Annotated in this window: 107 protein-coding genes and 2 pseudogenes (2 of these 109 running past the window's edge); 51 read left to right on the forward strand and 58 right to left on the reverse strand. The window is 64.5% G+C overall.

Annotated features, from left to right (window positions below):
• Positions 1-871, reverse strand: the 5' portion of a protein-coding gene (locus ACSVHC_RS09660) for a universal stress protein (protein ID WP_437772173.1). Its footprint begins 179 nt before the window's first position; 871 of the gene's 1050 nt are visible here — the first part of the coding sequence; its start codon is at positions 869-871; its stop codon lies beyond the left edge, outside the window.
• A 396-nt stretch (positions 872-1267) separates the two neighbouring features.
• On the opposite strand from ACSVHC_RS09660, the gene ACSVHC_RS09665 reads away from it, so the two are divergent.
• Entirely contained in the window at positions 1268-1888 is a 621-nt protein-coding gene (locus tag ACSVHC_RS09665; protein ID WP_437773942.1) for an NAD(P)/FAD-dependent oxidoreductase, read from the forward strand.
• Here the strand turns inward: ACSVHC_RS09665 and ACSVHC_RS09670 are convergent.
• On the reverse strand, positions 1885-2583 hold the full coding sequence (locus ACSVHC_RS09670) for a copper resistance CopC family protein (RefSeq protein ID WP_437772172.1): 699 nt from the start codon (positions 2581-2583) through the stop codon (positions 1885-1887). The two genes, ACSVHC_RS09665 and ACSVHC_RS09670, sit on opposite strands and share 4 nt — an antisense overlap.
• Before the next feature lie 114 nt (positions 2584-2697).
• Here ACSVHC_RS09670 and ACSVHC_RS09675 point away from each other — a divergent pair, with 114 nt between their 5' ends.
• From ACSVHC_RS09675 to ACSVHC_RS09695, 5 genes and pseudogenes are all read left to right on the forward strand, one after another.
• Positions 2698-4140 carry an NCS2 family permease gene (locus tag ACSVHC_RS09675; RefSeq protein WP_439180901.1) on the forward strand — a complete coding sequence of 481 codons (1443 nt, stop codon included), beginning with the start codon at positions 2698-2700 and terminating at the stop codon, positions 4138-4140.
• A 74-nt stretch (positions 4141-4214) separates the two neighbouring features.
• Positions 4215-5180 (forward strand): formimidoylglutamase, encoded by a 966-nt coding sequence (hutG, locus tag ACSVHC_RS09680; RefSeq protein ID WP_437772170.1) that lies wholly within the window; start codon positions 4215-4217, stop codon positions 5178-5180.
• Between the two features lie 173 nt (positions 5181-5353).
• Positions 5354-5878: pseudogene (locus ACSVHC_RS09685) on the forward strand (phosphogluconate dehydrogenase C-terminal domain-containing protein); the annotation flags it as partial.
• Between the two features lie 176 nt (positions 5879-6054).
• Positions 6055-10914 carry an NAD-glutamate dehydrogenase gene (locus ACSVHC_RS09690; protein WP_439180902.1) on the forward strand — a complete coding sequence of 1620 codons (4860 nt, stop codon included), beginning with the start codon at positions 6055-6057 and terminating at the stop codon, positions 10912-10914.
• Between the two features lie 98 nt (positions 10915-11012).
• Positions 11013-11234, forward strand: coding sequence for a hypothetical protein (locus tag ACSVHC_RS09695; RefSeq protein ID WP_437772168.1), 222 nt, complete (start codon positions 11013-11015; stop codon positions 11232-11234).
• A gap of 123 nt (positions 11235-11357) precedes the next feature.
• Here ACSVHC_RS09695 and ACSVHC_RS09700 read toward each other — a convergent pair whose 3' ends face one another.
• The 4 genes from ACSVHC_RS09700 to ACSVHC_RS09715 all read right to left on the reverse strand — a co-directional run bounded on the left by ACSVHC_RS09700 (position 11358) and on the right by ACSVHC_RS09715 (position 16160).
• Complete coding sequence (locus tag ACSVHC_RS09700; RefSeq protein WP_059388455.1) at positions 11358-11606, reverse strand: hypothetical protein; 249 nt, start codon at positions 11604-11606, stop codon at positions 11358-11360.
• Positions 11607-11799: 193 nt separating this feature from the next.
• Entirely contained in the window at positions 11800-13392 is a 1593-nt protein-coding gene (gene hutH, locus ACSVHC_RS09705; RefSeq protein ID WP_437772167.1) for a histidine ammonia-lyase, read from the reverse strand.
• A gap of 8 nt (positions 13393-13400) precedes the next feature.
• On the reverse strand, positions 13401-15134 hold the full coding sequence (locus tag ACSVHC_RS09710; protein ID WP_437772166.1) for a urocanate hydratase: 1734 nt from the start codon (positions 15132-15134) through the stop codon (positions 13401-13403).
• A 222-nt stretch (positions 15135-15356) separates the two neighbouring features.
• Positions 15357-16160 (reverse strand): IclR family transcriptional regulator, encoded by an 804-nt coding sequence (locus ACSVHC_RS09715; RefSeq protein ID WP_437772165.1) that lies wholly within the window; start codon positions 16158-16160, stop codon positions 15357-15359.
• A gap of 297 nt (positions 16161-16457) precedes the next feature.
• On the opposite strand from ACSVHC_RS09715, the gene ACSVHC_RS09720 reads away from it, so the two are divergent.
• Both ACSVHC_RS09720 and ACSVHC_RS09725 read left to right on the forward strand, forming a co-directional pair.
• Entirely contained in the window at positions 16458-17930 is a 1473-nt protein-coding gene (locus ACSVHC_RS09720; RefSeq protein ID WP_439180903.1) for an amino acid permease, read from the forward strand.
• A gap of 71 nt (positions 17931-18001) precedes the next feature.
• A complete protein-coding gene (locus ACSVHC_RS09725) occupies positions 18002-18637 on the forward strand; it encodes a LysE family translocator (protein WP_437772163.1) in 636 nt (211 codons plus the stop codon).
• A gap of 27 nt (positions 18638-18664) precedes the next feature.
• Here ACSVHC_RS09725 and ACSVHC_RS09730 read toward each other — a convergent pair whose 3' ends face one another.
• Complete coding sequence (locus ACSVHC_RS09730; RefSeq protein WP_437772162.1) at positions 18665-19075, reverse strand: hypothetical protein; 411 nt, start codon at positions 19073-19075, stop codon at positions 18665-18667.
• Between ACSVHC_RS09730 and ACSVHC_RS09735 the strand changes: the two genes are divergently transcribed.
• The 3 genes from ACSVHC_RS09735 (at position 19074) to ACSVHC_RS09745 (ending at position 20123) form a co-directional block, all read left to right on the forward strand.
• Positions 19074-19424 (forward strand): hypothetical protein, encoded by a 351-nt coding sequence (locus ACSVHC_RS09735; RefSeq protein WP_437772161.1) that lies wholly within the window; start codon positions 19074-19076, stop codon positions 19422-19424. The two genes, ACSVHC_RS09730 and ACSVHC_RS09735, sit on opposite strands and share 2 nt — an antisense overlap.
• A 322-nt stretch (positions 19425-19746) precedes the next feature.
• The gene (locus ACSVHC_RS09740) at positions 19747-19890 is read left to right on the forward strand and encodes a hypothetical protein (RefSeq protein WP_439180904.1); all 144 of its coding nucleotides are present in this window, start codon (positions 19747-19749) and stop codon (positions 19888-19890) included.
• A gap of 35 nt (positions 19891-19925) precedes the next feature.
• Positions 19926-20123: a helix-turn-helix domain-containing protein gene (locus ACSVHC_RS09745; protein ID WP_439180905.1), complete on the forward strand. Its 198-nt coding sequence runs from the start codon at positions 19926-19928 to the stop codon at positions 20121-20123.
• Here the strand turns inward: ACSVHC_RS09745 and ACSVHC_RS09750 are convergent.
• The 8 genes from ACSVHC_RS09750 to ACSVHC_RS09785 all read right to left on the reverse strand — a co-directional run bounded on the left by ACSVHC_RS09750 (position 20101) and on the right by ACSVHC_RS09785 (position 29341).
• Entirely contained in the window at positions 20101-21111 is a 1011-nt protein-coding gene (locus ACSVHC_RS09750) for a LacI family DNA-binding transcriptional regulator (RefSeq protein ID WP_437772159.1), read from the reverse strand. The two genes, ACSVHC_RS09745 and ACSVHC_RS09750, sit on opposite strands and share 23 nt — an antisense overlap.
• Positions 21112-21232: 121 nt before the next feature.
• Positions 21233-22138, reverse strand: a complete 906-nt coding sequence (locus ACSVHC_RS09755; RefSeq protein WP_437772158.1) for a carbohydrate ABC transporter permease — start codon at positions 22136-22138, stop codon at positions 21233-21235.
• Positions 22135-23016, reverse strand: coding sequence for a carbohydrate ABC transporter permease (locus ACSVHC_RS09760; protein WP_059388447.1), 882 nt, complete (start codon positions 23014-23016; stop codon positions 22135-22137). Before ACSVHC_RS09760 ends, ACSVHC_RS09755 begins: the two co-directional genes overlap by 4 nt.
• Before the next feature lie 46 nt (positions 23017-23062).
• Positions 23063-24397: an ABC transporter substrate-binding protein gene (locus tag ACSVHC_RS09765; RefSeq protein WP_437772157.1), complete on the reverse strand. Its 1335-nt coding sequence runs from the start codon at positions 24395-24397 to the stop codon at positions 23063-23065.
• Between the two features lie 45 nt (positions 24398-24442).
• Positions 24443-25879, reverse strand: coding sequence for a GH32 C-terminal domain-containing protein (locus tag ACSVHC_RS09770; protein ID WP_437772156.1), 1437 nt, complete (start codon positions 25877-25879; stop codon positions 24443-24445).
• 154 nt (positions 25880-26033) lie between these two features.
• A complete protein-coding gene (locus ACSVHC_RS09775) occupies positions 26034-27176 on the reverse strand; it encodes a GGDEF domain-containing protein (protein ID WP_437772155.1) in 1143 nt (380 codons plus the stop codon).
• 45 nt (positions 27177-27221) lie between these two features.
• Positions 27222-27965, reverse strand: a complete 744-nt coding sequence (locus ACSVHC_RS09780; RefSeq protein WP_437772154.1) for a 3-hydroxybutyrate dehydrogenase — start codon at positions 27963-27965, stop codon at positions 27222-27224.
• On the reverse strand, positions 27962-29341 hold the full coding sequence (locus ACSVHC_RS09785) for an MFS transporter (protein WP_437772153.1): 1380 nt from the start codon (positions 29339-29341) through the stop codon (positions 27962-27964). The genes ACSVHC_RS09780 and ACSVHC_RS09785 overlap by 4 nt, the downstream gene beginning before the upstream one ends.
• A gap of 129 nt (positions 29342-29470) precedes the next feature.
• On the opposite strand from ACSVHC_RS09785, the gene ACSVHC_RS09790 reads away from it, so the two are divergent.
• On the forward strand, positions 29471-30367 hold the full coding sequence (locus ACSVHC_RS09790; RefSeq protein WP_437772152.1) for a LysR family transcriptional regulator: 897 nt from the start codon (positions 29471-29473) through the stop codon (positions 30365-30367).
• A gap of 76 nt (positions 30368-30443) precedes the next feature.
• On the opposite strand, the gene ACSVHC_RS09795 is transcribed toward ACSVHC_RS09790, so the two are convergent.
• The 4 genes from ACSVHC_RS09795 to ACSVHC_RS09810 all read right to left on the reverse strand — a co-directional run bounded on the left by ACSVHC_RS09795 (position 30444) and on the right by ACSVHC_RS09810 (position 32993).
• Positions 30444-31334 carry a spermidine synthase gene (locus ACSVHC_RS09795; RefSeq protein ID WP_437772151.1) on the reverse strand — a complete coding sequence of 297 codons (891 nt, stop codon included), beginning with the start codon at positions 31332-31334 and terminating at the stop codon, positions 30444-30446.
• Between the two features lie 90 nt (positions 31335-31424).
• Positions 31425-31928 carry a GNAT family N-acetyltransferase gene (locus ACSVHC_RS09800; RefSeq protein WP_437772150.1) on the reverse strand — a complete coding sequence of 168 codons (504 nt, stop codon included), beginning with the start codon at positions 31926-31928 and terminating at the stop codon, positions 31425-31427.
• Positions 31929-31943: 15 nt separating this feature from the next.
• Entirely contained in the window at positions 31944-32627 is a 684-nt protein-coding gene (locus ACSVHC_RS09805; protein WP_439180906.1) for an O-methyltransferase, read from the reverse strand.
• A gap of 42 nt (positions 32628-32669) precedes the next feature.
• The gene (locus ACSVHC_RS09810; RefSeq protein ID WP_437772148.1) at positions 32670-32993 is read right to left on the reverse strand and encodes a thiamine-binding protein; all 324 of its coding nucleotides are present in this window, start codon (positions 32991-32993) and stop codon (positions 32670-32672) included.
• A gap of 70 nt (positions 32994-33063) precedes the next feature.
• On the opposite strand from ACSVHC_RS09810, the gene ACSVHC_RS09815 reads away from it, so the two are divergent.
• Entirely contained in the window at positions 33064-33684 is a 621-nt protein-coding gene (locus tag ACSVHC_RS09815) for a TetR/AcrR family transcriptional regulator (RefSeq protein ID WP_437773940.1), read from the forward strand.
• A 55-nt stretch (positions 33685-33739) separates the two neighbouring features.
• Here the strand turns inward: ACSVHC_RS09815 and ACSVHC_RS09820 are convergent, their stop codons facing one another.
• The 3 genes from ACSVHC_RS09820 to ACSVHC_RS09830 are packed head-to-tail and all read right to left on the reverse strand — an operon-like array spanning position 33740 to position 35291.
• On the reverse strand, positions 33740-34051 hold the full coding sequence (locus ACSVHC_RS09820; protein ID WP_437772147.1) for an AzlD domain-containing protein: 312 nt from the start codon (positions 34049-34051) through the stop codon (positions 33740-33742).
• Complete coding sequence (locus tag ACSVHC_RS09825; protein ID WP_437772146.1) at positions 34048-34800, reverse strand: AzlC family ABC transporter permease; 753 nt, start codon at positions 34798-34800, stop codon at positions 34048-34050. The genes ACSVHC_RS09820 and ACSVHC_RS09825 overlap by 4 nt, the downstream gene beginning before the upstream one ends.
• Entirely contained in the window at positions 34797-35291 is a 495-nt protein-coding gene (locus ACSVHC_RS09830) for a DoxX family protein (protein ID WP_437772145.1), read from the reverse strand. The genes ACSVHC_RS09825 and ACSVHC_RS09830 overlap by 4 nt, the downstream gene beginning before the upstream one ends.
• A 184-nt stretch (positions 35292-35475) precedes the next feature.
• On the opposite strand from ACSVHC_RS09830, the gene ACSVHC_RS09835 reads away from it, so the two are divergent.
• Positions 35476-36213, forward strand: a complete 738-nt coding sequence (locus tag ACSVHC_RS09835; protein ID WP_437772144.1) for a fumarylacetoacetate hydrolase family protein — start codon at positions 35476-35478, stop codon at positions 36211-36213.
• Between the two features lie 60 nt (positions 36214-36273).
• Here the strand turns inward: ACSVHC_RS09835 and ACSVHC_RS09840 are convergent, their stop codons facing one another.
• Positions 36274-37173: a glycerophosphodiester phosphodiesterase family protein gene (locus ACSVHC_RS09840; protein WP_437772143.1), complete on the reverse strand. Its 900-nt coding sequence runs from the start codon at positions 37171-37173 to the stop codon at positions 36274-36276.
• Positions 37174-37223: 50 nt separating this feature from the next.
• On the opposite strand from ACSVHC_RS09840, the gene ACSVHC_RS09845 reads away from it, so the two are divergent.
• Complete coding sequence (locus ACSVHC_RS09845) at positions 37224-38585, forward strand: DUF445 domain-containing protein (protein ID WP_437772142.1); 1362 nt, start codon at positions 37224-37226, stop codon at positions 38583-38585.
• Between the two features lie 52 nt (positions 38586-38637).
• On the opposite strand, the gene ACSVHC_RS09850 is transcribed toward ACSVHC_RS09845, so the two are convergent.
• From ACSVHC_RS09850 to ACSVHC_RS09865, 4 genes are read right to left on the reverse strand one after another with little or no spacing between them, the layout of a single operon-like run.
• Positions 38638-39567, reverse strand: coding sequence for a 5-oxoprolinase subunit C family protein (locus tag ACSVHC_RS09850; RefSeq protein ID WP_437772141.1), 930 nt, complete (start codon positions 39565-39567; stop codon positions 38638-38640).
• Positions 39567-40214, reverse strand: a complete 648-nt coding sequence (pxpB, locus tag ACSVHC_RS09855; protein ID WP_437772140.1) for a 5-oxoprolinase subunit PxpB — start codon at positions 40212-40214, stop codon at positions 39567-39569. The genes ACSVHC_RS09850 and pxpB overlap by 1 nt, the downstream gene beginning before the upstream one ends.
• A complete protein-coding gene (locus tag ACSVHC_RS09860; protein WP_437772139.1) occupies positions 40198-40947 on the reverse strand; it encodes a LamB/YcsF family protein in 750 nt (249 codons plus the stop codon). Before ACSVHC_RS09860 ends, pxpB begins: the two co-directional genes overlap by 17 nt.
• Positions 40931-41734: a hypothetical protein gene (locus tag ACSVHC_RS09865; protein ID WP_437772138.1), complete on the reverse strand. Its 804-nt coding sequence runs from the start codon at positions 41732-41734 to the stop codon at positions 40931-40933. The genes ACSVHC_RS09860 and ACSVHC_RS09865 overlap by 17 nt, the downstream gene beginning before the upstream one ends.
• A gap of 133 nt (positions 41735-41867) precedes the next feature.
• Here ACSVHC_RS09865 and ACSVHC_RS09870 point away from each other — a divergent pair, with 133 nt between their 5' ends.
• The 5 genes from ACSVHC_RS09870 to ACSVHC_RS09890 all read left to right on the forward strand — a co-directional run bounded on the left by ACSVHC_RS09870 (position 41868) and on the right by ACSVHC_RS09890 (position 45258).
• On the forward strand, positions 41868-42014 hold the full coding sequence (locus ACSVHC_RS09870; protein ID WP_306960266.1) for a hypothetical protein: 147 nt from the start codon (positions 41868-41870) through the stop codon (positions 42012-42014).
• Between the two features lie 33 nt (positions 42015-42047).
• Positions 42048-42761 (forward strand): DNA alkylation repair protein, encoded by a 714-nt coding sequence (locus tag ACSVHC_RS09875; protein WP_439180908.1) that lies wholly within the window; start codon positions 42048-42050, stop codon positions 42759-42761.
• Positions 42762-42789: 28 nt separating this feature from the next.
• Positions 42790-44079, forward strand: coding sequence for a macrolide family glycosyltransferase (locus ACSVHC_RS09880; protein WP_439180909.1), 1290 nt, complete (start codon positions 42790-42792; stop codon positions 44077-44079).
• A 31-nt stretch (positions 44080-44110) separates the two neighbouring features.
• The gene (locus tag ACSVHC_RS09885) at positions 44111-44749 is read left to right on the forward strand and encodes a hypothetical protein (RefSeq protein ID WP_437772135.1); all 639 of its coding nucleotides are present in this window, start codon (positions 44111-44113) and stop codon (positions 44747-44749) included.
• A gap of 98 nt (positions 44750-44847) precedes the next feature.
• Positions 44848-45258: a DUF6855 family protein gene (locus ACSVHC_RS09890; RefSeq protein WP_439180910.1), complete on the forward strand. Its 411-nt coding sequence runs from the start codon at positions 44848-44850 to the stop codon at positions 45256-45258.
• Positions 45259-45500: 242 nt separating this feature from the next.
• Here the strand turns inward: ACSVHC_RS09890 and ACSVHC_RS09895 are convergent, their stop codons facing one another.
• The 5 genes from ACSVHC_RS09895 to ACSVHC_RS09915 form a co-directional block, all read right to left on the reverse strand.
• On the reverse strand, positions 45501-46274 hold the full coding sequence (locus ACSVHC_RS09895) for a hypothetical protein (protein WP_437772133.1): 774 nt from the start codon (positions 46272-46274) through the stop codon (positions 45501-45503).
• A 190-nt stretch (positions 46275-46464) separates the two neighbouring features.
• Complete coding sequence (locus ACSVHC_RS09900; protein ID WP_437772132.1) at positions 46465-48870, reverse strand: glycoside hydrolase family 65 protein; 2406 nt, start codon at positions 48868-48870, stop codon at positions 46465-46467.
• A gap of 40 nt (positions 48871-48910) precedes the next feature.
• Entirely contained in the window at positions 48911-49648 is a 738-nt protein-coding gene (locus ACSVHC_RS09905; protein ID WP_437772131.1) for an HAD family hydrolase, read from the reverse strand.
• A gap of 17 nt (positions 49649-49665) precedes the next feature.
• On the reverse strand, positions 49666-50676 hold the full coding sequence (locus ACSVHC_RS09910; protein WP_437772130.1) for a LacI family DNA-binding transcriptional regulator: 1011 nt from the start codon (positions 50674-50676) through the stop codon (positions 49666-49668).
• 154 nt (positions 50677-50830) lie between these two features.
• Positions 50831-51448, reverse strand: coding sequence for an alpha/beta hydrolase (locus ACSVHC_RS09915; RefSeq protein WP_437772129.1), 618 nt, complete (start codon positions 51446-51448; stop codon positions 50831-50833).
• A 136-nt stretch (positions 51449-51584) separates the two neighbouring features.
• Here ACSVHC_RS09915 and ACSVHC_RS09920 point away from each other — a divergent pair, with 136 nt between their 5' ends.
• Positions 51585-52016, forward strand: coding sequence for an SRPBCC domain-containing protein (locus ACSVHC_RS09920; protein ID WP_437772128.1), 432 nt, complete (start codon positions 51585-51587; stop codon positions 52014-52016).
• A gap of 9 nt (positions 52017-52025) precedes the next feature.
• Here ACSVHC_RS09920 and ACSVHC_RS09925 read toward each other — a convergent pair whose 3' ends face one another.
• On the reverse strand, positions 52026-52763 hold the full coding sequence (locus ACSVHC_RS09925; RefSeq protein ID WP_437772127.1) for an ANTAR domain-containing protein: 738 nt from the start codon (positions 52761-52763) through the stop codon (positions 52026-52028).
• Positions 52764-53483: 720 nt separating this feature from the next.
• On the opposite strand from ACSVHC_RS09925, the gene ACSVHC_RS09930 reads away from it, so the two are divergent.
• From ACSVHC_RS09930 to ACSVHC_RS09955, 6 genes are all read left to right on the forward strand, one after another.
• Positions 53484-53675, forward strand: coding sequence for a hypothetical protein (locus ACSVHC_RS09930; protein ID WP_437772126.1), 192 nt, complete (start codon positions 53484-53486; stop codon positions 53673-53675).
• Positions 53676-53866: 191 nt separating this feature from the next.
• Entirely contained in the window at positions 53867-54679 is an 813-nt protein-coding gene (locus ACSVHC_RS09935) for a DeoR/GlpR family DNA-binding transcription regulator (protein WP_437772125.1), read from the forward strand.
• Positions 54676-55683, forward strand: coding sequence for a 1-phosphofructokinase family hexose kinase (locus tag ACSVHC_RS09940; protein ID WP_437772124.1), 1008 nt, complete (start codon positions 54676-54678; stop codon positions 55681-55683). Before ACSVHC_RS09935 ends, ACSVHC_RS09940 begins: the two co-directional genes overlap by 4 nt.
• Positions 55684-55685: 2 nt before the next feature.
• Positions 55686-57734 carry a PTS fructose transporter subunit IIABC gene (locus ACSVHC_RS09945; RefSeq protein WP_437772123.1) on the forward strand — a complete coding sequence of 683 codons (2049 nt, stop codon included), beginning with the start codon at positions 55686-55688 and terminating at the stop codon, positions 57732-57734.
• 34 nt (positions 57735-57768) lie between these two features.
• Positions 57769-59490, forward strand: coding sequence for a phosphoenolpyruvate--protein phosphotransferase (gene ptsP / locus ACSVHC_RS09950; RefSeq protein WP_439180911.1), 1722 nt, complete (start codon positions 57769-57771; stop codon positions 59488-59490).
• 33 nt (positions 59491-59523) lie between these two features.
• A complete protein-coding gene (locus tag ACSVHC_RS09955; RefSeq protein ID WP_059388405.1) occupies positions 59524-59802 on the forward strand; it encodes an HPr family phosphocarrier protein in 279 nt (92 codons plus the stop codon).
• 95 nt (positions 59803-59897) lie between these two features.
• Here the strand turns inward: ACSVHC_RS09955 and ACSVHC_RS09960 are convergent, their stop codons facing one another.
• Together ACSVHC_RS09960 and ACSVHC_RS09965 are read right to left on the reverse strand one after the other, a co-directional pair.
• Entirely contained in the window at positions 59898-60848 is a 951-nt protein-coding gene (locus ACSVHC_RS09960; protein WP_437772121.1) for a DNA topoisomerase IB, read from the reverse strand.
• Positions 60849-60879: 31 nt separating this feature from the next.
• Positions 60880-61359 carry a Dps family protein gene (locus ACSVHC_RS09965; protein ID WP_437772120.1) on the reverse strand — a complete coding sequence of 160 codons (480 nt, stop codon included), beginning with the start codon at positions 61357-61359 and terminating at the stop codon, positions 60880-60882.
• Positions 61360-61687: 328 nt separating this feature from the next.
• On the opposite strand from ACSVHC_RS09965, the gene ACSVHC_RS09970 reads away from it, so the two are divergent.
• From ACSVHC_RS09970 to ACSVHC_RS09985, 4 genes are all read left to right on the forward strand, one after another.
• Positions 61688-61858 carry a DUF2207 domain-containing protein gene (locus ACSVHC_RS09970; RefSeq protein ID WP_139359614.1) on the forward strand — a complete coding sequence of 57 codons (171 nt, stop codon included), beginning with the start codon at positions 61688-61690 and terminating at the stop codon, positions 61856-61858.
• Between the two features lie 97 nt (positions 61859-61955).
• Complete coding sequence (locus tag ACSVHC_RS09975; protein WP_234754057.1) at positions 61956-62132, forward strand: CsbD family protein; 177 nt, start codon at positions 61956-61958, stop codon at positions 62130-62132.
• Between the two features lie 138 nt (positions 62133-62270).
• Positions 62271-62453, forward strand: coding sequence for a hypothetical protein (locus ACSVHC_RS09980; protein ID WP_439180913.1), 183 nt, complete (start codon positions 62271-62273; stop codon positions 62451-62453).
• A 27-nt stretch (positions 62454-62480) separates the two neighbouring features.
• Positions 62481-62747, forward strand: a complete 267-nt coding sequence (locus tag ACSVHC_RS09985; protein ID WP_439180914.1) for a DUF7218 family protein — start codon at positions 62481-62483, stop codon at positions 62745-62747.
• A gap of 50 nt (positions 62748-62797) precedes the next feature.
• Here the strand turns inward: ACSVHC_RS09985 and ku are convergent, their stop codons facing one another.
• On the reverse strand, positions 62798-63688 hold the full coding sequence (gene ku, locus ACSVHC_RS09990; protein ID WP_437772117.1) for a non-homologous end joining protein Ku: 891 nt from the start codon (positions 63686-63688) through the stop codon (positions 62798-62800).
• A 38-nt stretch (positions 63689-63726) separates the two neighbouring features.
• Between ku and ACSVHC_RS09995 the strand changes: the two genes are divergently transcribed.
• Entirely contained in the window at positions 63727-66237 is a 2511-nt protein-coding gene (locus ACSVHC_RS09995) for an ATP-dependent DNA ligase (RefSeq protein ID WP_437772116.1), read from the forward strand.
• Between the two features lie 410 nt (positions 66238-66647).
• Positions 66648-67715 carry an IS110 family RNA-guided transposase gene (locus ACSVHC_RS10000; RefSeq protein ID WP_437770106.1) on the forward strand — a complete coding sequence of 356 codons (1068 nt, stop codon included), beginning with the start codon at positions 66648-66650 and terminating at the stop codon, positions 67713-67715.
• A gap of 57 nt (positions 67716-67772) precedes the next feature.
• Here ACSVHC_RS10000 and ACSVHC_RS10005 read toward each other — a convergent pair whose 3' ends face one another.
• Together ACSVHC_RS10005 and ACSVHC_RS10010 are read right to left on the reverse strand one after the other, a co-directional pair.
• Positions 67773-68033 carry a hypothetical protein gene (locus ACSVHC_RS10005; RefSeq protein WP_437772115.1) on the reverse strand — a complete coding sequence of 87 codons (261 nt, stop codon included), beginning with the start codon at positions 68031-68033 and terminating at the stop codon, positions 67773-67775.
• 72 nt (positions 68034-68105) lie between these two features.
• Positions 68106-68333 carry a hypothetical protein gene (locus ACSVHC_RS10010; protein WP_437772114.1) on the reverse strand — a complete coding sequence of 76 codons (228 nt, stop codon included), beginning with the start codon at positions 68331-68333 and terminating at the stop codon, positions 68106-68108.
• A gap of 368 nt (positions 68334-68701) precedes the next feature.
• Here ACSVHC_RS10010 and ACSVHC_RS10015 point away from each other — a divergent pair, with 368 nt between their 5' ends.
• Positions 68702-69505 carry a putative protein N(5)-glutamine methyltransferase gene (locus tag ACSVHC_RS10015; RefSeq protein WP_437772113.1) on the forward strand — a complete coding sequence of 268 codons (804 nt, stop codon included), beginning with the start codon at positions 68702-68704 and terminating at the stop codon, positions 69503-69505.
• A gap of 255 nt (positions 69506-69760) precedes the next feature.
• On the forward strand, positions 69761-71347 hold the full coding sequence (locus tag ACSVHC_RS10020) for an MFS transporter (protein WP_437772112.1): 1587 nt from the start codon (positions 69761-69763) through the stop codon (positions 71345-71347).
• A 107-nt stretch (positions 71348-71454) separates the two neighbouring features.
• Here the strand turns inward: ACSVHC_RS10020 and ACSVHC_RS10025 are convergent, their stop codons facing one another.
• A complete protein-coding gene (locus ACSVHC_RS10025) occupies positions 71455-71958 on the reverse strand; it encodes a hypothetical protein (RefSeq protein WP_437772111.1) in 504 nt (167 codons plus the stop codon).
• Positions 71959-72126: 168 nt separating this feature from the next.
• On the opposite strand from ACSVHC_RS10025, the gene ACSVHC_RS10030 reads away from it, so the two are divergent.
• The 4 genes from ACSVHC_RS10030 to ACSVHC_RS10045 all read left to right on the forward strand — a co-directional run bounded on the left by ACSVHC_RS10030 (position 72127) and on the right by ACSVHC_RS10045 (position 75996).
• Positions 72127-72846, forward strand: a complete 720-nt coding sequence (locus ACSVHC_RS10030) for a response regulator transcription factor (RefSeq protein WP_437772110.1) — start codon at positions 72127-72129, stop codon at positions 72844-72846.
• Positions 72843-74210: a sensor histidine kinase gene (locus ACSVHC_RS10035; protein WP_437772109.1), complete on the forward strand. Its 1368-nt coding sequence runs from the start codon at positions 72843-72845 to the stop codon at positions 74208-74210. Before ACSVHC_RS10030 ends, ACSVHC_RS10035 begins: the two co-directional genes overlap by 4 nt.
• A 9-nt stretch (positions 74211-74219) precedes the next feature.
• Positions 74220-74621: a VOC family protein gene (locus tag ACSVHC_RS10040; RefSeq protein WP_437772108.1), complete on the forward strand. Its 402-nt coding sequence runs from the start codon at positions 74220-74222 to the stop codon at positions 74619-74621.
• Positions 74622-74709: 88 nt separating this feature from the next.
• Positions 74710-75996 (forward strand): DUF222 domain-containing protein, encoded by a 1287-nt coding sequence (locus tag ACSVHC_RS10045; RefSeq protein WP_437772107.1) that lies wholly within the window; start codon positions 74710-74712, stop codon positions 75994-75996.
• Here the strand turns inward: ACSVHC_RS10045 and ACSVHC_RS10050 are convergent.
• From ACSVHC_RS10050 to ACSVHC_RS10065, 4 genes and pseudogenes are all read right to left on the reverse strand, one after another.
• Positions 75883-76338: pseudogene (locus ACSVHC_RS10050) on the reverse strand (Clp protease N-terminal domain-containing protein); the annotation flags it as partial. The gene ACSVHC_RS10045 and the pseudogene ACSVHC_RS10050 overlap by 114 nt on opposite strands.
• Complete coding sequence (locus ACSVHC_RS10055) at positions 76289-76492, reverse strand: hypothetical protein (protein WP_345447984.1); 204 nt, start codon at positions 76490-76492, stop codon at positions 76289-76291. The gene ACSVHC_RS10055 and the pseudogene ACSVHC_RS10050, both read right to left, overlap by 50 nt.
• 32 nt (positions 76493-76524) lie before the next feature.
• Positions 76525-77067, reverse strand: a complete 543-nt coding sequence (locus ACSVHC_RS10060) for a GNAT family N-acetyltransferase (protein WP_437772106.1) — start codon at positions 77065-77067, stop codon at positions 76525-76527.
• A complete protein-coding gene (locus tag ACSVHC_RS10065; RefSeq protein WP_437772105.1) occupies positions 77064-77519 on the reverse strand; it encodes an SRPBCC family protein in 456 nt (151 codons plus the stop codon). Before ACSVHC_RS10065 ends, ACSVHC_RS10060 begins: the two co-directional genes overlap by 4 nt.
• A gap of 214 nt (positions 77520-77733) precedes the next feature.
• Between ACSVHC_RS10065 and ACSVHC_RS10070 the strand changes: the two genes are divergently transcribed.
• Positions 77734-78816, forward strand: a complete 1083-nt coding sequence (locus ACSVHC_RS10070) for an FUSC family protein (RefSeq protein ID WP_437772104.1) — start codon at positions 77734-77736, stop codon at positions 78814-78816.
• Here the strand turns inward: ACSVHC_RS10070 and ACSVHC_RS10075 are convergent.
• Positions 78764-79558, reverse strand: coding sequence for an SDR family NAD(P)-dependent oxidoreductase (locus ACSVHC_RS10075; RefSeq protein WP_437772103.1), 795 nt, complete (start codon positions 79556-79558; stop codon positions 78764-78766). The two genes, ACSVHC_RS10070 and ACSVHC_RS10075, sit on opposite strands and share 53 nt — an antisense overlap.
• A gap of 118 nt (positions 79559-79676) precedes the next feature.
• On the opposite strand from ACSVHC_RS10075, the gene ACSVHC_RS10080 reads away from it, so the two are divergent.
• On the forward strand, positions 79677-80012 hold the full coding sequence (locus ACSVHC_RS10080) for a hypothetical protein (RefSeq protein ID WP_437772102.1): 336 nt from the start codon (positions 79677-79679) through the stop codon (positions 80010-80012).
• A 40-nt stretch (positions 80013-80052) separates the two neighbouring features.
• On the opposite strand, the gene ACSVHC_RS10085 is transcribed toward ACSVHC_RS10080, so the two are convergent.
• Together ACSVHC_RS10085 and ACSVHC_RS10090 are read right to left on the reverse strand one after the other, a co-directional pair.
• Entirely contained in the window at positions 80053-80508 is a 456-nt protein-coding gene (locus tag ACSVHC_RS10085) for a hypothetical protein (protein WP_437772101.1), read from the reverse strand.
• A gap of 47 nt (positions 80509-80555) precedes the next feature.
• Positions 80556-82253, reverse strand: a complete 1698-nt coding sequence (locus ACSVHC_RS10090; RefSeq protein WP_439180915.1) for an EndoS/ChiA family endoglycosidase — start codon at positions 82251-82253, stop codon at positions 80556-80558.
• Between the two features lie 151 nt (positions 82254-82404).
• Between ACSVHC_RS10090 and ACSVHC_RS10095 the strand changes: the two genes are divergently transcribed.
• Positions 82405-83427, forward strand: coding sequence for a LacI family DNA-binding transcriptional regulator (locus tag ACSVHC_RS10095; RefSeq protein ID WP_437772099.1), 1023 nt, complete (start codon positions 82405-82407; stop codon positions 83425-83427).
• Positions 83428-83461: 34 nt separating this feature from the next.
• On the opposite strand, the gene ACSVHC_RS10100 is transcribed toward ACSVHC_RS10095, so the two are convergent.
• Positions 83462-84748 carry a glycoside hydrolase 5 family protein gene (locus ACSVHC_RS10100; RefSeq protein WP_437772098.1) on the reverse strand — a complete coding sequence of 429 codons (1287 nt, stop codon included), beginning with the start codon at positions 84746-84748 and terminating at the stop codon, positions 83462-83464.
• Between the two features lie 163 nt (positions 84749-84911).
• On the opposite strand from ACSVHC_RS10100, the gene ACSVHC_RS10105 reads away from it, so the two are divergent.
• The 5 genes from ACSVHC_RS10105 to ACSVHC_RS10125 all read left to right on the forward strand — a co-directional run bounded on the left by ACSVHC_RS10105 (position 84912) and on the right by ACSVHC_RS10125 (position 91148).
• Positions 84912-86201: an extracellular solute-binding protein gene (locus ACSVHC_RS10105; RefSeq protein WP_437772097.1), complete on the forward strand. Its 1290-nt coding sequence runs from the start codon at positions 84912-84914 to the stop codon at positions 86199-86201.
• Positions 86202-86234: 33 nt separating this feature from the next.
• The gene (locus tag ACSVHC_RS10110; RefSeq protein ID WP_439180916.1) at positions 86235-86714 is read left to right on the forward strand and encodes a carbohydrate ABC transporter permease; all 480 of its coding nucleotides are present in this window, start codon (positions 86235-86237) and stop codon (positions 86712-86714) included.
• A gap of 26 nt (positions 86715-86740) precedes the next feature.
• Positions 86741-87187, forward strand: a complete 447-nt coding sequence (locus tag ACSVHC_RS10115; RefSeq protein ID WP_439180917.1) for a carbohydrate ABC transporter permease — start codon at positions 86741-86743, stop codon at positions 87185-87187.
• Entirely contained in the window at positions 87184-88089 is a 906-nt protein-coding gene (locus ACSVHC_RS10120) for a carbohydrate ABC transporter permease (RefSeq protein ID WP_437772095.1), read from the forward strand. The genes ACSVHC_RS10115 and ACSVHC_RS10120 overlap by 4 nt, the downstream gene beginning before the upstream one ends.
• A gap of 68 nt (positions 88090-88157) precedes the next feature.
• Positions 88158-91148: an alpha-mannosidase gene (locus ACSVHC_RS10125; RefSeq protein WP_437772094.1), complete on the forward strand. Its 2991-nt coding sequence runs from the start codon at positions 88158-88160 to the stop codon at positions 91146-91148.
• A 313-nt stretch (positions 91149-91461) separates the two neighbouring features.
• Here ACSVHC_RS10125 and ACSVHC_RS10130 read toward each other — a convergent pair whose 3' ends face one another.
• The 6 genes from ACSVHC_RS10130 to ACSVHC_RS10155 form a co-directional block, all read right to left on the reverse strand.
• Positions 91462-91671, reverse strand: a complete 210-nt coding sequence (locus ACSVHC_RS10130) for a YegP family protein (protein WP_437772093.1) — start codon at positions 91669-91671, stop codon at positions 91462-91464.
• Positions 91672-91733: 62 nt separating this feature from the next.
• Entirely contained in the window at positions 91734-92693 is a 960-nt protein-coding gene (locus tag ACSVHC_RS10135) for a class C sortase (RefSeq protein WP_437772092.1), read from the reverse strand.
• A gap of 99 nt (positions 92694-92792) precedes the next feature.
• Complete coding sequence (locus tag ACSVHC_RS10140) at positions 92793-93773, reverse strand: SpaH/EbpB family LPXTG-anchored major pilin (protein WP_439180918.1); 981 nt, start codon at positions 93771-93773, stop codon at positions 92793-92795.
• Positions 93715-94287 (reverse strand): SpaH/EbpB family LPXTG-anchored major pilin, encoded by a 573-nt coding sequence (locus tag ACSVHC_RS10145; protein ID WP_439180919.1) that lies wholly within the window; start codon positions 94285-94287, stop codon positions 93715-93717. The genes ACSVHC_RS10140 and ACSVHC_RS10145 overlap by 59 nt, the downstream gene beginning before the upstream one ends.
• A gap of 44 nt (positions 94288-94331) precedes the next feature.
• Entirely contained in the window at positions 94332-97868 is a 3537-nt protein-coding gene (locus ACSVHC_RS10150; RefSeq protein WP_437772090.1) for a DUF7927 domain-containing protein, read from the reverse strand.
• Between the two features lie 239 nt (positions 97869-98107).
• Entirely contained in the window at positions 98108-100738 is a 2631-nt protein-coding gene (locus tag ACSVHC_RS10155; RefSeq protein WP_437772089.1) for a SpaH/EbpB family LPXTG-anchored major pilin, read from the reverse strand.
• Positions 100739-100859: 121 nt separating this feature from the next.
• On the opposite strand from ACSVHC_RS10155, the gene ACSVHC_RS10160 reads away from it, so the two are divergent.
• A complete protein-coding gene (locus tag ACSVHC_RS10160) occupies positions 100860-101267 on the forward strand; it encodes a hypothetical protein (protein WP_437772088.1) in 408 nt (135 codons plus the stop codon).
• Between the two features lie 251 nt (positions 101268-101518).
• On the opposite strand, the gene ACSVHC_RS10165 is transcribed toward ACSVHC_RS10160, so the two are convergent.
• From ACSVHC_RS10165 to ACSVHC_RS10180, 4 genes are all read right to left on the reverse strand, one after another.
• A complete protein-coding gene (locus ACSVHC_RS10165; RefSeq protein ID WP_437772087.1) occupies positions 101519-101875 on the reverse strand; it encodes a GNAT family N-acetyltransferase in 357 nt (118 codons plus the stop codon).
• On the reverse strand, positions 101872-103218 hold the full coding sequence (locus ACSVHC_RS10170; protein WP_437772086.1) for an acyltransferase family protein: 1347 nt from the start codon (positions 103216-103218) through the stop codon (positions 101872-101874). The genes ACSVHC_RS10165 and ACSVHC_RS10170 overlap by 4 nt, the downstream gene beginning before the upstream one ends.
• Positions 103219-103361: 143 nt before the next feature.
• Complete coding sequence (locus ACSVHC_RS10175) at positions 103362-104573, reverse strand: amidohydrolase (protein WP_437772085.1); 1212 nt, start codon at positions 104571-104573, stop codon at positions 103362-103364.
• Complete coding sequence (locus ACSVHC_RS10180) at positions 104570-105997, reverse strand: MFS transporter (protein WP_437772084.1); 1428 nt, start codon at positions 105995-105997, stop codon at positions 104570-104572. The genes ACSVHC_RS10175 and ACSVHC_RS10180 overlap by 4 nt, the downstream gene beginning before the upstream one ends.
• Before the next feature lie 146 nt (positions 105998-106143).
• On the opposite strand from ACSVHC_RS10180, the gene ACSVHC_RS10185 reads away from it, so the two are divergent.
• From ACSVHC_RS10185 to ACSVHC_RS10195, 3 genes are all read left to right on the forward strand, one after another.
• The gene (locus tag ACSVHC_RS10185; RefSeq protein ID WP_437772083.1) at positions 106144-107145 is read left to right on the forward strand and encodes an Lrp/AsnC family transcriptional regulator; all 1002 of its coding nucleotides are present in this window, start codon (positions 106144-106146) and stop codon (positions 107143-107145) included.
• Positions 107146-107235: 90 nt separating this feature from the next.
• Positions 107236-108449 (forward strand): IS3 family transposase gene (locus ACSVHC_RS10190; RefSeq protein WP_437771182.1). Its coding sequence is split into 2 segments (ribosomal slippage): positions 107236-107497 and positions 107497-108449, totalling 1215 coding nucleotides; the frame shifts between segments, so codons are not numbered across the junction.
• Positions 108450-108703: 254 nt separating this feature from the next.
• Positions 108704-111586, forward strand: coding sequence for an aminotransferase class I/II-fold pyridoxal phosphate-dependent enzyme (locus ACSVHC_RS10195; RefSeq protein ID WP_439180920.1), 2883 nt, complete (start codon positions 108704-108706; stop codon positions 111584-111586).
• Positions 111587-111636: 50 nt separating this feature from the next.
• Here ACSVHC_RS10195 and ACSVHC_RS10200 read toward each other — a convergent pair whose 3' ends face one another.
• Positions 111637-111834: the 3' portion of a DUF1304 domain-containing protein gene (locus ACSVHC_RS10200; RefSeq protein WP_437772081.1), read on the reverse strand. Its footprint extends 195 nt past the window's final position; only the last 198 of its 393 coding nucleotides appear in the window; its start codon lies off the right edge, out of view; the stop codon is at positions 111637-111639.

The following is a 111834-nucleotide window of genomic DNA, read 5'->3' on the forward strand; positions in this document are numbered from 1 at the left end:
GGCTCACTTCCACGAGAACTTCCACGGGCGAACCATCAAGTAGTTGAGTTTCCGCTGGAAGCTTGGGGAAGTGGCTCTTGAGCCACGCCAGGCCTGCATCGAGCTGAACCCTGATGTCCTTGAAGAGTGCCTCCCGGTCCAGGGGTGCCGGAACCCACGCCAAGGAACCGCTGTACTCGGGTACGGCGCAGATGACGCGCAGCTTGGCGCCCATGCGTTCGGCCTGCTCTGCGGCTTCCAGGACCGCAACGCGGGCCTGCTCGGAGCCGTCCACGCCGACTGCGACGACGTTTTCGATCACACGGGAACCGGCCTTCGCGCGCTCGGCCTTGATGTGCTTGTCCTCTGTGGTCTCGCCCAATCGGTCCGCGCAGAAGAGCGGGACTGTCACGGTGGGGCACTTGGAGTGCGCCGGCAGGGCACTGCTCACGGAGCCCAGGAGCCTGCCGACGAACCCCCCGCGTCCCCGGGTGCCGAAGACCAGGAGCTCGGCCGTTTCGGACAGATCGAGCAGCACGCCCGAGGCATCTCCGTTCTCCACCGATCCATCAACGTCGATGGCGTAGCCGGAAACCTTCTCGAGGGCCTGCTTGACGATTGCTTCGGCGCCGTCCCGGATAACGGAGTCATCCACTGTTGCATAGCCGCCGTCCAGGCCGGAAGCCGCGAAGATGGGCACGGAGTAGGCCGTGACTACATGCAGGGGAAGCTGCCTGCGTTCAGCCTCGCGGGCGGCCCAAATGAGGGCGCATTGGCCGTGTTCGCTGCCGTCAACGCCCACCACAATCCCGCCTGGGGCAATGGATGGTTCCTCCCTGTTGCCTTCGGTCTCTGGTCGATGGCTCTCAGAGTGTTTGCCGTGCTGGTCCATGGGGCCTGCCTCCTCGCACTGCTGCTGATGTTGCGGCTATTCTGCCAGAGGCCGCGCCCACAACGTGTTTCTCGCTTGACTGCCGTGAGTTGCGGTCTCCAATGCTCACTATTCTCGTTTGCAAGGGCCGAATCAAGCCGGAAGAAGCGCATGTGGAAACCGGGCCGAGGGCGTGGAAATCCGCCGAATCGGGGCGCGAAAAACGCATCGGCGGACATGCCGGTGCCGGGGCTATCCACCACGCGATTTCTTCTGTAATGTTCGAGGCACTGGTGACCGGGGATCGTGTTTTGCAACACATCAACGGCCATCATTTGCGACCGCTTGGGGACCCGGACGCCACCCCGCTGTTGCCTCGGCAACGCACCTTCAAAGAGGAGCCAAGCTGTGTCAACCATGCCTGCTGCGAGTACGGAACGCACCACTGCTGTGGTCATCGGTGCCGGTATGCCTGGCTTGGCCGTGGCCAGCGAACTCAGCCGCTACGGCGTAGACGCCATCGTGGTGGACGGAATGTATATCCCCGCACCCTTACAGCCGCTCAACACCGGCATCCTGCAGCGCTGCGACGCCGCGGACGCAGCGTGCCTCCAGGAGCGCAGCGAAATCCTGCGGCACCTGCGCAATTACGCAGCCAGTCACGGGCTCGATGTGCGAAACACGACGCGAGCCGTCCGGCTCGATCGCCTGGACGAAGTTGCCGTGGGGACCCAGTGGGCCGTCCACACTGCCAACGGAGTTCTCCTAGCCGACCACGTCGTTGTCACCCGTTGTGGACAAAGCCAGTTGCGGCGGATGCTTGCCGAGCTCGGCATCGCGATCGGCCAGAACCTCGTCGCAGCCATGCGCGCGATTGGAATGTACCTTGTTGGCGTCGGCGAACTTGCCACGCCCACCCCGAAGGAAGTCCTGCGCCAAGCCAAGGTGGTAGGCCAGGCGATATCCGCCAAGGTCTACCCGGACAGCGTGCACGGGGCCCTCACCGGCACCTTTGCAGCTGTTCCTGCCTTGGCCTAGGGCATCTTCTCTGGGCTGCTGGGCTCGTCCTCGTCCTTGTCCTTGTCCTCGTTATCCTCGGCATCGTCAGAATCCTCGGCATCGGCGGAATCATCAGAACCCCCGCCTGCGAGCCGGCGTCGTGCCGTGATGCCCAGGAAGACCAGCAGGCCCGCGGCAACCACCGCGAACACCACAATGCTCCAAGGGAACGGCTGGGAGGCATCGGGTACCTTCTCCGGCGTCGCCGTGGAACCCGGTGCGGCAGTGCCTGCGGTGGGCACCTCCACAGATGGTGCCGTGCTCGCGGAGCCGCTGCCCGCCGTCGTACTCCCTGCCTTGGCGGTGAATGTGAAGGTGCCTTCGATGGGGTGCGAATCCGAACTGACAACTCGCCAAATGACGGTGAAGGCGCCGGCAGGCGCGCCCGGCCGCAGCTTCTGCGACACCACAGCGTCCACAATCTCGACGGAACCATCGGCCCAGTTCTGACCTGAGGCGTCGTTCACCCGGATCTGCGAGCCGAGCAGGAGCGGCCGGTTGTTGAACGTAATGGACACGGAGCCCGGGACGTTGGCAACCGTTGAGCCGTTTGCCGGTGACGTTGACTCGGCGACGTCGTGCGCGAAGGCGGGTGCCGCCGAGAGCAGCGCGGCAGAGAAAAGAACCGCTGCGAAAGCGACGACGACGGCCAGCAGCTGGCGGATAGGGCGCATGAGCGAATGACTCCCTTGGTGTTGGATTCCTTACAGACTAGGCGAATTCGCGGGAGGGCCGAAGCCGCAGGCATAGGATTTGAGAGCACACTTCCCCGATCCCCGGAGACTTCCATGCTCAAGCAGGGCTCAGCCATCGACCGCTACTTCAAGATTTCGGAACGCGGATCCAACTACTCGCGAGAAATCCGAGGCGGCTTCGCGACGTTCTTTGCCATGAGCTACATCGTGGTCCTCAATCCTTTGATCCTTTCCGGGACGGACTCGAGTGGCGCTTCCCTTGGCTTCGCCGCGGTCGCCGCCACCACGGCCTTCGTAGCTGGCATCCTGACGATCCTCATGGGAGCCTGGGCCAAGCACCCCTTCGCCATAGCTACCGGGCTGGGCGTCAACGCCTTCGTGGCAGTCACCATTGCCTCGCACCCCGGCCTGACGTGGCCCGACATGATGGGCCTGGTAATGCTTTCGGGCCTGACCATGCTGATCCTGGTGCTTACCGGTTTCCGGACCGCGGTCTTCAAAGCCGTGCCTGAGGCCCTGAAAACCGCGATCGTGGTGGGCATCGGCCTCTTCATTGCGCTCATCGGCCTCGTCAATGCCGGCTTCGTGCGCCGCATCCCAGACGCTGCAGGCACCACGGTCCCGCTGGGACTGGGCGTCGACGGCAAGCTGCTTGGCTGGCCCACCCTGGTGTTTGTCGTTGGCCTGGTGCTGACCATCGCACTGGTGGTCCGCAAAGTACGTGGCGCCATCCTGATCGGCATCATCGTCTCCACGGCCCTCGCGGCCATCCTGGAATTCACCCTGCACATCGGCCCGAGCTTCGACGGCAAGACCTACAACCCGCGTGGCTGGTCCCTGGTGGCGCCCAAGTTCACCGAGTGGGCCGCGCCGGACTTGTCCCTCATCGGCAAGGCGAACCCCTTCGGGGCGTTCCAGCACCTTGGCATCATCGCCGCCACGCTGCTGGCGTTCGTGATCCTGCTCAGCATCTTCTTCGACGCCATGGGCACCATGGTGGGCCTCGCCAGGGAAGCTGGAAACATCGACAAGCACGGAAATATCCCCAACGTGGATCGCGTCCTGCAAGTGGACGCGCTCGGTGCGATCATCGGTGGCGGCTCATCCGTGTCCTCCAACCAGATCTTCGTGGAATCGGGCGCCGGGATCGGCGAAGGTGCACGGACCGGCTTGGCCTCGATCGTGACTGGTCTGCTGTTCCTGGTGGCCATGTTCTTCACCCCGCTCATCAACCTGGTCCCGTTCGAAGCCGTCGCCCCCGCCCTGGTGGTGGTGGGCTTCATGATGGTGTCCCAGGTGGGCAAGATCCACTGGCAGGACTGGGGCGTAGGCATTCCCGCGTTCCTGACCATGGCCCTCATGCCGTTCACCTACTCGATCGCCAACGGCCTGGGAGCCGGGTTCATTTCCTTCGCACTCATCCGTACGTTCCAGGGCCGGGCCCGCGAAGTCCATCCGCTCATGTGGGCCGTGGCCGCGGCATTCCTGCTGTTCTTCGGGATCGGTCCCGTCGAGGAAATCCTGGGCGTCAAATAAGCCTTTCCGGAATACCGGACACCTGCCGCCTACAAGCGGTACTTTTCGGTGCCGTCATGCGTTGAGCTTGAATCATGGAGATTTCCCCCGCTGTTGCCGATGTCCGCCCGACGCCGTGGACCGGCCGCTTCGACGGCGACGGCGATGAGCACCGCCGCTGGTGGCAAGCCGTGGCGCCCCACACTTCCGATGTAGCCGCCCCCGGCGGGACGGAAGCGGGCTCCCGGCCCGCCGTCGTCGTGGGCTTCCGCAGTGACGAAGGCGTGCGGCGCAACAAGGGCCGTATTGGCGCGGCGGCCGCGCCGGGAGCTATCCGCCAAGCCTTGGGCCCTCTGGCTTTCCATCTGGACCGGGACGTGTTCGACGCCGGCGACGTCGTCGTCGAGGACGGCTCGTTGGAGGCGGGCCAGGAGCGCGCGGGCCGCGTGATTTCGGAATTGCTCGACGCCGGCACACTCACCGTGCTGCTCGGCGGCGGCCACGAAACCGCCTTCGCGAGCTACCTGGGCGTGGCCGGCTCGGAGGCTGTGGCAAGCGGTAAGCGCCTCGGCGTCCTGAACCTGGACGCGCATTTCGACTTGCGGGACGAGCCGGTGCCAAGCTCGGGCACGCCGTTCCTTCAGATGGCCCGGGCGGAAGCCGCCGAGGGCCGCGAACTGAACTACGCCGTCGTCGGAATCTCCGAGCCCAACAACACGCGCACTCTCTTCAACACGGCGGACCGCCTCGGCGTGAAGTACCTGCTGGACGAAGACTGCTCCGCGGAGGCCGTGCAGGAATTCGTGGGGCGGTTCCTGGACACCGTGGACGTGCTCTACCTGACGATTGACCTGGACGTGCTGCCGGCGTCGGTGGCTCCCGGAGTGAGCGCCCCCGCAGCGTATGGCGTGCCGCTGCCCGTCATCATCGCTGTGTGCAAGCAACTTGCCGCGAGCGGGAAACTCCTTCATTTGGACGTTGCCGAGCTCAACCCCGAGTTCGATATCGACTCCCGGACCGCCAAGGTGGCCGCGCGTTTGGTGAACACGCTGCTGGCGTAGGGCCGCGTCCCAGGTGCCGCGCCCACCCAACTAGCTCGCATTTGTTGTCGTTTTGGGCACTCAAAACGACAACAAATGCGAGTCAGTTGGGGCTCAGCCGACGGCGCGGAGCCTGACGGCGATGAACTGGCGGCCGGGGAGTTCCAGGCGGAAGCGTCCTTCCACCGTGTCCGGCCGTCGCCCACCCGTGCCACCCCTCGGTGTTCCTCGAGCGGACCACCAAGGAAGAATGGGCCGACACCTTCGGCGGCCAGGGCGCCCCGCAGAACGTCGTGGCCGCGATCGACGAGGACGCACCGTCCGCGACCCGCGACGCAGCCGAGGCGACCATCCGCACCATCTACGCCCCCGTCATCGACGTCCACTGGGTCACCGTGAAGCAGCTCGCCATCCTCGAACCCACCCTCGTGGAAACCGTGGCCTGCATGATCGGCACCCTGCTCAACGAAGCCCTCCACGAAACCGTGCACACCGCGGGCGTCCCCGAAGAAGCAGCCAAGGCCATGCTGTTCGGCCACGTGCAGATCGCCCTGACCAACGCCCTGCGCGGCTCCAACCCGTTTTCCGAGGCCTGCGAAATCGCCATCCAGTACGGCAAGGACACCATCATCAAGGACGACTGGAAGAAGATCTTCGACGATTCCGAGCTCGACGGGGTCATCGCCAAGATGCTCAAGCTGGACGCCGTCAAGCGCTAGGCACATCATCACCACCCGCGGGATGGCACATCACGGCAATACTGCCGCGAAGTGCCATCTCGCGGCGCATTCCAGGGGTTTACGCCCCGCCCCGCGCCAGCCATCATGAAATCAGGCGCAGGACTTCGCCGACCGCTACAGCACGGCCGCTCCTTGCGCGGCGGAGGTGCAGCGACATGTCACCCAGGATCGAGCCCGCGGATCACGCCTTGGGAAGCACTTCCCCCGGCGCCCCGGATCGATTCCTCACCGACTACTACGAGCACGTGGCCGATGATGATGTCCGCAACTACACCACGGACACACTCGTGGAGCGTGCGCGGTACCACCGCTCATTGGCGGAACGGCGAGTTCCCGGGCAAGCGGTGATCGGCATCCTGAACGAGGCCGATGCGAGCCTCGTAGCGATCGTCACTGAGGACATGCCCTACCTCGTGCCGTCGGTCACCGCGGAAATCGCCAGGGATAACGCCTCCATCCGGCTCCTGGTCCACTCCACTTTTACGGTCACCCGGGATCCAGCCACCCATCGCCTGACCGACGTGCGCCGCGGCCCCCTGCGGACCGGACTGCCGTCCGGCGTCGAGCCTTCCGCCCCGGTCACCCCAATGGACCACGACGACGGCGGGCCGCTCACGGAGGCGTGGATCGCCGTCGAGATTTCCAGGCTTCCAGACGAAACCAGTGCCGAACACCTCGTTGAACGGCTGCGAAACGTCCTTGGCGATGTCCGGGCTGCGGCGGAAGACGCTGCTGCCATCCGCCAGGAGCTTGCCGACGAGATCAGGGGCTTGGAGGGCTTGTCCGGCGGCGAGGAGGTCCAGGAGTTGCTGCGCTGGCTGGACGACGGGAATTTCGTGTTCCTCGGCTACCGTGGCGGGAGGGATCTCGGACTGCTCCGGAATGTGGCGGTCGACGCGTCCGAGGGTGGGCCGTCCGAAAAGCCCTTCCTCACGCTCACCAAGTCGACGCTCCGCTCGACGGTCCTCCGGCGTGCCTACCTCGACGAAATTACCCTGGCCGGGGCTGACAAGATCGGCGAGCACACCTTCGTCGGCCTTTTCGCTCCCAGCTCGGCGTCCCGTTCGGCACTCCAGATTCCCGTCATCCGGGTCACTGTGGACGAGGTACTGCGGACGTTCGGCTACCCGCCCGCGTCACACCGTGGCAAGGAACTCCTGGCCGTGGTGGAGGCCTATCCGCGCGACGAGCTCTTCCACATCGACGCCAGGCAGTTGGCGGAGCACGCGCGGGACATTATGCGTCTCCAAGAACGGCACAGCACTCGGTTGTTCCTTCGTCCGGACTCGCATAACCGCTTCATGACGGCTTTGGTCTTCCTGCCGCGGCAACGCTACAGCACGGCCGTCCGGCTCAACATTGAACGCGAACTTCGCGAGGCCTTCGGCTCCGGGGCCATCGAGTTCGAGCTCCGCCTGGGCGAATCCGCCATGGCCCGCGTGTTCTTCCGGGTCCTGTTGCCACGCGAGGCGGCACCCGCCGTCGTCGACCCTGCCGTACTGGAGCAGCGGATTATCGCCGCGACGCGGTCCTGGGCTGAAGGCCTGGACGAAGCCTTGCGGGCAAGGTTCCCCGCGAACGAGGCGGCCCGGCTGTCCCGGCAATGGGCTGCCGCCTTTCCGGCCAGCTACAAGGCCGATTACGAGGTGGAAGACGCCGTTCAGGACATCGTCCGGTTCGAGAGTTTCGCACCCCCGGAAGCGGACCTGCCCGACGGCGACACCGCGGACCCGCTGCTCGCCGTCTACAAGCGCCCGGGAACTGCCGTCCTCGCCGAGGATGCGCGGATTCGGCTCTATTTGACCCGCCCGCAAAGCCTGAGCCAGATTTTGCCGTTCTTCCACAACCTGGGCTTGCGCGTCCTGGACCAGCGGCCCTTCGATGTGCAGCGTGCCGATGGGCGGTCCTTCTTCCTTTACGACCTCGGCCTCGTCTATCCGCGCGGTGTTGATCCCGTGGGAACCGGCGAGCTCCTGGCCGCTTCGTTCTGTGCCGCGATGCGGGGAGATGCGGAGTCCGACGCCTTCGATGCCCTCGTCATCCGGGAGGGGATCGACTGGCGGCGGACAGCCATCCTGCGGGCATATGCGAAGTACCTTCGGCAGCTGGGGAGCACCAATTCGTACGGGTTCATCGCGGATACCCTTCGTGAGAATGCGCGTGCAACCCGCGCTTTGCTTTCGCTCTTCGAGGCGAAGTTCGATCCGGACCGGTTCGAACCCGATCTGTTCGATCCTGAACTGCGTGCGCCGACGCCCGAACCAACGCCCGCTGAGCAGATTCCAGCTGGAAGCGATCTGTTCGAAACGGACCGCGGCAAGTACAGCTCGCGGACGCAAGCCACCAACGCCGCGCGCAAGGAACTGGCGGAAGCGATCGACGCCGTACCGGTCCTCGACGCCGACCGCCTTTTGCGTTCCCTGGCGAGCTTGGTGGAGGCCACCCTGCGCACCAACTTCTACCTGAACAAGCCGTATTTGAGTTTCAAGCTCAATCCCTCTTCCATTCCCGCCGCACCGGCACCCCGGCCGCAGTTCGAAATCTGGGTCTACTCGCCGCGGGTGGAAGGCGTCCATTTGCGTTTCGGCCCGATTGCCCGCGGCGGCTTGCGCTGGTCCGACCGCCGCGAGGACTTCCGCACGGAAGTCCTGGGGCTCGTGAAAGCCCAGACGGCGAAAAATGCCGTCATTGTTCCCACCGGAGCCAAGGGCGGCTTCTATCCCAAACAGCTCCCGGACCCGGCCGAAGACCGTGCGGCCTGGCTGGCCGAAGGCCAGGAAAGCTACCGGATCTTCGTTCGCGGACTGCTGGACATCACGGACAACCTGGTTGCCGAACGGGTTGTCCCGCCGGCCCGCGTGGTGAGGCACGACGGCAACGACTACTACCTCGTGGTGGCTGCCGACAAGGGCACGGCCACGTTCTCCGACATTGCCAACGACCTCGCGGCGGAGTACGGATTCTGGCTGGGCGATGCGTTCGCGTCCGGCGGTTCAGTGGGTTATGACCACAAGCAGATGGGCATCACGGCCCGCGGCGCCTGGGAGTCTGTGCGGCACCATTTCAGCGAACTGCTCATCGACTCCCGGACCGAGGATTTCACCGTGGTGGGCATCGGCGACATGAGCGGCGACGTGTTCGGCAACGGCATGCTGCTCTCGAACCACATCAAGCTGGTGGCAGCATTCGATCACCGGCACATCTTCCTGGATCCCACCCCGGACCCAGTCACGTCCTTCGCCGAGCGGAAACGGCTCTTCAAGCTCCCCCGCTCGTCCTGGGCCGACTACAACCCCGCGAAGCTCAGTCCGGGCGGAGGAGTGTTCTCCCGGGCCGAGAAGTCAATCAGCATCACCGAACCGGTCCGCCTCGCCTTGGGATTGGATGAGGGCACGACGGCGATGAGCCCGCCTGAGCTGCTCAGGGCCGTCCTCACGGCCCCCGTCGATCTGCTGTACAACGGCGGAATCGGCACCTACGTCAAGGCCTCCGCCGAGACGCATGCCGACGTCGGAGACAAGTCAAACGATGCTATCCGGGTGGACGCCGTCCAACTGCGTACCCGGATCATCGCTGAGGGCGGCAACCTCGGCGTCACCCAACGCGGCAGGATCGAGGCCGCCCTGGCCGGAATCCTCGTGAACACCGATGCCATCGACAACTCCGCCGGCGTGGACTGCTCGGACCACGAGGTGAATATCAAGATCTTCCTGGACCGGATGATCGCCGCGGGGAAGATGTCCCCGAACGAAAGGACGAGATTCCTCCACTCACTCCAGGACGAGGTGGGGCGGCTCGTCTTGAAAACCAACGTTGACCAAAACGTCCTCCTCCTCAATGACAAGCAACTGGTCCTTGAGTGGAGCCCGAGCTTCGAACGGACCATGGACTGGCTCGAATCAGCCACGGACCTGGACCGGCAGCTCGAATGCCTGCCGGCTACCGAGGAAATCCAGGCTCGCGTAGGGACCGGAGTTGGACTCACCTCGCCCGAACTGGCCGTGCTGGCGGCCTATGCCAAGATCGAGCTCGCCCGGGAACTGACGGAGGGCGGGCTTGCGGACGATCCATGGTTTTCGCAAACGCTGCGCGAGTATTTCCCCCGCCAACTCTCGGAGCGGTTCGGCGAGGACCTCTCCACGCATCCTTTGCGCCGCCAAATCGTCGCCACAGTGGTGGCCAACGACATGATCAACCTCGGCGGCATCGCGTTCGCATTCCGCGCCATGGAGGAAACCACGGTTTCGGCGGCCGCTGTGGCGCGTGGATTCGTGGTCATGCGCCGAATCTGGGATTTCGATTCGGTCACTGAAGCCATCGCCCGGGTGCCGGCAAGGATCCCCAGCGAACATGGGTGCGCCGTCGCCCTGGATATGCGCCGCCTCCTCGACCGGTCCACCCGCTGGTATGTCACCCACGATTTCCGGGACAAGCCCATTGCGGACGCCTTTGCGCGGCTCGAACGGCCCATGTCGGTGATGCGTCTAGATTTCACGCGCTTCCTGCACGGGATCAACCTGCAACACTCGGTGACGCGCCTTGCCCACTCCGATTCTGTCGGCCTGCCGCACGATCTGGGCATCCGGGCATCCGAGCTCCTGGTCAGCTACGGCCTTTTGGATATTTCCGCGATTGCCGAGGAATTGCAGGAGCCTGTTGAGGACGTGGCAGAGGTCTACTTCGCCGTGTTCGAACGGATCTCGGCCATCCCCTTGTTGGAACACATCACGCTGTTGCCGCGGGACACCCACTGGGAGGCCTTGGCCCGGGCAGCCCTCCGCGACGACATGTACCTGGTCCTTGCCGACATGACCAAGGCCGTGGTCCGGCACACTCCCCGCTCCTCGGAGGCGACCGCCGACCCCGTAGCGAGGATCGAGGATTGGGAACGCGGAAACATCGAACAACTCGCCCGTATCCAGGACACCATCAAGGAAGCCATCAAGCCCGGTCCGGTGGATATCGCGGCACTCGCCGTGGCCCTGAAGCTCTTGCGCGCTATGGTCCGCCGGTGATCCAGATCCCAGAATGACAGACATCCCATGACACTTTGCTATCTTTTTATGCAGGAATTGCCGCTCCCCCCTGCGGCACCCTGCAGAAGGAGCCCCCAATGAGCACTGCCACAATAGAAAACAACGAGATCCATTTGTCCTTTGCGTCCGTCGACGAAGTCCATGCAGGACTTGACGAAGCCGTCAGCACGCTCATCGAAGCCGCTGCCGACAGCGGCCGCTGCGGGATCCTGGTGACCCGCCGGGAGCCAGGAAGCTACACGGTTGCCTTGGACGAGTCGGTCCCGTTCGGCCAGACCCGAGAGGTCCTCGCCGCCTAGGAAACCTAGGAAGCCTAGTAACAGGTACGGACAACAAAACCGGGGCTTGTTTTCCAGACCACGCAAAGAAGGCGTGGAATGGGAAACAAGCCCCGGTTCTTTAACTCGGTTTCTTGCAGGTCACTACACCCGGCGCAACTCCACGCCGTCGGACTTCATGAAAAGCTGCTTGGCGGCTTCATCGGCGCCAGGTCCTGCGGGTTCAAGCCACACAACGTTGCCGCTGCCCGAGACTTCCTGCACCTCCCCCGCCGCGACCACATGTGCGTGCCTTACGACTTCGATCCGCTCCCCCACCTTCAACGTTCCCCAGTTGGAAACGACGGCGGACTGTGCGATTCGCCTGGACAGGACTGTCCCGCGTGCCTTCATTGAACTTCTACCCCTTTGTGGATGTTCGTTACTTCAGTTGTGAACGGATATTCCCCGGCAGGCCCACGACATCGTCGGCGTGGACATGCCGTACCCCATAAGTTCTACTACACAGAAAGCGCCCCGGGGCGCGTATTGCCAAACATTTCCGGGGCGCTTCCTATTGTTCACTCGAACAGTATTTTGTTCGGCGTCAGGCGAGAATTCCGACGGCGGATTCGGCGGCCAATCGCACATCGCCGGCGCCTACAAGACGGTCCGCAGCTTCCAGCTCAGGTGAGAGGAAACGGTCAGTTCCGGGGCCGTCGACGACGCCGCGCAGCACCTCGATCACGGCGGTGCCAGCCGGCCCCGGAGTGAGTTCGCCACCGGACAATTGGGTGCGGATGTCGAGGGCACGGGCGCTCGTGACGAGTTCCACAGCCAGGACACGGCGCAGGTTCTCGATGGCCTTGCGTAGCTTGCGGGCAGCGTGCCAACCCATGGAGACGTGGTCTTCCTGCATGGCGGAGCTCGGGATGGAGTCCACCGACGCCGGGACGGCCAGGCGCTTGTTGTCCGAGACGAGCCCGGCCTGGGTGTACTGGGCGATCATGAGGCCCGAGTCCACGCCGGGATCGTCGGCAAGGAAGGCCGGGAGTCCGTGTGAGCGGGCCGGATCCAGCATGCGGTCCGTGCGGCGCTCTGCGATGGAGGACAAGTCCGCCACTGCGATGGCCAGGAAGTCCAGCACATAGGCAACCGGAGCGCCATGGAAGTTGCCGTTGGAGGACACGCGGCCGTCCGGGAGCACCACGGGATTGTCGATGGCTGCGGCCAACTCGCGGGAGGCCACGAGTTCGGCGTGCGTCACGGTGTCGCGGACCGCGCCGGCAACCTGGGGTGCGCAGCGGAGCGAATACGCGTCCTGGACCTTGGTGTCGTTGACGCGGTGCGAAGCAACGATCGGCGAGTTCGAAAGCACGCGCAGCATGTTGTCCGCGCTTGCAGCCTGGCCCGGGTGGGGCCGCAGGGCCGCGTGCAGCTCAGGCAGGAACACCTGGTCCGTCCCGAGCAGCGCCTCGACGCTGAGCGCCGCCGTGATGTCCGCCGTCGTAAGCAGCAGGTGCAGGTCGGCGATGGCCATCAGGAGCATGCCGAGCATGCCCTCGGTGCCGTTGACGAGCGCGAGGCCTTCCTTTTCCGCGAGGACCACCGGCTCGATGCCGTGTGCGGCGAGGAGCTCGGAAACCGGCTTCTTTCCGGCGGCGCCGTACAGCTCGCCGTCGGGGCCGGTGGCTTCGCCTTCGCCCATCAGGACCAAGGCGCAGTGGGACAACGGGGCGAGGTCGCCCGAGCAACCCAGCGAGCCGAATTCACGGACTACCGGGGTAATGCCGGCGTTGAGGACGTCCACCATGGTCTGCAGGACCACGGGACGAACGCCCGTGCGGCCCGAGGCCAGGGTCTTGGCGCGCAGGAACATGATGCCGCGGACCACTTCACGCTCCACTGCCGGGCCCATGCCTGCGGCGTGGCTGCGGATGAGCGACTTCTGCAACTGGGTGCGGAGTTCATTAGGGATGTGGCGGTTGGCCAGGGCACCGAAGCCCGTCGAAACGCCGTACGCCGGAACTTCGCTGTGCGCGAGGCCGTCGATGTGGGCGCGGACCTTGGCAACCGTGTCCAGGGCTTCCTGGGAGATGGTCACCTTGGCGTCGTAGCGCGCGACGGCGACGACGTCCTCCGGCGTGACTCCGCTGGAGCCGAGGGTAACGGTCAGCGGTTCGTGGGTTGTGATGGTCACAGTAGTTCCTACTTCTCGTTCATGGGGATGCGGACGCCGCGTTCGTGGGCGACTTCGATGGCGCGGTCGTAGCCGGCGTCGGCGTGGCGGATGACGCCCATGCCGGGGTCGTTGGTGAGGAGGCGTTCGAGTTTCTGCGCGGCGAGTTCGGTGCCGTCGGCGACGGAGACCTGGCCGGTGTGGATGGAGCGGCCGATGCCCACGCCGCCGCCGTGGTGGATGGAGACCCAGGTCGCGCCGGAAGAGGCTGCGGTCAGGGCGTTCAGCAAAGGCCAGTCGGCGATCGCGTCGGAGCCGTCCTTCATGGACTCGGTCTCCCGGTAGGGGGAGGCGACGGAGCCGGAGTCCAGGTGGTCCCGGCCGATCACGATGGGGGCCTTGACCTTGCCCTCTTTCACGAGCTGGTTGAACAGCAGGCCCGCCTTGGCGCGTTCGCCGTAGCCGAGCCAGCAGATCCGGGCCGGGAGGCCTTCGAACTCGACGCGTTCGGCGGCGGCGTCGAGCCATTTGTGCAGGTGGGTGTTCTCGGGGAAGAGTTCCTTGATGGCTTTGTCGGTCACGGCGATGTCTTCGGGGTCACCGGAGAGCGCGACCCAGCGGAACGGGCCCAGCCCTTCGCAGAACAGGGGACGGATGTAGGCCGGGACGAAGCCGGGGAATTCGAAGGCGCGGTCGTAGCCGCCCTTGCGGGCCTCGTCGCGGATCGAGTTGCCGTAGTCGAAGACCTCGGCGCCGGCGTCCTGGAACTCGACCATGGCCTGGACATGCTTGGCCATGGAGGCCTGGGCCTTCTTCGTGAACCCTTCCGGGTCGGCTTCGGCCTCGGTGTGCCATTCGGCCACGGTGATGCCTTCGGGCAGGTAGGACAGCGGGTCGTGCGCGCTGGTCTGGTCGGTCACGACGTCGATGGTCAACTGGCCGGCCTTGTGGCGGGCCAGGAGTTCGGGGAAGACTTCGGCGGCGTTGCCCACGTAGCCCACGGACCAGCCGCGGCGCTCGTCCTTGGCCTTCTGGACCTTGGCGATCGCGGTGTCCAGATCGGTTTCGACCTCGTCCAGGTAGCGCTTGCCCACGCGGCGGCGCAGCCGGGACTCGTCGACGTCCACGATCAGGCAGGCCCCGTCGTTCAGGGTCACGGCGAGCGGCTGGGCCCCGCCCATGCCGCCGCACCCGCCGGTCAAGGTCAGGGTCCCGGCCAAAGGACCCTCCGCGGAGGAGGCTCCCGCGGGGATGCGGCCAGCGTCATGCCTAGCGGCCGCGAGTTTGTTCCCGACGGCGGCGAAGGTCTCGTACGTGCCCTGCAGGATGCCCTGGGTGCCGATGTATATCCAGGACCCGGCCGTCATCTGCCCGTACATCATCAGTCCCTCGGCCTCGAGGCGGCGGAATTCGGGCCACGTCGCCCAGTCACCCACGAGGTTCGAGTTCGCCAGCAACACCCGCGGCGCCCATTCGTTGGTGCGGAACACCCCGACGGGCTTGCCGGACTGCACCAGGAGGGTCTCGTCCTTCTCCAAGGTCTCCAGGGTCCGGGTGATCGCGTCGAACGCGGCCCAGGACCGGGCGGCCCGGCCCGTGCCGCCGTACACGACCAGGTCATCCGGGCGTTCGGCGACCTCGGGGTCCAGGTTGTTCATCAACATGCGCAACGGCGCTTCGGTCTGCCAGCTCTTCGCGGTCAGCTCCGTGCCGCGCGCGGCCTTGACCGGACGGGCTCCGGTAGTGAAATCGGCGGGTGCCATGATGACTCCTTCGTCTCTGGAAGTTGTTAGGTGGAAGTGCTTCTGTATCCAGTAGAGCCCCTCCGCAAGGGTCTTGGAATGGCTTTATGGAGGGTGCTGTCCGGAATACCAGACTCAACTGACTCGCAGTAGATGTCGTTATGAGCGCCCAAAACGACAACAACTGCGAGTCAGTTGGGCGGGGGCCGGGTTGGTGGGCCGAGTCGGTTGGGCGGGGTCGCGTTAGGAAGGGCGGCCGTGGATGCGGATCGACAGTTCGTCCGCTGTTTTCTGGATTCGGGCGGCCAGGGCGGGCCATTCCTCAGCCGGCACCCGGTCCTCGAGGAATGTCACGGCGACTGCCGCCGTCGGCCATCCCAAATGGTCGGTGACGGCTGCGGCCACCGAGCCGAAGCCGGGGGTGACTTCGCCGTGTTCGGTGGCGTAGCCGCGCTGCCGGACCTGGTCCAAGTGCGAGGACAAGGCCGAGTACTTCATGATGGGCGATTCCATCTCGTGCCGGGCCGTAAAAGCGGCAGCATTCGGGTACAGGGCCCTGACCTGCGATTTCGGCAGTGCGGCCAGGATCGCTCGCCCGCTGGCGGTGAGGTGGCTGGGAAGCCGGACCCCGACGTCGGTCACGAGGGACGGGCGGTTCTTGGCCCGTTCCTCCACGATGTAGAGCACATCGCGGCCGTGCAGGACGGCCAAGTGCGCGCTCTCGCCGATCGCATCCACAAGGGCGGCCAGCATGGGGCGGCCGAGCCGCGACAGGGGCTCTTGCCGCGAGTATGCGGAACTGAGTTCAAAGGCGCTGATTCCCAACCCGTAGCGCTGCTCCTCATGAAGGTGCAGGACGAAGCCATTGGCCTCCATGACGCCAAGCAGGTGATAGACACTGGACCGGGGCAGGCCCAGAGCTGTGGCGATGTTGGACGCTGCCATCGGGCCACGACGGGAAGCGAGCAACTTCAGGATGCGTAGGGTGTTCTCGGCGGCCGGGACCTTGGAAGCGGCCCGGCCTTGAGTGGACGGCTGTATGGACATGGCTCCTCTTCGAGTGCACGGTAACGCCCGGCCCACCCCTTCCGCCACAAGGCGGCAAGGCGGGTGTCCGGGATCCCGTACTTAAGCGTGCGCCCCATGGAGTGGATCGGAAAGCCAATCAGAACATTAAGCTGTCTGGAATACCAGACATTTGCGCCTAAGCCGCCTGGTCATCAACCACTCAAGAGCGAAGCGTCTGAGAACCGAGACAACGATGTGCCGTGAGACCCATCACAGCCCACTCCGGAATGTTCTGCTGGTTAACAGCCCCCCTCCCAATGACGAGAAGGTATTCGCATGCAGCAAGCCCCAACAGCCGTCAGAACGCCGGCCGCCAAAGTCGTCGAAGGCGCGGTAACCACCGTTCTCAGCCGCGGCCTCAATGTCCGCCACATCCGCTTCATGGCCCTCGGATCGGCGATCGGGACAGGTCTCTTCTACGGTTCCGCGTCTGCGATCCAAAAGGCCGGCCCGTCGGTTCTCTTCGCCTACATGATCGGTGGCGCCGCCGTCTTCATGGTGATGCGCGCCCTTGGCGAAATGGCCGTCCGCCACCCCGTCTCCGGCTCGTTCGGCCAGTACGCCAGCCGCTACCTCGGACCGCTGGCCGGGTTCATCACCGGGTGGACCTACGTCTTCGAAATGGCCATCGTGGCGATCGCGGACGTGACGGCGTTCAGTATCTACATGGGCTTCTGGTTCCCGCAGGTGGACCGATGGATCTGGGTCCTGGCGATCATCCTCCTCCTTGGCGCCATGAACCTCCTGAGCGTGAAGGTCTTCGGCGAGCTTGAGTTTTGGTTCTCGCTCATCAAGGTCGTGGCCATCATCGCCATGATTGCGGGCGGCGCTGCGATCATCGTGTTCGGCTTCCACTCCGGAAATGGCGGCGCGGCACCGGGGCTGGGGAACCTCGTTGACCACGGCGGCCTGTTCCCGAACGGTTTCGGCGGGCTCTTGGCCTCGTTCGCCGTCGTGATGTTCGCCTTCGGCGGGATCGAAACGATCGGCATCACGGCAGGCGAGGCCGCCGACCCCAAGAAGGTCATTCCGCAGGCCGTCAACACCGTCCCGGTGCGCGTGTTGCTGTTCTACGTCCTGACGCTCGGCGTGCTCATGAGCTTGTTCCCCTGGAATGAAATCGGGAACAACGGCAGCCCGTTTGTGCAGATCTTCAGCGGCCTCGGCATCCCCGCGGCGCCCCACATCCTCAATGCCGTGGTCATCACTTCTGCGCTGTCCGCCATCAATAGCGACATTTTCGGCGCCGGACGCATCCTTTTCGGGCTTTCCCAGCAAGGACATGCTCCGAAGAGCTTCGGCAAGATCTCAAGGCACGGTGTTCCCTGGATGACTGTGGTCCTCATGGGGGGCATCCTGCTGGTGGGCGTGCTGCTCAACGCGGTAATCCCCGAGGACGTGTTCCTTGTGATCGCCTCCATCGCCACCTTCGCGACAGTGTGGGTGTGGGTCATGATCCTCGCCTCCCACGTCGCCATGAAGCGCGAGATCAAGCGCAAGGGACTCCCGGCGTCGGAATTCGCATCGCCATGGTGGCCGGCCGCATCTGTGCTGACCATCGCCTTCATGGCCCTGGTGATCGTCATCCTTGGCGTCTTCGAGGACACCCGAGTGGCTTTGTACGTGGGCGCCGTGTGGCTCGGACTGCTGGTGCTGGCCTACAAGCTGTGGGTCCGCGGCGGCGGGCGCGTTCGTGCGGATCTCGTTGACGAAACAGCTTCGATTCCCGTGATCGCCACGCGGCACTAGCGGACACTGCCCGACGGCGGCTGCTCCCACTAGCCATCGACCGTCACCGCCGGCCAGCGCTATCATCAGGCATGGTTCCGTTCACCAACCTCCTGGCGTTTGCGCTGGCCGCACTGGTCCTCATCGCCATCCCCGGTCCCAGCGTCCTGTTCGTGATTGGACGCTCCCTCGCCCTCGGCCGCAGAGGCGGACTCCTGAGTGTGCTCGGAAACGCGCTTGGCATGGTTCCGCAGATCATCGCTGTGGCGTTCGGGCTTGGTGCGGTCCTGGCGCAATCGATCGTGCTCTTCACGATCATCAAGTTCGGTGGCGCGGCGTACCTGGTCTATCTCGGGGTGCAGGCGATCCGCCACCGCGGCGGGCGTTCGACGGCGGCTGGCCCCGCACCGTCGCGGTCCATGTGGCGGCTCATCCGCGAGGGTTTTGTCGTCGGTGCCAGCAACCCGAAATCGATCGTGTTCTTCGTGGCCGTGCTGCCCCAGTTCGTGGAATATTCGAGCGGCAGTATTCCGCTTCAGCTCGCCGAACTCGGAAGTGTTTTCCTGGTGATCGCCCTGATCTCCGACAGTATCTGGGCCCTCGCAGCGGGCACCGCACGCCACTGGTTTGCCCGCTCCCCGCGGCGGATCTCCACCCTGGGTGCCACGGGCGGGGTCATGATGATCGGGCTCGGCGGAACCTTGGCGCTTACAGGCACCAAGTCTTAGGGGCTGGGACCAGATGCAACTGCGGACTCAGCCGGCAGGAAGCCAATCCACGTGCGAGTCCGAGTCGTAGACCCGGCAAACCCGCACGCTGTCCTGGGCAGGACCATCGACAAGCTTGAGGGTGATCTTCATGAGGATGTCGTACGACGCCAGACCGGAGGCCGCCGTTGACTGCACGGGGTTCCCGGAGAAGGCGATGGAGACCACAGTGAATGGCCGGGGCACCACCGTTCCGGTCACAATTGAGGAGTGTGCCGCATCGCTTTGCAGGCGCGCCGTGCAGCTGTCCTTGATGCGTTGGATCCCGGCTGCGTCGAGGGCCTGCTGCACAGGAGCAGGCACCGCGGGAGCCGGAGCTGGCGCAGCGGGGGCCGGCACCGGGGCATCGGGCTTGGCACTGCTCGCCGGGGCAGGGACCGGGGCCTGACTTGAAGGCATGGAGCTGGCTGAATCAGCGCTGGCGGAAGCGCTGGCGGCTGGCGCTGAAGCGCTGGCGGAAGCGCTGGCGGCTGGCGCTGAAGCGGTGGCACTCGGCGTCGTTGCCGGTGTCCTGGTGGCACCGGGTGCAGAAGCCGCTGCACTGACAATGGCCGACGGCGCGGCGCCGGCCATCGAATTTGATGATGTCTGCGTGGCGTTGAGCGTGATCGCCCCCGCCAACCCGACCGCCACCACCCCCGCAACGACAATTCCTGCTTTTGCCGCTCGTTGCATTGTTCCCCCTCCCAGACCTGACGGAACATTTGCTTTGAGCGTATGGACTGTTCGCCCGGCCTGGCATGCGTAACCCCTACCCGTCTTTTGCCCGGACTACTCGGGTCACCACTTGCTTGCGCTGGGGTGCTTGTCCGAGTAGTGGTCCAAGTGACGTGAGTGGCCCATGTGCCATAACGGGTGCAAGGCACTCATGTGTTGCGTGTGGTCGGCGCCTACCGTTGGAAGATCGCGACTGCAAAGGAGTGATTCCGATGTTCGATCCTTACTCAAGGCACTCTGCTCGGATGCGCAAGCAACGCCGCCGTGCGCTGGCTTTGCGACTTTGCCAGGTATTTTCGCGGGCATCCAAGCAGGCCAAATCGACTGTCTCCCCTTTTAAGGTGGGAGACTACGTGGCTGGAGACGATCCCTTCAACGGGTCCAAGGAAGGCGTGGTGGTCGTCATCAAAGGCCCATCGATTGGCTTGAGAACCGTCGTGCCAACGGGTGGCACCCTGGTCTACTACGACTACCGCCAATTGCGGAGGCCGTGGTGAATATGTCCGCCGCCGGCATTCCAGGCAACCGGTTCATGACAATCGCCGAGGTTGCCCAGGCGCTGCGGGTATCCAGAATGACCGTTTACCGCCTCGTGAACTCGCACGCCATCCACGCCGTGCGGTTCGGGCGGTCATACCGCGTTCCGGAGTCGGCGGTGGAGTCCTACATTGAGCATTCCGCCGTTGACGAGGCTGAGCAGAATCCCCCTAAGGCAGCCGGGGAGCCGTGAGGGTAATCGGTCCAACGGAATCACGCTCCACCGGCGGGCATTCAAGCTTAACCACCGGGCTCCGCGCTGGTTCGTCGACGCCGAGAAGCAAGCGCACACCCGCGGCGCCGAGCTCGTAGTGCGGCAGCGCGACGGTGGACAGCGGTGGCCGCATGTGGGCGGCGATGACTTCCTGGTTGTCGAAACCCACCACGGCCATGTCATCGGGAATGGACAACCCCTGTTGCTTCAGCCCGTCGTAGAGACCCATGGCCATGCGGTCGTTGTAGCAAAAGACTGCCGTGACGTCGCGTTTGAGGAGTTCCTCAACTGCTCCGTACCCGCCTTCCTGGTCAGGATAGGCGTCGAACACGAGGTGCGGATCGAATGCGATTCCCGCGGATTCGAGCGCTTCCCGGTAGCCCTGGAGGCGTCCGTCCTTCGCGGGTGCAGGAATCGTGGCGTTGATAAAGGCGATCCGCCGGTGACCCTTGCGGAGGAGGATGTCGGTGGCTTCCCGTCCGCCATGGACTTCATCCGGGACCACGGCCAAGGCGTCGGAGTCCGGGGAGAAGCAGTTCACCAGTACGAAGTCTGTCTCTTGCAACGCTGCGGGGATCTCAGTTGGGCGGTGGAACCAGGTGGAGTACAGGATGCCGCGAACCTTGTGTTCGAGCATCATCGAGATGGCGTCTTTTTCGACAGGCTCGTCGCCCTCCGTGTTGGCGACCAGAAGCACGAATCCGTGTTTCCAAGCTTCGTCCTGGGCGCCGTGGATGATTTGCCCCGCGAAGGGAGTCGTGGCGATCGCGTCAGCGACGAGGCCAATGAACCGTGAACTGCCGCTCACGAGGTTCTTCGCGAGGGCGTTCGGGCGGTATCCCAGTTCGCGGATGGTGTCCAGGACGCGCTTGCGGGTCCCGGCGCCGATCCTGGCGTCTTTCTTGTTGTTAACAACCAGGGAAACCGTAGCAACGGAGACTCCAGCCCCTTCCGCCACGTCCCGCATCGTGACCGGATGACTCGTCCTCGGAGTCGCCGGTGGATGCGAGGGGTTAACCTCGGGTTCTCTCAAGCTTTTTTCAGACGTCATTGGCCCTCCCCTCACAGTCTATCCAGTGGCCTCGTCCTCACCCCTTCGTCGCCCCGCTCTCGAGGCCTTGGATCATCGCCTTGTTGAGGACAAGGAACACGAGCAGCAAAGGAGTGATGGTGATGCAGACAGCGGCGAACGTCGCGGTCCAGTCGACCTTGCCCATTGCGCCGATATAGTTCTGCAGCCCCAGAGGGATGGTCTTGAGCCCTTCGGAAAGCACGAACGTGTTCGCGAAGATGAAGTCGTTCCAGATGAAGATGCTGTTCACCAGGACCACAGTCACTACCGTGTTGGTGGAGAGCGGAAGGGTGATCAGGCCGAAGATCCGGTACGGTCCGGCGCTGTCCAGGGAGGCTGCCTCATAGGTCTCGCGGGGAATGTATTCAAAGAATGACGAGAAGAGGTAGATCGACATGGGGAGGGCGAACCCCGCCAAGGGGATGATCATCGATTGGTAGGTGTCCAGCAGGTTCACGGACGAGTAGTCGATGAACAGCGGCACCAGCGCGATCTGCACGGGCACGATGATGCCGATCAGGAAGAGGCCGCGGACGAATTTGCTGAAGCGGAATCCGAGGACCTGCAACGCATACGCCGCCATCATGCCCAGCAAGACGATCAGGAGGTTGGCACCCATCGTGACGATAAAACTGTTCAGGATGTTCTGGCCGAGGTTGCCGGTCTGGAAAGCGCGGGCGTAGTTGTCGAAGCTGATGGAACTCGGCAGCGCGAAGGGATCACCCGTGGCAAAGTCGTGGTCGTTGCGCAGGCTCGTGAGGAACAGCCAGGCGAGGGGGTAGACCTGCACGACGACGATGAGGACGATCAGCACCCTCGACAAGCTTCGGAAGACGTTTGGCTTGCGCCGCCGACGCCGGGGAGCCGGGCTGCTTGGCGGTGCAGGGATCGGCCGGGTAACCGGGGCTGTTTGCGCGGTCATGCGTCAGCCTTTCGTTTGAGCATGAGCAAGATGAATCCGACGGCGACGAGGCACTCGACCACGATGAACACCGAGATGGTGCTGGCGTAGCCGAAGTCGGTGCTGGTGAACGCGGTTTTGTACATGTAGGTCGTCAGGAGCTCCGAGGACTGGCCGGGGCCGCCGTTCGTCATGAGGTAAGGGATATCGAATCCACGTAGGCCGTAGGTCGTGGCCATGATGGTGGTGGTGATCCACACGGGCCGGATGTGCGGGAACCTGATCTTGGTGAACAGCTGCCACCGGTTGGCGCCGTCCAGGCGTGCCGCCTCTTCGAGTTCCTGCGGGACGGCAAGCAGCGCGGCGTAGATGATGAGCATGTAGAGCCCCGTGAATCGCCAGCCTTCGGGGGCTGAAACTGCCGCCAGGACAGTATTGACGTCCGAAAGCCAGGGGCGCTCAAGGCTGCCCAGACCGATCCAGCCGAGGACTTGGTTGAGAAGCCCCACCGGATCGATCGAGTAGATCCTCACAAAGAGGAAGGCGATGGCAACCGTCGAAATCACCGCCGGCAGGAGATACAGGGTTTTGACGAGCTCGCGGCCTCTTCGCAGCGAGGTCAGGAGACTTGCGACGAACAACGCGCCGCCCAATTGGAGGACGAGGCAGATGGCGAGGTAGCCGAGGGCGTTGAAGAAGGAACGCCAGAACACGCCGTCGCCGGTGAGCATGTGCACGTAGTTTGCGAAGCCCACGAACTCCATGTCACTGATGCCGTTCCAGGAGAAGAAGCTGAGGAACAGCGATTGCAGTATCGGGAACAGCACCGCGACGCCGTAGAGAAGCAGCGGCGGAAGCAGGAAGACCAGGACCGAGAGTCGTGATCGATTGGGAAGCATGGGAGTGCCTTTCGGGTGGGGGGCCTGGGCCCCCCACCGCTGCGTGTTATTTGAAGAACTTGGGAGCGTTCTGTGCGATGGTGCTATCCATCGTGCTGGTGAACTCGGCAGGCTTGACATTGCCCTGGGCCAAGAGCACGAGCTCTTGTTGCAGCCTGCTGTTGGTGGTCGGATCGAGCTGCGTGTCCCAAGGCATCGCGAGCTTCGACCCGAGATCCTTCGCCTGGTCAACTGCCTTTTTGTACAGTGGCGTGGCGTTGGCTGGAATCGTCGTCTGGACGTTCGTCGTCGGCGAGAGGGCACCCGTGGCCGCGTACTCCGAGGGGTACTTGGCGAGGGCGAATTTCAGGAAGTCGCTCACGAGCGGGTCGAAGGTCTTCGAGTTGACCGCCATGCCTATGCCTGAGGTTGCCACGTACTCGTTGGCGGCCGTGGCGGAACTTGGCGTGGCCGGAAGCGTGAAGTAGTCGACGTCTTTACGCACCGCCGGATTCAGCTTGTCGGTAGCGAGGCTGGGGAGTTCCCAGGTGCCGATGTTGTACATGGCGGCCTTGCCGGAGGTGAAGAGGTTCTGGGCATCAGAGTAGCCCTGCGAGGAGAAGCCGTCCTGGAAGCAGCCGGCCCCGCCGAGCTGGCTTATCCAGTTGACTGTCTTCTGGCCAGTGGCGTCGCTGAACTTCGCGTCACCCTTCTTGAGCTTCTGCACGAAGTCGGGCCCGGCGTCGCGGAAGGGCTGGTAGGAGACGTAGCGCTCAAGCGGCCACTGGTCCTGTCCGTCAAGGGCGAGGGGCGTAATGCCGGCCTTGCGCAGGGCCGTGCACATCGCGGGGATATCGTCGAGCGACTTCGGCACGGACACTCCAGCCTGCTGGAAAAGGGCCTTGTTGTACCAAAAGTACTCGAGCTCGAACTGGAACGGGATCATGTACAGGGATCCGTCGTCGAAGCGCTGGTAATTCAGCGCGTTCGTCCGGTAAGTGTCGTAGACACCGAGGTCTTTGAGCAGCTTCTCGGCGTCGACCATCTTGCCTTGCTTGGCGAGTTGCTGGGCAAACGGCGTGGCGTCCGTGTCGAACAGCTCCGGGAGCTTGTTCGCGGCGGCGAGGGTTTCGTACTTCTGAATGTACGAGGGCCGGTCAGGGGTCGTGATCAGGTTGAGGGAAAAGCCGGGATGGGTCTGGGCGTACTCGTCGGCCACCTTCTTCATGACGTTGATGACTGCACCGTCAGCCGGCCGGGACAGAAGCCACGAGATTTGCCGCGGTTTGATGTCTCCAGTGGGGTTGACGTTGGAGGCGCTGCCGGCCCCTCCACTGCCGCAGGCGGAGAGTGCGAGGGCTGCGGCCGCTGCTACGGCGGCCGTTCGTATGAGCTTCTTCATGGGGGAAATCTCCTTTGATTTGAACGGAGGTCTGGCGCTGGGTATTTAGTTGTCTGTGCGCTTACGTATCTCAAGGTCAGTGAGAGCGATGGTGCCTTCACCGGCGAAAACGCCGATCCGGCCGTCCGGCAGCCCGTAGATCCGGGTGCTCAAGGCGACCTGGCGGTCGACGACGGCGACGCAGAGGTCCCCGTCCACGACAACTTCGAGGGTGTGTTCTCCGGGGACGAGCTCGCAGGGGCGTTCGAGTTCGATCTCGAAGGGAACGTCCCCCGAGACGTGCCATTGCGCGTCGCCGTTTATCTGACGGGGCCATCGGTCGAACACCATGCGTCCGCGCTTCGGTTCCAGGCGGATGATGTAGGACTCGTCTCCGTCCGGGCTTGAGCGAAGCAGCAGGCCGCATTCGGTGGTATCGGGTTCTATCTGCAGCACCGCCCGGGCGTAGAACTGCCGCGGGAGGACCTCATCGGACACCAAGGCCCTGTATCCGTCGGGAGCATTCAGCGCCTCCGGAAGGGCGCTGCCGAAGGTTACCGGGATCTCGTCCCAGAAGCTCTCGACCAGCTCGTCGGCAAACGAAAACGCGAGGGTGCCGTCGTCGTTCTGGCGGGCCTCGAGGACGGACATCGTGCCCGCCCACTGCCAGGCGCCGTCGTCGCGGTTGTCCTCCTTGCTGGCGATCCAGCCGAAGAAGAACCGGCGGCCATCCCGCTCGGCCGTCTTCGAGGCATAGAAGGCGCGGCCGTCAACGCTGTCCCGCGCCGGCACGATCCATGGCCCGTCGGGACTTTTCGCCATACGGTAGCGGGTGGTGAAGGACTCGGAGAATTCCGAATAGACCAGGTACCACCAGTCTCCCCAGGCGAAGACGTCGGGGCATTCGTGCGTGATGTACCGGCGAGGATCCCAGAACGGCTCTGTATGCTCCCAATCCATCAGGTTCGGGGAGACGCATTGGGCAATCACTCCGCGGCGGCGGTCCGGACCGTCCGCGTGCCGTGCGGCCAGCAGCATCCGCCACAAACCGCTTGCCTCGTCCTTGAAGACGAACGGATCGCGCCAGTCGCCGGATTCGTAGCCGGCCGGGGCGCCGAAGGTCAACTCCGGATGCTTGACCCACGTCAGCATTCCGTCCGTGCTCGTGGCATGCATGACAAGTTGGAGCGGGGCCCCGTCGGAGCCGGGGTGCCGCGGATTCTGTCCCGTGTAGAACAGGTGGTGTATTCCGGACTCGTCGCACACAACGCTGCCCGTGTATGCATTGAAGTCCGCGTCGTCCTCCCCGCCATGACGAAGCGACACTCCATGGTCCTCGAACCGGGTGAGGTCCTTGGTGGTCACAAGATTCCAGGACGTTCCCGGCTTCGGGTCGTTCCGCACCTCGTGCAGATAGAAAAGCCAAAACTCCCCGTCCTTCTGGAACGGGATCACGTCTCCGACCCATCCATCGGTGGGTTGGAAGAAGACTGAGTAAGTCATCGGCGTTGATGTCCATTTCTGCTAAAGCGTTTGATCACTGCAAGCGTAACCGAGGTCACACTTTTGATCAAGCGTTTAAGCAGATTGTTTTGACGGACTGATTTGAGCGTTGCAGGATCGGTCCAGCGCCGCGTGAGTCAGCGCTCGACGGCGGCTAGGCAGTTGCGCAGACCGCGCGGTTCCGCCCAAGGGACTTGGCCTGGTACAGGGCCTTGTCGGCGGCCACGATCATGCGGGCCACATCGGCGTCGGCGAGGGTGCTGGGGGCGATGCCATAGCTCACCGTGGGGAAGGTGACGCCGTCCGGCGGTTCTGCCGAGGCCAAACGGCGGCTGATTTCGTTAGCAATGATTTCTGCACTCTCGAGATCGGCCCCGGGAAGCAGGATGGTGAATTCCTCTCCGCCATACCTCCCGACAAGGTCTGTGTGGCGGACCGAGGCCTGACACGCCGCGGCGAAGGCCTGGATGGCGGTGTCGCCCGCAGCGTGGCCATGACTGTCGTTGAGTGATTTGAAATGGTCGAGGTCGGCGAGGATCAACGTGGAGATCGATCCCGCCGAGTGCAGCCTGCCGATCTCCTGGGTGGCCAGCTCCATGAAGGCGGTACGGTTCAGGAGCCCCGTCAGGCCGTCCCGGGTGGCGCGTTCGTTGAGCCCGTTGATGAGCTGCTCGTTACTCAGCGCAGTCATGCTGAAGGACACGGTGACAAGAAGGACGATGGTGACCACGCTGGTGGTTGCCGAGCTGAGAAAGGTGCCGAAATCCGGACCGTCGGGTCCTTCAACGACATATGCGATCCCGCGGCAGAAGAAGAACGACGCCAGCACTCCTGCGGCGAGCGCCAAGGAGCGATGGGCCTGTGAAACGCTGGGCTTCAACCGCCAGAGTTCAACCGTTGCCAAACCCATGCCCAAGGACATCATGGCCAAATACACCAGGCCGCCGGACCATGCGTTGGTGGCCGGGTTCTCCAGCGTGGCGGCCACAGCCGTGGCGACGGGTCCGGCGAGGAGCTGCCATCGCGGCGTCGGAAGCAAGCGCAGGGAGCGCGAGCCCGCCCACACGCTGAACGCACCGGCCACCAGCAAAGCGTTGCCGAGTGGCCCCGCCCAGATCTGCTGGGGAGTCCCGGCGAGCAGGTACGCCATGTTCCCCGAAAGCAGGAAAACGAGGGCGAGGCACCACCACCCGCTGTACGCGGAGCGGGTCCGGCGGAACGATCCGAAAAACAGCAGGCAGAGCGTAAAAGCGACAATGCCCAGAGCTATCTTAAGGCTGACCGGATCGAGACCCATATGCGCTCCCCTCGTGGGCACCAGCCTACGACATCGAGGGGTAAGTTAACGGGCGGACCAGCCCCCGTCCATCGTGTAGCTGGCTCCGGTGACCATGCCGGCGTCGTCGGACGCTATCCACGCGGCCAGCGACGCTACTTCCTCCGGCTCGACGAGGCGTTTCACCGCGGATTCCGTCAGCATGACCTTCGCCAGGACTTCCGACTCAGGGATGCCGTGCAGCAGTGCCTGGTCGGCGATCTGCTTCTCGACGAGGGGCGTACGCACGTATCCCGGATTGATGCAGTTGGAGGTGACCCCGTGCTGGCCGCCCTCGAGGGCCGTCACCTTGCTGAGCCCCTCGAGCCCGTGCTTGGCCGAGACATACGCGCTCTTGAATGCCGACGCCCGCAGCCCATGGACCGAGGAGATGTTGATGATCCGGCCGAATCCGTTGGCGTACATGTGCGGAAGTGCTGCCCGGATGAGGAGGAAAGGGGCTTCGAGCATGAGGGTGAGGATGCGGCGGAAGTCTGCGGGTTCGAATTCTTCGATGGGGGCAACCTTCTGGATGCCGGCATTGTTGACGAGGATGTCGCAATCCAGGCTGAGTCCCGCCAGGGCCTCAGCGTCGAGCAAGTCGACGGCCCAGGCGGTGCCGCCGAGCTTGTCGGCGAGCGCGGCGGCACCGGCGGCATCGACGTCGGCCACTACAACCTTCGCGCCCCGCGCGGCGAGGGCCGTGGCACATGCTGCGCCGATGCCGCTCGCCCCGCCGGTGACTAGGGCCTTGCGGCCCTCCAGGCTCATGCGCGGGCACCCATGGGGAGGCCGTGGCGAACGGCGTCGGCCTTGTCAACGTCTTCCAGCGCCACTCCGCGGGTCTCCTTGAGCGTCAAGACGACGACGGCGGTGATGGCGCAGGCGATCACCAGGTAGATCGCCGTGGGCATCCAGGAACCGGTGTCCTTGAGCCACTGCGTCGCCAAGAGCGGGGCCAGCGAACCAGCGAAGATCGAGGTGACTTGCGAGCCGAGGGAGACGCCCGAGTAGCGCATCCGGGTGGGGAAGAGCTCGGTCATGATGGCCGGCTGCCCTGCGTACATGAAGGCATGCAGGCAGAGGCCGATGGTCACGGCGGCAACGATTACCACGGGGTTCTTGGTGTCGAACATGGGGAAGGCGAAGAACGGCCAGGTCGCACCGCTTATGGCACCGATAAGGTAAACCGGCTTGCGCCCCCAGTTGTCAGCCAACCGGCCCAGCTGCGGAATGACCACGAAGTGGACAACGTGCGCGATCAGGAGCGCGAGCAGCAACGAGGAGGTGTCGTACTTGTCCACGCTCTTGAGGTACACGATGGAGAAGCTCACCACGAGGTAGTACATGATGTTCTCCGCGAGCCTCAGTCCCATGGCCTGGAGGATGCCCTTGGGGTACTTGCGGATGACTTCGCCGACGCCGTAGCTGACGGCTTGTTCCTTCTCCACCTGGGCCTTCGCCTCAAGGAAGATCGGGGCCTCGGTCACGTGGGTGCGGATGTAGTAGCCCACGAAGACAATCACGGCGGAGAGCCAGAACGCCACGCGCCATCCCCAGCTGAGGAATGCTGCGCTGCTGAGGGTGGTGGACATGATGAAGAGGACCAGCGTGGCGAGGAGGTTGCCGACGGGAACCGCGGCCTGCGGCCAGCTTGACCAAAATCCGCGGGACTCCTTGGGGCTGTGTTCTGCCACCAGCAGCACCGCACCACCCCATTCGCCACCCAGTGCGAAGCCTTGGATGAAGCGGAGCGCCACGAGCATGGCCGGCGCCCAGTAGCCGAGGTCGGCGAAGCCAGGGAGGCAACCCATGAGGAAAGTGGATACGCCGACAATCACAATGGTGAGCTGCAGGGTGGGTTTGCGGCCGAGCCTGTCGCCGATCTGGCCGAAGACGATGCCGCCCAGCGGCCGGGCCACGAAGCCCACCGCGTACGTCAGGAACGCCTGGATGATGCCGTCGAGGTCGTTGCCGGTGGGCGGGAAGAAGTACTTGCCGAAAACCAGCGTTGCGGCGGTGGCGTAGAGGAAGAATTCGTACCATTCCACCACGGTGCCCACCATCGAGGCGGCGACGATCTTCTTGAGGCCTGCGCCTTTGCCGGTCGCGGCGGCGCCGGCTGCGGAGCGTTGTCCTACGGCCATGTCCATCTCCTTAGTGTCCACACTGACACGCGTTGTGATCCACAACACGAAATGCTCCAATGAGTATTGCCGCACATTACTGCGGCTTCAATAACCAAAATGGCACTAAGTGTGTGCAGAATTGCAGATATGAATCCGAATCCAGACGATCTCCTGGTCCTTCTCGCGGTATCGCGCTCAGGTAAGTTCACGACGGCGGCCCAAGCCTTGGGATTGAACCACACCACTGTTTCCCGCAGGATCGCCGCGCTCGAGAAGGCGCTCGGCGGCCGGGTCCTCGCGCGGGCGGCGGGCGGCTGGGAAGTCACGGAGCTCGGAGCCGAGGCCGTGGGCGTGGCCGAGCGGATCGAAGCGGCGGTGGGCACGCTGGGACCGGACGACCGCGCGCCGGACCCTATTGCCGGCGTCGTACGCATGACCGCGACCGACGGATTCAGCGCCTACATCGCGGCACCGGCCGTGGCGCGCTTGCGGCGATCGCATCCCGGCCTCACGGTGGAGATCATCACCGTGACCCGCCGGGCGCTCCAGCAGCGTTCCGGCCTGGACCTCGAGGTGGTGGTGGGCGAACCCCAGGTGCACCGGGCCGAGGCTGTGTTGCTGGGCGAGTACATGCTGGGAATGTATGCCTCGCGCGAGTACCTGGCTTTTCACGGCGTACCCGGCACCGTGGAAGAGCTGACGCGGCATCAGCTGGTCTATTTCGTGGACTCCATGCTGCAAGTGGACGACCTCGATGCCCCTCGCCGGCTGGTCCCGTCCATGCGCGACGGCTTGAGCTCTACCAATGTCTTCGTCCACGTCGAGGCGACGCGCGCCGGGGCCGGTATCGGCTTCCTGCCGTGCTTCATGGCGGACCGGCACCCGGACCTCGTACGGCTGCTCCCCTCGGATTTCGCGGAGCTACTCCCCTACTGGATGGTCCTGCGGCCCGACTCGATGCGCCGCCCCGCAGTTGCCGCCGTCGTGCACGCCCTTCAAGAGGAGACTGCCGCACACCGCGAGCTGCTGCTGGCGCGCCGCTGAAGTTCCGACGCGCGCTCACATATACGCCCTCCCCGGCCAACCCTCGCTCACATATAGGCCCGAGGGCGAGTTGCGGTCAGGCGGCCGGCTGAGGGTCGTGCCGGATCTGGGCGCCGACGGCGAATGCCCGGACCTTTGCATCGTTCCAGATATGCGCGGGAACGGCCCCGCCGAGCAGCTTCCGGGCCAGTTGCGGATCGTCGCCGAACGGCTCGTGGCTGCCGGCCATGATCATGTTCCCGTACCGCCGGCCCTTGAGCATCGCGGGGTCGGCAATGATCATGGTGTGCGCGAAGGTGTCTGCGATGGTGGCGGCGTCCTCGCGGGCGTTCTTGAGGTCCGGGGCGTCTCCGGAATTCACCACATAAAGGCCGCCCGGAGCCAGCACCTTCGACGCGTGGTCGTTGAACTCGCGGGTGGTGAGCGCCCTCGGAGTGAGGGCGCCGGCAAAGACGTCCCGGATGATGAGGTCCCGGGTGTCCGGAGTGAGGCCTTCCGTGACTTCCCTGGCTTCGCCCACCCGGATCCGCATCAATGGGGCCTTCGGCAGGTCGAACCAGCCGCGTACGTATTCGGCCAGCTTGCCGTCGAGTTCCACCACCACTTGGCGCGCGTCGGGGTAGGCGGCGTGGAAGTACCGGGCCAGGGAACATGCTCCGCCGCCGAGGTGCAAGGCACGCAGCTTCGGCTTGGACTCGGGCGGCCATTTGGATTCCACCAGGGCCGCAATCCAGCGCATGTACTCGAAGTCCAGGAACAACGGCTCTGCAACATCGATGTGCGAGCTCATGACACCGTTGATTTTCAGGAGCCAGCCGTTGGAGTTGTCCGGGTCGGCAACGAGTTCGCAGTCCCCGGTGTCGATGTAGTAGACGCCCTCCACAGGACCGTTCGGCTTCGTGCCCGCGGGCACCTCGATAACCCCGGCAGCTTGTCCGGCGCCCCTGCCCTTGCCACGCTTCGCCACTACAGCCGCCCTCTTCCGGTCATGCTTCAACCCTAGTTGACGCCGCTGCCTTGCGGTCAGCCCCCGACGGCGGCGCGCACCATCTTGCGGTCAGCCCCCGACGGCGGCGCGCACCATCCGGATCTCCGGCAGTTCGTACCAGTCCGGCGGCAAAAGCTGACGTGTACCGTCGGGGCGGAAGCCGTTCTTGCGGTAGAAAGCCTGGGCACGTGGATTGTCTTCAAGCACCCACAGGTAGGCGGCGGCGTTGCCGATCACAGCGTCGACCAATGCTTGCCCCACGCCCAACCCGTGCACGCGCCGCAAGGTATAGATCATCTGCAATTCCAGCTCGGATGGCCGGTCCTCGTCCCGGGCCTGACCGGCAGAAGCGATGCCTACCAAGGCGCCGTCAGCATCGTGGGCGAGCATCGGCTTGTACGAGCCCGCCAAGGCTTCCCGCTGCCTCTCGATCCGCGTGTTGATGGTGGCCTCACGGAAGGCGAAGAACTCCTCGGGCAAGAGGCGCCCGTAGCTTTCCCGCCAGGCAGCCAAATGCATGCGGGTCAAGGGTTCAACGTCATCCACCGTTGCCGGACGGAGGGTAAATTCCATGCGCACAGCCTAGCGTCACACCACCCGGGCTATCGCGAAACCGTCCCATCCCTTGGATCCAACCGTTTGGATGGCCGTTGCGTCGAGGCGCGGATCCTTGCCCATCATTTCCAACGCACCCACGATGCCCGGAGCGTTCACCTCGTCCATGGAAGGATCCAGGATGGCGCCCTCCCAGATAACGTTGTCCATCACAATCACCGTGCCCGGCCTCCCGAGCCGGATAGCCCAGTCGAGGTAGTTGGAATCGTTCTCCTTGTCGGCATCAATGAAGACGAAGTCGAACGGGCCGTCCCGCTCGGGATCTTTGGCCAGCGCCGCAAGAGTCTCCAGCGCGGGGCCGATCCGGATGTCTACTTTGTGGCCGATCCCAGCCATGTCAACGTTCGCCCGGGCGATTTCAGCGTGTTTCGGGAGGTATTCGCACGTGACCAGTCGGCCGTCGTCGGGCAGTCCCTGGGCCATCCAGATCGCGCTGAAGCCGGCCAAAGTGCCTATTTCCAGCACGCGCCGCGCACCGGACAGCTGCACCAGCATCTTGAGCAGCTTCCCGGCGTTGGGCGCCACTTCGATGGGCGGCATCCCGGCGTCGAGGGCGGACTGCACCGCGTGTTTGAGCGCGGCGTTCGGGCGGACGACGGCGTTGGACAAGTATTCCTCGACGGCCACCCAGCCGGGCTGGGCCTTGTGTTCAAACATGGCCCAAGTCTGGCACCGGGCACCGACAGAGGGAAGGACCGGCTACTCGCCTTTGTTGATCGCACGCTCCAGCCGCTCAACTTTGCCCGTGAGTTCCCCCGTGTATCCCGGCCGGATATCCGCCTTGATCACCAAGGACACCCGGTTTCCGTACTTGCCCACGGCCTCGGTGGCGCGCTTGACGACGTCGAACACTTCATCCCACTCGCCCTCGATGGTGGTGAACATCGAGTCCGTCTGGTTGGGGAGCCCGGATTCGCGGACGATCTTCACGGCCTCGGCAACGGCGTCGTGCACCGAGCCATCAACGGATACGGCGCCAGCAGCGGGCTGGCCGGACGGGGCAACTGAAAAGGCAAGCAACATGAATCCAGTCTTTCACGGGCAAGAATGTCACAAAAGTGATTGGAGCCCCTCCGTTGCTACTGTGAGCAGCATGGACCGGCCCTTGGAACGCAAGCCACTTAGAGCTGATGCTGCGCGCAATGTAGACAAGATCATCACGGCAGCGCGCCAGTGCTTCCGCGAGCTGGGCCCGGAGGTTCCACTCCAGACGATCGCCACCACCGCAGGTGTTGGCCCGGCTACACTGTTCCGCAACTTCGCTGACAAAGAACAACTCGTCCTGGCCGCCCTGTCGCGGCAACTCAGGCTTCATGTGGACCCGGTCGTGGAAGATGCCCTCGCGGGCATGGATGCCGCCGTCGGGCTCATCAACGTGATCGACGCCGTGGTGCAGGTTGCCAGCGAAGACGCGAACCTGCTGGGCGCCGTCGCCGGCCGCCGCGGACTCTTGGTGGGCATCACTGGCGGCTTGATCGATTCCATGGCTGAACTGCTTAGCCGCGGCCAGGGCCAGGGTTCGCTGCGCCGGGACATCTCCATCGAGGACATGGTGCGCCTTGTTGCCATGCTGATCGGCGCCGTGGACACCATGGAGCCGGGGTCCCGCGCTTGGGAACGGCCGGTTGCCTTGCTTGAGGATGCCATCCGCACCGAACGCCCGTCGCGCCCGCTGCCACAGCAGACCCCCATCCCCGGGATGGCTTTCGAGTAACCAGCGCACGACGGCGTCGCTCACCGCGGCGACGGTCGGAACCACGGGCGGTGGTTCAGCGCCAGCCGAGCAGCCGCAGGCAGGCGGCCGCCGCCGATCCCACGATCACCACCACAAGGAACGGGGCCCGGAGCCACAGCGCGACGGCCCCAGCTGCGAGCGCACCGAGCCTGGCGTCGAGGGCGAGGGACTGCCCGGACGCCACCGCGTTGACGACGGTCAGGGACGCAAGCAGGCCGATGGTCATGGTGCCGGCCACGCGCATCATCCGCGGACTCCGCAGGAGCTTCGCCGGCACGAAATAGCCCGAAAGCTTGGTGAGGTACGCCAGTCCGCAGGCGATGAGGATCCAGAGCCAGAGGGTCATTCGGCGTTCCTTTCGCGGCTGGAAGCTTCAGCGTTTGAATGACCGCGCGGGTAGGGATCGACGTCGGGCTCCATGCCTTCGTCACTGCGTCCGTGGCTGAACCAGCCAATGGCCCCGGCCACGACGGCGGCCACGAGGATGGGCACGCCCGCCGGAACGAACGGAACCGTAATAATGGTCGCCAGAGCAGCAGCAGCGGCGATCGCCCAGGGTTCACGGCCCTTGAGCCGAGGCCAGAGCAGGCCCAGGAACGCTGCCACGGCGGCGCCGTCGAGCCCCCACTGCTTGGGATCGCCCAAGGCATCGCCCGCCAAGGCTCCGACAGCCGTGAAGATGTTCCACAGCACGAAAATGCCGAGTCCGGCCGTCCAGAAGCCACGTCGCTGTTCGTCCGAATCGCTTTGTCCCGAGGCAGTGGCGGTGGACTCGTCGATGGTGATGTGTGCTTGCGGGTACTTGAGCCATCCGCTGGGACGCAACAGCGCGTTCATCTGCATCCCGTAGATGCCATTGCGCAAGCCCAGCAGCGCGGCCGCGGTCATGGCCGCAATGCCGGAACCGCCGCCAGCCACGACGCCGATGAAGGCGAACTGCGATCCTCCACTGAACATGAGCAGGCTGAACGCCATGGTCTGCCAGAAGCTGAACCCGGAGGCTGAGGCCAATGCACCGAACGAGATGCCGTAGAGGCCCGTTGCGATGCTGATGGAGAGGCCCACCTTCACCGCCGGGGATTCGAGGAGTTTCATGCGCCCCGTTTCGCTCCAGCCAGACTCCATGCCCACAGGATCAAAGGGAGCTGTAAAGGCAGGCGCAGGGTGTGAATCCGCCGCGCGGACGACGTTCCGGCGGGAGAGTATGCGCGGCGGAGCGCGTCCACGTGGCCGGCCAGGAACACCGTGAACATCAGCGTGGTGCCGCGGGCTGCGGCCCTGCGCGTGGCAGGAATGAGGAGCCCGACGGCGGCAACCGCCTCAAGCAGTCCGCTCACCGCGATCCATTCCTCCCGGGACATGACCGCCAAGGCGCCGTTCCGAGGTGCGGCCGCGGCGGCCTTGCCTTGGCCGGGTTCGAGTTCGGCGACTTCCCTCGGATTGTCATCGCGGCACAGATAATCCGGGACGACCGGGGCAAAGAACTTGGGCTGCTGGAAGTGCTTCCTGGCGCTCACGAGTAACAGTGCACTCAGGGCCGCCGCGGAGATTGTCTGGGTTGTCCGGGCGGACCATGAAAAAGGCATGTATTCATGCAACCACAGCCCTGCCCGCCGCGGTAACCGGAGGGTTGCCGCGGCGGTCGGGTGCAATTCTTGTCCGTTCAGAATATTGGACTCAGTTCAGCATGATGTATGTTCTTCTTTAGGCCGTGCCTGCCGCCGTCCACCGCTACCGTCCACCGCCACAAGAAATTCAACGAGGAGTTCAATGCGCATCGCCCGACTACAAACCCCTTCCGGCCCGACGCACGCAGTCCTGCGCAACGGAAGCTGGGACCATATCGAGGACCCCTTTGCCGAGGTTCTTTCTTTCACCGGGAAATCCAGTTCCGCGGACGACGCCTTGTTCCTCGCCCCGGTCCGACCCTCAGTGGTGCTAGGAATCGGGCACAACCTGGGCAACAACAACCACGTGCTGCCCATCCAGGCTTGGCACAAGTCGGTCCACAGCATCGCCGGCCCCGGTGATGACATCGTGGCCGTGCGCAACGCGGGCACAGTGAACGTGGAAGGCGAACTGGCCGCCGTCATCGGAAAGCGTGCGGAGAAGCTCACGGCCGAGAACGCCTTGAGCCACGTCCTGGGCTACACGGTGGTCAATGACGTCACCAATGTGGACCAAAACCAGGTCGACGAAAAACTCTTCCAGGGCAAGTCCGGCACCAACTACACGCCGCTCGGACCGTGGATCGAAACCGGGATCGAGGACCCGGACAACGTCAGCACCGAGGTAGTGGTCAACGGCGAGGTCAAAGCCAGGTCCGGTTCCTTCAACCTGCCATCCTCCATCACGGATTGCCTCGTTTACGTCACCCAATGGCTGACGCTGGAACCGGGAGACATCATCATGACGGGAGCCCCGAACACCTTCGTGGCTGTCCAGCCCGGCGACCGGGTGGACATCACGCTGGGCGGCATCGGAACCCTCAGCAACACGGTCATCTGACTCGCAGTAGTTGTCGTTTTGGGGCCCCAGAACGACAACTACTGCGAGTCAGTTGGGAGCCTAAAGCTGGGCCAGGACCTGCGCCGGCTTGTTCGTGGTGATCTCGTGGATGCCAAGGCCTTGGCACAACGCAACATCGTTCTCCGAATCGACGGTCCACACCCGGAAGCGGCGGCCGGATTCAAGCCAGCGCTGAACGGTGCGGGCGTGCTTGCGGACGTAGTCGATGCCCGGGCCCGCCAGTCCAACCTCGCAGTCGTCCAGGATCCGTTCGCCTTCCTGCTGGGCTGCCTTCATCACGTTGGCCACCGCTCCCCCGGTGATGACGCCAAGGCCGAGTTCATCGCGGACTTCCTCCACCGTGACGTCGTCCACCAACTGGCAGATGTGCTCCGCGGGAACGAACCGGAGCAGGTGCTTGATCGAATCCGGGCTGAAACTCATAAAGGAAACCTGGATGTTGTCCAGCATGGAGGTCTCTGCGTTCCACCCTTCGTTGCCCAGAAGCTCGAGCACGCGGTCTTCAAGCTTGAGCTGGTACGGGCTGGGGTGCTTGAGCTCAATGGCCAGGCCGATGGTCCTGCCGGCATCGCGCAGGATCTCCAGCAACTCCGGGAGCGTCAGGAGCTGGTCCGACTTTGCACCGTACTGGTCCGGAATCCGTGCGCCCTTCCAGGAAGAGAAATCCAGCTGCCGCAGCTCTTCGAGCGTCTTCTCAGCCACGGGACCGGTGCCGTCCGAGGTACGGTCCAAGTTCGCGTCGTGAAGCAGGACAACGTGCTGGTCCCTGGTCAGGTGGACGTCGCACTCGACGCCGTCGGCGCCGTCGGCGATTGCTTTCAGGTATGCGGCGCGTGTGTGCTCCGCAAATGCGGCACTCGCTCCGCGGTGGGCGTAGACCATGGGCCGCGTGTTTTGCTCCGTGCTTTGGTCTGGGCGACCGGGCTCGTCATTCGTCATGGGGATACGGTAGCCCACGCCCACGACGGCGACGGGGCTACGCTGGGCACATGCAGGTGAACTCTGAACAAATCCCGGTGACCGAGAGCGATAGCGACCCGACGGCGGAGGCTACCCAGCGCGCAGCTGCCGGGAGCAGCTCTACGGTTGCGGCCGGCGTCGGGCAACGAAACGGTGACGCCGAAAAGGCCGCTGCCCTGCGTCGGATGAAATCGGTGGCGCTGGCGCTCCTGATTGTGATGGCGGTGGTTTTCACCGCTGCTTTCGCCTTGCAGAGGCAGTATCCGTGGCTGGAATATGTGCGGGCAGCTGCGGAGGGCGGCATGGTGGGAGCATTGGCCGACTGGTTCGCCGTCACTGCGCTGTTCAAATACCCCATGGGCCTGAAAATCCCGCACACGGCCATCATTCCGCGACGCAAGGACCAGATCGGCGCCTCGCTCGGGGAATTCGTGGAGACCAACTTCCTGTCCGAGCAGGTGGTCCAGGAGAAGCTCGCGAGCATCGACATCGCCCGGAAAGCCGGCAAGTGGCTCGCTTCCCCCGGCGGCCCGGAGCGTGTCGCAAAGGAAGGTTCCGCACTGATCCGCGGAGCGTTCACCGTGCTGAACGACGACGACGTCCAGGCAGTGATCGAGGGCATGGTCCGCAAGCACCTGCTCACTCCGCCATGGGGACCGCCCGTGGGCCGGATGGCCGAACGGATCTTTGCCGACGGCCACCACCACAAGCTGGTCGATCTGTTGGTTGACCGTGCGGCGGATTGGGTGGAAGCGAACCACTCTACGGTGAACCGGCTCGTGTCCGACCGTTCACCCCTCTGGGTTCCGTCCTTCGTGGACGACATCGTTGGCGACAGGGTCTACAACGAAATCGCCAAGTTCGTCCGGGCGGTACAGCAGGATCCCGACCATCAAGTGCGCCAATCGATCGACACATACCTCGGCGATCTTGCCCAGGATCTTCAGCACGATCCCGCAATGATTGCCCGGGCCGAGGCAATCAAGACCCAGGTCCTCGGTGATCCCGAGGTCCGCGAACTCGCTTCCCGCACGTGGGGCACCATCAAGGACGCGCTGCTCACCGCCGTCGACGATCCCGACAGCGAACTGACACAGCGTTTCAAGAGTGCCGTCCGGGACTTCGGTTCACGGCTTGTCAACGACGACGAGCTCGCGGGAAAGGTCAATGCCTGGATCGGTGACGCCGCCGGGTACCTCGTCAAAACCTATCGCTCCGATATCGCGGGGGTCATCACGGACACCGTCGCACGCTGGGATGCCGAGGAAACCTCGCAAAAGATCGAACTCCAGGTGGGTAAGGACCTGCAATACATCCGCATCAACGGCACCGTGGTGGGATCACTGGCCGGGCTCGCGATCTTCACTGTGGCGCACTTGGTTTTCGGCTGACGCTGGTCCGGTCGGGCAGACAGCAAGGGACATGCCCGGTGGAGGAGAACCTTCAGCCCAGGAAACGAATCCGCTGGCCGGGGCGGGCTTGTCCCAACAAGTCCAGATCCGTGCGACGCACCACGGCAATCACGGGGTAGCCACCCGTCACGGGATGATCAGCCAGGAATACCGTGGGAAGGCCCGACGGCGGCACTTGCAGTGCACCGAGCACCATGCCTTCGCTGGGCAGCTCTTCGAGCCGGGTCTGGGTGAGCGGTCGGCCCACCAGCCGGGCACCGATCCTGTTCGACTCGGGCGACAGAGTCCATTCCTGGCTGACAAGGCGGCGCCAGGAGTCGTCGTCGAACCAGGCTGCCCGGGGGCCGCGGTCCACTCGGGCTGTGATGGCGCGCCCAGGATCAGGAGCGCGGCGGACGGCAGGGAGGGCATACGCATTGTTGAGGGTGCCCATGCCCGCACTGGCCCCAGATCCCGGTCCGGGAACGGAACCCATACCGGAAACCAGGCCGTTGCCCGCGGAAACATGCCCGATTCCCAACTGCCCACCCGATTTCAACGGCGCGGGGCCTTCACCGGAGAGTATGTCCGTGCTGCTTGAACCGAGGAGCTTGGGCGCGTCGATTCCGCCCTGTACAGCCAGGTAATACCGCAGTCCGAACACTGGAGCAGCGAAGTCCAGCACCGCACCCGGTGCCACGCGGATGGCTTGGTTCAGCGGAATCTCGGCGCCGTTGAGTGTGACGATTCCCTCAGCGCCTGCCACCGCGACCGTCGACGCTGTGACGAACCTCAAGCGAAGCCCGCCAAGCAATATCTCCAATCCGGCCGCTTCTGTAGGATTCCCCACCAGCAAATTGGCAAGCCGGAGTGATTGCCGGTCGAGGGCGCCGGAAGGGCTCAGCCCCAACGAAGCCCAGCCCGGCCTGCCAAGGTCTTCCACCACGGTGAGTGGGCCGGGGTTCACCACTACGATCCCCATCAGCCCTCCACGAATCGGACCAGGTCACCCGGCCGGATCAGCGCTGGCTCGGCTTTGGACGCGTCCCACAGTGCCGCCGTCGTGGTTCCGATCAACTGCCAACCGCCTGGAGAGGATCGCGGGTAGACGCCGCTGAACTCGCCTGCGAGGCCAACAGAGCCGGCCGGCACGGCAGTGCGCGGTGTGTTCCGACGCGAAACGCGGAGCAGCTCATGCGTCGTGACCAGGTACACGAAGCCGGGCGCGAAGCCGGAAAAGGCGGCCGTCCACTCCGAGCCCGTGTGAAGCTTGACCACTTCGGGCTCGCTCATGCCGAGGAACTGTGCCGTCTCGGCGAGGTCGGGGCCGCCGTAGGAGACCTCGATGGTGACCTCACGGCCGGAGCCGGCAACGTCGTATGCCGGTTCCGCGGACTCCAGCCAGTCGCGGACGTCGGAGGGACGGATCGTCCAGGGATCGAAGGTGACGAGGACGGTGCGGGCGGCGGGCACGACGTCGATGATCCCCAGCGGCGTTGGAAGGCCAGCCGACGCGCCGGCGCCGGTCAGCCCGCGGTAGTACGCGACGACTGCGGTCAGTTCCGGCAGTTCCACCAAGAAAGCGCTGTCGCCGCAGGGCAGAAGGATCCGCTCAGGCGAAGGACTCAATCTCCACACCAGCTTCCTCAAGGCCAGCGCGCACCGCCGCAGCCAGCTCAACAGCACCCGGAGTGTCGCCATGAATGCACAACGAATCGGGCTTCACCCGCACCACTGTGCCGTCCACCGCCAGCACCTCGCCCCGCACTGCAAAGCGTACGGCCCGCTCGACTACCGCGGCGGCGTCGTGCACCACTGCGCCTTCCTGCGAGCGCGGCACCAAGGTGCCGTCCGGCAGGTAGCCGCGGTCCACGAAAGCCTCCCGGAAGACCGGGTGCCCGGATTCTTCGGCGAGGCGCAGCAACGCCGAGCCCGGCAAGCCGAGGACAGGAAGCCCGGGATCGTAGGCGTGAATCGCCGCCACCACGGCTTCGGCCTGCTCGACGTCCTGGACGATCCTGTTGTACAAGGCGCCGTGGGGTTTGACGTAGTCCACGGAGGCGCCCACCGCGTGCGCCATGCCGTCCAGGGCACCGAGCTGGTACAGAACGTCGCCAAAGAGCTCATCGAAGGACATGTCCATCGCTCGGCGCCCGAAGCCGTGCAGGTCCCGGTAGCCGACGTGGGCGCCGACCCTGACGTCGAGCTCGAAGGCGGCACGGCAGCTGTCCAGCATGGTCACCGGATCCCCGGCATGGAAGCCGCACGCGACGTTGGCGCTGCTGACAATCCGGAACATTGAGGCGTCGTTTCCCATGGTCCAGGAGCCGAACGACTCCCCCGAATCAGCGTTGAGATCCACTATTGCCGCCTTCCAGCGCGTTCTGGCGGGCGGCTGGAAGCAGCTCGCCCGGAATGATGTCCGGCATGGGACCGAATGCTTCCCTCGCCGAGGCCGCTACGGCACGGCCCATGACGCGGTTTCCGACTCCGCCCACCACGGCCCCCACGCCGAAAGGCAGGGCACGGCCGAGGAAGGCGGCGCCTTGGCGCTGGACGAGGCGCTTGAGGAAGGCGCGTTGGATGGCGTCGCGAATGACCCCGAATCCTCCGCCGGGCAGCTTTTTGGTGAGGGTCTTGCCCCAGGCCTGCGTGACGCCTTTGCCTTTGCCGAGCGATTGTCCACTCAGCGCACCCAGCAGGGCGGTGCCTTCTTCTCCGAGCATGATGGCCATGACCATGGTTCGTGCACGGTCCGGATCCGTTAGGCGGATGCCGTGGAGCTCGGCCAGGGAAGCGGCATAAAGCGCGGTTCCTTCCAGGAAGCCGATGGTGGCAAGCGCGGACAGGCCTAGCGAGGCTGCCGTACCGATACCGGGCACGACGGCGGTTGCCCCGACGGCGGCACCCCCGCCGGTGACCGCGGCGAGGTAGTCCCTCTCCAGCTTGGCGGCCAGCTGCGCCGCCGTGGCTTGCGGGTATTTGCGCTGCAAGCGACGCAGGTTCGCCAGGACAAGGGGACGTTGGACCTCGACAGCCCGAAGGAGCACGTTGTGGACACCGGGCTTGGCATTGCCGCTGGCGTCGAACATGGCGTTGTGGGCCGTTTCCTGCGCAATCTTTACTGCCTGGTTGGGTCGCTTTGCCATTCTTCACCTCTGCATTCAGCCGTTGGATTCGTTCGGTAGTTCCTTGGCCTAGCCTAGGCCACACGCCCCCTCCCCGGCGTAGACTTTAAGGCGTTCGCGGGAACAGTCCAACGAAGGACAGGAAGCATCCGGAATGAACAAGGCACCAGATCCCAACGAAGTCCGCCATCACAGCGACGCCCCTGCCGAAGGGGAAACGGAGGGTTGGGTGTCGCACGATACCGGCCTTCATAGCCAGGAACCTGCCGAAGGGCCGGATACCGACGACGCCCCCGCGTAGTAGCGTTCAGCCTGCGAAATCGGGGGCCCGAAAGTGGCTTCGCACGGATTACTCGTCCCTCCCGGGGATACTCAACCGGGCCAATTGTTGGCGCGCGTCCTCGACGAACTGCACGCTTTGGAGAAGCACGACGCCGCGAGCTTCCGCGCCGTCCGACGCAGGATTTCCGCGGAAATCGCCACGATGGACGCCGCCGTCGTCTTCAATCTCGCCGAAGGACTCGTACAAGCGGGCTTTGACTGGGAGGGATGGGAGTTCATCAATTCGCATCGGGCAGCTTTCGCTGAGCTGACGCCGGCCCGGCTTGAATACTTGGGACAAGGCATCGCTACGTGGGGCCAGGCCGATGCCTTCGCGGCCGACTTGGTGGGGCCGGCGTGGCGCGAAGGACTCATCTCGGACGCCGACGTCGACCGCTGGGCGCGGAGCCCGGACCGTTGGTGGCGGCGCATAGCCCTTGTCTCCACTACCGTCCTCAATACGAGATCACGCTGGGGAACGGGTGATACGCAACGGACGCTCGCCGTCGTCGGTATCTTGATCAACGATCGCGACGACACTGTGGTCAAGGCGGTCAGCTGGGCGTTGCGGTCCTTGGTGCCATGGGATCCGCGCGCCGTCCGCACCTTCCTTGAAATGCATGAGACTGAGCTTGCCGCCCGCGTGAAGCGCGAGGTGCGGACCAAGTTGGAGACCGGGCTGAAATCGCGCCGACGCAGCGTTCATGGCGCGGAACTTTCCAAATGAAGCCTCCACTGTTCTTGGGGGTGGTGCCATGCACATAGCCTTCATCTGTCTGCCTGCCGCGGGCCATGTGAACCCGACGTTGCCAGTGGTCGCCGAGCTGGTTCGCAGAGGCCACAGGGTCACCTATGCGACGTCGGCGAAGTACGCGAAAGCGGTCGAATCTGCCGGCGCCGCGTTCTTTCCCAGTGGAGAGGACCTGGCGGCCTTCCTCCCGCCGCGCGAGCGTTCCGCTGAAGGTGGTCCGCCCCCGGGAGAGGGCGGCCCTGCGCCGTCACCGATGACGGGGATGTTTGCCGGAATGCCGTCCGGAATGATGTCCGGACTGCTTGAGCGGATTCTCAAGGGCGCACGGGAGGAATTCCCGGCGTTGCTGGCCCGTCTGGCCGAGGACCCGCCGGACGGGGTGGCTTACGACGCCATGACGCTCTCGGGGAAGATGGCTGCGGCGAAGTTGGCGTTGCCCGATATTGCGTTGCTTCCGAGCTATGCCACCAATGAGCATTTCTCCATGCGGGATCTCATGCCCGGCCCGCCGTCGCCGGGGATGGTCGAGGCCTGGAAACAGGTAAGCCAACGGATCAACGATTTCGCCGCGGAGCATGGCGTGGGTCATCTGCAATTCATGGGAGGCCCTCCTGCGTCGCTGAACATCTCCTTCATCCCGAGGGAATTCCAGCCCTCGGGAGAAACATTCGATGGCAGGTTCCACTTCGTGGGTCCTTGCCTCGGCCTGCGGGGCAACGAGGAAGCCTGGCAGCCCCGGGAGAAGGACAGGCCTTTGTTGTTCGTCTCGCTGGGCACCACGCCGTTGAATGACCGGCCGGACTTCTTCCGAATGTGCTTGGAAGGATTTGCAGGCACAGCCTGGCAAGTGGCCATGGCAATCGGCGAGCGCGTCGAGGAGTCCGAGCTGGGGGATGTCCCGGATAACGTTGAGGTACGGCCCTTCTTTCCGCAGCTTGAAGTCCTTCCCCACGCCGATGCGTTCCTTTCCCACACTGGGATGAACTCGACCATGGAGTCGCTCTATTTCGGAGTGCCGTTGGTAGCTTTCCCGCTTCAGCCCGAACAGGGAGCCAATGCGCGCCGGGTGGAGGACCTGGGACTCGGGCGCCGTCTCCCCCTTGAGGGGCTCTCCCCCGAGCTGATCCGGGAAACGGTCCTTGAAGTCAGCGGCGACCAGGCGATCCTGGACAATCTTGAAGCGATGAGTGCCCGTGTCCGCGGTTCCGGCGGAGCCCCCGCAGCCGCCGACGCCATCGAAGACTTCCTGCGCGGCCGCACCGTCCGCCTTCCAGCGCCGCCCGATGCTGTGTAGCGTGTAGCCATCATCGCGACGGGAGGGCCTGATGCGCTGGATCAATGCTCCCGCGGGTATGCCGTGGAACAACCCGTGGCCGCACGACATGGTGATCAGCGTCGAGGACCGCTCCCTGCCGCTGAACGAGCTTCTGTTCATCCGGCACGCTTGGGGCTTGGCCTCCGACGCCGACATTCCGGCACTCTCACCCCGTCCTGATCCGGGGACCTCACGGACCCCTGGTTCGGCGAGCGCCGCCGAGTGGGAGGGCAGGTGGCAAACTGCCTGGAAGCGCGCCTGGGACTGGTACGAGATCAGGGAACGGACCGCGGAAAACAGGCCCACACCCGAGGTGATCCGGCAGGTCACCCGGCCGGGTCAACCGCTCCACCCGTTCATTCCCCCATTGTGGAGTTCTGAGTACGGCAGCGAGGGCGTGGACCAGGCGGCTTTCCAAGCCTGGCACAATTCCCTGGTCCCTACAGTTCCGCCGACTGCGGAACGCGATAGCCTGCAGGCCTTGATTCCGGCCTGGGAGAGCGGCCTGGAGGAGATCATCGTTCTCCCCTACGCCGACTTCTACGCCAAACGCATCAGCCGGCGGCAACTAGTTGTTTCGGCGGTGACGCGGAGCGAGCCCGCGAGCTACAGCCGGGCATTGGCGGTCCGGCTAGCCGAGGGCAGCTAAGTCAGCGCGGACCCCGCAGACATTCGGTCCGACCCTGTGTAGCGTGTAGCCAACATCCGCGCAACGCCTGCTGCAAGGCCCAGGAAGGACACCGTCACATGGCCGCTGGATCCAAGGAAGACCCCTGGAAGCTCACCACCCCGCCAGGCTCCTCCGACTACACGATGTATCGGGACGAAGCGAGTGACCCGCCGGCGATCGTTTGCCAGGTGGGATCCACCACCCTCAAATACCATTTGAGGGCCGTCGAGGACCTGCATGCGTGGCTACTCCAGCAAGGCGATTGGGTGCCACTCGGGGCCGCCGACGAGAACAAGCCCGCCGCCGAAGGCACAGTTGAGGCCTGGGGCCGCGACGACGGCAATCCGGTGGGCGGTTGGTACGGCTTGCGCAAGGGATACCGCGGCCGTTTCGGTATGTACATGCCACCGCTCCTGGAGGCTCTTGGCCTCGCAGAACTCACCCATGAGAAGCGGAACAACAGCATGCGGGGCATAGCGCCGAAGTAGGGAGCGAAGCAGGCGGGGTTCGACGACGGCGCGGAGCCGCCGTCGTCGTGCGCGTCTCGGCTGGGTTCGGCACCCAACCGCCCCGCCGCGTCCTGCTGGATCCGTGCGGCTTTGGAGGAATAGTCCGCGATGACGCGGAGTTCCTCACTGGGTCTATCGCCACCACATCGACTGGGATGCAGAGGAAACGGCCCGGGCGCCGAAGTTCGCTCTGGCAAAGCACCCCCTGCGCCACTCGGGAATCAGCCGTTGGGATAGGCCTGTGCGATCAGTTTCCCGCGGAGCACGGCGATCTGGGCGTACATGTCGTGTACAAGATAGAGATCGCGACGCCGGGTCCACGGCTGTCCCGACTGCGGATCATAGGTGCCAGGCATGTCGATGCCTTGGGGTGCGAAAGCGTCCATCCCGCGGTCTTGGGTGGTCTGGACACAGCGCTTAATGTGGTCCCGGAATCCAACAATGCCGGCGATCCCCGAAGGCTGAGAGGCGCGCAGCTCCTTGACCTGGGCTGCAACGCCGTCCGTGCTCAGATACACAATGGTGCCGTCCGCCGAAATGACCGGTTCAATCGAGGTCACCCCGCTCATGTGGTACTTGGACTCGAGGAACCTGGCGATTTCCCACTGGGCAAAGACGGGAACGTTGCGCCTCGCCCGCACCTTCGCAACCGTGTCCGCGAGGGCTTCGTTGACCGGGCCAGGCTCGTAGAGCACGCGGCTGGGATCTCCGCCACCTGCCGGCCGTCGGTTGCCGAAACCATAGGCGATGATGAAATCAATGCTCTCGACCGGCTTGGTTGGCGGATGCCAGTTGAATCCGATGTCTTCAAGGTGGGGCTCCACGACGGCGGCGGTGGCACGGTCGTCCAGTTCACCTTCCAAAGCGTCCAACATAGTGCGTGTCAGCTTGGCATCCTTACCCTTCCCGGAAGAGTCCGCGAGGGCCGGAGTAGTGGTGAGCAGCGGTGCCGCCGCGGTCAGCAAGGCAGCGGAGGCGAATGTTCGTCGATCCATGGGAAGGGTCCTTTTCCAGAGAGGTCTCCGGAGACCGTATCTACGTCCCGTGAATCAGGAATGAACCGTTCCCGAATAACTCCGAAACCGCTGTGCCCCACCCACCGGCCGCCATTTGTGCATCCACTGCTGAGTAACTGTCGTTCTGGACCCTCAGAACGACAGTTACGGAGCAATCGATGGGGGCCGGTTAGACCCGCGCGCTCCCGATCACGGGAAGTCCGGCCGTCGGGAAAAGGCTCGGGAAGACCGACGGCGCGGGGACCGGCACGTCGTCGAGGGGCACAGTGACCGTCTCGACGCCGACGACGACCCGCTGCCCGCGCACGCTGACCTCCAAAGGCGCGGCATCTTCCAGAGGCGCGGCACCGGCGTCGGGCGCTGAACCTGATGCTGCATCCAGAACCAGCGCAAGGCTGATGGACCCCGGGCGCAGCTCGACGGACAGGAGCCGCCCGCGGATCTTGAGCCGGAAGGACAGGCTGTCCCACTCGGCCGGCAGCCGCGGATCGAAGTGCGGGACCTGGCCCTGGTCCCGCATGCCGGCGAACCCGCACACCAACGAACTCCAGATGCCGCCGGTGGACGCGATGTGCACGCCGTCAACGGTGTTGCCGTGCGTGTTGTCCAGGTCGATGAACAATGCCTCGGTGAAGTGCTTGAGCGCGACGTCGGAGTAGCCCACCTCGGCCGCCATGATGCCCTGCACGCAGGCGGACAAGGTGGAGTCGCCGGTGGTGATGGGATCGTAGAAGTCGAATGCGCGCTGCTTTTCCTCGGCCGTGAAGTCCTGCCACTGCAGGAACATCGCCAGTACCGTGTCCGCTTGCTTGAGGACTTGGTGCCGGTAGATCACCAGCGGGTGGAAGTTGAGCAGAAGCGGGTACTTGGAGCGCGGCGTGGACCAGTCCCACGGCTCCAGGGTCATGAAGTCGTTGTCCTGGCTGTAGATCTCCATGTCCGGATCGTAGGGTAGGGACATGCGCGCGGCGGCCTGTTGCCACACCATCCGCTCGGTATCCGGGACGTCCGGGTGTTCCAGTGCCGCGGCGGCTCGCAGATTAAAGCGGGCCATGACATTCGTGTAGAGGTTGTCGTTGACCACAGCCGTGTACTCGTCGGGGCCGGTGACGCCGTGGATGTGGAACAATCCGTCTTTGCCGAAGAAGCCCAGCGAAGCCCACATCCGAGCCGTCTCGATCAACAGATCGGCGCCCACTTCGGCGCGGAAGCTGACGTCGCCGCTTGCCCATTGGTAGCGGTTGGCGGCGAACGCGATGGCCGCAGCGATATGGAACTGTGCGGTGCCGGCGGCGTAGTACGCGCTAGCCTCGAGTCCGTTGATGGTGCGCCAGGGGAACAGTGCACCTTCGACCGTCAGCTCCTTGGCCCTGATTCGCGCCTCGGGAAGCATGGCGTGGCGGGATTCCAGCACTTGGCGGGCGGCGCCCGGGTTGGTGTACGTCAGGTACGGCAGCAGGTACACCTCCTGGTCCCAGAAGTAGTGGCCCTCATAGCCGGAGCCGCTGACGCCCTTGGCCGGGATGCCGGCGACGCCGGCACGCGCGGTGGCCTGGGCAAGCTGGAACAGGCTCCACCGCACGGCCTGCTGCTGTTCTGGCTGGCCACCAATAGTGATATCCGCAGTGGACCAGTAATCCCGGTAGTGGGCCGCGCCTTCGGCCAGGAGCGCGTCGAACGGCACGAGTCCCAATTCGGCGTCGGACGCGAGGATCTCGCCGGGCTCTGCTGAGTTTGCGTCGGCGGTGTTCACGACGTAGCTGACGCTCTTCTCCAAGCGGAACGTTTCGCCCTCATTCACGGCCATGACGTAGCGGACCGTGGACTCGTCCTCCCCCACCACCGTTTCGAAGGGCTGGCCTTCTGCGGAAATCCAGTGGTCCACGGCCATGCCGATGCGCTGCCGGGATTCGGCGGTTTCCCAGGCCATGCGCAGGGATCCGTCGGAGCCCTGGAGGTGGAGCGGGAGCAACACACGGCCGGCGTGGCGGCCTGAGCGGCGGGGGTCGTGGGCCGAGTGGTCCTCCACAGGCTGGTCCTGCCGATTGATCACGAGCGACGTGATGTCCGCAGACACCTGGCGGTCTGCGGTGAGGCGCAGCTCGATTCCAAGGGAACCCCTGGAATCGATCCCGACGGCGCGGCGCTCCAGCGTAGTGACCATGGCGCCTGAACGGCATTCCCAGGTGATGGCGCATTCGTAGACGCCCGTGGCGAAGTCGATGCTGCGGCGGTAATTCTGCACCGTTGACTCGGTGAGGCTCAGCTGCTCGCCGTCGATGACGACGTTGAAGTTGTTGGCATCCGGAACGTAGACGATCCTTTGTCCCGTGCGGGCGAAGCCATAGGCGTTCTCGGCGTGCTTGATGTCCCACGTTTCGTGGAAACCGTTGATGAACGTGCCGGGGAGTTCGGCGTCCGCCCCAGCCCAGTGGGCCCCGCGGATGCCCAGGTGGCCGTTGCCGAGGCTGAAGAGGGTTTCGAGCGTGCCGGCGTCACCGGGAACGTGGATGCTCTCCACGAGCTTCCACGGTTCGCAGGGGAAGCGCAGCCTGTCGGAGCTGATGAGTGCCATGGACTGTTGGGTTCCTTCTGTTTCTGGTGAAACGGCTTGATTAGAGGAGTTCGTCGAGGTCGTCGACCACGAACGTTGCACCGGCGTCGAGCAGGGTCTGGTGGCCGGCCCCACGGTCCACCCCGATCACCGCGCGGAAGTTGCCGGCGCTCCCGGCCTGCACGCCGGACACGGCGTCCTCGACAACGACGCAGCCCTCGGCGGGTACGTCCAGCAGCGCGGCGGCGTAACGGAACGTGGCAGGATCCGGCTTGCCGGGGAGCCCGACGGCGGCCGCCACCTGGCCGTCGACCACCACCGGGAAGTAGCCATCGAGTCCGGCCGCCTTCAGGACGGCGGGCGCGTTGCGCGAAGAAGACACGACGGCGAGCTTGAGTCCCAGCTCCAAGGCTGCGTGGATGAAGCGGACAGAGCCTGCGTAAGGCTCGACGCCGTGAGAATCCACGATCTCGTTGAAGATCCGGTTCTTGCGGTTGCCCAGGCCCTGCACGCTCGTGTTGGCCGGATCGTCGTCGGTAGGTCCTTCCGGCAACGTGATTCCGCGGGAGGTGAGGAAGTCCCGTACTCCATCGAAGCGCGGCTTGCCGTCGATGTGGTCGAAGTAGTCGCTCTCCTGGTAGCCGTCCGGATGCCCGGTTTCCGCCAGGTAGCCGTCGAAGAGTTCCTGCCAAGCCTGCTCATGCACGACGGCGGTCGGCGTCAGCACGCCGTCGAGGTCGAAAAGGAGCGCAGTAGCGCCCGTCCAGGCGGTCTTCTGGGTTGCTCGGGTGTCAGTCATGATGTGGAGTAGTCCGTTCAGCGCTGGCGGCGCGTGGTTTTGCGTTCAATGAGTTTCGTGTCAAGAAAGTGGTTGGAGGGTTCGTTGGGGGCGTCGGCGTTCTGGAGCCGGTCCACCAGCAGGTTGGCAGCGAAGGCACCTTGGTCGGCCACCGGCTGTGCCACTGTACTTAGGCCAAGGAACCAGCTCATGGGGTGGTCGTCGATTCCAATCACGGAGACATTCTTCGGTGCGGACAGTCCGTGCTCGCGCATGGCCATCAAAGCTCCGAAAGCCGCCTCGTCGCAGTCCGCAAAGACCGCCGTTGGAAGGCTCCGGTGGGCGATGAGTTCGTTCATGGCCTTGCGGCCGCCGTCGATGGTGGAATCCGAGTTGATGACCAAGTCCGGATGAACGGTCAGGTGATGGTCTTTCAATGCCCGGCTGAATCCCTTGAGCCTGTCGCTGGACGTCAACACTGAGTTCTCTTGGGTTTCTCGGCCGGAAAGCACCGCCAGATCCCAATGGCCCAGCCCCAGCAGGTGCGAGGTGGCTTGCCAAGCCGCGAGTTCGTCGTCGATCCCTACGTTATCCCACGGTACGGAAGTCATCCCCACGCTCGCAACTGCAAGGCCGGACGCGGCCAGGAGGGCAACCTCGGACTCACTCAAATCGACGTTGAGGAGCAGCACGCCGTCCACGCGTTGGGACAGGCCAAGGAGATCGCCGAAGATCTTCCGCTTGACGCTCGACTTGCCGCGCAGGCTGATCAGGACGGTGTCGAAACCGCTGTCTCCGAACACCTCCTCGGCCGCTTCAACGGCCTGGGCGAAGAACCAGGCCGTGGCAGTGGGAGCGATGATGGCGATGGAACCGGTATTTCCGCCGGCCAGCCGGGCTGCCGCCGAAGATGCCTTGTAGCCGAGCTTGGCGGCGGCGTCGGCCACTTTGGATTGCGCTTTTTCGGACACGTTCGGCAGGTTCCGCAGGGCGCGTGAAACGGTGCAGATGGACAAGCCCGAGAGGACCGCAACGTCCTGGATTGTCACGCGGTGAGCCTTAACCATTCAACACGGCCTCAACCCTTTCATCTTCTGGATTTAGCAGCACATCCTTGCACCGCCGAAGAAGAGTGTAAGCGCTTACAATTTTGGCAATCAAGAGTTGTTTTTCAGCGCCCTCGAATGTGACGCGGACCTCACCTCAGCGGAGGACGTAAAAGCGTAGAAACGCGCTGACATCCGCCATCTCCCGGGGCTCGATCCGGTGGCCCATGCCGGGGTAGGTCCTCGCGGTCAGAGCCATATTCTTGTTGAGCCATTCCTCGGTGTGCTCAATGGCATCACTGAAGATCACGGGATCGGCTTTGTCCCTGCCCCAGAAGAACGGCGGCGGGGAGTCGAAGGATTCGCTGAGGGCCAGAAGGTCGTTATCCAGCACGAATCCGGAGAGGCCCACGGTCGCTTTGAAGCCTTCCGGACGAAGCCGCAGAAGCGTACTCGCCATGGCCATGCCTTGTGAATAGCCAAGGAGGCTCACGCTGCTGTGGTTGCGCTTGACCGAGTCAATCCAGGCGAACACCTTGTTGGTGGCGGTGATGACGTCCGCAAAGTCGTTGGCGAGGAAGTAGTCAAGCAAGAACCAACCGTAATGGTCCCCGATCGCCATAGGCCCACGGAGCGCGGCGCAGGTGAATTCACCGGGAAGCTGGGGAAAGAGATTCACCATTCGCTGCTCGTCCGTGCCATACCCGTGCATCATCACGAGGAGCGGCGTCCCTGCGCGCTCGTTTTCCGGCTTGGACCAGACGACTGTTTCCATGGGAAGAGCCTATGCGCCCTATCTCCATTGCCCGCGAGCTCGCGCTCAACGGCAGCCCTGCGTTGGCCTCTCCGCCCCGCGTAGACTCTCTTTCGCGAGCTTCACGACGCCGAGCAGGCTGCAAAAGGAGAAGGACATGACGGGCAACTTCATCGCGAGTTCAACCATCACGATCCATGCAAGCGCCGATCGGGTGTGGTCGGTGCTCACCGACCCCCAGGCCATCAAGGAGTTCATGTTCGGGACAGATGTTCTCACCAACTGGTCGGTTGGCGGACCGATTGCCTGGCGGGGGGTCTGGAAGGGCAAAGAGTATGAGGACAAAGGTGTCATCCTCGAATCCGAGCCCAGGAAGCGGCTGGTATACACCCATTTCAGTCCGCTGTCCGGCCAAGACGATGCCCCGGAGAACTACCACACGCTGACGTGGACTTTGGAGCCGGGAGACGGGCTGACCAAGCTGACCTTGGCGCAGGACAACAACGCCAGCGCGGATGAAGCGGCGCATTCGAAGGCCATGTGGGACAGCCTCGTGGAGAGCGTGAAGAGAATCGCGGAGCGCAGCTAGCGAAGTCCCTTACGCTTCGAAGTGGGAGGCCGGCGTTTCGTTAGTCAAGGATTGGAGGAGGGACTCCGCAACATCCCTCAGCTTCTGGTTCCTGCCGTTCGAGGCCTTGCTCAGAATTCTGAAGGCCTCTTCCTGACTGCATCTGTTCTGGCCCATGATCACGCCGGTGGCCAGATCGATGGCGGTCCGGGAACGCATGGCCTGCTCGAGGTCTTCTGCACGTTGTTGCCTGGCACCGATCCGAACCGCCAGTCTCAGTGCTTTTTCCGCTTGGCTTGCGAATAGTTCGCAGCTGCGGATGGAGGCTTCATCGAAGGCATCGCGCTGCCGGGCGAAAAGGTTGATCGCAGCCGTCGCGCCCTCTTCCAAGCCTAACGGGACGCAAAGCACGGCCAGGTGGCCGCGTTCCGCGATGGTGGTGCAGTAGTCAGGCCATTGCGAGTTCCTGGATGTATCTGAAATGAGTACAGTTTTCCCCGTTCTCATCGCTTCCAGGCAAGGTCCGTCTCCGTAGGCTTGCTGCACCTCGTCAATGAGCCGGGCCTCGTGGTTGTTTCCCGCGACTGTCATCGATCGGCGGCGTCGGCTCAACGTGACACCGCACAATACGTCCTGCTCGCGCGCGGCGGACACTGAGGACGCAGTGAAGATCGCAAGGTCTTCGAGGAAGCCACTGACGTCTTCACTGTCGATGATCAGATCCTGGAGTTGCCCCACCACCGAGGCATTCAGGCCCATTTCGTCCATGATTCAGTCTAGGAGCAGAAGCGCGGCAATGGCGGAAACAGGCGTGCGATAAATCGTCCACCACATGGACAAACGCTCTCACGGTCTTGCGCGCCGGGAATACAGAGTGCAGAATTCTTCTACAGTCCGTGCAGAACTCCGGACAAAGGGCCGAGCCTTCGGCCTGTTTTCGCTCAAGCAGCCGGGCGCCATTTCACTCAACGTGAAGGTGCTGCCTGATGAGCAAATGCCTGTTACCGGCGCGGAGCTAGTCGATGTCGACCCTCTCCGAATCCGCTATACCCCATGAACCACACCAGCCCCGGGCTGCCCGCCTTTGGTGTGCCGTTTGCGGAACAGACAAGCACCTGATCATCGAATCCATCCAGGCCCAGACTCCAAGGTCTTCCCAACAGCTTGCCGTGTTTTACACGTGCACTTCTTGCGGGTTTTCCTATAGCCACGCAGCCACTGTCCAGCAGGCGGGGGCCATCCTGAATCGTCGGGGGATTCAGGATGGCCTCCTGGAGTTCGGAAGCCACTATTTCCACTGCGGTGAACCCCTCCATGAAGTGAAAACCGCACTGCGAAGCTTCAAGGCACCGCAGACGGGCAGGCCCCGATCGCGCAGCTCTCCCCCGGAAGCCCATCTCCACATCAAGGTCTTGAGATGCAGTTGCGGGTTCGAGTTGGAAATTCCTGCTTAGCCAACGACATGCAGCATTACCCGAAGGAAGCACTATGAAGCTTGAAAGTACACAGCAGCGACGACCCAAAGACGACTCCCGGAAAGATTCGGATGGGCTGGACCAAGAGAGGAACAAGAACCGGCACGAAACGGACTCCTCTCACCAGTCCCGCTTGCCTGACCCTCCCGACCCGGACAACCTCCCCATCGACTACCCCGGTCACCGGGAGATCGAGTGGCCGTAGGGAACCCTCCGGTCCGGCGCTAGGGCTGCTAGCCCCTCAACAAAACCCAAACAAACCCAAACCAACCCAATATCTTTGTTTATGTTGTTTTCTGTTGACAGACCAACATGAACAAAGATAGAGTCAAGCAATTCCACATCATGTGATCACAGTCACTGGTGTACCTAGAGCTTGTACGCGATGGAGGGTATGTGTTTGCCGAGGAGCGCCAACAGCTGATCTCCGAGCTCGTCGCCGAGCGTGGACGGGTCAGCGTCACGGACCTTGCGGATCGATTCAGCATCACCACGGAGACCGTCCGCCGTGACCTCGCTGCCCTCGAATCCGCCGGCAGTCTTCGCCGCGTCCACGGCGGGGCAGTTCCGTCGGACCGCCTCAGCACCCGCGAGGAAAGCGTGGTTGAGCGGGCCATCCAGCGCCAACCGGAAAAGCTCCGCATCGCCGAGGCCGCCCTCGCCCTCATCCCCGAGAACGCGGCCGGCAGCATCCTGATCGACGCCGGCTCCACCACCGAGGCCCTCGCCCGCTTGCTGGACCAGCGCACCGCGCAGCGCACGGCGTCCTCCAACGGGAACGCCCCGCGGGAAGAACTGGTGGTTATCACCCACGCCATCCCCATTGCCGGACGCCTTTCCGGCAACCCCCACATCGGCCTCCAGATCCTGGGCGGCCGCGTCCGCGGCCTCACCCAGGCCGCCGTCGGGCAGTCCACGGTCGAGGCCGCTTCCCGGCTCCGCCCGGACATCGCCTTCGTCGGCGCCAACGGTATCCACGCCACGTTCGGGCTCAGCACCCCTGACCCCGAAGAAGCCGCCGTCAAGGCCGCCTTCGTCACGTCCGCACGGCGCGTCGTCGTCCTCGCGGATTCCTCCAAGCTGGACGCGGAAACCCTCGTCCAGTTCGCCGCCCTTAAAGATGTGGACACCGTGATTACTGACCACGAACCCTCTGAAGAGCTCTCCGCCGCTTTGGCCGAGGCCGGCGTCGACGTGGTGATCGCATGATCGTCACCCTGACCGCCAACCCGAGCCTGGACCGCACAGTAGAGCTCCCGGCCCCCTTGGCCCGCGGCGAGGTGCAACGCGCCGTCGCTGTACACCAGCATTCCGGTGGCAAGGGCGTCAATGTCTCCCGGGCCCTGGTCGCCTCGGGCCTGGACACCGTCGCCGTCCTGCCGGGCGGGGATTCCGATCCCGTCCTCGCCGGACTGCTCGACGACGGCGTCCCCTACGCAGCGCTTCCCATCAGCGCGCCGCTGCGCAGCAACGTGACGCTCACCGAACCGGACGGCGTCACCACCAAGATCAACGAACCCGGCCCGGAGTTGAGCCTGGACGAGCAGGAAGCCCTGATCGGGCTGCTGCTGGACCGCTCCCGTGGCGCGAGCTGGGTGGTACTCGCTGGATCGCTCCCACCAGGAGTTCCGGCGGATTTTTACGCCACGGTCGCCCGCCGGATCCGTTCCACGCACGACGATCCTGCAAACGGCAGACCGCCGCTTATAGCGATCGATTCCTCCGGCGCCCCGCTGGTTGCCGCCATCAGTGGCGATTCACTCGGCAACATCAGCGGCAAACCCGATCTCCTGAAGCCCAACGCGGAAGAACTGGCCGAACTGGCCGCCGCAGCCGGCCTCACAGACGTCCACACGGCTGACGAACTGGAAGCGGATCCGGGCCTTGCCGCCAGGGCCGCCGCCGCCGTCGTCGGCAGGGGTGTGGGTGCAGTACTCGCAACACTCGGTTCCAAGGGCGCCGTCCTGGTAACCGCCGACGGCGCGTGGTTCGCCACGCATCCGCCGATCCAAGCCGTCAGCACAGTTGGTGCCGGCGATTCATCCCTTGCTGGCTATCTGCTGGCCGCCACCAACGGCGGAACCTCGCAGGACTGCCTCCGTCAGGCTGTGGCACATGGTGCCGCCGCTGCTTCGCTGCCGGGCTCCACTGTCCCGGCGGTCCACCAAACAACTCCCGACGCCGTTACCATCACGGCCCTTCAGAAGGACTAACAGTGACCCAGCTCATCACCCCCCAACTGGTCTCCCTTGACCAGAACCTCGGCGATTCCCCCGCCGATGTCATCCGCTTCCTGGCAGGCAAGGTTGCCGCAGCCGGGCGCGCCTCCGAGGTTGAAGGGCTCTTCGCGGACGCCTTCGCCCGCGAGCAGAAGACTGCCACAGGCGTACCCGGCGGCATCGCCATCCCGCACTGCCGCTCAATCGCAGTGACCGAACCCGCCCTGGCGATGGCCCGGCTCTCCCAGAAAGTGGACTTCGGTGCCAAGGACGGCCCCGCGGACATCATCTTCTTCATCGCTGCCCCGGAAGGAGCGGACCAGGAGCACCTGAAACTGCTCTCCAAGCTGGCCCGTTCCCTCATCAAGAAGGACTTCACGGCGGCCCTCCGCGCGGCTGCCACCGAGCAGGACATTGTCGACCTGGTTGAAGGCGCGCTGGCCGACAAGCCGGCTGCGCATGCGGCAGAATCGGCAGCACCCGGCGCCGAGGCACCGGCTTCGGCCCGTGCCGCTTCGTCGGCTGGCCCCAGGCGCATCGTCGCCGTCACGGCCTGCCCCACCGGCATCGCCCACACCTACATGGCAGCCGACTCCCTCGTGGCTGCCGCCAAGGAGATGGGCGTCGACCTCCAGGTGGAAACCCAGGGCTCGGGTGGATTCACCGCGTTGGACCCGGCTGTCATTGCCGCGGCTGACGCCGTGATCTTCGCAGTAGACGTCGATGTCCGCGGCAAGGAACGCTTCGCCGGCAAGCCGGTCATCAACGCGCCGGTCAAGCGTGGCATTGACGAGCCGGCCAAGATGGTTCACGAAGCCATTGCCGCCGCCTCCGACCCGCACGCCCACCGCGTTCCGCACTTCGGCGCCGAAGAGAACGCCGAACACGCATCAGAGGCCGCCAGCGAGCACTTCGGCACCAAGGTCAAGAAGGTCCTGCTGACCGGTGTCAGCTACATGATCCCGTTCGTCGCCGGCGGTGGCCTGCTCATTGCCTTGGGCTTCCTCCTGGGCGGTTACGAGATTGCCGGTGCCGCCGACAAGATCCTCGGAGCGAACACGCTTGGCAACCTGCCCACCGATTTCCCCGCGCACGCTTGGGGCCCACTGGGCGCATACCTAGGCGCCGTGCTGTTCAAGATCGGCGCATTGTCCCTTGGCTTCCTCGTCCCCGCCTTGGCGGGTTACATCGCTTACGGCATCGCGGACCGGCCCGGCATCGCTCCTGGTTTTGTCTCCGGCGCTGTTGCCGGCTACATGGGCGCAGGCTTCCTGGGCGGTCTGGTAGGCGGCCTGCTGGCTGGTGTCACGGCACACTGGATCGGCACCTTCAAGGTTCCGCGCTGGCTGCGCGGCCTCATGCCCGTGGTGATCATCCCGCTCGCGGCCTCGATCGTTGCATCCGGGCTCATGTTCCTGGTTCTCGGCGGCCCCATCGCTGCAATCACCAAGGGCCTCAACGCGTGGCTCTCCGGCATGACCGGCGTTTCTGCCATCGTTCTGGGCATCATCCTTGGCCTCATGATGTGCTTCGACCTGGGCGGTCCCGTCAACAAGGTTGCCTACTCCTTCGCCGTGGCCGGTCTCGGAGCCGGAAGCGTAGCCAACCAGGCTCCGTGGCAGATCATGGCCGCCGTCATGGCAGCCGGCATGGTGCCCCCGTTGGCCATGGCACTGGCAACCGTGCTCAACAAGAAGGGCTTCAGCCTGGCCGAGCGTGAAAACGGCAAGGCCGCCTGGCTGCTGGGGGCTTCCTTCATCTCGGAAGGGGCGATTCCGTTCGCCGCTGCAGACCCGCTGCGTGTCATCCCCGCCAGCATGGTTGGCGGCGCAGTGACAGGCGCCTTGAGCATGGCGTTCGGGGTCACCTCGCAGGCTCCCCACGGCGGAATCTTCGTCTTCTTCGCCATGAACAACTTCCTGTTGTTCTTCGCCGCGATCGCAGTCGGCGTGGTCATCACCGCCCTGGTCCTGCTCGCGCTCAAGCGTTGGGCAGTCCGGACGCCGGTTGAGGCGGAGCAAGCTCCTGTTCCGGTCGCAGCCTGACCCCACCGTCAGTAAGCAAATAGAGGACTAATCCATGCAGACCTTTTCAGGTGTAGGCGTTGCCCCCGGGCGTGTTCTGGGGCCGGTGCGGCAGATGCCGAAGCCGGTTCAAGAGCCTTCAGCGCAGCTGTCCCGAGCAGCCAATATTCCTGCGGACGTAACCGTCGAATCGCAGGGCCAGCGCATCAAGGATGCCGCCAAGGCCGTGCAGGCGGAACTCCGTGCCCGAGCCGCCACAGCGTCCGGCGAAGGCAAAGAGGTCCTGGAAGCAACCGCCCTGATGGCCGCCGATCCCATGCTGGTGAAATCGGCCATCAGGCTCCTCTCCCCCGAGGCTCCGGGCGGCGCACGTACCGCCGAACGGGCCATCTGGGAGGCAGCTGCCACGGTTGCAGACTCGTTGAAGGCCCTCGGCGGCTACATGGCAGAGCGCGTGGCCGACGTCCTGGACGTCCGCGCCCGCATCGTCTCTGAACTGCGCGGGCTGCCCGCGCCGGGGATCCCGGCGTCGGACGTTCCGTTCATCCTGGCCGCCGAGGACCTCGCCCCGGCAGACACCGCCACCCTGGACCCCGCCAAGGTGATCGCGCTGATCACCTCAAGCGGCGGCCCGCAGTCCCACACCGCCATCCTGGCCCGCGCCCTCGGGCTTCCCGCGATCGTCGCCGCCCCGGGGGTCGACGAGATCCGGGACGGCACCGAGGTCTACCTCGACGGCGCCGCCGGCACCATCACTGTTGACCCCGGCGAAGAACTCCGCCTTGCGGCCAAGGCTTGGGCCAACCAGGCGTCTACGATTGCCGCCTTCAGCGGGAGCAACGTCATGGCCGACGGGTTCCGGGTTCCGCTGCTCGCCAACGTCGGTACGGGCGCCGACGCGGTCAAAGCCGCCGACGCCGGCGCCGAGGGCGTCGGTCTGCTGCGCACCGAATTCTGTTTCCTTGATCGCGACGACGAACCCACCGTCGAGGAACAGATTGCCGCCTACGGCGCCGTCTTCGCCGCGTTCCCGGGCAAGAAGGTAGTGGTCCGCACCCTCGACGCCGGCGCTGACAAGCCCCTGCCGTTCCTCACCAACGCGGACGAGCCCAACCCTGCGCTGGGTGTCCGCGGGTACCGCACCGACCTCACCTCCCCCGGGGTCCTCGAACGCCAGCTGGCGGCGATCGCGGCAGCTGAGATCAACAACCAGGCAGAAGTGTGGGTCATGGCACCCATGATCTCCACGGCCGAGGAAGCCGCGCATTTCGCAGCCCTCTGCTCAGCCGCCGGATTGAAGACCCCCGGCGTCATGGTCGAAGTCCCGTCAGCTGCCCTGACCGCCGCCTCCGTGCTGCGCGAAGTCAGCTTCGCCTCGCTCGGAACCAACGACCTCACCCAGTACGCCATGGCCGCGGACCGCCAACTCGGCCCGCTGGCCGCGCTCAATGATCCCTGGCAGCCCGCCGTGCTGCAGCTCGTGAAGCTGACCGCCGACGGCGCTGCTGCCGCCAGCCCGGGTGGCACCGCCCGGCCTGTGGGAGTGTGCGGCGAGGCAGCCGCGGACCCCGCCCTCGCCGTCGTACTCGTTGGACTGGGCGTCGCGACGCTTTCCATGAGTGCACGCGCCCTGGCGGCCGTTTCCGCTGTCCTGGCAACCGTCACCGTGGCACAGGCCCAACAGCTCGCGACCGCGGCGCTGGCCGCCCCGAGTGCATCCGCCGCGCGCAAAGCCGTTCGCGCCCAGCTGCCTATCCTGGACGAGCTGGGTCTCTAGACTTTCCCCAAGCCCACAATCGAAGGAGCAACAATGTCCGAACGTACCGCCACCATCGCCAGCCGCGTCGGCCTGCACGCCCGCCCGGCAGCCATCTTCGCCGAAGCCGCCGGCGAGCTGGACATCGAGGTCACCATCGCCCGCGAAGGCGAGCCCGCCGACGACGCCATGGACGCCGCCAGCATCCTGTCCCTCATGAGCCTTGGAGCGTCATTCGGCGACGTCGTCGTGCTGCGCGCCGAAGGTGCCGGGGCCGACGAAGCCCTGGACCGTCTCGTGAAGATCCTCGAAACGGACCACGACGCCGAGTAACCCCACTGAGCATGCTCTCCTTTGGCACTCAGGGATGGACATATTCCTAATTTGTCCATCCCTCGCAGCCAACGGGGAGCATGCTCATTGTTAGTTCAGGGCAGATTATTCAGGTAGGCCGCAATTTCCGACTCGGTGGCCTTGAGCTGTTCGAGTTCACCGGCAAGGAAACCCTCGACGACGCGCGGATCGACGTAGGCCGCCCTCGCCACCGTGGGCGTGTTGCCGAGCAGTCCGGCGGTTTGCTTGATCGCCTCGAGGACTCGTTGGCGGGCCGGCACTTTCGATCCGCCAACGAGCGCCATGCCGGCTGCCGCGGTCCCTTTCCACGTGCGGAAGTCCTTGGCCGTATAGTCGCCGCCGGTGAGGTGGCGAAGGTACTCGTTGACCATCGCGGCATTCAGGCAGACGCTGCCCTCACCCTCATGGAAGACCAGCAGGGACTCCTTGCCGGGCCTGCCCGCCAAGGGTCCGAGGAATCGGGCCAGCACAGGGTCCTCGATGGTGGAATCCCAGGTTTGACCGCTTTTCCCGGGGAAATGCAGGGAAACCGTATCCCCGCTGACCTTCACGTGCTTGCACCTGAGCGTGGTGAGCCCATATGAGCCGTTGCTGCGCGTGTAGCCATCAGATCCAACGCGTAAGGCACCGAGATCCATGAGCCGCACGGCCGCTGCCAAGGTTTTGGTCTTCTCCGAAGCTGACTCCCGCAGATGCCGGGAGACCATACGGCGCGCCTGCGGCAGGAGGGCCCCGAGCCGCGCAGCCCGGGCGAACTTTTCAATATCCTGGCGGGCACGCCATTCCGGGTGGTAGATGTATTGGCTCCGGCCGGCGTCGTCCACTCCCATTGCCTGGATGTGCCCGTTCTCGAACGGACATATCCAGACATCGGACCACGCAGGAGGAATCGCCAGCGAGTCAAGGCGCTTGCGCTCCCAACCCGCGATAAGCGATCCGTCCGGATGGTAGTAGCTGAATCCGCGGCCGGACCTTCGCCGGGAAATGCCGGGAGTGCCGGGTTTGCTGCGGCGGAGCCGTGGCATGCCTGCCGCCCTTTGCCTGGATCCCGGCTTTCTAGGCTTCCTGCGGGTCCGCCACGGACGCATTCGCGGACATGATCTCGGCACTGATCATCCAGGCGAGCTGCTCCAAACGGGCGATGAACGCGTGGAGCAGGTCCGCCGTCGTGGGGTCTTCTTCATCTACTTCGTCGTGGACATCACGCATGGTCTGGACCGTCCGCTCCAGACGGTCCGTGATCAGCTTCACGGCGTCCTTGGTTTTGGTCAATCCCGCGGGGAATTGCTCCAGCCTGGTTGAGGTAGCGACGGTGCTGCTCCGGCCGTCGGGAAGGGCATGGAGCGCCCGCATCCTTTCGGCGGTTTCGTCGGCGAACTCCCGGGCGGCCGCGACGAGTTCGTCAAGTTGCAGATGCAGATCCCGGAAATTTGCGCCAACGATGTTCCAATGGGCCTGTTTTCCTTGGAGCTGGAGTTCAATCAGATCCGTCAGGACCAGCTGGAGATTATCTGCCAGAGTTTGCGATGCCTTCACGTTTTCTCCTCCTAGACGACCATCCGATGCGTGCGCTGGAACCGGCACACGCCCTTCCATTCACCCTATGACGATATCCAAAAATTTTCATAAGTGTACTTAGTACTTGATTTGATAAGGGTGCTTAGTAGTACCATGGAGGAAGTCGATGCCGGTCCCTCCGGATGAAAACCCCGAAAATCGGGGCGGCATCCGCTATAGAAAGACCTTGCACGGGGCCTGGGGGCCTGGCGGGGAACCACGGTTCGCAAGCGAACCGATAACCGAATACATCGCAAGGGACCCGGGCGCTTGCCGGCGGTCCCGCTGAAGTAAGGAATGTGTCATTGTGAACACTCTTCTGATCATTGCAGGCGTTGTGGCAATCGTTCTTCTGCTCGTCGGCGGATTCTCGCAGGCCGTGAGCTGGCTCCTCTGGGTCGGCGTTGTCCTCCTGATCGTCGCGGCCATCGGCTGGCTCCTTAGCTTTATGTCCGGCCGCCGGTCACACGGCGTTTGACCGACAACGGCAGTTAGGGCGCCTGGCCCCTTCCGGCCAGGCCCCACATGACTTGGCGAAATGAAGTAATCCATTTACCAGCAAAAGGAGTACCTCCATGGGTGCAGATGACAAGATCCAGAACGCCGGAGAAAAGCTTGCAGGCAAGTCCAAAGAAGCGGCTGGAAAGCTGACGGGCAACGAGAAGCTCGAAGCCGAAGGCAAGATGGATCAGAGCAAGAGCGACCTGAAGTCGGCCGGCGAAAAGGTCAAGGACGCTTTCAAGAAGGACTAAATCAGCCCGAAGTGCGGCTTCTGCCTCGCGCGGGAGCCGCACTTCCCGGTTCAAGGAGTTAGGTCGATGCCGACTGTCTCTGACCCCATTGTTCCCGACGGCGCGCCTCGCCCCCGAGCGGAACGAATAAAGTGCGGCGTGCTGCAATTCGGCGGCGAATTCATCCATTGCGGCGAACCCATGCAGATTTCGGGAACCGGATTCCACAGCGTGTATGCGCCAATGTCCACTGAGGACCCCGCTGTCGATCTGCTCGATGTGTACCTGGCCACAAAGGTGTTGCAGTGCCGCTGCGGGTTCCGGATGGAGCTGCCGTCTTAGCCAGGATCCTGACCCAAAGAGGAACGCATGCCGAACAAGAAGAATCCCAGCCTCAAGGATCCGGAACTCTACGAAAGCCTCCGGGAGGATGGCGCCTCGAAGGAAAAGGCCGCCAGAATCTCGAATGCCGCCGCCAAGGAGGGCCGCAAGGAAATCGGCCATCGTGGTGGCATCTCGGGTGACTATGAGGACTGGACCGTGCCCCAATTGAGGTCCCGGGCCAAGGAACTGGGGCTCACAGGGTACTCAAGCAAGAAGAAATCCGAGCTGATCTCGGCGTTGCGAAACCACTAGGCTCTCCGAAGGACATGTCCGTTTTTCGCCGAGCGCACGACGGCGGCGCGTCAGGCTTTCTTGACCCTCGCCCTCGGCTTGCTGGCCGCCTTGGCGGTGGCGCCGTCGTCGGACTCTTCGGTGGACGAGGCGGCGGACGACCCGCTGGCCTCTTTGCCGCGCTTCTTCTCGAGGCTCCGCTTGAGGGCTTCCATGAGGTCGATGACCTCGCCGCCTTCCCCTTCGCTGGCTGCTACACCGAACGTCTCCTCGGTGTCGATGGAGTCTCCCTTTTCGAGCTTGGCCGCGATCAGTTGGCGCAATTGAACCTGGTAGTTGTCGGTGTATTGCTCGGGCTCGAAGTCGCGCGCCATGGAGTCCACCAGGGCCGAGGACATCTCGAGCTCCTTGTCCGAGATCTTGACGTCGGTTTCCAACGACGGGAAGTTGGCTTCGCGGACCTCGTCGTCCCAGAGCAGGGATTGCAGCATCAGCACGTCGCCACGTACCCGCAGCGCACCCAGCCTGGTCTTCTGCCTGAGGGCGTACTGCACAATGGCCACGCGCTCAGTATCCTGCAGTGTGCGCAGAAGCAGCATGTAGGCCTTGGGCGACTTGGAATCCGGCTCGAGGTAGTAGGGCCGCTCATACATGATGGGATCCAACTGCTCGGCCGGAACGAACTCCACCACTTCGATTTCGCGGCTGTTCTCCGCGGGCAGCGACTTCAAATCGGCCGCGGACAGCACCACGGTACGGCCTTCCTCTTCGTAGGCCTTGTCGATATCCTCGTAATCCACAACAGAGGCGCAGATTTCGCACTTCCGCTGGTAACGGATGCGGCCTCCGTCCTTGTTGTGGACCTGATGGAGACTGACATCGTGGTCCTCGGTGGCGCTGTAGAGCTTGACGGGTACGTTGACCAGCCCGAACGCGATAGAACCCTTCCATATGGCCCTCATGCACTAAGTGAACATCACAACAAGGCGGAGGTGAAGAGGTGGCAATCAGCCAGAAGGAACGCGTGAACGTCGAAGGCCACGAACTGACGCTCACCAACCTGGGCAAAATCATCTACCCTGAGACTGGCACCACCAAGGCCGAAGTGCTCGAATACTATGCCGCCGTAGCCCCGTTCCTGATCCCGGCTGCCGCCAACCGGCCCGCCACCCGGAAGCGTTGGGTGCACGGAGTAGGGACCACATCGGATCCCGGACAGATGTTCTTCCAGAAGAACCTGGACGATTCGACGCCGTCGTGGGTTCCCCGGGTCACCATCCAGCACAGGGACCACAGCAACGTCTACCCGCTCGTCAATAACCTCGCTACGCTCACCTGGCTGGCCCAGATTGCGGCCTTGGAAATCCACGTGCCGCAATGGCAAGTGGACGCCGACGGAACCATGCTGCCGCCGGACCGCCTTGTCCTGGACCTCGATCCGGGTCCCGGTACCGGCCTTCCCGAATGCGTGGAAGTCGCCAAGCTGGCGCGAAGCATCCTGGAGGACATCGGCCTCGATCCGGTCCCTGTGACGAGCGGCAGCAAGGGGATCCATCTCTACGCCGGGCTGGATGGCACCCGCAAATGGGAGCAGGTCTCCGCGTTCGCGCACGAGTTGGCGCGCTCGCTCGAGGCTGACCATCCGGACCTCGTGGTCAGCGACATGAAGAAGACCTTGCGCGGCGGCAAGGTGCTGGTGGACTGGAGCCAGAACAGCGGGAACAAGACCACCATCGTCCCGTACTCCCTACGCGGTCGTGCCCACCCGATGGTCGCTGCACCGAGGACGTGGCATGAACTCGCCTCCCCCAAACTCGAGCATCTGGACTTCACGGCCGTCATGAAGCGCGTCAAAGAGGGAAAGGACCCCTTCGCCGCGGTGGCGGCCGGGCGGTCGGGGCATGCGCCCGAGCGCGGGGGCACCGGCGGCGGGGGCACCACCGTCGGGAGCACCGCCGTCGGGAGCACCGCGGTAAGCCCGCGGCTGGCCAGCTACGTGGAGAAGCGCAACCCGCAGCGGACGCCCGAACCATTTCCCGCCGTCGAGCACCAACCCGGTTCGCGCCCGCTCCAGGCGGACGCGGAACCCAATCCGCCCGGCGGAATCTTTGTCATCCAGGAGCACCATGCCCGCCGTTTCCACCTGGACTTCCGGCTGGAGCACAACGGAGTCCTTGCGTCCTGGGCATTGCCGCGGGGCGTGCCGGACACTCCGGACAAGAACCATCTCGCGGTGCGGACTGAGGACCACCCGATGGAGTATGCGGAATTCGCGGGCATCATTCCGAAGGGCGAATACGGGGCCGGGACAGTCAGCATCTGGGACAGCGGCAAGTTCGAGTGCGAAAAATGGCGTGACGGCAAGGAAGTCATCGCCACCCTCACAGGCAAGCCCGGCGGCGGATTGCACGGCACCCGGCGCTTTGCGCTCATCCACACCGGGGAGTCGCCGTCTCAGTGGCTGATCCACCTGATGAAGGACAAAACGGGCCACCGGACGGTGCTGTTGCCCGACGCCCAGCCACAACCGAACGGGACCCCCAGCTACGCGCCCATGCTCGCAACATCCGGAGCCCCCGCCGATGTCTCCTCCGGCGACTGGTTGTTTGAGCTCAAATGGGACGGATTCCGGGCCATTGTTTCAGGTTCGGGCGGCAAGATCAGGTTGACCAGCCGCTCCGGGATCGACATGACTCCCACCTATCCCGAACTGGCGGATCCGCGCTACTGGCCTGACCACGACTTCGTGGCAGACGGCGAAATCGTCGCACTCAGCAAGGACGGCCGGCCCAGCTTCGAGTTGCTCCAGAAGCGGATGAACCTCTTCAAACCCGGCGACGTCGAACGCGCCCGGGCCGCAGTCCCCGTGCAGCTCATGGTGTTCGATCTCCTGTACGACGCCGGATCCCAAGGCAGCGCCGACCTCGCCTCCCTGCCGCTCAGCGAGCGCCGGGACAGGCTGGCGGCCTTCAGTGCCAAGCTGCCGGCCCAGGGCTCCCCTATCCATGTATCCGAGATCCTCGAACATGACCTCGACGACATCCTGGCGAGCGCCAGCGAGCTTGGCTTGGAGGGGGTCATGGCCAAGCGCGCGGATAGCCGGTACCAACCGGGACGGCGCAGCAGGTCCTGGATCAAACTCAAGTTGGAACGCACGCAGGAAGTGGTGGTGGGTGGCTGGCGGCCCGGCGCCGGGGCGAGGCTCGGAACCATCGGGGCGTTATTGGTGGGGATTCCCGACGGCGACAAGTTGCGCTACGCCGGCCGGGTAGGCACCGGGTTCAAGGACTGGCAGCTGCGCGACATCCTGAAGCGCATGCAGGGGCTCGACCGCCCGGACTCCCCCTTCCGCGACATCCCCGCCGAGGACGCCGCCACCGCGCACTGGGTTTCCCCCGAGCTCGTGGGAGAGGTGACGTTCGGCGACTGGACCGGCACGGAGAGGATGCGCCATCCCGTCTGGCGCGGCTGGCGCCCCGACAAGTCTCCGGCCGACGTCGAGCGCGCCTAGCTCAGCCCCCACGCGCGCACGCCCGCGCACGCCCCGCACGCCCGCGCACGTAGCTCAGCCCAACTGACTCGCAGTTAATGTCGTTATGAGGGCTCATAACGACTGTGAGGATTGGAGTGGCTGGTCTGGGACTGGCTGGCAGAGTAGGTGCTGGCCGTTCCGCCCTGCGGTCGTGACTCACATAACGGCTGGCCCCGTCGGGGTGCCATTTTAGTGACTTGTCCGTCCGCGGGGTGGGCGGCCGGTACCTGCCCGGCCCACCTCGGTGACTTGATCAGAAGGTTGCCCGCCCTGTTTGACGGGGCGTGGCTCGTCACAGTGCTGTTCCGAAGTGACCTCTACCCGGACTGGTACCGGCCGTTTGCGGCCCTGACCATATCCGCGAAATAGAGGAAAGTGCCGGAACCGCTATGACTATCGTTGCGCATTCCCACCCGTTTGTCGTCGGCGTCGACACCCACGCCAAAAACCATGTCTACGCCATCATCACCGCTACCGGGGAACTGCTCCAGACCCGGGATTTCCCGACCACCAGCGCCGGCATCAACCGGGCCATCGCCTGGGTCGCGCGCCGCACCGGCGCCGATCTGGGGACCCTGTGGGTGATCGAGGGCGCCGCGTCCTATGGCGCCCTGCTCGCCGGTGCCGTCGGCGCCGCCGGCTACCAGGTCGCCGAAGCCGCCCGGATGGACGCCCGCACCCACCGCGGAGTCGGCAAGTCCGATGTGTTGGACGCGCACCGGATCGCCGCGGCCGTCCTGCCCCTCCGGGAGCAGCAGCTGCGCCGCCCGCGGCTGAACGAAGGGATCCGTGCAGCCTTGCGGGTCCTGGTCACCGCGCGGGAGTCCATGACCACCGAGCGCACACGGTCCGTGAACGCACTGACCGCGCTCCTGAGGGTGAACGATCTGGGCCTGGACGCCCGCAAACCCCTGACCGGAACCCAGATCGCCGAGGTCTCCCGTTGGCGGGCCCGCGAAGAACCGCTGGCATTGTCCGTTGCCCGCTCCGAAGCGGTCCGGCTGGCCAGACACATCAGCGAACTCGACGCGGACATCAAAACCAACGGCTCCCGGATCACCGAACTGGTCGAAATCAGCGAAGCCGCGCCCCTGCTGCAGGAAACCGGATTCGGTCCCGTCACCGCCGCAATCTGCCTGACCGCGTGGTCCCATCAGGGCCGGGTCCGTTCCGAGGCCGCCTTCGCTTCCCTGGCCGGGGTCAGCCCGATCCCGGCCTCCTCCGGGAACACCGTCCGGCACCGGCTCAACCGCGGCGGCGACAGAACCCTGAACAAAGCCCTGCACATGATCGCCCTCAGCAGGATGACCTTCGACACCGAGACCATCGGATACGTCCAGAAACGACAAGCCGAAGGACGGACCAAAAGGGAGATCCGCCGGTGCGTGAAACGCTATCTCGCCCGACGGATCTACCGAACACTCAACAACACAAACCCAACACCCAGCCACGCTTGACGAACCATAGAAGGGTCATTAAGTGCGAGCTAGTTGGGCTGAGGAGGGCGAATATTCCTAAGAGGAGTGCGGCAGCTGGGGACGGCTGGTGCGGTGGACCGCGGTGACCGCCGCCTGTTGGCCGACGCGGCCGTGGCTGGCGCCGCGATCCTTGGGGTGCCTGATCTTGCCGCTACCATCCGGCCAGGCCTGTCCTTGGGTCGAGCCGAGGGCCATGGCCACAGTTGCAGGGGCCGGCATGGGCTCCTTATCCATGGACTCGACCAAGTGGCTGGCCACCTCGGAGTTGATTTGTTGCTCAACGTGCTTCGCAGCCATTGTTCTTCCTTTCTGCATTGAAACGAAGGGATTTTCCATATTAGGTGGGAGCGGTCCGCTTGTCTGCAGGATCTACCAGCGGACTTTCTTCTCGGACTTGGCCAGCTTGCCACTCGCTTGAGTGGGCTTGTGTCCTTTTCCGGTGCTTTGCCAGCTGTTCGCTGCCCCGCCACGGGATTTGCTGGCCAGCATCTCCTTCTGCGCGTCAGTCAGTTTGGATCGGACACCGGCAGCCGGGGCGTCGGTTTCCTGCGCTACTGGTTCCTGCCCGGCTTCGGTTTCGGGTGTATTCGGTGTCATGCAGTGGACTCCTTTGAAGCTCTTGATTTGCCGGAGGAGGTATCGGGACGCGACGTCCGCTGCGAGACCCTGGGTCTAACAAAAGCAACAGAAACGGCACGGAGGCGAAGCCTCAACAGGCGTGGATTTTTGTCGGTTCAAACTCAGCGGTGCCGGTAAACGTCGTCAGTGCCTTGCGGGCATCTGCGACGAACCGGGATCGGCTGGTCTATTCAAAAATCAGTGTTCCCATGCACCCACCCTAGACACTCCTCGCCGTGTTTGTGAACCCCGGCTTTTTGTCGAGGCTGTTTCACGCATGGCCTCCGCCTTCGCTCTCGGCTAGCATGGCCCGGAGAGCACCCCTCGGTACCCCGAAAGACTCTCCCATGTCAGCACCCGCGTTCCAGCCTTCCCATTCCGCCGTCACAGCCCGGCTCCGTTCTGCCGGTTGTGTCTTCGCCGAAGACGAGGCCCGGCTCCTCATCGCCGCGGCGCACACCCCCGAGGATCTTGAGCGGTTGCTCGGACAACGCGCCTCAGGATTGCCCCTTGAATACCTCTTGGGGTGGGCTGAGTTCTGCGGCCAACACATCACGGTGGAACCTGGCGTCTTCGTCCCCCGCCGCCGCACCGAGCACCTCGTCCAGGAGGCGGCCCGCCTCGCCCGGCCGGGCGCCGTCGTCGTCGATCTCTGCTGTGGTTCGGGTGCCGTGGGTGCCGCCTTGGTTGCCGCAGTGGGCGGCATTGAGCTTCACGCGGCCGACGTCGACCCCGCGGCGGTCCGCTGCGCCCGCCGAAACATCGGGCTGGCGGGCGGCCAAGTGCATGAAGGCGACCTCTTTTCGGCCCTGCCGGACACTCTTCGCGGCAGGGTGGACGTCCTGGTGGCCAACGCCCCGTACGTCCCTACGGACTCGATCGGGATGATGCCGCCGGAGGCCCGGCTGCATGAACCGCGGGTGGCGCTCGACGGCGGCTCGGATGGTTTGGATGTGCAGCGCCGGATCGCCAGAGAGGCTCCGTCGTGGCTGGCTCCCGGGGGCCGGCTGCTGATCGAAACGAGCATCTGGCAGGCCCCGACGACGGCTGCCTTGTTCGGGGACGCCGGGCTGTCCGCCCTTGTCGTCCATTCCGAAGAATTCGATGCCACGGTGGTGCTCGGGAAACTACGGGAAACCCACCGGAAATGATCAGCAAACTGTGCGTTTCGGGCCCCTGAACCAAACAATTTGGTAACGCACGCCCGGAGCGCGCCAAAATCCGCGTGATTCCGGGGCTGTAGGGGGCAAATGGATGTCAGACATTTGCCCCGAAAAGGGGGTGGAATAGCCCTGAAATTCGGACTCCGACTCTCGGTTCCGGCGATTCTCGCGTAAAATTGACACCCTGCCCAGAGCGGAGCAGCTGTATGTCGCAAGCAAATGATCTCCCTAGGAGAAACACAAATGCCCACAGACCGAAGCATTACCGACTCTTCAGCAGGCGCTAGGAACGCCGCTGCAACGAGCAAGACCGCGCCACGCGGTGCCTCAAAATTGAAACTTCCAACACGCCGTCGACTCAAGGTATCCGACGTCAACGTCGTTGACCAGCCCATGCTGAAAAAAGCACTCGGCGGCACGATCGTCGGCAACACCATGGAATGGTACGACGTCGGCGTGTTCGGCTACCTCATCACCACGATGGGGCCGGTCTTCCTGCCCGAGGCCGATAAGTCCGTGCAGACCCTGTTCCTTCTGGGAACATTCGCCGCAACCTTCGTGGCACGGCCACTCGGCGGCGTGATCTTCGGCTGGCTCGGTGACAAGGTGGGCCGCCAGAAGGTGCTCGCCACAACACTCTTGCTGATGGCTGCCAGCACCTTCGCCGTCGGACTCCTGCCTGGATACGCACAAATCGGCATCTGGGCGGCTGTGCTGCTCGTCCTCCTGAAACTTGTCCAGGGTTTCTCGACCGGCGGCGAATACGCCGGCGCCACGACGTTCGTGAGCGAATATGCTCCGGACAAGCGCCGCGGTTTCTTCGCGAGCTTCCTGGATATGGGCTCCTACATCGGCTTCGCCCTTGGTGCGGCCCTCGTGTCGATCCTGCAGCTCACCATCGGCCAGTCGGCCATGGAGGACTGGGGCTGGCGGCTGCCGTTCCTCCTGGCTGGTCCCCTCGGCGTCATTGCGGTGTATTTCCGTAGCAAGATCGAAGAATCACCCCAGTTCCAAGCCACTTTGGATGCCCAGGAAGCCCTCGCCGCCGACGCCGCAGCAGGCGACGCCGCGGTAGCCAAGGGCCCCATCGGCATCGTGAAGGCTTACTGGCGCCAGATCATCCTCGCTATGATCCTTGCCGCCGCCGCCAACACCGTGGGCTACATGCTGACTTCCTACATGCCCACGTACCTGACCGAGTCCAAGGGCTACGACCCCGTTCACGGCACGCTGCTGACCATCCCCGTGTTGGTCATCATGGCTGTCTGCATCCCGCTGACGGGCAAGCTCTCCGACCGGATCGGCCGCCGGCCCGTACTGTGGATCGGCGCCATTAGCACGGTCGTATTCGCCGTTCCGGCCTTCCTGCTGATCGGCATCGGCGATATCTGGTCCACGCTTGCCGGCCTGGCCCTGATCGCCTTCCCGGTCACGTTCTACGTAGCCAACCTCGCTTCCGCGCTGCCGGCACTGTTCCCAACCTCGAGCCGCTACGGAGGAATGGGCATCGCCTACAACTTCTCCGTTGCGATCTTCGGCGGCACCACGCCGTTCATTGTCGCCGCGTTGATCCAGGGCACCGGCAACGACATGATGCCTGCGTATTACCTCATGGGAACGTCCGTTGTTGGCGCAATCGCCATATACTTCCTGCGCGAATCCGCGCAGCGTCCGCTCCCGGGCTCCATGCCGAGTGTGGACACCCCGGCCGAGGCTCGCGAGTTGGTGGCCACCCAGGACACCAACCCGTTGATCGACCTGGACGAAATGCCGTTCGACGACGGCACCCTCGTAGCAACGGAGCCGGACCGGGACCCCGTCCCGGCCTAGGCACACAGCGGGCGCGGGCTGCGGGCGGCCCGCGTCAGCAGAGCAAGGCTGGTTATTCGTAGCGGCGCTACAAATAACCAGCCTTGCCGTCGTTTAAGCCTTGTCGCTTAGGCCTTACGGTCGGCCTTCTGCTCCTGAATCCGCTTTGCCTGCGCCTGGATCTTCGGGCCGTAGCCGCCGTTCAGCGCGGTGTCCCTGATGTGGGTGGCTTTCGCGACCCGGTCGCCGTCCGCAGCATCCTTGAGCGCTTTCAAGTCCGTCTGCAGGGCTGCTGGAAGCTTTGCGGCCAGCTTCGGGCGATTGTCCAGGATGAAGGTGGCGATCTTCGCGGCGCGCTGACCGTAACCCGGCTTGCTGCTGTCGCCGTTGACGAAGAACCGCAGGCCGGCCGCGAGCGGGTGGCGCCCTAGAGCCGTCTTGGCCGCCGTCGCCGCGGGCTGGGAGGTGGCTGCCGCCGTCGTACTCGTGCCGTTTGAGGTGGCCGCGTTGGCGGCGATCACGCCGCCGCCCAGCAGGAGGCCGGCTGCCAGGACGCCGACGACGGCGGTGCGGGCCCTGGTGCGCTTGCGGCCTTCAGCGGGGGTACTGGAGTTCGGGGTGCTGTTGTTCATGGTCCGTGTCCTTTGTTCCGGCCGGCGGTCGATCCTCCGGCGCTCTTCACCACACTCTGGTCCCGCCGCGTGAACTGATTGTTCGGCCAATGTTCGAGGAATGTAAAACCGTCGCCACCGGCTGACAACGACGCTCCAAGGGCTCCGTCCGTGCTGTTGAATGGACGCATGGAAGACAGCCGCGGATTGGTGCTGATTGCCGAGGATGAACAGGCGATTGCCGATATCCAGCGCCTCTATCTGGGCCGCGCGGGGTTCGGCGTACACGTTGAGCGGGACGGGATTTCGGCGCTGGCACAGATCAAACGGCTCAAACCGGTCGCGGTGATCCTCGACGTCGGGCTGCCCGGCATGGACGGAATCGAGCTCTGCAGGCAATTGAGGCAGGCAGAGGACTGGACGCCCGTGCTGTTCGTCACGGCCCGCGATGAGGAAGTGGACCGCGTCCTTGGCCTGGAATTGGGCGCGGACGACTATCTCACCAAGCCGTTTTCGCCTTCCGAACTGGTCGCCCGGGTGAAGGCCGTCCTGCGCCGGACTGAAGGATCCCCGCGTCCCAAACCACTGGTCTTGGGCCGCGTCGAACTGGATCCGCTGAACCGGACCGCACGCGCCGGCACCGAGGAACTCACGCTGACCGCCACTGAATTCGACCTCCTCGCATACCTCATGGCCCAGCCTGGCCGGGTCTTTTCCCGTGAGCAGCTCCTGTCCGCCGTGTGGGGGCAGGCCAGTTACGCCGCCGGACGGACCGTGGATGTGCACATCGCGCAGCTCCGTGCCAAGCTCGGCGAGCACTCCCCCATCGCGACAAGCCGCGGGGTCGGCTATTCCGCCGCAGCTTCCCAATCGTCCGGCCCCCGCCCCTCTGCCGGGGGAGCCACGTGAGGCGCTGGTTCGGCACACTGGCCGGTCGCACGACGGCGGTGATCGCCGCCGTCGCGACTGTCGCCGTCGTACTTGCCGGCCTTTTGGCCGCGCAACTGGTCAACGCCACGGCCGTGGACGAAGCCAAGAAGTACCTCGCGGTTGAGGCCGATTCCCTCAGCAAGCAGTCAAGCATTGGAAGCCTGCAGGACCTTCGCGCGGATCTGCTCACGCACGGCGCGAGGCTAGCGCAAATCAGCACCGACGGTCGCGTGACAGGCGGCGGGGCAAGGCTGGTGGATGCCAGGACAGTGGCGGATGTCCTCGCGGGAAAGTCGGTCTCGACGTCGGTGAACGGTCCGCAGAACACCGTGGTCCTCGAGGCCCGGCCCTTGGCGGCCGGCGGTGGCGTTGTTCTGGCTCAGCCCGTGTCCGAGATCCGCGCCGCCGCCGCTCCCCTGTTGAGCCGAATGCTGATCGCCCTCGCGGTCTGCCTCGTGTTCGCCATCGTGGCGGGCGGCCTGTTGGCCCAATGGTTGAGCCGGCCCTTGGTGCGAACGGCACATTCGGCCCATCGGCTCGCGGCCGGTGAACGATCCGTGGCTGTGGCGCCAGGCGGCCCGGCCGAAGTGGTGGAGGTTTCGCAAGCGCTGGCGGCCCTCGACGCCGCGCTCCGGACCAGCGAGGGGCGCCAACGCGAGTTCCTGCTTTCCATTTCGCATGAAATCCGGACACCCCTGACCGCGCTGCGGGGCTACGCCGAGGCGCTTGCCGATGGCGTGGTCAGCGGAAACGACGTGGTCGGGGTCGGGCGGACCCTCGTGGCCGAAACCAACCGCCTGGACCGTTTTGTCCGCGATCTACTGGAATTGGCTCGGCTCGAGTCCGACGATTTCCGCGTGGAACTGCAGCCCGTGGACGCATCCTTGATCCTGCGCGAGAGTTGGCAGGCCTGGCAAGCGGTATGCGTCCAGAACGGGGTCGCGGGACGGCTCGAACTGCCTCTTGGGCCCTTGCCGGTCCGCAGCGATGGCCAGCGGCTGCGCCAAGTGGTGGACGGCTTGCTGGAGAACGCCCTGCGCGTGACACCGGAAGGGGCTCCCGTTGTGCTCGCCGCCTACCTTTCCGGCAGCGGGCTCACCGTTGAAGTGCGCGACGGCGGACCTGGCCTCACGGAGGCGGATGCCGCCGTCGCGTTTGAACGCGGTGCGCTCTTTGCCAGATACAGCGGAGAACGGCCTGTTGGAAGCGGACTGGGTTTGTCCATCGCCGCAAGGATCGTGCAGCGGATGGGTGGCCGCATCAGCGTGCGCGCTGCGCCTGAGGGCGGCGCGGCATTTGTGGTGGAGTTGCCCGGCATTCCCGTGGACTCCCGGCAAACGTAGACTCTGCGCATGGCTGATGTTCCGGTGGGTTCGCTGCACCACGTAGAAATTTGGGTGCCTCACGTCGGCCGGGCGCAGGAAGAGTGGGGCTGGCTGCTGGCCGAACTGGGCTACGAACAATTCCAGGAGTGGCCCGATGGCTGCAGTTGGAAACTCGGAGGCACGTACATCGTGATTGAACAGTCCACGGCGCTCACGGGAAGCACGCACCGCAGGACGGAGCCCGGGCTCAACCACCTCGCCTTCCATGCCGGCACCAGGGAGAACGTGGACCGGCTCAGGGAGCTCGGCGCGGATTCCGGTTGGTACGAGATGTTCGAGAGCAAATATCCGCACGCCGGCGGGCCCGACCACTACGCTGCCTATCTGGTGAATACCGACGGCTACGAGGTTGAGCTGGTTGCGGGATAGGGGTCGACGATCTGCAGATTTCAGGGTCTTTCGGCTGGCATGTGATCTTCGACCTAATACTGTCGTAGGTCCCTGAAATGCTTTGGTTATGGCCGGGAACCGGGGAACACAGCTGATGGGGACGGGCGCGCCGTCCGGCGATGCGGTTCCGGAGGCTGCTGTTCTGCGCGTCCGCGTGCCAGAGCTGATCAATGCCGTGAAATCGCTTCGGCCAGGCGCCGGCGGCACCGAACTGATCAGCCAGTTGCGTGCCCTGGAGGATCTCAAGTCCGCGGCCGCAGCCGCGCAGGCCCGAATCGCCGTCGCCTTCGATGCCGCCCAACGCAGCGCCGACGCCGCGGCGGGTGTACCGGCCGAGGAACAGGGACGCGGCGTCGGAGCGCAGATCGCGTTGGCCCGACGGGAATCACCGGCCCGCGGATCCAGGCTCCACGGACTCGCCAAAGCCCTCGTGAGCGAAATGCCGCACACCCTCGCCGCCCTCGACACCGGGCAGTTGAACGAGTGGCGGGCAACCCTGCTCGTGAAGGAAACAGCCTGCCTGAGTGCCGAAGACCGCTGCGCCGTGGACGAGGAACTCGCCGCCGACACCGGGACCTTCGACGGCGCCGGGGACAAGGCCATCATCGCCGCGGCCAAGACCGCGGCCTACCGCCGGGACCCCCGCTCCGTCACCCAGCGCGCCAGCCACGCCGCCACCGAACGGCACGTCAGCCTCCGCCCGGCACCGGACACCATGACCTATCTGACCGCCCTGCTTCCCGTTGCCCAGGGCGTCGCGGTGCATGCGGCCCTGTCCCGGCAGGCCGACACCCTCCGCTCTTCCGGGGAGACCCGGTCCCGGGGCCAGATCATGGCCGACACCCTCGTCGAACGCACCACCGGCACCCCCGCAGGCATCAGCGGCGTGGAAGTCCAGCTCGTCATGACCGACCGCACCCTGCAACCACACCAAGGAACTCCCCGGCTGGACAGTACAAACCAAGACAACACAAACACGCCCCGGGACACGGCATGTCCTGGACATCCGCGCCCCAACGGGACATACCTACCGATCCACAGCCCCGCCCCTGCCAGGCTTCCACCTGTCCGCTGCCAGCCGGCTGACCAGCAATTCACCCGGCGCGGACCCACCCGCCACGGCGGAACACTACTTCGGGGAGCTGTACTATCGGAGCCCGCAACGACAGTCAGCCTAGGATCCCGGGTCCTGGAGCCGGGCCTTCAGTGCCGCCGTGTCCACGCCCAGCTTATTGAGCAGGACGGCGGCCGGATCGGGTTCGTGCCGTTCCAGCAGCGCGAGCAAGAGGTGCCGGGTGGTGATCCTGCGGGCCTTCTCCCGGGTGGTCAATACCAAGGAGTCTTGAATGACTGAGCGGGCGGCCGACGTGAAGGTGGTTCGGCTGCTTCCCTTGGGCGCATCCAGCGGGCCGAAGTCCCCCAACGTGATGCCCACGGCTTCCAGCGCCTGCTGGTCGAGGGCATCGAGCTGGGCGCGGGCCGACTCCAGGTCCGTCTCCAAAGTCCGGCAGCTCTCGGGGTCGTGGAGCAATCCCAGCAGTAAATGGTCCGTGCCAATTCTGCGGTCTCCGCGGCCTTTGGCTTCCTCGGCGCCGGCATGGACAGCGGTCCTGGCTTCGCCGGCAAATCGTTCAAACATGGCAGCCTCACTTTCCGTATTTGGCGTGGACCGACTGCTTGGAGACGCCCAAAGCATCGCCGATTTGCTCCCAGGACCAGCCCTGCTGCCGCGCAATGGCCACGTTGGTGGCCTCGACTTTTTCGGCCAAGCGATGCAGGGCACCCACCGCGCGGAGGCCGATTGCCGGGTCCGTCGCAGGGATGTGGGAAGTCAGCTCATCACCATTCATGCTGTCAGTTTGAACTGACAGCATGAACGGTGTCAATACAGACTGACAGAATTCCCTTGGGTGAGGATTGATCTGACACGCCGCCGCATAGCGATCCTCGGCCAACGGCTCAGGCCCACCAAGCCCTCGCATTCCAGGATGCCCCGGAGTCCGTCCTCCAACATCTCCGGATCCAGTTCCTCGAAACCCAGCCTGCGATAGTAGGGCGCATTCCACGGAACATCGCGGAAAGTGGTCAGGGTAAGCCACTCCAAGCCTTCGGCGTGTGCCCACTTTTCGGCGACGTCCAGCAGCTCGCTCCCGAGGCCTCGCCGCGCATGCGATGGGTGGACACTCAACTGCTCCACGTGCGCATTTCCGTCGAGGTGTTGAAGCAGGAGATAGGCCACGGGTACGTCTGATGCGTCGGCAAACACCAAAACACCGCCGCGCGCCTGGTAGAGAGCTAGCTCCGTGACGGTCAACGGCTCGTCGTCTGCGATGGCGTCCATTCCGCAAGAACGGAATATCTCCCCGGCGGCGAATTCGATTCCGCGAAGCCATTCCAATTCGTCCGCGCGGGCCGCCCTGATCATGCGGCGGCACCGTGGCAGGCAAGGTATTCGTTGCGCTGTTCGATGAGGTTTTGCAGGTATCGCCCCAGGAAAGCTTTCTCCGCAAGCCTGCCCGCGACGCCGAAGGGCGCCGCGAACTCGACGCGATCGATCATGAGTGTGCCGCCGTCGTCGGGAAGGAACTCGTGCACGTGCCGGAAGAAACGGAAGGGACCCCGCACTTGCTCGTCCGTAAACGAATCCGGAAAGCGCAACCGGGTGATCCGGCTACTCATCCGCAGGGGCACCGCGAAATGCCAAGCCTGCCAGGTGACCTCGTCGCCTTCCGAGAGCAGCCCGGACACGACGCCGGCAACAGCACGTTCCCGGGACTTGGCCATGGAGCCGACGTGCGCGTCGACATTGCGGGCGAGGTCGAAGAGCTCCCCGGGCTCCATTCCGATATGCGTACGGCATGTGAACGACACAGTCATGCTTCGATCCTGCCACCGTTTCGAAACACCCGTCGACCCAACTGACTCGCAGTTGTTGTCGTTATGAGGCGCCAAAACGACAACAACTGCGAGTCAGTTGGGTGGGGACGCACAGAGAAACGTTGTGACCCAGCTAATGGCGCGGATCTTGGGGTGCTGATAACTTCCCAATTGATCGGCTGAATTGATTGGTGGTGTCCCGTTGCGATCAATCTTGGCCCATGCACGCGCCCTTCATAGGATCCCGCCGGCAAGCGACGATCACCTTGCTGCCGTCCGCGTCGCACTGAGCGTCGCCGTCCCGGCACTTGTGCTTCTCGCGGTTGGCCGTGCAGACCTCATCATCTACGCCGTGTTCGGCGCCCTGACCGGCATGTACGGCCGTGCTGAGTCGCATCAACTGCGGCTCAAGCACCAGGCCCAGGCCGCGGCGGTACTCCTAGCCGGCGTCTCGGTGGGCACGTTCTTGTCCGTCTCACATATCCATTCATGGGGATTGGTGGTGATCGAGGCGCTCCTGGCGGGTGTGGGTTCGCTGTTCTCGGACAAGGTACGGCTCAAGCCCAATGGCCCGTTCTTCGGAATCCTGGCCCTGGGCGCATGTGCTTCCGTTCCCGCGCACATCCCGTTCCTTGCTGCGGTCCTGATCTGCGCGGCATCGGCAGCGTTCTCGATAGTGGTGGGTTTTATCGGGTGGCTTCGGTACCGGGTGTGGGAGAGCGGCGCAGTGCGGGACATTCCGGTGTCCTCGGCGCAGCTGCGCCGGGCAGCCGGACTGCACGCGGCCCGGTATGTGCTTGCCGTTGGCGCGGCCGGTGCTTGCGGAGTGCTCACGGGCAGCGGACACCCTCACTGGGCCATGGCTGCGGCAGCCGTTCCGCTGGCCGGAGCCGATATGCCCAGCCGCCTGCACCGCGGCATCCACCGCATCGTGGGGACGTTCCTCGGATTGGCGATTGTCGCCGTCGTACTCTTTCCGGGACCACTGTCTCCGCTGCAGTATTTCCCCGGGCAAACCACCATCATCCTGGCCCTGCTGGTGATCGGCTTCCAGTTCCCCACCGAGTTGTTCATGGCTCGGCACTACGGCTGGGCCATGGTCTTCTTCACCCCGGTCATCTTGCTCATGACCCAGTTGGCGGCGCCCGCGGATCCTGGCGTGCTCGTCCTGGAGCGCGGGGTGGAGACGTTCGTGGGAGCCGTGATCGGGATTGCGGTGGCGGTGCTGGTCCAGGCGCCCCGGTTTACTTCGCGGGCCCGGGTTGCTTCGCGGCGAGGCGAGGCGGACCCGACGTAAGCTTCGCCGGCAGGAAGCGCATGACTGCGGTGATCGCTTTGTAGCGCTTCGTCGGGATGGATACCCCTTTGCCCTTGGCGTTGTCTTCCAAGCCTTCCCGGACAACGCGCTCAGCCTTCAGCCACAAAAAACGCGGAGCCACCGACTTGTCCATGCCCATCCGATCGTGGAATTCCGTGTGGGTGAAGCCCGGGCACACCGCGGTAACCTTCACACCGCTGTCCGCGTACGCAGTGTTCGCCCAACGGCTGAAGCTGACCTGCCAAGCCTTGGCTGCCGAATAGCTACCCCGGTTCGCGAACGCCGCAACGCTGGCGACGTTGATGATCCGGCCCGACTTTCGCGCCAACATGACCTCCAACGCCGCGTGGCACAGCTCCATCGGCGTCTGGACATGCAGCCGCAAATGCCGCTTTTCGTCTTCCACATCGTTCTTCTCGAAAGAGTTCAGCAGCCCGATTCCGGCATTGTTGACCAGCACGTCCACGGGCCGCGAAGCGTCCCGCAGCCTGGTCACGGCAGCTGCAACCCCGACGTCGGAGGTCAAGTCTGCGGGCAGGACCTCCACCGAGATACTGAAGTCCCGTTCAAGCACCTCCGCGCTTGCCCGCAGCCGGCTTTCATCGCGGGCCACGAGGACGAGGTGGTGGCCGGATTCGGCCAGCTGGCGGGCGAATTGAGCGCCGAGTCCGGCAGTAGCCCCGGTGACCAAGGCGGTGAGTTCGTTGGCACGAGTTGTCATGCGCCCAGACTAGCCCGTTGACTCTCGTGTGTTCCCGGCGCACGCGGTAGAGTGCCTCAAAAGTGCGCCTTTCGAGTTTCTGGAGGGGCCGCGGCGCGCCAAACCGGGGGAACAGACAATGGATGAGGCTCAGGGCAGGATCGAATTCCGCGAAATCGACGAGCACGGTCATTCGTTGGAGCATCACGTAGAGTCCCCTGAAGCGGCTCGGAGAGTTGCGGTGAATCCGTTCATCATCGGGCTGTGGGTGCTGGAGCTGGCGCTCGTCATTGCGATCATGGTGATCATCAATGAGGCTATGGCCCCGTTCATCCCCAGTCCGGGAAATTCGATGCCGTTCGCGTACGTCCTGATGAACATGACCCCACAGCTTCTCCAGGCCGCCGCTCTGATTCTGGCGACACTGCTGTTCTGGCACGCCTGGCAATGGCAGAAAAGGAAGGCATCGAGGTAGGCGCCTGCATTGCGACTGAGGCGGTCCCCCGGGTATTGGGCTATGAGGGCAAGGAAACGGGTGTGATCGCGTCGTGTTCGTCCCAAAGTTTCGCCCCCGAGGCAGTCACGGCCCGGACGGCCATGGCGCTGATGAGCTCTCCTGTATGGCGCTGGTCGTTTTCGGTGACGACATACGTGAAGACCAGCTCAATTTCCCCTCCGGGCGGCACCGGGCCGAAGGTCAAGATGGAGGGACCGCTCGCGTACTTCAGATCCTCCATGCCCGCGTTGGTAAACGATCGCAAGACGAGAGTGACATTGGTGAGCTTTTCGCCTGAATCATTGATGATCCAGGCGGAATAGATCAAGGTGTCGTGCGGAGCCGCGCTTGCCTTGTCTGCATAATGAACCAGCCGCACTCCGGTGGCGTGAAGCAGGCACGTCGGGAAGGTTCCCTGAACAGAGGCATCCAATGGATGCCTCTGTTCAGGCGGACTATTTGAGATCTGCGACACCAAACCCTCCGTCAGAAAAGTGTGTTCAGGAACGGGGTTCCCGGCGGTCAGCTACGGCGCGCCCTTCGATGCCACACGACCATCGCTCCGCCGATCGCGGCGAGCAATGCGCCGACGCCCAGCCAGCGGAACGGATCAAGCCCGCCGGTGAAGGCGAGGGGAGAACCTGGCCCCGCGCCTGAATTGATGCCGGCCCCGGTCGCCGTCACGCTGGACGTGGCCGAGGGCGTCGGCGTGGCGGTCCCGGTCGCCGTCGGGGTGGGCGTGACCGTCGCCGTCGGCGACGGTGTGGCGGTGACCGTCGGCGTCGGCCCGGAACGCGCCACTGTGAGGGAAATGCCCGTGCAGCCGTTGCAGGCCGTCAGCTCGGCACGCGGCGCGAAGCCGGCGACCGCCACCGAGACCCGGCCCGGAACAGGCCCCTCGGCAGCCGCTGGCACCGCGTTGAGCCCAGGATCGGCAGCGCTAATTCGCGCTGAAACAGTCAGGGTCGCGCTCTTACCGGCGGGCAGATCCGTCCTCCACCCCGCGACCCCGCCATGTTGCTCGGTGGTACCGGTCGACGCAGTGAGGCCTTCGACGGTCGCGTCGTCGACGAGGTCTGTGAGGTCCACAGCCACCACCGCTCCCGGCACGTCGACGGGCCCGGCGGTCGCCGACACCGTCCACGCGACCGTGTCGCCCGGACCCACCTTGCTCCCGTGCGCCGGAGTGGACGCCACCGCCAGCGACCATGTGCCCTTGGGCACGACGCCCGCGGCCTTGTCCTGCACTGCGGACAGGTTCTTCATCCAAGAGAACGCGGTGGGCGTGATGGTGTCATCGCCCCATGCCTTTCCGTCGCGGTCAACGGCGTATGCGAAGAACCCGCCCTTCAGGGAGCCGCCTTCGGGCTGCCAGGTCACGTACTGGTACGCCTTGCTCCGAGGCGCCGTGGCGGGATCGTAAATGCCTTCGGCGTCACCCCAGCGCGTCAGATCCCGCTCCTCGGGGAAGGAGAAGCCCGGCAGGAACTGGCAGGAGGCGATCTTGTCCGCGAAAGTGTTCCAGGTCCCCTGCATCCCCCACGTGCCCCGGCCGTAGGCCTGCAGGAGCACGAAGGAGATGTTCCCGTGCACGGCCTTGAACAGCGGGGTATTGCCGTCCAGGTTGGTGTCGAAGATGAAAAGCTTGTCGGTGCCGGACTTCGGGCCGATCAGTTTGCCGAGGGCGTTGAACACTCCGATCGCGCGAGTGAGTTCGTCGCCCTCCGAATGGGACTCGACGTCGATGTCGATCCCGTCGAGGCCGTATGGTGTGACGAAGGTGTCGACGAGTTCCTGCGCGTAGGAACGGTAGGCATCCTCGGTCAGCGGGATCTTGGCCCGGGCGAGGCGCTCGATCCACAGGGTGTGGACGACTTTCGTGCCCTGCGCGTGCAATGCGGGCACGTAGGTGTCGCGCAGGGTGGCCCAATAGTCGGTGTTGGCCGTGGCGCCGGCGTCGAAGACCATCGCCACATCAATCTCCGGAGGGAGGTCGCTCATGCGCGTGACGTTCGGGTCGGGCAAGTTTGAGTTGGCGCTTTGCGGCACGGTGACGTCGCGCCAGGTCCGGTAGTACGCCATCGTGAGTGGCTCGGCCTCGCAATGCGTAGTGTTCCCCACTGATGCCTTGGGGGTCTCAGCGGCCACTGCAGACTGCGGGCCGAAGGCGGCGAGTCCGGCGAGTAGTAGCCCAGCACCGAATGCTGTTGTTCGTCTCATTGCTCTCTCTTCTTTGAAGAGGCATCTTCAAAATCCCCGTGAAGATACCCGGGCGGGGTGCAACTATAGCGATTTAGTAAAACGGTAACAGGCGGAGACTGCCATGCACAGAAAAAGTTTTGGGATGACCCTGTATCGCTACAGTTGAAGCATGAACAAAGCGAAGCGCGTGACCATCACGGACATCGCCCGGCTCGCCGGGGTGTCACCGGGGGCGGTGTCGTTCGCGCTGAACGGACGGCCGGGCGTCAGCGCGCAGACGCGACAGCGCATCCTCGACATCGCCGCGGAGAGCCAATGGCTTCCGAACTCGGCGGCCCGGGCGCTCGTCGGCTCGCATGCCGGGGTCATCGGCTTCGCCGTCAACCGCTCGGCAGGGACCCTCGGTGCCGAGGCGTTCTTCACCGACCTTATTGCCGGCGTCCAGTCGGCCCTTGCGGGGAAACGCATCGCGATGCAGATGGTGCTCGTCTCCTCGGTCGAGGAGGAAGTGGCGACCTACCGCCGCTGGCACAGCGCCAAGCAGGTCGATGGAGTCATCGTCATCGATCCTCGTGACGACGACCCGCGCCTCCCCGTGCTGCGCGATCTCGCCCTCCCCGCGGTCGTTCTCGGCAGCCATGCGTCCCCCGAGGGCCACCCGGCGACGATTTGGCTCGACGACAGTCAGGTGGCGCACTCTCTCTTCGACTATCTCGGCGCCCTCGGTCATCGCTCGATCGCATACGTCGCAGGTCCTGCGGAGTTCCAGCACACGCGCCTGCGCACCGAGGTGCTTGCCGGCCTCGGCGATCGCGGGGTGCGCGGAGAGGTGATCGCCACCGACTTCTCGCCAGCCGAGGCATCCACGGCCATGCGCCGCGTCCTGAGTCGGCTGGAACGGCCAACGGCCGTGGTCTTCGACAACGACGTGATGGCGATCGCCGGCCTTCGTGTCGCGCAGGAGATGGGGGTTCCCGTGCCGAAGGATCTCTCTGTCGCCTCCTTCGACGACTCGGTCGTCGCGGGGCTCGTGCACCCCTCGATCACCTGCATCACCCGCGATACGTTCGGGCTCGGAGCGGAGGCGGCAAAATTCCTGCTCGAACAGATCGATGCCCCGGACGTGCTGGCGGACCGGATCGGCGCCATGCCGCAGCTCACCGTCCGCGAGAGCACCGCCGTCCCGCGTTGAGGTCAGTACCTGCGACGGCAGGCGGGGAAGCTTCTCAGACGACCGTGTTCCGGGAGGCGTAAGCGGTCCGGCTGACCGCGGGGCGGATGAGCTCGGTGATGCCGCGCGCGGCGAGAACCTCGGGCTTCGCGGCGTCGATCGACGTGACGATGGCCGGGTCAGCGCCTGTTGTACAGGCGTCCACCCAGGCCTGGAAGATCGCGCCGCCCGGGCTCATCGCACCGCGGCTGATCGGCGTTGCGTTCTCGTTGACCTCGACGACGATGCCGAGGGTGCGTGCGGGAGTGGGCTGCCGCTCGCGAAGCTCCGGGATGAGTTCGGCGAAGCGGCGCCCGATCGGCTTCGCCGCGCCGTTTTGGTCGACGAGCCCGAGCGTGTATTCAAGCTCGGGGAAGTCCGCGAGGCTGCGGCTTACGTCGTGCGAGCACCACCACGTGACGCCCCAGAGGTTCTCGGTACGTGCGACGGAGCGCAGCGTGGCCTCCAAGAAGCCCGGGGTCTGCGCAGGTGTCAGGCAATTCGACGGGGCGCCGACCTCTTGCAGCCAGATCGCACGGGTGGGGTCGGTGGCGAAGCCGCGGGCGAGTTCGATCATGTACTCGGCGTGGCGATCGGAGGCCACGGAGCGGCCGCCATAGCGCTGGGCCGTGCCGTTGAAGATCCATGAGTGCACGGTGGTCATATCGCCGAGGCGGGAGGCAAGGGCGGGCGTGAAACCGTGCCCGTCCATGTACCACGCGGCGTCGTACTCGCTGTGCACATGCTGCTGCGCAGGGGCGGAAGTGTGCGCGGCATCCAGGAGGGTCGTGATCCAGTTCGCGGCCTCGGCCTCGGTGACGGGCCAAGGGGACGGGTGGCTCGGTGCGGAAAACTGATTGGTCTCATTGCCGAGGGTAAAACCGAGAAAATTGGCGGCGTCGCCGATTCGCTCGCCGAGACGGGTGACCAACTCGGCCTGTCCGCTCAGGGCATCGGGATGCGTGAACATGTTCTTGTCGTGCCAGGTGAGCAGCCACGACGGGATGAAGTCGAAGCTCGACAGGTGCCCCTGGATGACGTCGACGCTGACATCCAGTCCGAATTCCGCCGCCGTGTCAACCACTGCCCGGACGTCGTCCACGGCCTTCTCGCGGATCAGCGTGCGGTTGGGCTGGAGCAGCGTCCACAGCGGAAAGATCCGCACATGGTCGAGGCCGATCGCTGCTAGCGAGGCGAAATCCCTGCGGACCTCGTCGAGATCCAGTGACATCCATGCGTGCATCCACTGGGACGACGGGGTGTAGTTGGCGCCAAAGCGCAGCGGGGCAACGGGGCGGGTCATCGCGGTCCTTTCCGGAAAATCAATGCCTGGCCGGTGTCGTCCGGCACTGGACGGTTCGGCGCTCGGTGTGGCAAGCTATCGCCACTATATCGTTTTAGTAATAGGTTGCGACTGCGACCCATCCCGAGACGTAGCAGCCTGGACCCTTCGAAGGAGACTGTCCATGAAGATCCGAACGACTGCCGCCGCAGGCATCGCGGTGGCCACAGCACTCGCCCTCACCGCCTGTACCGGCGGCCCCTCCTCGCCCGCCGCTTCCGGTAGCGATGGAAAGATCAGCGGGAACATCTCGTTTCAGACCTGGTCGCTGAAGAACGACAAGTTCACCCCCTACTTCGAGGGCGTCGTCAAGGCGTTCGAGAAGGAGCACCCGGGCGTCACGGTCAAGTGGATCGACCAGCCCGGCGATGGCTACGAGGACAAGATCCTGCAGCAGGCCGGATCCGGTGAACTACCGGACGTGGTCAACCTTCCGCCGGAGTACGCTTACTCCCTCGCTTCGGCTGGGCAACTCGTCGACTTGAAGAAGAACTCGAAGATCCTTGGCGACTACGTCGACGGCGGAGTCGGAGCGTACAAGTTCGACGGCATCGATGGCTCTTTCGGATTCCCTTGGTACCTGGGCACCGAGCTGAACTACTGGAACAAGGACCTGCTCGCCAAAGGCGGAGTGACCGCGCCGCCGAAGACGCACGCCGCAACCTTGGACGCCGCGGCCAAGCTCGCGGCAGCCGGCGTGCAGACGATCTCGGATGTGCCCAGCCCCAAGTCGCTGCAAATCATGGTGTCCGACCGGGGCGGGAAGCTCGACGTCTACAAGGACGGCAAGTTCGTCTTCAACACCCCCGAAGCCGCGGCGATCATCCAAAGCTACGCCGGGCTTTACAAGGCGGGGGCGATCACGCCAGAAGCGTTGCAGAACGCCGGAACCGCAAATGCCAACGTCAACAACTTCAACAAAGGCACCGTGGCCTGGACCACCTCGGGTCCGAACTACATCGACAAGGACGTCTCCGTGAATGCCCCGTCGATCCTGCCCAGCGTCGAGGCGACCAACGGCTTCGGCAACCCGCCGCTGTTCGTGCAGGGCATCAGCGTTTCGGCGAAGTCGAAGAACTCCGCCGCGGCGCTTGCCTTCGCCGAGTTCCTAACGAACACGAAGAACCAGATCGCGTTCGTCAAGCTCGCCCCCGGATTCTTCCCCGGAACCAGGGCCGCCAACCAAGACCCCTCCGCGTTCACCGAGACGGCGAAGAACAAGATGCAGGGCGTCGCCACCGACCTGGCAGCTTCGCAAATGGACAAGGCCCGGATGATGGGAGCCCCGAAGTTCACCGAGGCGATGGAGACCTACGCCAAACAGCAGATCGCCCTCGCGGTCAAGGGGGAAATCTCTGCCCAGGAGGCGCTGGACAAGGCCGTCGAGTACGCGAAGCAGAACGTCGCCAGCTGAGGCGGCGACGACGAGATGAAGGGGGCGTTCGCCGTGAGACTACAGCGCTGGTACACACCGTACCTGCTGGTGCTGCCCGGTGTGATTTGGATGGTCGTGTTCGCAATCTGGCCGTTCCTGAACACGATCGCACTCGCGTTCACGGATGCCCGACCCCTTCGTCCAGCGGAGTTCGTCGGCTTCGCGAACTTCGACAAGATGCTTGAGGACGACCGCTTCGGCTACGCGCTGACGACCTCGATGATCTATGTCGTCGTGTGCGTGCCGCTGCTGACGTTCCTCCCTCTGCTGCTCGCACTGCTCGTGCACAACAAGGTGCCCGCGATCGGGTTCTTCCGCACCACGTTCTACTTCCCGGTGATCGCTTCCGCCGTGGTCGTGGCGATCGTCTGGGAGTTCCTCTTCTCCGGCAGCGGCACCATCAACTCCGCACTGAACTTCTTCGGCCTCATCGACCGCCCGGTCGAATTCCTCTCCGACCGCTGGTTGCTATCGGATGTGCCATCGGGTTGACGGTGTGGAAGGGGCTCGGCTACTACATGGTCGTTTACTTGGCGGCCCTCGGGAACGTCGGCCGCGAGCTGCACGAGGCGGCGGCGATGGACGGTGCCGGGCGCTGGCGCCGATTCTGGTCGGTGACCGTCCCCGGAGTGCGCGGACCCATGATGCTCGTGTCGGTGCTGGTGTGCGTGGGGGCGACGCGCGTTTTCACCGAGCTCTACGTGCTTTCCAATGGTTCGGGGGGACCTGGCGGGCGGGCAATGAGCATGGTGATGCTCATCCAGTCGATGGGCAAGGGATTGAACGGTCAGATCGGCTACGCGTCCGCGATCTCGCTGGTGTTGTTCCTGCTGACCCTTGTTCCGCTGCTGATCGTCGGGATCGCGAACAACGGAGACACCATCCGCGAAGCATTGGCGAGCAGGCGCGCGGTCAAGGCCGCGAAGGTCAAGCGCGAGGCGAAGGTTCAGGAGGTACCGCGGTGACAGCGACGCAGACGAGCCGCACGGTGAAGCCGCCGCGGGAGAATCCCTACCGCACCCGGGGTTCGGCGGACATCATGAAGCCATCGCTCGGTGGCCTGATCGGCAAGTACGCGCTGCTTCTCGGCGTGCTGGCGCTCATGGTGTTTCCCTTCCTCTGGCAGATGTCGACCTCGCTCAAAGGGGCGTCGGAGAACATCTACGACTTCCCGCCGGCGCTGATCCCGGCGGCGCCGACCCTGGACAATTACGCCGAGGTGTTCCGTACGATTCCGGTGGTCGACTACGCCTGGCACTCCCTGCTCGTCGGCGTGGGCACGGTGATTACCAACGTCCTGTTCGCGACACTCGGCGGCTACGCGTTGGGCACGATGAAGTTCCGCTTCAAGTGGGTCGTGTTGGCGATCTTCTTCTCCACGCTGCTGATCCCGGCCGAGGTCACCCTGACCAGCCAGTACCTCACGGTGAAATCATTGGGGCTCGCGAATACGCTCTGGGGCGTGTTTCTCCCCGGAGCGATCGGGGCGATCAACGTACTGCTGATGACGGCCGCCTGCCGTATGATCCCCGCGGACACGTTGGACGCGGCGACTATCGACGGCGCGAACACGATGCAGCGCCTGCGCCACATCGTCTGGCCGAACGTGCGGGGCATGGTCTCGGTCGTTGCCCTATTCGCGTTCATCGGCGCGTGGGACGACTTCCTCTGGCCTCTCGTCGTGCTTTCAGATCCTGCGAACTACACACTGACCGTCGGGATGCAATATCTCAGCTCCAACTTCGCCGCGAATCCACGCGTGATCGCAGCGGGAACGATGATCGCTCTAGTGCCGATCATCCTGCTCTTCGCGGTCTTGCAGAAGTGGTTCTTCAAGGGCGTCGAGGAGGGAAGCGTTAAGGGATGACGGACCCGACGATCCAACTCTCTTGAGCGTTTTAGTACACCATCAGCGTCGAGCCCGGAGAACCGACTATGCATGATGACACCCCGCTCACAATCGGTCGCGTCAAGCGCGTCCTCGAGGAGCGCATCCGTCCGGCGATCCACTCGGCATCCGTGCCTCTGGCCGTCGAGATCCACGAGCTCGCCGGCGAGCCGATCAGTCCTGCCGACGGGCTCGCGCTCGAGTACGCGCAGGGGGCCGTCGGAGTGCCATGGGGTCCCGCCTGGGGCACCACCTGGTTCCGGCTCACCGGTCGTGTGCCGGCCGAGTGGGCAGGGCGCACGGTCGAAGCCATCATCGACCTCGGGTTCGATGTCAACATGGCAGGTTTCCAGTGCGAGGCGCTCGTCTATCGCGCCGACGGCACTCCGGTGAAGAGCATCAACCCCCGCAACCAGTGGATCCCGGTCACCGAGGCGGCCGACGGCAACGAGGCCGTCGAACTGTACCTCGAAGCGGCATCCAACCCCGTGCTGCTCGACTACCATCCCTTCCTCCCGACGCAGGAGGGCGACATCCTCACCTCGTCTGCGGAGCCGCTCTACCGCACGCGCCGGATGGATCTCGTTGTCTTCGAGCAGGAGGTCTTCGAGCTCTCGCTCGACGTCGACGTCCTGTTCGAGCTGCAGGCCGAGCTTCCACCCACCTCCCCGCGGCGCATGAGAATCCTGCAGGCCGTGGATGATGCCCTCGACGTGCTCGACCTTCAGCACATCGCCGCGACCGCTGCGGACGCCCGCGCGAAGCTCGCCGACGTGCTCGCGGCTCCCGCCGAGGCCAGCGCCCATCGCATCTCGGCCATCGGACACGCACATATCGACTCCGCCTGGCTGTGGCCGGTCCGCGAGACGATCCGCAAGGTCGCCCGTACCTCGTCGTCAATGACGGCGCTACTGGAAGAGCAGCCGGAGTTCCAATTCGGCATGTCCAGCGCGCAGCAGTACGCGTGGCTCAAGGAGCACCGCCCCGAAGTGTTCGAACGAGTGAAGGTAGCTGTGGCCGACGGTCGCTTCCTGCCACTTGGCGGCATGTGGGTCGAGTCCGACACGGTGATGCCGACGGGTGAGTCGCTCGTGCGGCAGTTCTTGCACGGTCAGCGGTTCTTCGAGCGGGAGTTCGGCTTCCGCTCGAAGGGCGTCTGGTTGCCCGACAGCTTCGGCTACTCGTCGGCACTGCCGCAGCTTATGCGCCGCGCCGGCTTCGAGTGGTTTTTCACGCAGAAGATCTCCTGGAATCAGCAGAACGTCTTCCCGCACCACACGTTCCTGTGGGAGGGCATCGACGGCTCGCGGATCTTCACGCACTTCCCGTCTATGGACACCTACAACTCGCAGCTGAGCGGGATGGAGGTCGCCAAGGCGTCGCGCCAGTTCAAAGAGAACCGGGTCAGCTCCCGGTCCATCGCGCCCGTGGGCTGGGGTGACGGCGGCGGCGGCACGACGCGCGAGATGACGGGCCGCGCCCGACGCCTTCAGAACCTCGAGGGCAGCGCCCAAGTCGTCTGGGAACATCCCGACGTCTTCTTCGACGCCGCCAAGGCAGAGCTCCCGCACCCGGCTGTCTGGGTCGGCGAGTTGTACCTCGAACTGCACCGCGGCACTCTCACCAGCCAGCACGGGACCAAGTCACGCCACCGCCGGGCCGAGCACGCACTCATCGAGGCCGAGTTGTGGGCGGCGACGGCTGCCGTCCGCACGGGGACCGAGTACCCTCACGCTGAATTCGAGCAGCTGTGGCAGCAGGTGCTGCTGCACGAGTTCCACGACATCCTTCCCGGTACCTCCATCGCCTGGGTGCACCGCGAGGCGGTCGCCGTCCTCGACGACGTGATCGCCAGGGCCCGGGCTATCGCGGATGCTGCGCGCCAATCGCTCGCCGGAGACGGCGACCGTGAGCTCGTGTTCTCGCCGGCGTCGGTTGCCGGTCCGCTGCCGCTCGGCGCCACCGCGGCCGTCGCCTCGGATGACCGGGTCACGCTCGACGACTCGAGCGACGGCATCGTGCTTGAGAACGCGCTCGTGCGCGTGCACATCTCCAAAGAGGGCCTGGTGGTCTCCGCGGTAGATCTGCGGACCGGACGCGACGCCGTCGCCGATGGCCGCGCTGCGAACCTGCTGCAGCTGCACCAGGACTTCCCGAACATGTGGGACGCCTGGGACATTGACCGCTACTACCGGAACAGCGTCACCGAGCTGCGCGATGTTACCTGCATCTGCTCGCGGCTCACCCAGGCCGGCGCCGAAGTGGTCATCGATCGCACGTTCTCCAAGTCGGCCATCACCCAGACGATCACGCTGGCACCCGGTTCGCGGACGCTGCAGATCGTCAACGACATCGACTGGAACGAGGCCGAAAAGCTGCTCAAACTCGCGTTCCCGCTCGACGTTCAGGCGCCACACTCCGAGGCCGAGACCCAGTTCGGCTATCAGTCGCGCGTCACGCACACGAACACGAGCTGGGAGGCGGCGAAGTTCGAGACGTCGATGCACCGCTTCGTCCTGGTGCGCGAGGCCGACTTCGGCGTCGCCCTCGTGAACGACTCGATCTACGGCTACGACACCTCCCGCGAGGTGGCGGACGATTCGGTGACGACGACCGTGCGGCTCTCGCTGCTTCGGGCACCGCGCTTCCCTGACCCCGACGCCGACCACGGACGCCACGTCATCACGATCGGCATGGTGATCGGCGCTGGTCCTGCCGAGGCCACTCAAGCGGGCGTCGAGCTGAACGCCCCAGGGACCGTAGTCCGGGGCGGTCACGACGTCGCGCCGCTGGTCTCGGTCCAGGGCGAAGGGATCGTCGTTTCCTGCGTGAAACTCGCCGAAGATAGCTCGGGCGACCTTATCGTGCGCGTCTACGAGTCGCTTGGTCGTCGCACGAACGGAGAGCTGTCGGTCGACTTCCCGCACCGCGAGGTGCGTGAAGTGAGCCTCATCGAGGACGCCTTGGACGGTGCGCGCCTCGGTGGCGAGTTGCGACTGCGGCCGTTCGAGGTGCGCACCCTGCGCGTCGTGCGCTGAGGGGCGTCCATCGGCCGACGCCCGGAGTGGCGTGCGGCTGGGGGTCTCAGATCCAGCCGCACGCCGTGCAGGGATCCTTGGACCCCTGCACATGCCCTTGGCCGTGGGTCGCATGGGGGCACACGACCACATGTGGGCACGGCCTGACATGCGGTCCATCGAGAATGGACGCCTCCGTAGCGGCCCCCAACAGGTCCGCGAGGATTCTCATTCCTTCGCATGCCAGGCACTAACTTTGTGTCGCAGTGGTGTGAATCGTGTCGCGAACTTCGCAAAATATTTCCGGAAGTCCGTCGAAATGCTGGGTCATGACTCAGTCCGTTGGGTGGTTCTCCGGCATCGAAGCGGTGAGATCAACGATGTGCCCGTGGAGCGCTGCCTCGCGCACTGACCAGATCGCAGCAATTGCCGCATCCTCGTCCTCAAAAGGCTCGGAGGTGAGCAGCACGTCCCCATTTCCTGTGACGAGCTGGAACCTCAGGCAGGCATCCGCGTCAACGTAGAGATTGAATTGTGTGGCCATTGTGGTGCTTCCTTGTCTGGAGGTAGGCGCCCTCAGGCCCTTGCGTGCCCGGAGCGTTTGAATCATCGGTTGCGTCGGTGGTTCCACGCACGGGAAGCCAGGTAGAACGCCAGCAGTCCGCCGACGAAATACGCCGCCCAGAACGGGAATCCGGTGTCGGCTTGGCGTCCAGCGAGGGTTTTCTGTTCCGGGGCGTCTTTGGGGATGTCTGCGATCCGGGAGGCGCGGACGAGGAGCCGGTGTGAGTTCACTCCGATGGGGGTGCACGTGATCAGGGTGATGGAGTCCTGGCCCGGGGTGATTTTCAGTGAGGAAACGTCATCCGGTTTGACCACGTCGATCCTGTTCACCGTGTAGAGGAACGTGTGGTCCATGACTTCGGTGGAGAAGATGTCACCCGTTTTCGCACTGTGGAGGGGGTTGAAGAGTTCCGCGTTCGGGATCCCCGAGTGCGATGTCAGAACGCTGTGAGTGCCGGAGCCGCCTACGGGAAGGGAGGAACCGTAGAGGTGGCCCACGCCTTTGGCCAGGACCTCGTCACTGGTCCCGTGGAAGATCGGCAGGTCGATTTTCACGGAGGGGTACCGGAATCTGCCGACCACCTCGTCGTTGGCGACATTCAACTGGCTCCGATAGTCCTTCAGTCGCTCTTCCAAAGCCGTCGCGGGGGCGTGCGGGGAGTAAGGGTCCCGCAGCTGACCAGCGGGGACACGGGAGTTGTATTCGCGTGCCCGGTCCAAGACTTTCGTCCGGGCCGAGGGCTCGAGTTGATCGACTTCCTGCGCGTAGCCGGAAAGTTTGCTGTTGTGCGAGATTGAGCTGAACCAGTCGGCTGCCTGGGGGTACAGGATCAGGCCAAACCCGACGGCCGCGATGACCATCATCGTCACAAATCTCCGGTCAGCACGGCCGCGCCGCATGCTCGTGCGCCTACGTAACACCTTGCGGGTCTTGGTGCGCCCGGGGTGGTCTTTCGGGCCGGTTTCGGAACCCTCCATGAATTCCTCGAGGGTTTGAGTCATTTGGGCCTCTTGCTTTGATGGACGGGAGCAGTATGGGGCATCCACCAGTTGGTGGATGCCCCATACCCTGCATCAAGGGGAGCAGGTCACGCGCAGTGCTTATTTTGCTTCGGTGCGCTTCCGGCGGCCGGTGACCGTGAAGAGGCCTGCGCCTGCGAGCACGAGGACCCCGCCGGCGGTCAGGGCCCAGGTACCCACGCCACCGGTGAGCGGCAGCGCGAATCCGGCGGCGTTCGCCAGGACGTTCTCGATCGTCACCGTCACGGTCGAGGGGTCAGTGCCGGTGACCGCGGTCTCGACCGGCTGGGCAAGCAGCGCATACCCGGTCGGGGCCTTGGTCTCTACCAGCCAGTACGACTGGTAGCCGGGCTGGCCCGGGCCCACTGGCGCCCCGTTGGCCCAGTTGGAGTAGCGCAGGCCCGAGATCACCAGGTTGCCGCCGGCATCGGTGGTCCAGGAACTGGTCCCTCCGACGCTGATAGCGTTGGTGCCGGCCAGCGCATCAGCCTGGGTCCGGTACACCGAGAACACCGCACCGGCCAGTGCCGCGGAACTCTGGGAATCCTTCTTGTGCAGCACGATGTTGCCCCACTTGGTGATCACCGGCGCGGTCACGGCCGGGCCGCCGGCCTGGCCCGCGGCGATGGTGAAGCTGGCCGCGTTCGGGTAGACAAGAGCCGTGTTCGTGATCTCACCGACCGTGTTCACGGTGGCGTTCACCGTGACCAGGACCTTGGCCGTGGGGTTCGCAGCCAGGATGGCCCGGCCGCTGGCGGTGAAATCGACAGTGAGGGTGTTCGAGGCCGCATCGAAGACGATGGTGTAGTCCGTCCGCGGCGGCGTTGACATAGCATTCACCGTCAACGCCGCGTTGTTGGACAGCGCCACCGTCGAGTCGCTGTAGCTCAGCTTCGAATCAAGCTTGTCCACGACCCGGTACCCATCGATCGGGTTGACATTCGGGATGTCGGAGCTGATGGTCCACTGCACGGTATCGCCGAGCTTGACCACCGACGCATCGTTAACGGTCTTCGTGGCTGTCGTCACGGCGTTCTTGGGGTAGACGTTCACGTCGTACATCCAGCCGTTCCCCCCCGGCGGGGTCCGTCATGGGAATCGTCACCAGGAACGGGGCCGAGGGAGTCACACCGGCCGGGTAGCCGGTCTCCGTCACCAGATACAGGCCCAGCGGGAGATTCCCCAGGGTCGCCGTCCCGGCCGCGCCGGTCGTGGCCGTCGAACCCGGGCCCGCCGCCTGCCCCGCGGCCTGAGCCGGAGTCAGCGCAGCCGCCGCAGCCCAGCCCGCATTCGTCGCCAGGTCAATGTCGTTCACCTTCTGCACCGTGAACGTCACCCCAGCCATCGGGGTCAGTGCCGCGGTCTGGGCCGGGGTCAATGCCGTTCCGTCGCTGGGCAAGCCGGTCGCCGTCGCCGGCTTCTCATACTTATGGATGGTCAGAGAACCTGTCTTGGACGGATCGATGTTCGCGGTATTTGCCGCGCTTGCACCTCCCGCCCCGAGAGCAAGCATGCCCGCTGAGGCTATTGCGGCCAGGGAGGCTATTATGCTGCGCCTCGCCTTCGATGATTTCATCGTGTTCCTTTCTTGTTTCCCCCATTGATTTGCGCCGATCTGCGCTACGGAGTTTGGGTTTGTGGGGACTTGTTCGCTCGCCCGAAGATGATGAGGGCGAGGGAAATCATGAGGAGCAGTAGTCCTGCGAGGGTCGCTGCGAAGAGGCCGGGAGTGCCTGGCACGCCGGCCGATGGGAGTTTGACGGCGGCCATGTCAAGAACGGTGATGGTCGAGCCGTTGACTGTTACTGACGTTCCCGCGGTGGCCGTGTCCAAGACGATGGCGCCGTTCGCCGCAACGGTGAACTTCACGGGGGTCGCGAGGAGCGAGTAACCGTTCGGGGCTTTGGTTTCGAGCAGCCAGTACGTTCCTGGGGTCAGGTTCCTGACCTCGACCAGTCCGGGTGACCCGGACACATCGCTGTTCACTCCGACAACTGTCGTGCCCATTTGCCCGGCAGCATCATTGCGGATCTCAAAGCTCGAGCCGGTCAGCGGGACGGTGGAACCCTGGACTGACCCGGCTCCTGCTTTTTGCACGAACAGGTGGCCGGTAGTGGGATTCGTGGTAAAGCAGGCCGGGTCCAGCGGCGCCGCACTGTCCGTGACGCACCGTGCCGGAGGGATGACACCGTTGCCGGTTACCCCGTTCTTCAGGGTGACGAGCCACGCAGTGGGATTGACCGTGACCGTGTAGCTCAAAACCGCCGTGCCATTGCCGGGCAGAGTAAATGGCAGGGTGACCAGCTTGCTGTCAGCACCGGGATCAGGAACTGCGAGTGGGGTGCCGCCATCGATGGTCAGTCCCACCGAACCTGCGGTGAATGTGGCGTTGTTCAGTACCTGGCCCAGGTCATCGCTAAGGATGACACCAGAGATGGGATTCACGGTGGAACTGGTGGCTGTCACCGTGTAGGTGATCACCCTGTTTGCAGCCGGGTCGCCCGGGTTGATGGACGTTCCCGAGGCCGGGGACGCAGACTTGCCGAGCCTCCACGAGCCCACGGGATTAACAGTGCAGGTGGTGCTGCTGGCCGCGCAACTCGTTGGTGGGGTGGTGTCAGTCGAGGGCGTCAGGTAGTTCTCGAGCGAAGCGTTGCCCAGGGAGCCGGTGCTATTGACCTTCACTTGATAGGTCACCACGCTTTTCGCGCCGGCAGCCACGGTGCCCGTGATGGCCAGGGTCGGTGCTGCCGCTGCGGAGGTGTCGGCAACGGAGAGTGCGACACCTCCCGTGGTGGTCGCGTTGATGGAGTTGGCCACAAAGGAAGAGGCATCCAGGACCTCCCCGAGCCAGTCGGTGTAACTGACAGGGGCCGGGGCGGTGCCGTTCGTGTTGTCGAAGGCCAGCGTGTACGTCAGAGCCTGCCCGGACTGGACCATGATCCCGGCCGCCGGATCCACGCTCTTGGAGGCCACCAAATTGGGCAGGAGGGTACCGCAGGCGGCGTTGTCCGTCGTCGGGCCTTGTTCCTGGCCTCCCGGCAGGGAGACGGAGTTGAACAGGCCGGTCCCGGGGCCGGCGCAGGCCGTTGGCTGGTTGGTGTTCGTGTAGTGGAACGTCACCGCGAGGCTGAAGCTGTGCGTGACTCCCGGGCCGATGGCGACACCCGGCTGGGTCAGCGAATATGGGCCGGGGGTCGGGGACGAGCCGCTGGCAGGGGCCCCGGCCCCGGACGTTGTCCAGGCAGCACGCGTGACAGCCAGGTTCGACGCGAATGCCGGGGTGTCGGTCAGGGCACCGTAGGTGCCGGCGGCCGAGCCCGTGTTGGAGACGGTGACGGTGTAGTTGGCGACATAATTGCCGTTCGTATCCGGACCGGTGACCGCGCCTGCCTGCTTGGCCGCATTGATGATGGGCATTGCGAGAGCCCTGTTTGACAAGGTACAGGCGATGTTGGCCCCGGCCACCGGCGTGATGGCCAGCGATCCGGTGAAAATTGCACCGTTCGGCAAACCGGATTGCAATCCGGACGAGTCCGTACAGGCGATGGTGCTGGCATAGTTCGCCAGGTTCGCGGTCCCGGCGGCCGCTTCGGTGAGCGTGTACGTTGTTCCGGCCGTGGCCGCGTAAGCGCCGGTGGTGCCGGATCCCGCAGTTACTGATGATCCCGTACCAGTCGTGGTCGAGCTCGCAGTGCTGTTGACCACGGTGCCATTCGGGCCGCCGGTGCGGATCTGCATCGTGAACTGATCCGTCGCCGCCTGACGCGGCGCCCCGAGCGCCTTCGTCAACGTGATCCGCGGCGCCCGGACCGTCAAAGTGGCGTCCGTCGGCGGGCTGAGGTTGGTCACGATGTTGGCCGGACCGTTGACATACGTCCCTTCCGCGGATGCCGTCACATTGAACGTGGTGGTGCAGGACGCCTGCCCCAAGGCAAGATCCCCGCCGGTGGCCGTGAAGACATTCGACCCAGCAACCCCCGTCCTGACGAACGCCGCACCCCCCTGCTGGACACACGTCCCGCCGATCGCAGGGTTCTGGGCGATCACGACACCGGCAGGCAGCGTGTCCGTGATGCTCCAGTCGTTCTTCGTGTTCAGCTCACTCGTATTGGTCACCGTCAGGGTCACCGTCGAGGTCTGGCCCGGAGCGATCAGCGCCGGGCTGAACGACTTGTCCAACTGCGGCGTCACGTCCACGAGGCTGATGTTGCTGAACGCCCCGTCGTTGCCGACGGTGGACCCGTTCGTGTTATACATCTCCAGGCCGATACTCGTGCCGGTCGCTTGGAATGCCTGGTTTGTGGTCATGGAAGCGATCTTCACGTTCCTGGTGACGGTGCCGAAGTTTCCGCCGACATTGCTCGTCACCGTCTGCGTGTAGGTCTGTACGTTCGGGGTGCTGGCTGACGAGCAGCCGTTGAGCGGAGTACCCAGGTTCCTGATGACCGCGCCGGTGAGGGGATCAACGGTGGCGAATTGGTAACCCGGGTCAGTGCTTGGCGCACCGCAGTTTATGTACGCGGTGTTGACGCTGAAGGCGTAGTAGTGGCCGGGGACCGTCGCGATTGGCTGGGCAGTTTTGAACATGACGCTGCCAGTGGCGACATTCGGGCCGACCGGCAAGACGTCACAGTCGCCGGTATCCCTCAAGGTGGTCGGGCACTCCGTGTACGAGCTCACCACGTTGTAGGTCGACGGCGAGCCTGGATCGAACTGCTGCCCCATCGCCAAAGCCAGCATCCGAAGGAACTGGTAACCGTTAGCCCAGGGGGCCTCCGAGCACCGACCGTTGGCGCCGGAGTCCGAGGGCCCGGTACCGGACAGAGCCCAAGAGGGAGCCGCCGAATTGGAGTAGTTCAGAATGATACCGTTGCAGCGGTTTCCGTTGATCCATTTAGGCGATCCGGTGTAGGTCTGGCCGGTCTGACTGAGATAGAGCGTTGACCCGGCTGCAGAGTACGACTTCGCCCCGTATGCCGTTGTATCCGGAGAAGCATTGAAGTCTTCCGTAAAAACCGGTGTAGCTGCCTGGGGCACGCCCGGGGTGCCCGGCGTCGCATTCGCGGGTGAAGGCAGGGCGCCGCCCAGGCCAAGGCAGACGATCGTGGCGGCGAGGAGAATTGCCAGCAGCTTGGCTGGAAGGGACTGCTTCATAGGCTTTTCTTGCATCACTTTCGGGAGCAGGCACGCAGATGGTCTCTAGCCTTCAAGTGCGCGCTTCCCACGATTCGTGTCGCAGAAAACAGATTCAATTTTTTTGAATTAAGTGGGGAAAAACGGCCACCCACTAAAGTAGTAGGAGTTATTCGCGGATCGTGACGCGAAAATCAGAAAATATTTTCAGAACGTGACATCGCTCGCTCAGGTTCCGGGCAGCCAGCACCGCGGAGTGCTTATTTTGTTTCGGTGCGCTTCCGGCGGCCGGTGACCGTGAACAGGCCTGCGCCTGCGAGCACGAGGATCCCGCCCGCGGTCAGGGCCCAGGTTCCCACGCCACCGGTGAGCGGCAGCCGGAATCCGGCGGCGTTCGCCAGGACATTCTCGACCGTCACCGTCACGGTCGAGGGGTCAGTGCCGGTGACCGCGGTCTCGACCGGCTCCGCGAGCAGCGCATACCCGGCCGGGGCCTTCGTCTCCACCAGCCAGTAGGACTGGTAGCCGGCCTCGCCCGTGCCCACGGCCGCCCCGTTGGCCCAGCCGGAGTACCGCAGACCGGAGATCACCAGGTTGCCAGTGGCATCGGTGGTCCAGGAACTGGCACCTCCGACGCTGATAGCGTTGGTGCCCGCCAGCGCATCGACCCGGCTCGGATACACCGAGAACACCGCACCCGCCAAGGCCGCCGAACTCTGGGAATCCTTCTTGTGCAGCACGATGTTGCCCCACTTGGTCACTACCGGAGGCGTGGCCACCGGACCGCCGGGCTGGCCCGGGGTGATCGCGAAACTGGCCGCGTTCGGGTAGACAAGGGCCGTGTTCGCGACCTCACCGACCGCGTTCACCGTGGTGTTCACCGTGACCATGACTTTCGCGGTGGGGTTGGCGGCCAGGATGGCCCGGCCGCTGACGGTGAAGTCGACCGTGAGGGTATTCGTGGCCGCGTCGGGGACGATGGTGTAGTCCGTGCCCAGGGTTAGGGTAGTCCCGTTGGAGAGCGCCACCGTCGAGTCGCTGTAGCTCAGCTTCGAATCAAGCTTGTCCACCACCCGGTACCCATCGATCGGGTTGACATTCGTGATGTCGGAGCTGATGGTCCACTGCACGTTGTCGCCGAGCTTGACCACCGACGCATCGTTAACGGTCTTCGTCGCTGTCGTCACGGCGTTCTTCGGGTAGACGTTCACGTCGTACATCCAGCCGTTCCCACCAGCGGGGTCCGTCATGGGAATCGTCACCAGGAACGGGGCCGAAGGAGTCACACCGGCCGGGTAGCCGGTTTCCGTCACAAGATACAGGCCCAGCGGGAGATTCCCCAGGGTCGCCGTCCCGGCCGCGCCGGTCGTGGCCGTCGAACCCGGGCCCGCCGCCTGCCCCGCGGCCTGAGCCGGAGTCAGCGCAGCCGCCGCAGCCCAGCCCGCATTCGTCGCCAGGTCAATGTCGTTCACCTTCTGCACCGTGAACGTCACCCCAGCCATCGGGGTCAGTCCCTGCAACTGCGCGGCGGTCAAAACCGTTCCGTCGCTGGGCAAGCCGGTCGCCGTCGCCGGCTTCTCATACTTATGGATCGTCAACGAACCCGTCTGCCGGATCGGGGTTGTGATGACGGTTCCTGAATCAACCACTCTGACCGTCTCCTGCGGCACAGGAACCGCCTCTGGCACGATTGGCGCGGGCGCCGGGGGTTGCGGCGCCGCGATGGCGGACGGGGCCGCCGTCGGCGCCGGGCTCGGTGCGGGTGCCATCGGGGCCGTCGGGGCCGGTTGCGGCAAGGACTGTTGGACCGACGGCGCGCCGCTCGCAACATCGGCTTCAGCGAGTGGCGTCGGGCCGGTCTGTCCCAGCCACGCGAGGATGCCCCCAATCACGAGGCCGCCCATGACCAACGCGGCAGCTGCCATCGTCCAAAATCCACCCACCGACCGCAGTCCGGCGGCGATCGGTGCGGCCCCTGCCGGAAGGAACGTCTTAGGAAGGAACGTCTTGGAAAGGAATGGCTCCGGGAGAACCCCTCCAGGAAGAAGCGACTCCAGGAGTACGGTTCCGGGGAAAAATCCGGCGGTCACTGCCGGAGTAAAGACCACCCCGACCACCAAGGGGAAGACAAGCGCCCGCATGCCTGCCTGGACGTCGTTGAGTTCCACCAGTACAGCCATGCACTTCGGACACTCCTCCAGGTGGGCCTTGACCTTTTCGTACGAGGCGCGTTTCAGGCCGCCGCGGGCGTACTTTCCCAGCTGGCTCGAAAATTCAACGCATGAGTCGTCGCTGGCCACCTTGATGTGGTTTTGCAGGTAGGCCTGCCTGAGCCCCTCGCGCGCCCGGATCACGAGCGAGGAGACGCCGTTGGGGCTCAATCCTATAAATGGTGCGGCTGCGGCGGGTTTCAGGCCTTCGATGTCCACGTGCCAGAGGGCCGCCTGCCAGCGTTCCGGAAGCGACTTGAACGCCTTCGCCATGGTGCTGGATTCAAAGGCGTCCAGAACGGTGTCCGCGTCGAGGGCAACGGTATCCAAGGCGTCGACGTCGCTCACGCTCTGGGTACGCCTGGCCTTCCGGTTCCGGTCGTAGGCAATTCGCCGCACTGCAGTCAGAAGATAGGAGCGGAAGAACTGGTCGGGTCCCTTGCCCTCAGTCAGGGCTTGGAAAATCGAGGCAAACGCCTCGGACACGACGTCGTCGGCGTCGCTGACATTGTCCGTCTGGGCCCGGGCAACGAACTGGGCTGCCGCCAAATGCCGCTGGAACAGCACATCGAAGGCGGAAACATCGCCGTCACGCACCATGGCCATGATTTGAGGGTCGCTGTGCCGCACGGCCATCGACGCGTCTCCGCCATTCGAACCGTCCTCTGAAACCTGCCCCATAACCATCCAGTGTGACATCCGAAATTGCATTTGACTTGATTCTTACGCAGGGACAGGTTCTCAACCGCAGCGACTTTCACCCGCGGCAACACGATTCCGCCCCGAGCCACACTCAACTGGCATGACCCGACTCCGCTCAGGAACGCTTGCCCGAAAGAAGGAAGTCGGGAATATTGTCCTCGTTTACGGGGCAGACAAGTCGGCGGCGGCCCCAGGGGAGACCATTACCTTCTCCGCCTGGATCATCAACGATTCCAAGGTCCAACTCCGCAATGTGTGCCTCATTCCTCGCTCCTTTACCAATGAAGGAATGGAGAGCCTTGATTACACGTCCAGGCCACAAGACGGTGACCTGCACATCGGAACGTTGTCCGCCGGGGAATCAGCGATATTGAGCTTTTCGTACCTGGTCAGTGCCTCCGATCACCTGCACGGCGGCGAAATTATCAGCGCCATGGGAGTCACTGGCATGTCCCGCGGCCGGGCAATCCGCGACGAACACGACGCCATTGTCGCCCTCAAACGATAGATCTTAGGCAAAACTGCGTCACGATCCCGCGTCTGCGCCCACTCACTAATGACCCGACCACTCAATGCACTCGACGGGAAGTTCAGATGATTCAACGCACGCCGCGGGCCCGCGACGGCAGTTCCAGGGTGTTCTATGTGACCCTTGATTGCAGGGACGGGGTTCACGCGGCGTGCGCTGTATGCCATTGCCTTTGCCACGCGCACGGGCACGCGCCTGGTGTGCTGCGGCAGCACAGCCCGGCGGACTGACTATTCGTTGTCCGGTTCCCCCACCGGCGCCTCCGGCGGCCAATCGACGTCGAGCTCGTAGCCCTCATGCTTGCGCAGATAGGCGGCAATGAACGGGCAATGCGGAATGATCCGCTTGCCGGAGGCGACCACGTCGTCCAGGGCAAAGTGCGCCAGGACCTTTGCCAGCCCGCGGCCTTTGAACTTCAAGCGCGTCTCGGTGTGGAGGAAGTCGATGTGGCCGGGTTTGTCCATAAACTGCGAGATCACGGCTACTTCACCGTCAACAAGAAGCTCGTAGCGGTGGAATTTGTCGTTCCGGACCGTTGTCACGTCCGGGCTGAACGACTCTGCGGTTGAATCCGTGAACTCAGTCATGAGTCGAGATTCGCACGTAAACCGGGCTCTGGCAATGGCACGGCAGGGGCATCGGGAACCGCTGCGGAAAGGACTCCGGCCGGCACCCGTCCCAGCAGTAGCACACCCAGCGCGAAGCACGCCGCTCCCCCACCAAGAAGGGTCAGCGTGAGTCCGTTGAAGGCGGCGTCCACCACCGGAATGAAGACCACGACGCCGGCAGTCACCACCGCGACGTGCGTCCTGCCGCGCGCGTGGCTGGCCGCCGTCGGGCGCTCTTCAAGCCTGCCGCACAGCAGCAGGACCGGGAGCAAGAGGAGGAGGACGCCGACCAGCACCAATGGGCGGGCCCACCACCATTCGGCCGTACCTGCCGCCGGTTTGGGGAAGTCCGTGAGGAGAAGCAGCCCCGCCATGGCTGCGAGCAGCGGCAAATGCCACAGATAGACCGTCATGGACCGCCGGCCCGCCACGGCCACGACCCAACGGATCCAGCGCACCCCAGCCACCCAGGCAAGGGCGGGACGCAGCAATTGGAGCGTTGCCGCCTGGGACAGACCCAAGAGCAGCATGCAGAAGTTGGGCGGATTCAGGTCCACAATCATATTTCCGGAGTAGACCCCGATCCCGGTCACGAACCCCAGCAGAAGGTTGCTTCCCACGATCAACCCCGCGAACCAGCCCCGGCTGCGTCCGGCGAAGATGCCATCGGCAATGAAGAAGCCGAATTGCTGGACCGCACACCACACAAACAGCATGTTGACGAAAGCGAGCATCGGAAACGCCCCGCGCAGGGAGTCAAGGGTGATCACGGCGGCCACGAGCCCGCCGAGGGTCAACCAAGGGGAATGTCCGTGCAGCCGGGCCAGCAAGGGAACGCTGAGTTGAGTTGCGAGGTACGCGGCTAGGAACCACAGGGGCATGCCCGCCCCAGTCGCGATGAGCTGGACCACTTCCGGGTCGACGCCAAGCAGTCTTGCGGCCCACAACCCCACGAACATCGAGGCCAGCAACGCAGTTGCCGGACGGATGAGGCGCAAAAGCCTCAGTTGCGCATAATCGACGCCGGAGCCGCCGCGCGCGCGCAGGCGACGCCATGACTCCAGTCCCGTGATGCCGCCAAGGACGAAGAACAGCGGCATCACTTGGAACACCCACAAGACGGGTTCGAACCAGTGCTGTTCCATGAGCGTGTTTTCGGTGGTGACAGTGCCGTCCGCGTGCAGGACCGGGCTGACCATCATGCAATGCGAGAGCACCACCAGAATGAGGCAGAAGAACCGGGCGAGATCGATCACGGGATCACGTGAGCGGCCAAATGCGGCCATACCCGCCGACGTCTTTTGTTGCCTCGAGAATCCCATCGCACTCCTTCGCGAACTGCTGAGATCATTGTCCGCCCGCTCGACGGCGGGAACCAGACCGTGCGACGGTGTGAATTCGTGGGTGCGGCCCGTGGGCTGCGTTCCGGAACGCAGCGGTAGAGCCGCACCCACCATCACCGCGTCTAGCGATGGACGTTCAGCAGCCGTTCCCGTTGCCGCGGATCGATTGCCGCAGCACTGGCGGCGAGGGCCAGGCCGAAGGCACCGTCCAGGACCGCCCGGTCCGCGGAGGCCGACGAGCCGTGGGCAGCGAACTCGGCGGTGTGGTGGGCGGCCCCGCCAACGTCGTAGCCGAGCAGCGGATGGATGCTTGGGACCAGTTGCGAGACGTTGCCCATATCCGTGGAAGCCACTGGCTCTTCGTTGAACGCTACGGCCCTCCCTCGCGCGGACATCGCTTCGCGGTAGGCCTCGGAAAGGTACCGGTCCTGCCTGAGCTCAGCGTAGGCATTGCCCTTCGGCGTGACCTTGAGCGTGCTCCCACTGGCAAGGGCGCCCGCTTCCAGGCAGCGCCGCACGCGTTCCTCGATCACGCGCAGCTTCTTGATGCTGGGTGAACGCATTTCGACGTTTGCCCGTGCCCGCTCGGGTATGACGTTGACGGCGCTCCCGCCTTCCGTCACGATCAACGAAACAACCGTGCCGGGCGGAAGCTGCTGCCGCGCCAACGCAATGGCGGTCTGTGCAATCACGAGCGCGTCGAGGGCATTGACCCCCTCGGATGGAGCGGCCGCGGCATGCGCAGGGCGGCCTTCGTAGAGCACGTCCCACATACCCATGGCCAGGGATGAGCCGCCGATGACATCTTCGGCGCCGGCATGGGCCATCATCGCGAGGGAGACGTCCTCGAAGAAACCCTCGCCAATGAGGTCCACCTTGCCCCCGCTGGTCTCTTCCGCGGGGGTGCCAAGGACCTTGACTGTGATCCCGAGTTCATCGGCGACGGAAGCGAGCGCGAGTGCCGCCCCCACAGCACAGGCCGCGTTCACGTTGTGTCCGCAGGCATGCCCGATGGTGGGCAACGCGTCGTACTCAACACACAACGCGACCACCAGCTCACCCGTCCCGAACCTCGCGCTGAAGGAAGCAGGGAGCAGCGGCTGCGGACCGTCAAAGTTGAACCCCGCGCTCCGGAGCAGGCGGCAAACCCGCTTGGCGGCCCGGAACTCCTGCCCGCTGAGTTCGGGATCGGCGTGGATCGCGTGGCTCAGGCCAAGGATTTCCGGCTCCCAGCGCTCCAGAGCGGCAGAAACGGAGCGCTCGACGGCGGTCAAGGAGGCGGTGGCGGGCGTTGCGGTTTCCAGGGAAGCGGCTTTCGCGGCAGCAGCTTTCATGCGGCGACCCCTGCGGCCGCCGCGGTTTGCACCTTCGGGTAACGGGCCGCTGCTGCCGCAGCAATCAGGGCTGCGATGGCCAGGGCAATCCAGATGGAAAGGAGCCCGCCCTCGCTGATGTGCCCTGACTGGACTGAAGACGAAGAGATGAGCTTCACGACGGCGGCGCCCACCGCGATGCCCACGGACAGCGCCAGTTCGTTGAGGCCGGCCGCCGTCGCAGTTTCCTCCAGCGGAACGCCTTCCACGGACAGAGCCCGGGTTCCTGCCTGGTACATGCCAAGGCTTAGGTTGAACATGGCGAATCCGGTGCAGTAGCCGGCCAGGGAGCCGTGCGCAGCTGCCATGACCAGGAAGCCGCCCGCCAACAGGAGCCCGGCAAAAACCAGGGTGGCCCGTTCGCCGAACAGGCTGAGTGCCTTTGAGGTCAGAAGGGAGGCGAGCAGTGAGAGCACGGATGCGACGGCCAGGACGATGGCAATCATGAGCGGGCTGAGCGCGAAGCCGTAGCCTGTCTTGTCCGGGTTTGAATACAGGAAGATCCCGTTCGTACCGAAGTAGCTGATGGAGGCAAAACCGAAGAAGAAGGTGGCGAGCGAGACCGTCCGGATGCGCGGGATGGCAAGCATCCGTAGGTCCATGAAGCGCATCCCGCTGACGTTGCGGGCGTCCAGGACCACCCAGTAGGCCAACAGCGCGAGGCCGATGATTCCGGATCCGAGGGTCTTGACATCCAGCCAACCCCAGTCAGGTCCCATCGAAAGAGCCACGACAAAGCCGATCAGTCCGAGGGAACACGCCAGGAGCGGCACCAGGGCGAGTCCCTCGCGGGTGGGGGTTCCGGCGTCGGGCAGAACGAATGAGCAAAGCAGCCCCACAACCGCGAACGGCACAGCAACCCAGAAACCGAGGGTGGGATCGTCGACGCCGATGATCCCGGCAAGCAGGCCCCCTGCGCCAACCATGATCATGAGCATTCCGATCATCACGCTAACGCCGGTGCGCGTCTGCGCCGGGCTGCTCACCCGCAGGATGCCCATCATGAGAGGGATGAAGCCGACCACGCACGTGAGCATGACGACGCCGATTGTCACCGTCCACACCGAGGGCCACAACGCCATTATGAGGACACCGGCCGCGACTACCACCGTCGACCACCGGAGTACGAGCCGGTAGCCGTAGCTGTCGCCGAGCCGCGAGATGATCGGCGTGAGCACGGCAAAGCTCACGTTGGAGATCAGGAAAATGCCGTTGATGGTGGGGTCGTCGATCGAAAAGCTGGGCCCGAGGGCGGGGAGGATCGGGTTCAGGTAACCCTGGGTGACTCCACTGAGCGACTCGATCAGGGCCATCGCCACGATCATTCCCGTGATGGTCCGGCGAGCGACCGCCGCCGTCGCTGGAGGTGCTGTCTTGCTTGCCATGTGCTTCCTTGAGTGTTGGGGGCGAAGTTGCCTGGGCGTTGGGATGCGAGTGGGTGATGCGAGTCACAACGCTAGGTCCACCGTCTACACTGGCTAGGAATTTGTTTGAAATCCTCTGAGAATCGCGAATTTTGAAGGAATCAGCCATGATCTCCGAAACTGACCTTGAAATCGTCAATGCCCTACAGATCAATCCCCGTGCCGATTGGAGCCGCGTGGGGGATGTCCTGGGCTTGTCCGGGCCTACCGTCGCGCGCCGCTGGAACTCCCTTGCCGAGCAGAAATTGGCGTGGATCACCCCGGCCCCGGGTCCGCGCTATCTGAGTGCTGGCTGGTCGGCGTTCATCAGCCTTTCTTCACTTCCAAGCGAGAACGAAGCCCTGGTCCAAAAGCTGTGCGCGGAGCCGGCATTCGGAACGGTTTCGCTGGTGTCCGGCTCGCACGACCTCTTCGTGGACTGCTTCGCCTCCAGCCACGAAGAGCTCATGGACATCGTCACCGGCTCCTTCGCAGGCCTCCCCGGAGTGACCCACCGGGAGGTCGTCTTCGTCACCAAGCTGTACCGGCAGGCTTCCGACTGGCGCAGCGGCACCCTCGAACCTGCGCGGGCCCGGCTCATGTCGGCAGAACCCCTGCCTGCCCCGGCCGCCTACGCTCCCGACCGGCTGGATGCGTCCCTCTTGGCGGAACTGGCCAAGGACGGGCGGGCCAGCTGGGCGGAACTGGGAGCCGCCTGCGGCGTCTCTCCCCAAACGGCCCGACGGCGGGTGGAACGGTTCCTCGCGTCCGGCTACATGACGCTGAGGTGCGATACCTCCGTTTCCGCCCAACAAGGACTGAGGGAAGTGAGCCTGATCCTCAACGTGCCCGCCCACCATGTTGACGCCGTCGGGCGGTACTTCGCTGCCCTGCCGAATTGCAGGCTCAGCGCCCAGGTTCTGGGTGCCCAGAATCTGCTCGTGACACTTTGGGTCCGCGACTACCTGGAGGTCCAAGGCCACGAGCGCGAACTGGCGGAGCGCGCGCCAGGGAGCGCTGTGATCTCCCGGCAAGCCGTGGTGCGCAACTACAAACGCCTCGGGCACGTGTTGGACGAGTCCGGACGAAGCCGCAGCGTCGTCCCGTTGCCCCTGTGGCGTGAAGGGTAGCTGCCCGACTCGCCCCGAACGCTCGCTCACCTATGGCGGTGTGCGGCCGTATGGTTTTGTGAGACAGCTTGATGGGAGCCTCAGTTTCAGATGACCACCCGCAGAAAGACATACGACGCCGCGTTCCGGGAGGAATCGGTTCGACTGGTTTTGTCTTCGGACCGGCCGGTGAAGCAGATCGCGCAGGAGATCGGGGTGAAGGAAAGCACGCTGGGAAACTGGGTACACAAGTCCCGGGACAAGCAACCGGACACCCCTGCCCAGCCCGAGGACCGGGGGCCGGTGGCGTGGGATGAACACCAGAAAGCGCTGGCCGAAAACGCCAGGTTGAAGGCCGAGGTCGAGTTCCTGGGAAAAGTCAGCGCCTTCTTTGCCGCGAAGCAAAAGTAGAGGATTTCTACGAGTTCATCGAAGCGGAGAAGGCCAACCATCCCGTGGTGTGGCTATGCCGGAAATTGAACGTCTCCCGGGCCTCCTATTACCGGTGGCGCAAACCTGCCGGCCCTTCACCGCGCACCGTGCGGCACGGGGAGCTGGTCACCGCGGTCACCAAGCTCTACACGAAGGAGTCCGGGCGTGCCGGGCGGGACCAGCTGACCCGGCTCCTGAACGCGGCCGGGACCAAGGTCTCCGCCCCGACCGTGGGGGCCATCATGCGCGAGCACGGCCTGCGGGCCATCCGCACCCAGGCCTGGAAAAAGACCACGCTCCAGGACCCGCAGGCCAAGACCGCCCACATCCAGAACCACATGCTCGATGACCAGGGCAGGCGCGACTTCACCTCCGCGGTGCCCGGGACCCGGCTGGTCGGGGACATCACCTACCTGCGCACCGGCGAGGGCTGGCTCTACCTGGCCACGGTCATCGACCTGTTCTCCGGGATGGTCATCGGCTGGGCCATGGCCGAACACATGCGCGCCAGCCTGTGCACCGCGGCCCTGCGGATGGCCCGGAACCACGGCCACCTCATCGGCGGCCCAGTCGTCTTCCACTCCGACCGGGGCACCCAGTACACCTCGGAGGAATTCCAACGATGGTGCGCCCAGAACGAGGTCACCCAGTCCATGGGCAAGGTGGGGGTGTGCTGGGACAACGCGGTCGCCGAGAACTTCTTCTCACACCTCAAGACCGAGTTCTACCACCACCACCGCTTCGGTTCCAGGCTCACCGCACGGACCGCCGTGATGGACTACATCGAGGGCTGGTACAACCGCCGCCGACCCAACCGACGGGCCGGCGGCATCCCGCCAGCCACCGCCCACGCAAACCACCACACCAGCGTCCAGGAACCCCTGGCCGCCTAACCAAAACAAACAACGAAAATGTCTCAAAAACTTGACGACCGCAGTGTTTTCTCCGACGCTCGCTCACCTATGGCGGTGTTTTCTCCGACGCTCGCTCACCTATGGCGCCAAATCCCACGACGCTCGCTCACCTATGACCGGAAAGGCCGCATCCCATCTGGACACCCAGACGGCAACCGGGACAATTGCCGTGCGGCGCGACGGCTCGCGGCGTTTAGTAGAGAGTGCTATCAATCCATGACAAAGGAGTCATCGTGGCACGCGCCGATTTCGCGACAGTGCAGTCAGCCCCAATTCCCCTCGCTCCGGATGCCCTTGCCGGCGGCGCATCGCTTGGCCTCGGTTTGGCGGCAAGACCAAACGCCGACGACGAATCCGGGTCCGGCGGCGAGGTCCCGAGCAGCGCCTGGCGGGTGCGCGCTGACGCGTGGGAGTTCCTTGGCTACGCCGTCAAACAGCTCTCTGCCGCCGCCCGGCCCCTCGCGGGCGCCCTGCCGCAGGAGGTTCGAAGGCTGTTGCCGCTGCTGGAATCCCTCGAAATGTATTGGGCGTCGCCGGGGCAGCAATATGTCATGGAATTGCGGAGAATCCTGGAGGCTGGAGAATACCCCGAGGCGCTAAGCCTCATCGAACCGGTCGCGCGACGCGTTGCCGGCCACAACCAGCACGCCCAGGAACCCGCACAGGATCCCGAACGCGAAGCCGACCGGGTTGATGAACCCACCGAATCGCGCAAACGTTTCGAGGTCCTCGTGATCGATGACGTCTCCAGCGCCGACCGTGAAGCACTTCAAACGGAACTGCTCAGCCAGCGCCGCCCCGCCGACGCCTTCAACTACGAGCTCGTGTTCGTGCCGAGCTTCGAGGACGCCATCGTGGCCGTCCTGCTCAACCCGGACATCCAGGCGTGTGTGCTGCGGCCGGGATTCGTCCCCAAGAGCAGGCAGCGCATGAGCCGGGACGTGCGCAGCTTCCTGGACCGGTTCTTGGGGAAATCGCTCCCCCAGCGACCGTTGGACCGCATCCTGAGCTTGGCGGAGAAACTGGCGCAACTCCGCCCCGAACTCGATCTCTATCTGGTAGCGGGGGTGGGGATCGAAGAACTCGCCGGTTCCTTGACCCGTCAATTCCGCCGGATATTCCGCCGCCAGGACGGGCTGGAGCTCCATTTGTCCTTGCTGGCCGGCATCGCGGAACGATATGAAGCGCCGTTCTTCCACGCGGTCCAGCAATACAGCCGCAGACCCGCCGGTGTTTTCCATGCCCTGCCGGTGTCCAGAGGCGGATCGGTCATCCATTCCAAGTGGATCAACGATCTGGGCGAGTTCTACGGGCTCAACCTGCTTCTGGCAGAAACCTCGGCTACGTCCGGCGGGCTCGATTCGCTCTTGGATCCGCATGGCTCCCTCAAACAGGCCCAGAAGCTGGCGGCCCGGGCATTTGGTGCCCAGAAGACGCTCTTTGTCACCAACGGAACGTCGACGGCCAACAAGATCGTGCACCAATCGATCCTGGCTCCGGGCGACGTGGTCCTGGTGGACCGGAACTGCCACAAATCGCACCACTACGCCCTCATGCTGGCCGGCGCGCAGGTTTCATATTTGGACGCCTACCCTTTGAACGATTTCTCCTTCTATGGCGCCGTTCCCTTGGAAAGCATCAAACGGATGTTGCTGGATTACCGCCGGGCGGGCAGGCTCCACGAGGTCAAGATGCTTGCACTCACGAACTGCACCTTCGACGGAATTGTGTACGACGTCGAACGAGTGATGGAGGAGTGCCTCGCCATCAAACCTGACCTGGTGTTCCTGTGGGACGAGGCCTGGTTCGCGTTCGCGGGATTCCACCACATCTACCGCCGTCGCACGGCCATGGCTTCGGCCCGGTCGCTCGAGGCAAAGTTTGCAGATCCGGCTTACGCCAGGCGCCACGCCGCGCAATTGCGGGACCTTGCTGCGGCGGGCGGGGCGGCGGACGGCCAAGCGGGCGGCGAGCCCGACGACGGCGGCCCGGGTTCCGGCGTCGGGCACGTCAGCGTTGAGCTGCTCTTGAAGACGCGGCTTCTGCCCGATCCGGCGAAGGCCCGCCTGAGGGTCTACTCAACGCAGTCGACGCACAAGACCCTGACGTCGCTCCGACAGGGGTCCATGATCCACATCCATGACCAGGACTTCGGTCAGTTGAACGAGGAGAGCTTCCGAGAGGCGTACATGACGCACACCTCCACGTCGCCCAACTACCAGATCCTGGCTTTCTTGGACATGGGACGGAGGCAGGTGGAGTTCGAAGGCTACGAGCTCGTGCAACGGCAGGCAGATCTGGCCGTCAGCATCGCCCAGGCCGTGGCGAGGCATCCCTTGTTGAAGAAGTACTTCCGCGTCCTCGGCACCAGGGACCTCATCCCTGCGCAGTACCGCGAAACGAGCCGGCAAATGCCGCTCCGCGACGGGCTCGCGGCCATGTCGGAAGCTTGGGAGCAGGACGAATTCGTTGTTGATCCGAGCCGTTTGACCCTGCACATCGGCCTCACCGGCGTGGACGGCGATACCTTCAAGCACGACTACCTGATGGACAAGTACGGGATCCAGGTCAACAAGACGTCAAGGAACAGCGTTCTCTTCATGACCAACATCGGCACCTCGCGAAGTGCCGTTGCCTACCTCGTCGAGGTCCTGGTCAAGCTGGCCGAGACCTTCGAAGACGAGCAATCCGGCCTGAGCGGCCTGGGCCAGCGGACCCGCCGCGCGCGCATCGCGGCACTGACCAGCACGCCGCCACCCCTGCCGGATTTCAGCCGCTTCGCCGAACGATTCCGCAAAGACCCTGAAACTCCCGACGGCAACATGCGTGCAGCCTACTTCGAGAGCTACAAAGCCGGATCCTGCGAATACTTCAGTGCGGCCGAAATTGCGCGAAGGGTGGCCGCGGGAGAGGAAATGGTGTCTGCCTCGTTCGTCACCCCCTACCCGCCCGGATTCCCCGTCTTGGTCCCCGGGCAGGTGATCACAGAGGAAATCCTGGCCTTCATGTCGGCACTGGATACGCGGGAAATCCACGGATTCGATGCGGAACTGGGGTTCAGGGTGTTGACGGGTAAGCCCTCGGGTGAGCTAGCGTCACGCCAAAAGCCCGCATAAGTGAGCGAGCGACGGGCCTGGACGGCACATAAGTGAGCGAGGGTTCCGGTTTAGCCGAGCGCCACGGCCAGGATGCCGAGCACGACGGCGAGTAGCGGCGTCGTGCCCTGAAGAACCGCGGGGCGGAGGTACTTTTTGCCGCTCAAGGCAAGCACGATTGCCGCCAGCAGCATGGAGCCGCACGAACTGAAGACGAGGGTCCAGCCCACCTGCGGATGACCAATCGCGACGAAGACGATCCCGGCGAG

This window comes from Arthrobacter sp. KNU-44 (assembly GCF_051843155.1).
Taxonomy (GTDB): Bacteria; Actinomycetota; Actinomycetes; order Actinomycetales; family Micrococcaceae; genus Arthrobacter.

Bases quoted from the DNA above. Each gene is read 5' to 3' on its own strand.
- ACSVHC_RS09665 (WP_437773942.1), top strand. From the start codon at position 1,268: ATGCCTGCTGCGAGTACGGAACGCACCACTGCTGTGGTCATCGGTGCC.
- ACSVHC_RS09670 (WP_437772172.1), bottom strand. From the start codon at position 2,583: ATGCGCCCTATCCGCCAGCTGCTGGCCGTCGTCGTCGCTTTCGCAGCG.
- ACSVHC_RS09675 (WP_439180901.1), top strand. From the start codon at position 2,698: ATGCTCAAGCAGGGCTCAGCCATCGACCGCTACTTCAAGATTTCGGAA.
- hutG (WP_437772170.1), top strand. From the start codon at position 4,215: ATGGAGATTTCCCCCGCTGTTGCCGATGTCCGCCCGACGCCGTGGACC.
- ACSVHC_RS09690 (WP_439180902.1), top strand. From the start codon at position 6,055: ATGTCACCCAGGATCGAGCCCGCGGATCACGCCTTGGGAAGCACTTCC.
- ACSVHC_RS09695 (WP_437772168.1), top strand. From the start codon at position 11,013: ATGAGCACTGCCACAATAGAAAACAACGAGATCCATTTGTCCTTTGCG.
- ACSVHC_RS09700 (WP_059388455.1), bottom strand. From the start codon at position 11,606: ATGAAGGCACGCGGGACAGTCCTGTCCAGGCGAATCGCACAGTCCGCC.
- ACSVHC_RS09710 (WP_437772166.1), bottom strand. From the start codon at position 15,134: ATGGCACCCGCCGATTTCACTACCGGAGCCCGTCCGGTCAAGGCCGCG.
- ACSVHC_RS09715 (WP_437772165.1), bottom strand. From the start codon at position 16,160: ATGTCCATACAGCCGTCCACTCAAGGCCGGGCCGCTTCCAAGGTCCCG.
- ACSVHC_RS09720 (WP_439180903.1), top strand. From the start codon at position 16,458: ATGCAGCAAGCCCCAACAGCCGTCAGAACGCCGGCCGCCAAAGTCGTC.
- ACSVHC_RS09725 (WP_437772163.1), top strand. From the start codon at position 18,002: ATGGTTCCGTTCACCAACCTCCTGGCGTTTGCGCTGGCCGCACTGGTC.
- ACSVHC_RS09735 (WP_437772161.1), top strand. From the start codon at position 19,074: ATGGAGCTGGCTGAATCAGCGCTGGCGGAAGCGCTGGCGGCTGGCGCT.
- ACSVHC_RS09730 (WP_437772162.1), bottom strand. From the start codon at position 19,075: ATGCCTTCAAGTCAGGCCCCGGTCCCTGCCCCGGCGAGCAGTGCCAAG.
- ACSVHC_RS09745 (WP_439180905.1), top strand. From the start codon at position 19,926: ATGACAATCGCCGAGGTTGCCCAGGCGCTGCGGGTATCCAGAATGACC.
- ACSVHC_RS09750 (WP_437772159.1), bottom strand. From the start codon at position 21,111: ATGCGGGACGTGGCGGAAGGGGCTGGAGTCTCCGTTGCTACGGTTTCC.
- ACSVHC_RS09755 (WP_437772158.1), bottom strand. From the start codon at position 22,138: ATGACCGCGCAAACAGCCCCGGTTACCCGGCCGATCCCTGCACCGCCA.
- ACSVHC_RS09760 (WP_059388447.1), bottom strand. From the start codon at position 23,016: ATGCTTCCCAATCGATCACGACTCTCGGTCCTGGTCTTCCTGCTTCCG.
- ACSVHC_RS09765 (WP_437772157.1), bottom strand. From the start codon at position 24,397: ATGAAGAAGCTCATACGAACGGCCGCCGTAGCAGCGGCCGCAGCCCTC.
- ACSVHC_RS09770 (WP_437772156.1), bottom strand. From the start codon at position 25,879: ATGACTTACTCAGTCTTCTTCCAACCCACCGATGGATGGGTCGGAGAC.
- ACSVHC_RS09775 (WP_437772155.1), bottom strand. From the start codon at position 27,176: ATGGGTCTCGATCCGGTCAGCCTTAAGATAGCTCTGGGCATTGTCGCT.
- ACSVHC_RS09780 (WP_437772154.1), bottom strand. From the start codon at position 27,965: ATGAGCCTGGAGGGCCGCAAGGCCCTAGTCACCGGCGGGGCGAGCGGC.
- ACSVHC_RS09785 (WP_437772153.1), bottom strand. From the start codon at position 29,341: ATGGCCGTAGGACAACGCTCCGCAGCCGGCGCCGCCGCGACCGGCAAA.
- ACSVHC_RS09790 (WP_437772152.1), top strand. From the start codon at position 29,471: ATGAATCCGAATCCAGACGATCTCCTGGTCCTTCTCGCGGTATCGCGC.
- ACSVHC_RS09800 (WP_437772150.1), bottom strand. From the start codon at position 31,928: ATGGAATTTACCCTCCGTCCGGCAACGGTGGATGACGTTGAACCCTTG.
- ACSVHC_RS09805 (WP_439180906.1), bottom strand. From the start codon at position 32,627: ATGTTTGAACACAAGGCCCAGCCCGGCTGGGTGGCCGTCGAGGAATAC.
- ACSVHC_RS09810 (WP_437772148.1), bottom strand. From the start codon at position 32,993: ATGTTGCTTGCCTTTTCAGTTGCCCCGTCCGGCCAGCCCGCTGCTGGC.
- ACSVHC_RS09815 (WP_437773940.1), top strand. From the start codon at position 33,064: ATGGACCGGCCCTTGGAACGCAAGCCACTTAGAGCTGATGCTGCGCGC.
- ACSVHC_RS09820 (WP_437772147.1), bottom strand. From the start codon at position 34,051: ATGACCCTCTGGCTCTGGATCCTCATCGCCTGCGGACTGGCGTACCTC.
- ACSVHC_RS09825 (WP_437772146.1), bottom strand. From the start codon at position 34,800: ATGAAACTCCTCGAATCCCCGGCGGTGAAGGTGGGCCTCTCCATCAGC.
- ACSVHC_RS09830 (WP_437772145.1), bottom strand. From the start codon at position 35,291: ATGCCTTTTTCATGGTCCGCCCGGACAACCCAGACAATCTCCGCGGCG.
- ACSVHC_RS09835 (WP_437772144.1), top strand. From the start codon at position 35,476: ATGCGCATCGCCCGACTACAAACCCCTTCCGGCCCGACGCACGCAGTC.
- ACSVHC_RS09840 (WP_437772143.1), bottom strand. From the start codon at position 37,173: ATGACGAATGACGAGCCCGGTCGCCCAGACCAAAGCACGGAGCAAAAC.
- ACSVHC_RS09845 (WP_437772142.1), top strand. From the start codon at position 37,224: ATGCAGGTGAACTCTGAACAAATCCCGGTGACCGAGAGCGATAGCGAC.
- ACSVHC_RS09850 (WP_437772141.1), bottom strand. From the start codon at position 39,567: ATGGGGATCGTAGTGGTGAACCCCGGCCCACTCACCGTGGTGGAAGAC.
- ACSVHC_RS09865 (WP_437772138.1), bottom strand. From the start codon at position 41,734: ATGGCAAAGCGACCCAACCAGGCAGTAAAGATTGCGCAGGAAACGGCC.
- ACSVHC_RS09870 (WP_306960266.1), top strand. From the start codon at position 41,868: ATGAACAAGGCACCAGATCCCAACGAAGTCCGCCATCACAGCGACGCC.
- ACSVHC_RS09880 (WP_439180909.1), top strand. From the start codon at position 42,790: ATGCACATAGCCTTCATCTGTCTGCCTGCCGCGGGCCATGTGAACCCG.
- ACSVHC_RS09885 (WP_437772135.1), top strand. From the start codon at position 44,111: ATGCGCTGGATCAATGCTCCCGCGGGTATGCCGTGGAACAACCCGTGG.
- ACSVHC_RS09890 (WP_439180910.1), top strand. From the start codon at position 44,848: ATGGCCGCTGGATCCAAGGAAGACCCCTGGAAGCTCACCACCCCGCCA.
- ACSVHC_RS09895 (WP_437772133.1), bottom strand. From the start codon at position 46,274: ATGGATCGACGAACATTCGCCTCCGCTGCCTTGCTGACCGCGGCGGCA.
- ACSVHC_RS09900 (WP_437772132.1), bottom strand. From the start codon at position 48,870: ATGGCACTCATCAGCTCCGACAGGCTGCGCTTCCCCTGCGAACCGTGG.
- ACSVHC_RS09905 (WP_437772131.1), bottom strand. From the start codon at position 49,648: ATGACTGACACCCGAGCAACCCAGAAGACCGCCTGGACGGGCGCTACT.
- ACSVHC_RS09915 (WP_437772129.1), bottom strand. From the start codon at position 51,448: ATGGAAACAGTCGTCTGGTCCAAGCCGGAAAACGAGCGCGCAGGGACG.
- ACSVHC_RS09920 (WP_437772128.1), top strand. From the start codon at position 51,585: ATGACGGGCAACTTCATCGCGAGTTCAACCATCACGATCCATGCAAGC.
- ACSVHC_RS09925 (WP_437772127.1), bottom strand. From the start codon at position 52,763: ATGGACGAAATGGGCCTGAATGCCTCGGTGGTGGGGCAACTCCAGGAT.
- ACSVHC_RS09930 (WP_437772126.1), top strand. From the start codon at position 53,484: ATGAAGCTTGAAAGTACACAGCAGCGACGACCCAAAGACGACTCCCGG.
- ACSVHC_RS09940 (WP_437772124.1), top strand. From the start codon at position 54,676: ATGATCGTCACCCTGACCGCCAACCCGAGCCTGGACCGCACAGTAGAG.
- ptsP (WP_439180911.1), top strand. From the start codon at position 57,769: ATGCAGACCTTTTCAGGTGTAGGCGTTGCCCCCGGGCGTGTTCTGGGG.
- ACSVHC_RS09955 (WP_059388405.1), top strand. From the start codon at position 59,524: ATGTCCGAACGTACCGCCACCATCGCCAGCCGCGTCGGCCTGCACGCC.
- ACSVHC_RS09960 (WP_437772121.1), bottom strand. From the start codon at position 60,848: ATGCCACGGCTCCGCCGCAGCAAACCCGGCACTCCCGGCATTTCCCGG.
- ACSVHC_RS09975 (WP_234754057.1), top strand. From the start codon at position 61,956: ATGGGTGCAGATGACAAGATCCAGAACGCCGGAGAAAAGCTTGCAGGC.
- ACSVHC_RS09985 (WP_439180914.1), top strand. From the start codon at position 62,481: ATGCCGAACAAGAAGAATCCCAGCCTCAAGGATCCGGAACTCTACGAA.
- ku (WP_437772117.1), bottom strand. From the start codon at position 63,688: ATGAGGGCCATATGGAAGGGTTCTATCGCGTTCGGGCTGGTCAACGTA.
- ACSVHC_RS10000 (WP_437770106.1), top strand. From the start codon at position 66,648: ATGACTATCGTTGCGCATTCCCACCCGTTTGTCGTCGGCGTCGACACC.
- ACSVHC_RS10005 (WP_437772115.1), bottom strand. From the start codon at position 68,033: ATGGCTGCGAAGCACGTTGAGCAACAAATCAACTCCGAGGTGGCCAGC.
- ACSVHC_RS10010 (WP_437772114.1), bottom strand. From the start codon at position 68,333: ATGACACCGAATACACCCGAAACCGAAGCCGGGCAGGAACCAGTAGCG.
- ACSVHC_RS10015 (WP_437772113.1), top strand. From the start codon at position 68,702: ATGTCAGCACCCGCGTTCCAGCCTTCCCATTCCGCCGTCACAGCCCGG.
- ACSVHC_RS10020 (WP_437772112.1), top strand. From the start codon at position 69,761: ATGCCCACAGACCGAAGCATTACCGACTCTTCAGCAGGCGCTAGGAAC.
- ACSVHC_RS10025 (WP_437772111.1), bottom strand. From the start codon at position 71,958: ATGAACAACAGCACCCCGAACTCCAGTACCCCCGCTGAAGGCCGCAAG.
- ACSVHC_RS10030 (WP_437772110.1), top strand. From the start codon at position 72,127: ATGGAAGACAGCCGCGGATTGGTGCTGATTGCCGAGGATGAACAGGCG.
- ACSVHC_RS10040 (WP_437772108.1), top strand. From the start codon at position 74,220: ATGGCTGATGTTCCGGTGGGTTCGCTGCACCACGTAGAAATTTGGGTG.
- ACSVHC_RS10045 (WP_437772107.1), top strand. From the start codon at position 74,710: ATGGCCGGGAACCGGGGAACACAGCTGATGGGGACGGGCGCGCCGTCC.
- ACSVHC_RS10055 (WP_345447984.1), bottom strand. From the start codon at position 76,492: ATGAATGGTGATGAGCTGACTTCCCACATCCCTGCGACGGACCCGGCA.
- ACSVHC_RS10060 (WP_437772106.1), bottom strand. From the start codon at position 77,067: ATGATCAGGGCGGCCCGCGCGGACGAATTGGAATGGCTTCGCGGAATC.
- ACSVHC_RS10065 (WP_437772105.1), bottom strand. From the start codon at position 77,519: ATGACTGTGTCGTTCACATGCCGTACGCATATCGGAATGGAGCCCGGG.
- ACSVHC_RS10075 (WP_437772103.1), bottom strand. From the start codon at position 79,558: ATGACAACTCGTGCCAACGAACTCACCGCCTTGGTCACCGGGGCTACT.
- ACSVHC_RS10080 (WP_437772102.1), top strand. From the start codon at position 79,677: ATGGATGAGGCTCAGGGCAGGATCGAATTCCGCGAAATCGACGAGCAC.
- ACSVHC_RS10090 (WP_439180915.1), bottom strand. From the start codon at position 82,253: ATGAGACGAACAACAGCATTCGGTGCTGGGCTACTACTCGCCGGACTC.
- ACSVHC_RS10095 (WP_437772099.1), top strand. From the start codon at position 82,405: ATGAACAAAGCGAAGCGCGTGACCATCACGGACATCGCCCGGCTCGCC.
- ACSVHC_RS10100 (WP_437772098.1), bottom strand. From the start codon at position 84,748: ATGACCCGCCCCGTTGCCCCGCTGCGCTTTGGCGCCAACTACACCCCG.
- ACSVHC_RS10105 (WP_437772097.1), top strand. From the start codon at position 84,912: ATGAAGATCCGAACGACTGCCGCCGCAGGCATCGCGGTGGCCACAGCA.
- ACSVHC_RS10115 (WP_439180917.1), top strand. From the start codon at position 86,741: ATGGTCGTTTACTTGGCGGCCCTCGGGAACGTCGGCCGCGAGCTGCAC.
- ACSVHC_RS10125 (WP_437772094.1), top strand. From the start codon at position 88,158: ATGCATGATGACACCCCGCTCACAATCGGTCGCGTCAAGCGCGTCCTC.
- ACSVHC_RS10130 (WP_437772093.1), bottom strand. From the start codon at position 91,671: ATGGCCACACAATTCAATCTCTACGTTGACGCGGATGCCTGCCTGAGG.
- ACSVHC_RS10135 (WP_437772092.1), bottom strand. From the start codon at position 92,693: ATGACTCAAACCCTCGAGGAATTCATGGAGGGTTCCGAAACCGGCCCG.
- ACSVHC_RS10140 (WP_439180918.1), bottom strand. From the start codon at position 93,773: ATGTACGACGTGAACGTCTACCCCAAGAACGCCGTGACGACAGCCACG.
- ACSVHC_RS10145 (WP_439180919.1), bottom strand. From the start codon at position 94,287: ATGAAATCATCGAAGGCGAGGCGCAGCATAATAGCCTCCCTGGCCGCA.
- ACSVHC_RS10150 (WP_437772090.1), bottom strand. From the start codon at position 97,868: ATGAAGCAGTCCCTTCCAGCCAAGCTGCTGGCAATTCTCCTCGCCGCC.
- ACSVHC_RS10155 (WP_437772089.1), bottom strand. From the start codon at position 100,738: ATGGGGCAGGTTTCAGAGGACGGTTCGAATGGCGGAGACGCGTCGATG.
- ACSVHC_RS10160 (WP_437772088.1), top strand. From the start codon at position 100,860: ATGACCCGACTCCGCTCAGGAACGCTTGCCCGAAAGAAGGAAGTCGGG.
- ACSVHC_RS10165 (WP_437772087.1), bottom strand. From the start codon at position 101,875: ATGACTGAGTTCACGGATTCAACCGCAGAGTCGTTCAGCCCGGACGTG.
- ACSVHC_RS10170 (WP_437772086.1), bottom strand. From the start codon at position 103,218: ATGGGATTCTCGAGGCAACAAAAGACGTCGGCGGGTATGGCCGCATTT.
- ACSVHC_RS10175 (WP_437772085.1), bottom strand. From the start codon at position 104,573: ATGAAAGCTGCTGCCGCGAAAGCCGCTTCCCTGGAAACCGCAACGCCC.
- ACSVHC_RS10180 (WP_437772084.1), bottom strand. From the start codon at position 105,997: ATGGCAAGCAAGACAGCACCTCCAGCGACGGCGGCGGTCGCTCGCCGG.
- ACSVHC_RS10185 (WP_437772083.1), top strand. From the start codon at position 106,144: ATGATCTCCGAAACTGACCTTGAAATCGTCAATGCCCTACAGATCAAT.